The organism is Phocoenobacter atlanticus subsp. cyclopteri, from assembly GCF_018343795.1.
Lineage (GTDB): Bacteria > Pseudomonadota > Gammaproteobacteria > Enterobacterales > Pasteurellaceae > Phocoenobacter > Phocoenobacter atlanticus.
In genome coordinates this window covers 1,211,101-1,326,443 of record NZ_CP074346.1, presented here as the reverse complement: position 1 = coordinate 1,326,443, position 115,343 = coordinate 1,211,101, and the positions used below count along the sequence as shown (strand labels likewise).

The 115,343-nt window shown below is 34.7% G+C and carries 104 protein-coding genes, 1 tRNA gene, 5 pseudogenes and 1 riboswitch (1 of these 111 running past the window's edge); of the genes and pseudogenes, 72 read left to right on the top strand and 38 right to left on the bottom strand.

Annotated features, from left to right (window positions below):
- From gyrA to eno, 3 genes are all read left to right on the top strand, one after another.
- Window positions 1–754, top strand: partial view of a DNA topoisomerase (ATP-hydrolyzing) subunit A gene (gyrA, locus tag KGI96_RS06240; RefSeq protein ID WP_211598316.1) — the end only. Its footprint begins 1,928 nt before the window's first position; only the last 754 of its 2,682 coding nucleotides appear in the window; its start codon lies beyond the left edge, outside the window; the stop codon is at window positions 752–754.
- Window positions 755–1,429: 675 nt separating this feature from the next.
- Window positions 1,430–2,584, top strand: a complete 1,155-nt coding sequence (gene lpxB, locus KGI96_RS06235; RefSeq protein WP_211598314.1) for a lipid-A-disaccharide synthase — start codon at window positions 1,430–1,432, stop codon at window positions 2,582–2,584.
- Between the two features lie 132 nt (window positions 2,585–2,716).
- Window positions 2,717–4,018: a phosphopyruvate hydratase gene (eno, locus tag KGI96_RS06230; RefSeq protein WP_211598312.1), complete on the top strand. Its 1,302-nt coding sequence runs from the start codon at window positions 2,717–2,719 to the stop codon at window positions 4,016–4,018.
- An 84-nt stretch (window positions 4,019–4,102) separates the two neighbouring features.
- Here eno and KGI96_RS06225 read toward each other — a convergent pair whose 3' ends face one another.
- Entirely contained in the window at window positions 4,103–4,915 is an 813-nt protein-coding gene (locus tag KGI96_RS06225; RefSeq protein ID WP_211598370.1) for an HI_1241 family integral membrane domain, read from the bottom strand.
- A 78-nt stretch (window positions 4,916–4,993) separates the two neighbouring features.
- Between KGI96_RS06225 and gloA the strand changes: the two genes are divergently transcribed.
- The 8 genes from gloA to KGI96_RS06185 all read left to right on the top strand — a co-directional run bounded on the left by gloA (window position 4,994) and on the right by KGI96_RS06185 (window position 12,612).
- Complete coding sequence (gene gloA, locus KGI96_RS06220) at window positions 4,994–5,404, top strand: lactoylglutathione lyase (RefSeq protein ID WP_211598311.1); 411 nt, start codon at window positions 4,994–4,996, stop codon at window positions 5,402–5,404.
- A gap of 10 nt (window positions 5,405–5,414) precedes the next feature.
- A complete protein-coding gene (gene lpcA, locus KGI96_RS06215) occupies window positions 5,415–5,999 on the top strand; it encodes a D-sedoheptulose 7-phosphate isomerase (RefSeq protein ID WP_211598308.1) in 585 nt (194 codons plus the stop codon).
- 214 nt (window positions 6,000–6,213) lie between these two features.
- Entirely contained in the window at window positions 6,214–7,329 is a 1,116-nt protein-coding gene (potA, locus tag KGI96_RS06210) for a spermidine/putrescine ABC transporter ATP-binding protein PotA (protein WP_211598307.1), read from the top strand.
- Complete coding sequence (gene potB, locus KGI96_RS06205) at window positions 7,313–8,173, top strand: spermidine/putrescine ABC transporter permease PotB (protein ID WP_211598305.1); 861 nt, start codon at window positions 7,313–7,315, stop codon at window positions 8,171–8,173. The genes potA and potB overlap by 17 nt, the downstream gene beginning before the upstream one ends.
- Window positions 8,173–8,946 carry a spermidine/putrescine ABC transporter permease PotC gene (gene potC, locus KGI96_RS06200; RefSeq protein WP_211598303.1) on the top strand — a complete coding sequence of 258 codons (774 nt, stop codon included), beginning with the start codon at window positions 8,173–8,175 and terminating at the stop codon, window positions 8,944–8,946. Before potB ends, potC begins: the two co-directional genes overlap by 1 nt.
- A 21-nt stretch (window positions 8,947–8,967) precedes the next feature.
- The gene (gene nagZ / locus KGI96_RS06195) at window positions 8,968–9,993 is read left to right on the top strand and encodes a beta-N-acetylhexosaminidase (protein ID WP_211598300.1); all 1,026 of its coding nucleotides are present in this window, start codon (window positions 8,968–8,970) and stop codon (window positions 9,991–9,993) included.
- 260 nt (window positions 9,994–10,253) lie between these two features.
- Window positions 10,254–11,792 carry a YjjI family glycine radical enzyme gene (locus KGI96_RS06190; protein WP_211598298.1) on the top strand — a complete coding sequence of 513 codons (1,539 nt, stop codon included), beginning with the start codon at window positions 10,254–10,256 and terminating at the stop codon, window positions 11,790–11,792.
- On the top strand, window positions 11,785–12,612 hold the full coding sequence (locus KGI96_RS06185; RefSeq protein WP_211598296.1) for a radical SAM protein: 828 nt from the start codon (window positions 11,785–11,787) through the stop codon (window positions 12,610–12,612). Before KGI96_RS06190 ends, KGI96_RS06185 begins: the two co-directional genes overlap by 8 nt.
- 65 nt (window positions 12,613–12,677) lie before the next feature.
- On the opposite strand, the gene aspA is transcribed toward KGI96_RS06185, so the two are convergent.
- Both aspA and grcA read right to left on the bottom strand, forming a co-directional pair.
- Window positions 12,678–14,102, bottom strand: coding sequence for an aspartate ammonia-lyase (gene aspA / locus KGI96_RS06180; RefSeq protein ID WP_211598294.1), 1,425 nt, complete (start codon window positions 14,100–14,102; stop codon window positions 12,678–12,680).
- A gap of 240 nt (window positions 14,103–14,342) precedes the next feature.
- On the bottom strand, window positions 14,343–14,726 hold the full coding sequence (gene grcA / locus KGI96_RS06175; protein WP_211598292.1) for an autonomous glycyl radical cofactor GrcA: 384 nt from the start codon (window positions 14,724–14,726) through the stop codon (window positions 14,343–14,345).
- A 188-nt stretch (window positions 14,727–14,914) separates the two neighbouring features.
- Here grcA and ung point away from each other — a divergent pair.
- Window positions 14,915–15,586: pseudogene (ung, locus tag KGI96_RS06170) on the top strand (uracil-DNA glycosylase).
- 97 nt (window positions 15,587–15,683) lie between these two features.
- Window positions 15,684–16,610, top strand: coding sequence for an SPFH domain-containing protein (locus tag KGI96_RS06165; RefSeq protein ID WP_211598290.1), 927 nt, complete (start codon window positions 15,684–15,686; stop codon window positions 16,608–16,610).
- A 134-nt stretch (window positions 16,611–16,744) separates the two neighbouring features.
- Here the strand turns inward: KGI96_RS06165 and dnaE are convergent, their stop codons facing one another.
- From dnaE to lptF, 3 genes and pseudogenes are all read right to left on the bottom strand, one after another.
- Window positions 16,745–20,218 (bottom strand): DNA polymerase III subunit alpha, encoded by a 3,474-nt coding sequence (gene dnaE / locus KGI96_RS06160; RefSeq protein ID WP_211598288.1) that lies wholly within the window; start codon window positions 20,216–20,218, stop codon window positions 16,745–16,747.
- A gap of 7 nt (window positions 20,219–20,225) precedes the next feature.
- Window positions 20,226–21,293, bottom strand: a complete 1,068-nt coding sequence (gene lptG / locus KGI96_RS06155) for an LPS export ABC transporter permease LptG (protein ID WP_211598286.1) — start codon at window positions 21,291–21,293, stop codon at window positions 20,226–20,228.
- Between the two features lie 8 nt (window positions 21,294–21,301).
- Window positions 21,302–22,389 (bottom strand): annotated as a pseudogene (gene lptF / locus KGI96_RS06150) (LPS export ABC transporter permease LptF).
- Between the two features lie 205 nt (window positions 22,390–22,594).
- On the opposite strand from lptF, the gene KGI96_RS06145 reads away from it, so the two are divergent.
- Together KGI96_RS06145 and KGI96_RS06140 are read left to right on the top strand one after the other, a co-directional pair.
- The gene (locus KGI96_RS06145; protein ID WP_213156393.1) at window positions 22,595–24,067 is read left to right on the top strand and encodes a leucyl aminopeptidase; all 1,473 of its coding nucleotides are present in this window, start codon (window positions 22,595–22,597) and stop codon (window positions 24,065–24,067) included.
- Window positions 24,068–24,393: 326 nt separating this feature from the next.
- Window positions 24,394–25,443, top strand: coding sequence for a GMP reductase (locus KGI96_RS06140; RefSeq protein ID WP_211598280.1), 1,050 nt, complete (start codon window positions 24,394–24,396; stop codon window positions 25,441–25,443).
- Between the two features lie 148 nt (window positions 25,444–25,591).
- Here KGI96_RS06140 and lnt read toward each other — a convergent pair whose 3' ends face one another.
- Window positions 25,592–27,118, bottom strand: a complete 1,527-nt coding sequence (gene lnt, locus KGI96_RS06135; RefSeq protein ID WP_213156391.1) for an apolipoprotein N-acyltransferase — start codon at window positions 27,116–27,118, stop codon at window positions 25,592–25,594.
- Window positions 27,119–27,120: 2 nt separating this feature from the next.
- Window positions 27,121–28,008, bottom strand: coding sequence for a CNNM family magnesium/cobalt transport protein CorC (gene corC, locus KGI96_RS06130; protein WP_211598275.1), 888 nt, complete (start codon window positions 28,006–28,008; stop codon window positions 27,121–27,123).
- A 144-nt stretch (window positions 28,009–28,152) separates the two neighbouring features.
- Between corC and KGI96_RS06125 the strand changes: the two genes are divergently transcribed.
- The 6 genes from KGI96_RS06125 (at window position 28,153) to rsuA (ending at window position 31,670) form a co-directional block, all read left to right on the top strand.
- A complete protein-coding gene (locus KGI96_RS06125; RefSeq protein WP_211598273.1) occupies window positions 28,153–28,791 on the top strand; it encodes a curli polymerization inhibitor CsgI-related protein in 639 nt (212 codons plus the stop codon).
- A 97-nt stretch (window positions 28,792–28,888) separates the two neighbouring features.
- Window positions 28,889–29,599, top strand: a complete 711-nt coding sequence (ubiG, locus tag KGI96_RS06120) for a bifunctional 2-polyprenyl-6-hydroxyphenol methylase/3-demethylubiquinol 3-O-methyltransferase UbiG (RefSeq protein ID WP_211598270.1) — start codon at window positions 28,889–28,891, stop codon at window positions 29,597–29,599.
- 19 nt (window positions 29,600–29,618) lie between these two features.
- Window positions 29,619–30,332, top strand: coding sequence for a hypothetical protein (locus KGI96_RS06115; RefSeq protein ID WP_211598268.1), 714 nt, complete (start codon window positions 29,619–29,621; stop codon window positions 30,330–30,332).
- A gap of 123 nt (window positions 30,333–30,455) precedes the next feature.
- A complete protein-coding gene (gene yefM / locus KGI96_RS06110) occupies window positions 30,456–30,707 on the top strand; it encodes a YoeB-YefM toxin-antitoxin system antitoxin YefM (protein ID WP_211598266.1) in 252 nt (83 codons plus the stop codon).
- Window positions 30,704–30,958, top strand: coding sequence for a Txe/YoeB family addiction module toxin (locus KGI96_RS06105; protein ID WP_211598264.1), 255 nt, complete (start codon window positions 30,704–30,706; stop codon window positions 30,956–30,958). Before yefM ends, KGI96_RS06105 begins: the two co-directional genes overlap by 4 nt.
- Before the next feature lie 19 nt (window positions 30,959–30,977).
- A complete protein-coding gene (rsuA, locus tag KGI96_RS06100; protein ID WP_211598262.1) occupies window positions 30,978–31,670 on the top strand; it encodes a 16S rRNA pseudouridine(516) synthase RsuA in 693 nt (230 codons plus the stop codon).
- 1 nt (window position 31,671) lies between these two features.
- Here the strand turns inward: rsuA and hda are convergent, their stop codons facing one another.
- Window positions 31,672–32,388: a DnaA regulatory inactivator Hda gene (gene hda / locus KGI96_RS06095; RefSeq protein ID WP_211598260.1), complete on the bottom strand. Its 717-nt coding sequence runs from the start codon at window positions 32,386–32,388 to the stop codon at window positions 31,672–31,674.
- A gap of 243 nt (window positions 32,389–32,631) precedes the next feature.
- Here hda and KGI96_RS06090 point away from each other — a divergent pair.
- From KGI96_RS06090 to KGI96_RS06080, 3 genes and pseudogenes are all read left to right on the top strand, one after another.
- Window positions 32,632–33,597, top strand: a pseudogene (locus KGI96_RS06090) (extracellular solute-binding protein); the annotation flags it as partial.
- A 213-nt stretch (window positions 33,598–33,810) separates the two neighbouring features.
- Window positions 33,811–34,581: a glycosyltransferase family 25 protein gene (locus tag KGI96_RS06085; RefSeq protein ID WP_211598256.1), complete on the top strand. Its 771-nt coding sequence runs from the start codon at window positions 33,811–33,813 to the stop codon at window positions 34,579–34,581.
- 9 nt (window positions 34,582–34,590) lie between these two features.
- Entirely contained in the window at window positions 34,591–35,505 is a 915-nt protein-coding gene (locus KGI96_RS06080; RefSeq protein ID WP_211598253.1) for a glycosyltransferase family 8 protein, read from the top strand.
- A gap of 79 nt (window positions 35,506–35,584) precedes the next feature.
- Here KGI96_RS06080 and KGI96_RS06075 read toward each other — a convergent pair whose 3' ends face one another.
- From KGI96_RS06075 to KGI96_RS06055, 5 genes are all read right to left on the bottom strand, one after another.
- On the bottom strand, window positions 35,585–36,571 hold the full coding sequence (locus KGI96_RS06075; RefSeq protein WP_229577134.1) for a glycosyltransferase family 4 protein: 987 nt from the start codon (window positions 36,569–36,571) through the stop codon (window positions 35,585–35,587).
- Between the two features lie 20 nt (window positions 36,572–36,591).
- Window positions 36,592–37,698: an ISAs1 family transposase gene (locus KGI96_RS06070; RefSeq protein ID WP_213156390.1), complete on the bottom strand. Its 1,107-nt coding sequence runs from the start codon at window positions 37,696–37,698 to the stop codon at window positions 36,592–36,594.
- Between the two features lie 40 nt (window positions 37,699–37,738).
- Window positions 37,739–37,951: a hypothetical protein gene (locus KGI96_RS06065; RefSeq protein WP_229577132.1), complete on the bottom strand. Its 213-nt coding sequence runs from the start codon at window positions 37,949–37,951 to the stop codon at window positions 37,739–37,741.
- 147 nt (window positions 37,952–38,098) lie between these two features.
- Window positions 38,099–39,049, bottom strand: coding sequence for a glycosyltransferase family 52 (locus KGI96_RS06060; RefSeq protein ID WP_211597026.1), 951 nt, complete (start codon window positions 39,047–39,049; stop codon window positions 38,099–38,101).
- 27 nt (window positions 39,050–39,076) lie between these two features.
- Window positions 39,077–39,751 (bottom strand): acylneuraminate cytidylyltransferase family protein, encoded by a 675-nt coding sequence (locus KGI96_RS06055; RefSeq protein ID WP_211597027.1) that lies wholly within the window; start codon window positions 39,749–39,751, stop codon window positions 39,077–39,079.
- 178 nt (window positions 39,752–39,929) lie between these two features.
- Here KGI96_RS06055 and prfC point away from each other — a divergent pair, with 178 nt between their 5' ends.
- Window positions 39,930–41,513, top strand: coding sequence for a peptide chain release factor 3 (gene prfC, locus KGI96_RS06050; protein ID WP_090922140.1), 1,584 nt, complete (start codon window positions 39,930–39,932; stop codon window positions 41,511–41,513).
- A 188-nt stretch (window positions 41,514–41,701) separates the two neighbouring features.
- On the opposite strand, the gene KGI96_RS06045 is transcribed toward prfC, so the two are convergent.
- Window positions 41,702–41,890, bottom strand: coding sequence for a hypothetical protein (locus tag KGI96_RS06045; RefSeq protein WP_211597028.1), 189 nt, complete (start codon window positions 41,888–41,890; stop codon window positions 41,702–41,704).
- Between the two features lie 293 nt (window positions 41,891–42,183).
- On the opposite strand from KGI96_RS06045, the gene KGI96_RS06040 reads away from it, so the two are divergent.
- Genes KGI96_RS06040 through folP form a run of 4 tightly spaced genes read left to right on the top strand, consistent with a single transcriptional unit; the run spans window position 42,184 to window position 45,202 of the window.
- The gene (locus KGI96_RS06040) at window positions 42,184–42,396 is read left to right on the top strand and encodes an AlbA family DNA-binding domain-containing protein (protein WP_211597029.1); all 213 of its coding nucleotides are present in this window, start codon (window positions 42,184–42,186) and stop codon (window positions 42,394–42,396) included.
- Window positions 42,350–43,390 carry an ATP-binding protein gene (locus tag KGI96_RS06035; RefSeq protein ID WP_211597030.1) on the top strand — a complete coding sequence of 347 codons (1,041 nt, stop codon included), beginning with the start codon at window positions 42,350–42,352 and terminating at the stop codon, window positions 43,388–43,390. Before KGI96_RS06040 ends, KGI96_RS06035 begins: the two co-directional genes overlap by 47 nt.
- A 17-nt stretch (window positions 43,391–43,407) precedes the next feature.
- On the top strand, window positions 43,408–44,367 hold the full coding sequence (gene rluC / locus KGI96_RS06030; protein WP_211597031.1) for a 23S rRNA pseudouridine(955/2504/2580) synthase RluC: 960 nt from the start codon (window positions 43,408–43,410) through the stop codon (window positions 44,365–44,367).
- Window positions 44,357–45,202, top strand: coding sequence for a dihydropteroate synthase (folP, locus tag KGI96_RS06025; RefSeq protein ID WP_211597032.1), 846 nt, complete (start codon window positions 44,357–44,359; stop codon window positions 45,200–45,202). The genes rluC and folP overlap by 11 nt, the downstream gene beginning before the upstream one ends.
- 61 nt (window positions 45,203–45,263) lie before the next feature.
- On the opposite strand, the gene KGI96_RS06020 is transcribed toward folP, so the two are convergent.
- From KGI96_RS06020 to KGI96_RS05990, 7 genes are all read right to left on the bottom strand, one after another.
- On the bottom strand, window positions 45,264–46,730 hold the full coding sequence (locus KGI96_RS06020) for a BCCT family transporter (RefSeq protein WP_211597033.1): 1,467 nt from the start codon (window positions 46,728–46,730) through the stop codon (window positions 45,264–45,266).
- A gap of 276 nt (window positions 46,731–47,006) precedes the next feature.
- Window positions 47,007–47,696: a nicotinamide riboside transporter PnuC gene (pnuC, locus tag KGI96_RS06015; RefSeq protein ID WP_211597034.1), complete on the bottom strand. Its 690-nt coding sequence runs from the start codon at window positions 47,694–47,696 to the stop codon at window positions 47,007–47,009.
- Between the two features lie 43 nt (window positions 47,697–47,739).
- Window positions 47,740–48,363 carry a YfgM family protein gene (locus tag KGI96_RS06010; RefSeq protein WP_211597156.1) on the bottom strand — a complete coding sequence of 208 codons (624 nt, stop codon included), beginning with the start codon at window positions 48,361–48,363 and terminating at the stop codon, window positions 47,740–47,742.
- A gap of 9 nt (window positions 48,364–48,372) precedes the next feature.
- Window positions 48,373–49,647, bottom strand: coding sequence for a histidine--tRNA ligase (gene hisS, locus KGI96_RS06005; protein ID WP_211597035.1), 1,275 nt, complete (start codon window positions 49,645–49,647; stop codon window positions 48,373–48,375).
- 93 nt (window positions 49,648–49,740) lie between these two features.
- On the bottom strand, window positions 49,741–50,736 hold the full coding sequence (locus KGI96_RS06000) for a 2-hydroxyacid dehydrogenase (protein ID WP_211597036.1): 996 nt from the start codon (window positions 50,734–50,736) through the stop codon (window positions 49,741–49,743).
- A gap of 18 nt (window positions 50,737–50,754) precedes the next feature.
- Window positions 50,755–51,870 (bottom strand): flavodoxin-dependent (E)-4-hydroxy-3-methylbut-2-enyl-diphosphate synthase, encoded by a 1,116-nt coding sequence (gene ispG, locus KGI96_RS05995; protein WP_211597037.1) that lies wholly within the window; start codon window positions 51,868–51,870, stop codon window positions 50,755–50,757.
- A 16-nt stretch (window positions 51,871–51,886) separates the two neighbouring features.
- Window positions 51,887–52,978 (bottom strand): RodZ domain-containing protein, encoded by a 1,092-nt coding sequence (locus tag KGI96_RS05990; RefSeq protein ID WP_211597038.1) that lies wholly within the window; start codon window positions 52,976–52,978, stop codon window positions 51,887–51,889.
- 185 nt (window positions 52,979–53,163) lie between these two features.
- Here KGI96_RS05990 and hemC point away from each other — a divergent pair, with 185 nt between their 5' ends.
- The 6 genes from hemC (at window position 53,164) to fabB (ending at window position 59,361) form a co-directional block, all read left to right on the top strand.
- Complete coding sequence (gene hemC, locus KGI96_RS05985) at window positions 53,164–54,096, top strand: hydroxymethylbilane synthase (RefSeq protein ID WP_211597039.1); 933 nt, start codon at window positions 53,164–53,166, stop codon at window positions 54,094–54,096.
- Window positions 54,093–54,848 carry a uroporphyrinogen-III synthase gene (locus tag KGI96_RS05980; RefSeq protein WP_211597040.1) on the top strand — a complete coding sequence of 252 codons (756 nt, stop codon included), beginning with the start codon at window positions 54,093–54,095 and terminating at the stop codon, window positions 54,846–54,848. Before hemC ends, KGI96_RS05980 begins: the two co-directional genes overlap by 4 nt.
- A gap of 49 nt (window positions 54,849–54,897) precedes the next feature.
- The gene (locus KGI96_RS05975; protein ID WP_229577130.1) at window positions 54,898–56,412 is read left to right on the top strand and encodes a uroporphyrinogen-III C-methyltransferase; all 1,515 of its coding nucleotides are present in this window, start codon (window positions 54,898–54,900) and stop codon (window positions 56,410–56,412) included.
- Window positions 56,413–56,421: 9 nt separating this feature from the next.
- Entirely contained in the window at window positions 56,422–57,663 is a 1,242-nt protein-coding gene (locus KGI96_RS05970; RefSeq protein ID WP_211597041.1) for a heme biosynthesis protein HemY, read from the top strand.
- Window positions 57,664–57,799: 136 nt separating this feature from the next.
- A tRNA-Asn gene (locus tag KGI96_RS05965) sits at window positions 57,800–57,875 on the top strand.
- A gap of 268 nt (window positions 57,876–58,143) precedes the next feature.
- Window positions 58,144–59,361, top strand: a complete 1,218-nt coding sequence (fabB, locus tag KGI96_RS05960; RefSeq protein WP_211597042.1) for a beta-ketoacyl-ACP synthase I — start codon at window positions 58,144–58,146, stop codon at window positions 59,359–59,361.
- A 178-nt stretch (window positions 59,362–59,539) separates the two neighbouring features.
- Here fabB and artM read toward each other — a convergent pair whose 3' ends face one another.
- The 5 genes from artM to KGI96_RS05935 form a co-directional block, all read right to left on the bottom strand.
- Complete coding sequence (gene artM, locus KGI96_RS05955; RefSeq protein ID WP_211597043.1) at window positions 59,540–60,220, bottom strand: arginine ABC transporter permease ArtM; 681 nt, start codon at window positions 60,218–60,220, stop codon at window positions 59,540–59,542.
- Window positions 60,220–60,891, bottom strand: coding sequence for an arginine ABC transporter permease ArtQ (gene artQ / locus KGI96_RS05950; RefSeq protein WP_211597044.1), 672 nt, complete (start codon window positions 60,889–60,891; stop codon window positions 60,220–60,222). The genes artM and artQ overlap by 1 nt, the downstream gene beginning before the upstream one ends.
- On the bottom strand, window positions 60,891–61,616 hold the full coding sequence (locus KGI96_RS05945) for a lysine/arginine/ornithine ABC transporter substrate-binding protein (protein ID WP_211597045.1): 726 nt from the start codon (window positions 61,614–61,616) through the stop codon (window positions 60,891–60,893). The genes artQ and KGI96_RS05945 overlap by 1 nt, the downstream gene beginning before the upstream one ends.
- A gap of 35 nt (window positions 61,617–61,651) precedes the next feature.
- Complete coding sequence (gene artP, locus KGI96_RS05940; protein ID WP_211597046.1) at window positions 61,652–62,380, bottom strand: arginine ABC transporter ATP-binding protein ArtP; 729 nt, start codon at window positions 62,378–62,380, stop codon at window positions 61,652–61,654.
- A 143-nt stretch (window positions 62,381–62,523) separates the two neighbouring features.
- Window positions 62,524–62,808 (bottom strand): YfcZ/YiiS family protein, encoded by a 285-nt coding sequence (locus tag KGI96_RS05935; RefSeq protein WP_211597047.1) that lies wholly within the window; start codon window positions 62,806–62,808, stop codon window positions 62,524–62,526.
- A 253-nt stretch (window positions 62,809–63,061) separates the two neighbouring features.
- Between KGI96_RS05935 and KGI96_RS05930 the strand changes: the two genes are divergently transcribed.
- The 7 genes from KGI96_RS05930 (at window position 63,062) to KGI96_RS05900 (ending at window position 72,782) form a co-directional block, all read left to right on the top strand.
- Complete coding sequence (locus tag KGI96_RS05930; protein WP_211597048.1) at window positions 63,062–64,471, top strand: porin; 1,410 nt, start codon at window positions 63,062–63,064, stop codon at window positions 64,469–64,471.
- A 206-nt stretch (window positions 64,472–64,677) separates the two neighbouring features.
- On the top strand, window positions 64,678–66,333 hold the full coding sequence (locus KGI96_RS05925) for a putative transporter (RefSeq protein ID WP_211597049.1): 1,656 nt from the start codon (window positions 64,678–64,680) through the stop codon (window positions 66,331–66,333).
- A gap of 166 nt (window positions 66,334–66,499) precedes the next feature.
- Window positions 66,500–67,798, top strand: coding sequence for a trigger factor (gene tig, locus KGI96_RS05920; RefSeq protein WP_211597050.1), 1,299 nt, complete (start codon window positions 66,500–66,502; stop codon window positions 67,796–67,798).
- A gap of 109 nt (window positions 67,799–67,907) precedes the next feature.
- Window positions 67,908–68,357, top strand: coding sequence for a rhodanese-like domain-containing protein (locus KGI96_RS05915; RefSeq protein WP_211597051.1), 450 nt, complete (start codon window positions 67,908–67,910; stop codon window positions 68,355–68,357).
- Between the two features lie 30 nt (window positions 68,358–68,387).
- Complete coding sequence (secB, locus tag KGI96_RS05910) at window positions 68,388–68,906, top strand: protein-export chaperone SecB (protein WP_211597052.1); 519 nt, start codon at window positions 68,388–68,390, stop codon at window positions 68,904–68,906.
- 127 nt (window positions 68,907–69,033) lie between these two features.
- Window positions 69,034–70,878: an excinuclease ABC subunit UvrC gene (gene uvrC, locus KGI96_RS05905; RefSeq protein ID WP_211597053.1), complete on the top strand. Its 1,845-nt coding sequence runs from the start codon at window positions 69,034–69,036 to the stop codon at window positions 70,876–70,878.
- 298 nt (window positions 70,879–71,176) lie between these two features.
- Window positions 71,177–71,310: riboswitch (glycine riboswitch) on the top strand.
- Between the two features lie 110 nt (window positions 71,311–71,420).
- Window positions 71,421–72,782, top strand: a complete 1,362-nt coding sequence (locus KGI96_RS05900) for an alanine/glycine:cation symporter family protein (RefSeq protein WP_211597054.1) — start codon at window positions 71,421–71,423, stop codon at window positions 72,780–72,782.
- A 100-nt stretch (window positions 72,783–72,882) separates the two neighbouring features.
- Here the strand turns inward: KGI96_RS05900 and epmA are convergent, their stop codons facing one another.
- Entirely contained in the window at window positions 72,883–73,866 is a 984-nt protein-coding gene (epmA, locus tag KGI96_RS05895; RefSeq protein ID WP_211597055.1) for an elongation factor P--(R)-beta-lysine ligase, read from the bottom strand.
- A gap of 224 nt (window positions 73,867–74,090) precedes the next feature.
- Here epmA and frdA point away from each other — a divergent pair.
- The 4 genes and pseudogenes from frdA (at window position 74,091) to frdD (ending at window position 77,453) form a co-directional block, all read left to right on the top strand.
- Window positions 74,091–75,890, top strand: a pseudogene (gene frdA, locus KGI96_RS05890) (fumarate reductase (quinol) flavoprotein subunit).
- A gap of 3 nt (window positions 75,891–75,893) precedes the next feature.
- Window positions 75,894–76,682 carry a succinate dehydrogenase/fumarate reductase iron-sulfur subunit gene (locus KGI96_RS05885; protein ID WP_211597056.1) on the top strand — a complete coding sequence of 263 codons (789 nt, stop codon included), beginning with the start codon at window positions 75,894–75,896 and terminating at the stop codon, window positions 76,680–76,682.
- Between the two features lie 10 nt (window positions 76,683–76,692).
- Window positions 76,693–77,097, top strand: a complete 405-nt coding sequence (gene frdC, locus KGI96_RS05880) for a fumarate reductase subunit FrdC (protein WP_213156389.1) — start codon at window positions 76,693–76,695, stop codon at window positions 77,095–77,097.
- An 11-nt stretch (window positions 77,098–77,108) separates the two neighbouring features.
- Complete coding sequence (gene frdD, locus KGI96_RS05875) at window positions 77,109–77,453, top strand: fumarate reductase subunit FrdD (protein WP_211597058.1); 345 nt, start codon at window positions 77,109–77,111, stop codon at window positions 77,451–77,453.
- 312 nt (window positions 77,454–77,765) lie between these two features.
- Here frdD and KGI96_RS05870 read toward each other — a convergent pair whose 3' ends face one another.
- From KGI96_RS05870 to KGI96_RS05855, 4 genes are read right to left on the bottom strand one after another with little or no spacing between them, the layout of a single operon-like run.
- Window positions 77,766–78,062: a YciI family protein gene (locus KGI96_RS05870; RefSeq protein ID WP_211597059.1), complete on the bottom strand. Its 297-nt coding sequence runs from the start codon at window positions 78,060–78,062 to the stop codon at window positions 77,766–77,768.
- Window positions 78,063–78,071: 9 nt separating this feature from the next.
- Window positions 78,072–78,512 (bottom strand): acyl-CoA thioester hydrolase YciA, encoded by a 441-nt coding sequence (gene yciA / locus KGI96_RS05865; protein ID WP_211597060.1) that lies wholly within the window; start codon window positions 78,510–78,512, stop codon window positions 78,072–78,074.
- On the bottom strand, window positions 78,502–79,050 hold the full coding sequence (locus tag KGI96_RS05860; protein WP_211597061.1) for a septation protein A: 549 nt from the start codon (window positions 79,048–79,050) through the stop codon (window positions 78,502–78,504). Before KGI96_RS05860 ends, yciA begins: the two co-directional genes overlap by 11 nt.
- A 9-nt stretch (window positions 79,051–79,059) precedes the next feature.
- On the bottom strand, window positions 79,060–79,806 hold the full coding sequence (locus KGI96_RS05855) for a hypothetical protein (RefSeq protein WP_211597062.1): 747 nt from the start codon (window positions 79,804–79,806) through the stop codon (window positions 79,060–79,062).
- 130 nt (window positions 79,807–79,936) lie between these two features.
- Here KGI96_RS05855 and yfbV point away from each other — a divergent pair, with 130 nt between their 5' ends.
- Window positions 79,937–80,371 carry a terminus macrodomain insulation protein YfbV gene (gene yfbV, locus KGI96_RS05850; RefSeq protein ID WP_211597063.1) on the top strand — a complete coding sequence of 145 codons (435 nt, stop codon included), beginning with the start codon at window positions 79,937–79,939 and terminating at the stop codon, window positions 80,369–80,371.
- A gap of 70 nt (window positions 80,372–80,441) precedes the next feature.
- On the opposite strand, the gene fadR is transcribed toward yfbV, so the two are convergent.
- Complete coding sequence (gene fadR / locus KGI96_RS05845; RefSeq protein WP_211597064.1) at window positions 80,442–81,170, bottom strand: fatty acid metabolism transcriptional regulator FadR; 729 nt, start codon at window positions 81,168–81,170, stop codon at window positions 80,442–80,444.
- A gap of 200 nt (window positions 81,171–81,370) precedes the next feature.
- Here fadR and nhaB point away from each other — a divergent pair, with 200 nt between their 5' ends.
- The 16 genes from nhaB (at window position 81,371) to KGI96_RS05765 (ending at window position 95,280) form a co-directional block, all read left to right on the top strand.
- The gene (gene nhaB / locus KGI96_RS05840) at window positions 81,371–82,912 is read left to right on the top strand and encodes a sodium/proton antiporter NhaB (RefSeq protein ID WP_211597065.1); all 1,542 of its coding nucleotides are present in this window, start codon (window positions 81,371–81,373) and stop codon (window positions 82,910–82,912) included.
- Window positions 82,913–82,925: 13 nt separating this feature from the next.
- Entirely contained in the window at window positions 82,926–83,462 is a 537-nt protein-coding gene (gene dsbB / locus KGI96_RS05835) for a disulfide bond formation protein DsbB (protein WP_211597066.1), read from the top strand.
- Between the two features lie 337 nt (window positions 83,463–83,799).
- Complete coding sequence (gene hslR / locus KGI96_RS05830; RefSeq protein ID WP_211597067.1) at window positions 83,800–84,225, top strand: ribosome-associated heat shock protein Hsp15; 426 nt, start codon at window positions 83,800–83,802, stop codon at window positions 84,223–84,225.
- Window positions 84,225–85,121, top strand: coding sequence for an Hsp33 family molecular chaperone HslO (gene hslO, locus KGI96_RS05825; RefSeq protein ID WP_211597068.1), 897 nt, complete (start codon window positions 84,225–84,227; stop codon window positions 85,119–85,121). Before hslR ends, hslO begins: the two co-directional genes overlap by 1 nt.
- Window positions 85,122–85,186: 65 nt before the next feature.
- Window positions 85,187–85,999 (top strand): exodeoxyribonuclease III, encoded by an 813-nt coding sequence (gene xthA / locus KGI96_RS05820; RefSeq protein ID WP_211597069.1) that lies wholly within the window; start codon window positions 85,187–85,189, stop codon window positions 85,997–85,999.
- Between the two features lie 364 nt (window positions 86,000–86,363).
- Window positions 86,364–87,917 (top strand): cytochrome ubiquinol oxidase subunit I, encoded by a 1,554-nt coding sequence (locus KGI96_RS05815; RefSeq protein WP_211597070.1) that lies wholly within the window; start codon window positions 86,364–86,366, stop codon window positions 87,915–87,917.
- A 14-nt stretch (window positions 87,918–87,931) separates the two neighbouring features.
- Complete coding sequence (cydB, locus tag KGI96_RS05810; RefSeq protein ID WP_211597071.1) at window positions 87,932–89,065, top strand: cytochrome d ubiquinol oxidase subunit II; 1,134 nt, start codon at window positions 87,932–87,934, stop codon at window positions 89,063–89,065.
- A gap of 12 nt (window positions 89,066–89,077) precedes the next feature.
- Window positions 89,078–89,176, top strand: a complete 99-nt coding sequence (locus KGI96_RS05805; RefSeq protein WP_211597072.1) for a cytochrome bd oxidase small subunit, CydX/CbdX family — start codon at window positions 89,078–89,080, stop codon at window positions 89,174–89,176.
- Window position 89,177: 1 nt separating this feature from the next.
- Complete coding sequence (gene ybgE, locus KGI96_RS05800; RefSeq protein ID WP_211597073.1) at window positions 89,178–89,465, top strand: cyd operon protein YbgE; 288 nt, start codon at window positions 89,178–89,180, stop codon at window positions 89,463–89,465.
- Between the two features lie 101 nt (window positions 89,466–89,566).
- Entirely contained in the window at window positions 89,567–89,953 is a 387-nt protein-coding gene (gene ybgC, locus KGI96_RS05795; RefSeq protein ID WP_211597074.1) for a tol-pal system-associated acyl-CoA thioesterase, read from the top strand.
- Window positions 89,954–89,970: 17 nt separating this feature from the next.
- Window positions 89,971–90,651, top strand: coding sequence for a protein TolQ (gene tolQ, locus KGI96_RS05790; RefSeq protein WP_211597075.1), 681 nt, complete (start codon window positions 89,971–89,973; stop codon window positions 90,649–90,651).
- Window positions 90,652–90,734: 83 nt separating this feature from the next.
- A complete protein-coding gene (gene tolR / locus KGI96_RS05785; RefSeq protein ID WP_211597076.1) occupies window positions 90,735–91,175 on the top strand; it encodes a colicin uptake protein TolR in 441 nt (146 codons plus the stop codon).
- A 17-nt stretch (window positions 91,176–91,192) separates the two neighbouring features.
- Window positions 91,193–92,488: a cell envelope integrity protein TolA gene (gene tolA, locus KGI96_RS05780; RefSeq protein ID WP_211597077.1), complete on the top strand. Its 1,296-nt coding sequence runs from the start codon at window positions 91,193–91,195 to the stop codon at window positions 92,486–92,488.
- 19 nt (window positions 92,489–92,507) lie between these two features.
- Window positions 92,508–93,800 carry a Tol-Pal system beta propeller repeat protein TolB gene (tolB, locus tag KGI96_RS05775; protein ID WP_211597078.1) on the top strand — a complete coding sequence of 431 codons (1,293 nt, stop codon included), beginning with the start codon at window positions 92,508–92,510 and terminating at the stop codon, window positions 93,798–93,800.
- 19 nt (window positions 93,801–93,819) lie between these two features.
- Window positions 93,820–94,275 carry a peptidoglycan-associated lipoprotein Pal gene (gene pal / locus KGI96_RS05770; protein WP_211597079.1) on the top strand — a complete coding sequence of 152 codons (456 nt, stop codon included), beginning with the start codon at window positions 93,820–93,822 and terminating at the stop codon, window positions 94,273–94,275.
- Between the two features lie 69 nt (window positions 94,276–94,344).
- Window positions 94,345–95,280, top strand: coding sequence for a KpsF/GutQ family sugar-phosphate isomerase (locus tag KGI96_RS05765; RefSeq protein ID WP_211597080.1), 936 nt, complete (start codon window positions 94,345–94,347; stop codon window positions 95,278–95,280).
- An 8-nt stretch (window positions 95,281–95,288) separates the two neighbouring features.
- On the opposite strand, the pseudogene cysE reads toward KGI96_RS05765, so the two are convergent.
- The 4 genes and pseudogenes from cysE to KGI96_RS05745 form a co-directional block, all read right to left on the bottom strand.
- Window positions 95,289–96,080 (bottom strand): annotated as a pseudogene (gene cysE / locus KGI96_RS05760) (serine O-acetyltransferase).
- Between the two features lie 16 nt (window positions 96,081–96,096).
- Entirely contained in the window at window positions 96,097–97,122 is a 1,026-nt protein-coding gene (gene gpsA / locus KGI96_RS05755; protein WP_211597081.1) for an NAD(P)H-dependent glycerol-3-phosphate dehydrogenase, read from the bottom strand.
- A gap of 10 nt (window positions 97,123–97,132) precedes the next feature.
- Window positions 97,133–97,582 (bottom strand): FxsA family protein, encoded by a 450-nt coding sequence (locus tag KGI96_RS05750; protein WP_211597082.1) that lies wholly within the window; start codon window positions 97,580–97,582, stop codon window positions 97,133–97,135.
- A 409-nt stretch (window positions 97,583–97,991) separates the two neighbouring features.
- Window positions 97,992–98,507: a transposase gene (locus KGI96_RS05745; RefSeq protein ID WP_211597083.1), complete on the bottom strand. Its 516-nt coding sequence runs from the start codon at window positions 98,505–98,507 to the stop codon at window positions 97,992–97,994.
- A gap of 663 nt (window positions 98,508–99,170) precedes the next feature.
- Here KGI96_RS05745 and tal point away from each other — a divergent pair.
- The 7 genes from tal (at window position 99,171) to pyrG (ending at window position 112,103) form a co-directional block, all read left to right on the top strand.
- Window positions 99,171–100,121 (top strand): transaldolase, encoded by a 951-nt coding sequence (gene tal / locus KGI96_RS05740; RefSeq protein ID WP_211597084.1) that lies wholly within the window; start codon window positions 99,171–99,173, stop codon window positions 100,119–100,121.
- 328 nt (window positions 100,122–100,449) lie between these two features.
- Window positions 100,450–105,774 carry a YadA-like family protein gene (locus tag KGI96_RS05735; RefSeq protein ID WP_213156388.1) on the top strand — a complete coding sequence of 1,775 codons (5,325 nt, stop codon included), beginning with the start codon at window positions 100,450–100,452 and terminating at the stop codon, window positions 105,772–105,774.
- 520 nt (window positions 105,775–106,294) lie between these two features.
- The gene (locus KGI96_RS05730; protein ID WP_211597086.1) at window positions 106,295–106,612 is read left to right on the top strand and encodes a PTS sugar transporter subunit IIB; all 318 of its coding nucleotides are present in this window, start codon (window positions 106,295–106,297) and stop codon (window positions 106,610–106,612) included.
- Window positions 106,613–106,776: 164 nt separating this feature from the next.
- Window positions 106,777–108,168 carry a prephenate-dependent tRNA uridine(34) hydroxylase TrhP gene (gene trhP / locus KGI96_RS05725; RefSeq protein WP_211597087.1) on the top strand — a complete coding sequence of 464 codons (1,392 nt, stop codon included), beginning with the start codon at window positions 106,777–106,779 and terminating at the stop codon, window positions 108,166–108,168.
- Between the two features lie 172 nt (window positions 108,169–108,340).
- Window positions 108,341–109,159, top strand: a complete 819-nt coding sequence (gene proC, locus KGI96_RS05720) for a pyrroline-5-carboxylate reductase (RefSeq protein ID WP_213156387.1) — start codon at window positions 108,341–108,343, stop codon at window positions 109,157–109,159.
- Window positions 109,156–110,301, top strand: a complete 1,146-nt coding sequence (locus KGI96_RS05715) for a 3-phenylpropionate MFS transporter (protein ID WP_211597089.1) — start codon at window positions 109,156–109,158, stop codon at window positions 110,299–110,301. The genes proC and KGI96_RS05715 overlap by 4 nt, the downstream gene beginning before the upstream one ends.
- A gap of 164 nt (window positions 110,302–110,465) precedes the next feature.
- Window positions 110,466–112,103, top strand: a complete 1,638-nt coding sequence (gene pyrG, locus KGI96_RS05710; protein ID WP_211597090.1) for a glutamine hydrolyzing CTP synthase — start codon at window positions 110,466–110,468, stop codon at window positions 112,101–112,103.
- Between the two features lie 144 nt (window positions 112,104–112,247).
- Here pyrG and KGI96_RS05705 read toward each other — a convergent pair whose 3' ends face one another.
- A complete protein-coding gene (locus tag KGI96_RS05705) occupies window positions 112,248–112,931 on the bottom strand; it encodes a 2,3-diphosphoglycerate-dependent phosphoglycerate mutase (protein WP_211597091.1) in 684 nt (227 codons plus the stop codon).
- Between the two features lie 159 nt (window positions 112,932–113,090).
- On the opposite strand from KGI96_RS05705, the gene envC reads away from it, so the two are divergent.
- Together envC and KGI96_RS05695 are read left to right on the top strand one after the other, a co-directional pair.
- Window positions 113,091–114,281, top strand: coding sequence for a murein hydrolase activator EnvC (gene envC, locus KGI96_RS05700; protein ID WP_211597092.1), 1,191 nt, complete (start codon window positions 113,091–113,093; stop codon window positions 114,279–114,281).
- A gap of 14 nt (window positions 114,282–114,295) precedes the next feature.
- Window positions 114,296–115,150 (top strand): divergent polysaccharide deacetylase family protein, encoded by an 855-nt coding sequence (locus tag KGI96_RS05695; RefSeq protein ID WP_213156386.1) that lies wholly within the window; start codon window positions 114,296–114,298, stop codon window positions 115,148–115,150.
- Window positions 115,151–115,343 lie beyond the last annotated feature (193 nt).

The window sequence follows — 115,343 nt, the reverse complement described above, 5'->3', positions numbered from 1 at the left end:
CTCCGCTGAGAAATTCGTAGTGATGGCAACCGCAAGCGGCACAGTGAAAAAAGTTACCCTTGATGCGTTTAGTAAAGTCCGTTCAAACGGTTTAATTGCCTTAAACTTACGTGAAGGTGACGAGCTAATCGGTGTGGATATTACCGAAGGCGACAGCGAAATTATGTTGTTCTCAGCACAAGGTAAAGTGGTTCGCTTTGCAGAAACTGCCGTGCGTGCAATGGGACGTACTGCAACAGGTGTTCGTGGGATGAAGCTGGCATTATCTAATATAGAATTACCAGAAGACGATAATGAAACAGATGTTGAAGATGAAACATCAACAGTTGATTTAAAAGCCGATAAAATTGTTTCTTTAGTGATACCAAAAGAAGAGGGTGATATTTTAACTATCACTGAAAATGGTTATGGTAAACGTACTGTCTTAACGGAATATCCAATTAAATCACGTAACACTAAAGGTGTGTTATCCATTAAAGTAAATGAACGTAATGGTAAAGTGGTTTCTGCTGTTCAAGTAGAAGAAACCGATCAAATTATGTTGATTACTGATGCGGGTACACTGGTTCGTACACGTGTTCACGAAGTCAGTCTTGTGGGACGTAATACACAAGGGGTTCGTATTATTCGAACTACAACCGATGAACGAGTAGTTGGACTAGAAAAAGTTTGTGAAATTGAAGAGGATGAAGCGGATACGGTTGAAAAGGTTGAAGCAACAGAAGTTGAAGTAACAGAAACTACACAAGAGTAATTTAAATTTATGTAGGGGCGTGATTAGCAAACTTTGTTTGCGTATATCCGCCCGTTGCTCGATATAAAATTTCTCACGAAATATGATTAAATCATAGTCGGTTGAATTTTATAAAAAGGAAATATTTATTGTATGATGTGTGTATTTTTAGGACTATAATACGATTCATTTTTTACTAATGAGTAAATGTTACACCGTCTTTTGACAAATTACAGTTTTTGCAAGTTATGCTTTAACAGGAAAGCAATATTCAAAACAATTACGACTTTCAACAAACACATTAAAAACATTAAGAGAAAATTATGGCACACTTGAAGAATGGTTTATCGAACAAAAAGGCTACAGTTTTGCCTGTCTCACAGAATGGGAAGCCCGTTTTATTCTCAACAGTAGAAGGACACCTGACGCAGTTAGAAATATCTTATTTGAGAAAGAGCTTAAAGGACGGATTGAAAGAAATCCAAAACTTGAAGAATTAACTTAATTTATGAAACTGTGTTTTACTGTGTAAGTCCTAAGAAGAGGGCATACCTTGTTTCTACAAATATATTAAAATCACCTAAAATGTAGCGTCAAGGTATGCCTTGACGAGTTTCCATATTTCAATATGGTAAATTTTATTCAAAATCTTACCGCTTGATTTCTTTTTAATTCTTTAAAAGGCAAATAAATAAAATGAATACACAAAATCCAACCATTGCCCTTGTTGCTGGCGAAATTTCTGGTGATATTTTAGGGGCGGGGTTAATCAATGCGTTGCGTTTACATTATCCGAACGCAAAATTTATCGGCGTTGCAGGCGAGAAAATGCAACAAGCTGGCTGTGAAACCTTATTCGATATGCAAGAACTTTCTGTGATGGGGTTAACAGAAGTGATTAAACACTTACCACGTTTATTAAAACGTCGTAAGCAAGTGATTAACACTATGTTGGAACTTAAACCTGATATTTTTATCGGCATTGATGCCCCTGATTTTAATTTATATGTGGAAAATAAATTAAAGCAACAAGGCATTAAAACCGTGCATTATGTGAGTCCTTCCGTTTGGGCGTGGCGACAAGGACGAGTCCATAAAATTGCCAAAGCAACCAATCTTGTTTTAGCCTTATTGCCTTTTGAAAAAGCCTTTTATGATCGTTTTAACGTGCCTTGTAAATTTATCGGACACACAATGGCAGACGCTATTCCATTAAAGCCCAATCGCAGTGAAGCCTGTGAAAAATTAGAACTTAATGAAAAAGGGCGTTATATGGCGATTTTAGTAGGTAGCCGTTGCAGTGAAATTGAGTTTCTAGCTGAACCATTTTTAAAAACTGCTCAAATACTTAAAGAAAAACACCCTGATTTACAGTTTTTAGTTCCCCTTGCGAATGAAAAAACACAGCAACTTTTCGAAGAAATTAAAGCAAAAGTTGCCCCTGAATTAGAACTTATTATTCTACAAGGAAAGGCTCGCCAAGCAATGATTTGTGCGGAAGTCACATTGTTGGCTTCAGGAACCGCTGCTTTGGAGGCAATGCTATGTAAATCACCAATGGTTGTCGGCTATAAAGTAAAAGCGCTTACTTACAGTATTGCTAAAAAGTTAGTAAAAACAGAGTATTATTCTTTACCTAATTTACTTGCAAATGCACCGCTTGTACCTGAACTTATTCAAGAGGAATGTAATCCTGAAAATTTAGTTTGGCACTTGAATAATTATTTACTTCAAGATCCAGAAAGTTTGAAAGAGAAAAATGAATTAAAACAAATTTTCACTCAGATCCATAAAGAAATCCAATGTGATGCAGATATGCAAGCCGCATTTGCAGTGATGGAATTGCTTTGATGCTTTAGAAACCTAACCTAGATCAAATTTTTTGTGATCTTGTTCACTTTTTTACAAGACAAAAAAGCAAAATAGTTTTACTATATACAGTATTATTTTTTTTATTAACTTTCACTTAGAGGAAGAACAACAATGGCGAAAATTGTTAAAGTAATTGGTCGTGAAATCATCGACTCTCGTGGTAATCCAACTGTTGAAGCAGAAGTACATTTAGAAGGTGGCTTTGTCGGTTTAGCAGCGGCTCCATCTGGTGCCTCAACTGGTTCTCGTGAAGCATTAGAATTACGTGATGGCGACAAAACTCGTTTCTTAGGTAAAGGTGTTTTAAAAGCAGTTGAAGCTGTAAATGGTCCTATCGCAGAAGCGGTTGTAGGTAAAGATGCATCAGCTCAAGCTGAAATCGACCAAATTATGATTGATTTAGACGGTACTGAAAACAAATCTAAATTCGGTGCAAACGCAATCTTAGCGGTTTCATTAGCAAACGCAAAAGCAGCTGCAGCATCAAAAGGGTTACCTTTATATGCTCACATTGCTGAATTAAACGGTACAGCAGGTCAATACTCTATGCCATTACCAATGATGAACATCATCAATGGTGGTGAGCACGCAGATAACAATGTTGATATCCAAGAATTTATGATTCAACCAGTGGGTGCGAAAACATTAAAAGAAGCATTACGTATCGGTGCTGAAGTATTCCACAACTTAGCGAAAGTATTAAAATCAAAAGGTTTAAATACAGCAGTGGGTGACGAAGGTGGTTTTGCACCTAATCTTGCATCAAACGCTGACGCATTAGCTTGTATCAAAGAAGCAGTTGAAAAAGCAGGTTATGTTTTAGGTAAAGACGTTACTTTAGCGATGGACTGTGCATCATCTGAGTTCTACAACAAAGAAACAGGTATGTATGAAATGAAAGGTGAAGGTAAATCATTCACTTCTCAAGAGTTCACTCACTACTTAGAAAAATTATGTAATGAATACCCAATCGTTTCAATCGAAGACGGTCAAGACGAGTCTGACTGGGACGGTTTTGCATACCAAACTAAAGTATTAGGCGATAAAATCCAACTTGTTGGGGACGATTTATTCGTAACTAATACTAAGATCTTAAAAGAAGGTATTGATAAAGGTATCGCTAACTCAATCTTAATCAAATTCAACCAAATCGGTTCATTAACTGAAACGTTAGCAGCAATCAAAATGGCGAAAGATGCTGGATTCACAGCAGTTATTTCACACCGTTCTGGCGAAACTGAAGATGCAACTATTGCTGACTTAGCAGTAGGTACAGCAGCAGGTCAAATCAAAACGGGTTCAATGAGCCGCAGCGACCGTGTTGCTAAATACAACCAATTAATCCGTATCGAAGAAGCATTAGGTGAAAAAGCACCTTTCTTAGGTTTAAAAGCGGTTAAAGGTCAAGCGTAATTTAATAGTTAATCCATAATAAAAATACCACTAAGTTTAAACTTGGTGGTATTTTTTTATGTTCTAAGGCTGAATTTTAATTATTTAGATGTTTATAAAAGGGTATAAAATTGCCATAAAAGTTGCGATTGTCCAAGCGGTCATATTTTTAATATTTTTTCCTAATAATAGCCAACCCAACATAGCTAAAATGCAAAATTGTATAATAAAGTAACCGCTTACTGTTACATAATTAATAAGTTGTTGTGGTAAAAGATAAAGCACAAAGGCTGTCCAAATATAATTTAATACCGCAACCATAAGTGCAAGTTTAACTAATATTTTTAAAAATTTTTCTAAACGGCTTTCTGCCAGAACTAAAAACCAACCTGCAAGTAATATTCCTAATAAAATTTGAGCAAAATTATTTGCCCTTAACCAGTTAAATAATGAAGGTAACTCAAACCAATAAATTGCAAAATATTGGATAAATCCTATCGCTATAATACCAATGGCACAATAAATCATCGTGTTATAAACACTTTCCTCTTTAGGTTTTGGGAGTCGCCAATATATGATAGATAAGAATACGGCAGCCAAATTACTAATAATTGCAGGGGAGTGTTTTGGGGTAAATATAACGGAATATAAAAAATTCCCTATACTGAAAATGACAAGCAACGTTAAGACAAAAGTAAAACGTTTTCTTTGACCATTACAAATTTCACCTTTCCACAATACAATAAAACTGATTAAACCTAATGTAAAAAAGGAAAGTAAATAAGGTGAGATAAAAATGCTATTTCTTGGAGCAGAATAAAAATTTAATGCCATTTCAATAAAAAGCATTAACACGAAGGGTAGTGATGCGTGAATAGCGATTTCTTGTTTAGATTTTGAACTGTGATTATGCATAATAAATAAATTTAGCGATGATTTTAAAGGGGTATTATGCCATAATGTGAGCACTTTGTAATAACCCAATTAGGAGTTTTAATGCGAATTTTACATACAATGTTTCGAGTAGGCGATTTAGAGCGTTCTCTTCACTTTTATACAAAAATTTTAGGAATGCGTTTACTCAGAATGAGTGAAAATAAAGAATACAAATATACCCTTGCTTTTGTAGGTTATGAGGATGAAGACAAAGGTGCAGTTATTGAGTTAACCTATAACTGGGGAACAGAAAATTATGACTTAGGTACTGCTTATGGACATATTGCTCTGGGAGTGGATGATATATATGCAACTTGTGAAGCGATAAAAAAAGCAGGGGGTAAAATTACTCGTGAAGCAGGTCCAGTGTTAGGCGGCAATACCATTATTGCATTTGCAGAAGATCCTGATGGTTATAAAATTGAATTTATTGAAAATAAAAATGCCCAAAAAGGACTAGGTAATAGCTAAGGAGCAATCAATGTATCAACAACAAATTTTAAGTGAATTACAAGAAGCCGCAGATGTTTTGAATAAATTTATGACGGATGAAAAAAATATTCAGTTAATTCAAGAGGCGGCATTATTAATTTCAAATAGCTTTAAACAAGGTGGTAAGGTACTATCTTGTGGAAACGGTGGTTCGCATTGTGATGCAATGCATTTCGCCGAAGAATTAACAGGGCGTTATCGTGAAAATCGTCCAAGTTACCCTGCAATCGCTATTTCTGACGTTAGTCATTTAAGTTGTGTAAGTAATGATTTTGGTTATGAATATGTGTTCTCTCGTTATGTAGAGGGGGTAGGAAAAAAAGGAGATGTATTATTTGGGCTTTCCACTTCTGGAAATTCACAAAATATCATTAATGCAATGCAAGCTGCCAAAGCCAAAGGAATGAAAACCATTGCAATGACGGGAAAAGATGGTGGGAAAATGGCAGGAATTGCAGATATAGAAATTCGTGTTCCACATTTTCGATATGCTGATCGCACTCAAGAAATACATATTAAAGTTATTCATATTCTAATGATGTTAATTGAATTTGAAATGGCGAAAGACGTTTGATCCCTCACTTAAAAATAAAGAATTGCAGCATAATTTAAATTATTTATTATGTTGCAATTTTTTATAGAAAATTTGCAAATTTTTCTTTCCATCTTACCGCTTTAACTATATTATTAACCGCTTTTATTTTATACAAAAAAATGATAAAAAATTATTCAATTCATTTTTATTAATTATTACTCATTCTCGATATTTAGGAGGGAAACAACAGTAGATGGAAAAGCCAAATCAAACACCCATCATTGAATTACACTCATTAACCAAGCGTTATGATGATAAAACAATTATTGAAAATTTCGATCTTACCATTAATAATGGTGAGTTTTTAACTATTTTGGGTCCTTCAGGTTGCGGTAAAACAACAGTATTACGTTTAATTGCAGGATTAGAAGAGCCAAATGGTGGGATGATAAAACTAGATGGTAAGGATATTACTCATATTCCTGCAGAACATAGGCACGTCAATACCGTGTTCCAAAGTTATGCACTTTTCCCTCATATGACGATTTTTGAGAATGTGGCATTTGGTTTAAAAATGCAAAAAGTACCCAATACAGAAATTAAACCTCGTGTAATGGATGCGTTAAAAATGGTTCGTTTAGATCAAATGGCGAACCGTAAACCAAGTGAGCTTTCTGGTGGACAACAACAGCGTATTGCGATTGCTCGTGCGGTGGTCAATAAACCAAAAGTGTTATTACTGGATGAATCTCTTTCTGCGTTAGATTACAAATTGCGTAAAGAGATGCAAAATGAATTAAAAGAATTACAACGTCAGCTCGGTATTACCTTTATTTTTGTGACTCACGATCAAGAAGAGGCATTAACAATGTCAGATCGTATTATTGTAATGAATGAAGGAAACATTGAACAAGACGGTTCGCCTCGTGAAATTTATGAAGAACCGAAAAACCTATTTATTGCTCGCTTTATTGGTGAAATCAATGTGTTTGAAGCAACCGCAATTGGACGTATTGATGAGAAAACCGTAAAAGCAAATGTAGAAGGTCGAATTTGTGAAATTCATACGGATCTTCCTGTTGTTGAAGGGCAAAAATTAAATGTTTTATTGCGTCCAGAAGACATTGTAATTGAAGAGCTTGATGAAAATGAAAGTGCTAAAGCCGTAATTGGTCACGTAACCAACCGTACCTACAAAGGAATGACCTTAGAAACCAACGTGATGCTTGATCGTAACGGAATGAAAGTATTAGTTAGCGAGTTCTTTAATGAAGACGATCCTAATATCGATCACTCAGTGGGTCAGAAAGTGGCACTGACTTGGTATGAAGGTTGGGAGGTTGTACTTAACAATGAAACTCACGAGTAATAAATTCCAAAAAGTAACTATCGCTGTTATTTTTATCTGGTTGGTTTTCTTCGTTTTAATGCCAAATTTATTGGTGTTTGTGACCAGCGTAATGACCAAAGATAGCAGTAATCTTGTTGAATTTACTTTTTCATTAGATAGCTATAAACGTTTAATTGATCCGCTTTATTCAAAAGTATTATGGAATTCTCTGTATATGTCAGGAATTGCCACAATATTATGTTTATTGGTGGGTTACCCTTTTGCCTTTTTAATTGCGAAAAGCCCTAAAAAATATCGTCCATTTTTACTCTTTTTAGTGATTTTACCCTTTTGGACAAATTCACTTATTCGAATTTATGGAATGAAAATTTTCTTAGGCGTTAAAGGTGTATTAAATAATACATTATTAGCAATAGGCTTAATTGATAGCCCAATTCGTATTTTAAATACCGAAGTAGCGGTTATCATTGGCTTAGTTTATATCTTACTACCTTTTATGATCTTACCCCTCTATTCTTCAATTGAAAAATTAGATAATCGCTTATTAGAAGCAGCAAAAGATCTTGGTGCAAATGGTTTTCAGCCTTTTCTACGCGTTATCTTACCCTTAACAATGCCGGGTATTATTGCTGGCTGTTTATTAGTATTACTCCCTGCAATGGGAATGTTCTATGTTGCTGACTTATTAGGTGGGGCAAAAGTCTTACTTGTGGGTAACGTAATTAAGAGTGAATTTTTAGTCACTCGTAATTGGCCCTTTGGTTCAGCAATTAGCGTTGCTTTAACGGTATTAATGGCAGTGATGTTATATATTTACTACCGAGCCAATAAACTATTAAATAAAAAGGTGGAGTTAAGCTGATGAAACGTGTATTAAGAAACCTTTTTAGTCTTGGTGTCTATGCTTTCTTGTATATTCCAATTGTTATTTTAGTGGTTAACTCTTTTAATGCTGATCGTTATGGAATGCGTTGGAAAGGGTTTGATTGGAAATGGTATGAACGTTTATTTAACAATGATACTTTAATGCAATCTGCGTTACATTCAGTCACTATTGCCTTTTGTGCCGCTACTATTGCGACTATCATTGGCGGTTTAACTGCGATTGCGTTGTATCGTTATCTTTTTAGAGGTAAACAGTTGGTGGGAGGAATGTTATTTGTTGTGATGATGTCGCCAGATATCGTAATGGCGGTTTCATTCCTCGCACTCTTTATGTTTGTTGGAATGGCATTAGGATTTTGGTCATTATTATTTGCACATATTACATTCTGTTTACCTTATGTAGTAGTAACGGTTTCTTCACGATTAAGTGATTTTGATGGAAAAATGCTTGATGCAGCAAGAGATTTAGGTGCAAGTGAGTTTACGATTTTAAGTAAAATTATTTTTCCTTTAATTCTGCCTGCAATAGTATCAGGTTGGTTACTCAGCTTTACTATTTCACTAGATGATGTTGTTATTTCTTCTTTTGTAACAGGGGTGAGTTATGAAGTATTACCATTGAAAATTTTCTCTTTGGTAAAAACGGGGGTAACACCAGAAGTCAATGCTCTGGCGACTTTAATGATTGTATTCTCACTTATATTAATTATTTTAAGCCAATTAATTGGTAAAAAAAGTAAGATAAATTAATAACCTTTAGAGAAAATTATTATGTTACTTATAGATCTGGTCGGTAAAACACTGACTCAAGAAGAAAAAGAGCTATTAGTCCATCCTTTTGTGTCTGGGTTAATTCTCTTTAGTCGTAATTTTTACGATAAAGAACAACTTCAGGCATTAATTGACGCTATTCGTTCTCAAGTAAAGAAACCGTTATTGATTACAGTTGATCAAGAAGGGGGCAGAGTACAACGTTTTAGAAATGGTTTTACTCAGCTTCCTGCAATGCAATCTTTTCTGGCTTTAAATAAGCCTCACCTAGTCAAAGAGGCGGGATGGGTGATGGCGGCAGAAATGTTTGCATTAGATATTGATTTGAGCTTTGCCCCTGTTTTAGATTTGGGTCATCAATGTAAAGCGATCGGCGATCGTTCATTTGGTAGAAATATAGTTGAAATGTTACCGCTTGCTGAACAGTTTATTGATGGAATGCGAGAAGTGGGAATGGCAACAACAGGAAAACATTTTCCGGGTCACGGTCACGTAGTTGCAGATTCTCACTTAGAAACACCTTTTGATAACCGTGCTAAAACAGAGATTTTTGCTCAAGATATTCAGCCATTTGTAAGTCTCATTCAGAAAAATAAACTTTCCGCCATTATGCCTGCTCACGTGATTTATACACAATGTGACAACCAACCCGCAAGCGGTTCAAGTTATTGGTTAAAGGACGTTTTACGTAAACAACTTAATTTTAATGGTCTGATTTTTTCTGATGATTTGGGTATGAAAGGGGCAAGTTTTATGGGGGATTATGTCGAACGAAGTCAAAAATCCCTAAATGCAGGTTGTGATTTATTACTGCTTTGTAATGAGCGACAGGGCGTTATTCAAGTCTTAGATAACCTAAAATATATCCCAACCAAAGAGCATAAAGATCGTCATCTATCTTTACTCAAACACCCTAATGTTAACTGGAAAGACTTACAGACCAGCTCTCGTTGGAAAAAATCTTCTCAACAATTAAGTCAATTACAACAGCAGTGGTTAGAATTTGAAGAAAATAGTGAAGATTAAAATGGGTTTAGATTAAAAGTATAATGCGACATCTCTTACATTTCAATCGGGGCAACTACAAACTTTGACCTATTGATTTTAATAGCGGTTACATTAATGGTTAAATTTGCAAAATAAAATTTAAAGTACGATTTTTCCCTAACAATATTTTTCTATAAATTTGTTAACAAACTCACATAACGAACAAATTTAATTTGTCTATTTTTATACGCTCATTTAGAATATAACCTCAAGAATACAGTCAAAGGGGAGAATTTCAAATGCACTCGACCATTCAAGATATTTTAGATACCGTAAAATCCGATGCCTTAACTTGTCAGCAAAAAGGAATGTTACTGGCTAATATTGCTGAACGATTAATCAATCCAAAAGAGCTGTTAGGTTATACTGAAGAAGAATATAGCTATATTGAAAATCATATGATTTGTGATTTGAATGAAGGCTATGCGATTTATCGTCCACGCTACATTTTGCCTGATTATAATGTGTATATACAAAAAGGGTGTCAGTTTTTAGATTTGCCTGTGCCAACTAATTTGGACGAAGTGTTAGACGGTTTATTGATTATTTATTCCCACGTACCATCAATCACCACTTTCCCTGTGTATATCGGTCGTCTTGATCTATTGCTCGATCCTTTCATTACGGATGAAGAGCAAGATTACATTAAAATTAAACGTTTCTTAAATCACGTGGATAAAACCGTGCCAGATTCTTTCTGCCACGCTAATATCGGACCTTTGGATACCAAAGCAGGACGCTTAATCTTAAAAGCCGTGATTGAGCTTGAAAATCCAACCCCAAATATGACCATTCGTTACGACAAAGCACAAACATCCCAAGAATTTGCTGAGCTTGCCGCGAAAGCCTGTTTATTGGTCTCAAAACCGTCTTTTGCGAACGACCCGTATTATAAATCAGAACTCGGCGAAGCCTACGGTATCGCAAGTTGTTATAATGCCTTACCTGAATGTGGCGGTGCTTACACCTTAACACGTTTACGTTTGGGTACTATCGGACGAGCTTGCAAAACTGTTGATGAAATGGTCAATCACTTATTCCCCAAAGTGGCAAAATTAGCCCTTTCTACAATGGATAAACGCCATAAATTTTTAGTCGAAGAAAGTAATTTCTTCAAAACCGATTTCTTAGTCAAAGAAGGCTTTTTAGAACCGCATAACTTTACCAGTATGTTGGCAATCGTTGGTTTAGCCGATGCCACCAACCATTTATTACAATGTGAAGGCATTGATGAAACCTTTGGTAAAAGTGAACGTGGTGAAGAAATTGCCACTGCCATTATGGATAAATTAGAAGAAATCACCAACGCTCACAAAGGTGTTTATGTAGAGCGTACCAACGGACGTTATCTACTACACGCTCAAGTCGGAGCAAGTATTAATGAAGAAGATAAAGCGAACAACCCTGCACACCGTATTCGTGTTGGGCAAGAGCCGTCATTATTGCCACACTTAAAACAATCCGCCCCTTATCATAAATATTTCCCGTCAGGTACAGGGGACTTATTTGCCTTTGATCAAACCTATGTTGATCATTTAGATGCCGTTGTGGATATTATTGACGGTGCTTTTGCTAACGGCTATCGCTATATCACAACTTATCTTAAAAATACCGATTTGATCCGTGTTACAGGCTATCTTGTGAAGAAAAGCGAAGTAGAAAAATTCCGTAATGGTGAAGCCGTAATGCGTGATACCACTTGGTTTGGTTCAGGTACAGATGAATGTGCCCAAGTCTTTGATCGCCAGTTGCGTGATGAAAAAGATGTAAATGCGTAATCCGCAAATTTTTAATAAAAAACAACCGCTTAGCGAACAATCTCTAAGCGAAATCACCCTCCCTCTACATCGGATTATCCCCTTTTCAAATGTAGAGGGTATGGGCAATCGTACTAGTATTTTTCTGCAAGGTTGCAAGCTCAACTGTTTATATTGCCACAACCCTGAAACTATTCCTCGCTATACCGATGAAAGTAAAAAAGTCAGTTTAGATTATCTATTCCAACAAGTAATGGATGCGGTACCTTTTATTCGTGGTGTAACGGTTTCAGGTGGTGAGCCTACCATCCATCATAAAAAATTAGTGCCATTATTTAACGCTCTAAAAGAGCAAGGATTAACTTGTTATTTAGATAGCTGTGGTTTTTTTGATTACGATAAAACCGCAGAACTTATTGAGGTTACCGATAAATTTTTATTTGATCTTAAAGGTATTGGTGAGGGTCTACAGAGTTTATGTTTTGATCGTAAAAATCGTGAGGGCAAGGTTTATCCTGAAAGAATAGCGATAACGGATCATATCAAGCGGTCAAATTTAGATCGAAATTTACAAAATTTAGAAAAATTACTCAAACTCAACAAAATAGAAGAAATTCGCCTTGTAATGATCAACGGTTTTTTTGATGAAAAGCGATTGATTAAAAAAGTGGCTGAATTAAACCCACCAAAAGAAGTTATTCTCAAAATAATCCGAGTGCATAATAAAGGCACAAGAGATCCCGAAGGGCTAGCACCTTATATTCCAACTACCGATGAAATAGATGATCTCACTAACTATGCCAAACAGTGTGGATTTGAGAAAGTTGTTACCATTTACTAAGCGGTAAGATATCGCTCAAAATTTGCAAATTGTTGATAACATCTTACCGCTATAAAAGTCAAAAATTACTCTTCGTCAGCAAATTTTTTTGCTTTATATTTAGGGGTCATTAAATTTTCAGGTGAAAGAATATCATCAATTTCTGCTTCCGTTAATAAGCCTAATTCAAGTACGACTTCTTTTACGCTCTTACCTGTTTTAGCACACATTTTACCTACGATATCGCCATTATGATGTCCAATAAATGGATTAAGGTAGGTTACAATACCGATTGAGTTAAATACGTAATCTTGGCAAACCTGACGATTTACGGTGATGCCATCAATACATTTATCTCGTAAATTTACACAAGCATTCGCTAATAAACTAATTGATTCAAACATTGCTTGACCAATCACTGGCTCCATTACGTTAAGTTGCAGTTGTCCTGCTTCCGCCGCAAAAGTTATTGTAGTATCGTTACCGATCACTTTAAAGCACACTTGGTTCACCACTTCTGGTACAACAGGATTGACTTTTGCGGGCATAATAGATGAACCTGCTTGTAATTCTGGCAGGTTAATTTCATTTAACCCTGTGCGTGGACCTGATGAAAGTAAACGTAAATCGTTACATACTTTTGAAAGTTTTACGGCAGTACGCTTTAACGCACCGTGTACCATTACATAAGCCCCACAGTCAGAGGTGGCTTCGATTAAATTTTCTGATACTGAACAAGGTAATTGAGTCACTTCTGATAAATATTTCACTACCAGTTCAGAATAACCTTGAGCGGTATTTACACCTGTACCAATCGCAGTTGCGCCTAAATTTACTTCTAATAAATATTGAGAGATAATTTTTAAATTACGTAGTTCTTCATCAAATAATACGGAAAAAGCTTTAAATTCTTGTCCAACGGTCATAGGGACGGCGTCTTGTAATTGAGTACGTCCCATTTTTATTACATCAGCAAATTCAATGGCTTTATTGTTAAATGCTTCTTGTAGGTAGCGTACCTTTTCAATCATTTCCATAATGCTATTATATACCGCAATTCTAAATCCTGTTGGGTATGCATCATTGGTTGATTGACTTGCATTTACGTGATCCATAGGATCAAGGAATTGGTATTCACCTTTGTTATGCCCTAAAATTTCTAATGCTAAGTTTGCCACGACTTCATTGGTATTCATATTGACCGAAGTACCCGCTCCACCTTGATAAACATCAGAAGGAAATTGATCTAAACAGCGACCATTTTCTAAAATTTCATCACAAGCAATAATTATTGCTTTTGCAATTTTTTTAGGAATAACGCCTAATTCACCATTTGCGAGTGCCGTTGCTTTTTTTACCATTACCATTCCACGTACAAATTCAGGCACGTCAGAAATAGTCGTTTTTGATATATTAAAGTTTTCAACTGCTCGCAGAGTATGAATGCCCCAATATACATTACTAGGGACTTCACGTTTTCCTAATAAATCTTCTTCGATACGAATGCTCATTTTTTTCTCCTTAATTTGGGTGTTGTTATTTTTTTATACAGAATAATTAAAACACAAAAAGAGAGTATTGAGATCAGATTTTTATTATTTAGAGTACGATATTATTTGATAATATCAATTATATTTTTTTATTTAGAGATAATTTCGTAAATTTTTACTAGAAAGTCACCGCTTGTGGTGAATGAGAGATAATAAAAAAAAGCACCAGAGAAGGTGCTTTTAAGAAATCGTTAATATAAATTACAGACTTTCAGTGAAAGTACGAGTAATGACATCACGTCGTTGTTCTGGTGTTAAAGAGTTGAAACGTACTGCATAACCAGAAACACGAATGGTTAATTGAGGGTATTTTTCTGGGTTGTTTACTGCATCTTCTAATGTTTCACGGCGTAATACGTTTACGTTTAAGTGCTGACCACCTTCAACTTTAATTGTTGGGGCAACATTCATTTCCACTTCACGGTATGCAATTTCACCTAATTCATTTAATGCCACAACTTGGTCTTCTGTATAGTCACCTTTAGCACATAAACAACGCGCTTCATTTTTTTCTTCATCTAATAACCAAAAAGAATTTACTAAATTGCTATTTGAAGATTCTGTAATTTGTACACCTTTAATCATTTGGGTTACTCCTAAGTTTTATAAAAAAAGTTGATAATTTAAAAATTATTTTATCATTCTACCCATTTTGATAAATAATGCTAGAAATTTAACCATATTTTTGTAAATTTCTCTTATATGCGATAATATAATTCTAAAATGTTAATAATATTTCGTAATAAATAAACAATTTTAACAAAGGGTTAACAATGAAAAATTGGACAGATGTAATTGGCGAAGAAAAATCTCAACCTTATTTTCAACAAATTTTACAATTTGTGAAAAATGAACGTTTAAAAGGCAAAACTATTTATCCTCCTCAAAATGAAGTATTTAGTGCTTTCTCATTAACAGAATTTAGTGATGTAAAAGTTGTTATTTTAGGACAAGACCCTTATCACGGTATCAATCAAGCACACGGATTAGCATTTTCAGTAAAACCTAATATTGCCCCTCCCCCTTCTTTAGTTAATATGTATAAAGAGTTATCACAAGATATTGAGGGATTTCAAATTCCTCAACACGGCTATTTGGTGGATTGGGCGAAACAAGGCGTATTTATGCTTAATACAGTTTTAACTGTTGAACAACATAAGGCACATTCACACGCTAATATTGGTTGGGAAACTTTCACTGATAAAGTTATTAGCCAATTAAATACACAGCGAGATAATTTAGTTTTTTTACTTTGGGGAAGCCACGCTCAGCGTAAAGGACAGTTTATTGATCAAACTCGTCATTGTGTTCTAAAAGCACCTCACCCCTCTCCTCTTTCTGCCTATCGAGGTTTCTTTGGCTGTAAACATTTTTAAAAAACAAATGAGTATTTGAGATCGCAGGGAATTGCTGAAATTAATTGGCAGTTGCCTATCGAAATTTAAATGGCATTATTGGTTATTATGGTAGCTTGATACTGGAAATAAATTCTAGGAAGTGTAAGATGTAATGGAAATCAATTTCTATTATAGGAGAAAATGTATGTTTGGTTTTGAGATTTCAGCTTTCCCGATTTTATCGGTAATTTTTGTTATTTTTGTTATAGTCGTATTGTATTCTACGTTAAAAATTGTACCACAGGGTTATAATTGGACAGTAGAGCGTTTTGGTCGTTACACCCGAACTTTACAACCGGGTTTAAGCATTGTTGTTCCTTTTGTGGAGCAGGTTGGTCGTAAAATTAATATGATGGAGCAGGTGCTTGATATTCCTTCACAGGAAGTTATTTCTAAAGATAATGCAAGTGTATCCATTGATGCGGTTTGTTTTGTTCAGGTTGTTGATGCACGTAGTGCTGCCTATGAAGTGAATAATTTAGATCAAGCCATTATTAATTTAACAATGACCAATATGCGTACGGTACTAGGTTCAATGGATTTAGACGATATGTTGTCACAGCGTGATTTAATTAATGGACGTTTACTTGGTATTGTTGATGAAGCCACGAATCCTTGGGGTGTAAAAGTGACCCGTATTGAAATTCGTGATGTAAGTCCTCCAAAAGAGTTGATTGATGCAATGAATGCTCAAATGAAAGCAGAGCGTAATAAACGTGCTGAAATTCTAGAAGCGGAAGGGGTGCGTCAAGCAGAGATTTTACGTTCTGAAGGGGATAAACAGTCTCGTATTCTTCAAGCTGAAGGAGAACGTCAAGAAGCCTTTTTAAGAGCAGAAGCACGTGAGCGTGCTGCAGAAGCAGAAGCAAAAGCAACGCAAATGGTATCTGATGCGATTACGGCGGGGAATACACAAGCGATTAACTATTTTATTGCTCAAAAATATACTGAAGCTTTGAAAGAGATTGGTAGTGCAGATAACAGTAAAGTAGTCTTAATGCCATTAGAGGCATCAAACTTAATGGGTTCAATTTCAGGAATTGCAGAATTGTTGAAAGGGGATAAGAAGTAGTATTAAGTTGTGTGGAGGCAGTACGCCTCCACTAAATCGCTATTAATTATTGTTATATCAAATCGAATATAACTTGTAAATTTGTGAAAAAATGTTACCGCTATATTTCATATTTTGGCTTGTATTTTCTAATCTCAAAACTCTAATTCAACGGCACTTTCACCTAATAAGTTTTGAAGTTGTTCAATCATTTCGTTGTTAGGTGTTATTCGCCATTCAACACCACTTTTTATTAATGCTTTTGCTTGAGGGCTTTGGTAATAGAAATGTAGTGGTAATGTTCCTTCTTTATTTGGCGCTATAATTTGGGTGAGTTTTTTTATAAAATCTGGTGTAATCTGTTGTTGGTTTATTGCTAATGCTAAGCTTTTAGCATAACGACTACGAGCTTCATCAAGGCTAATAATTTCACGTACCAACATTCTAAAACCATTATTATAATTATCAAATTGTACAGAGCCAGTAACAATAATAATTTTATCTTTTTCTAATAAAACGCCATATTGCTCAAGAGCTTCAGAAAATAGGGTGATATCTAATTTTCCAGATCGATCTTCAATGGTCGCAATACCTATTCGGTTTCCCTTTTTGGTAACCGCAATACGTGAATTCATAATCAATCCTGCGACTGTGACAGTTTTACCTCTTGGGGTTGGTTGTAATTCGTTTAAACGTATCGATGAATAATGAGATAACTCTTTTAAAAAGCGTCCTATCGGATGTCCACTAATGTATAAACCCAGTGTATTTTTTTCACCTTCTAAAATAACTTGTTCTGTCCATTTTGGGGTATTCGCATAAGCACTTTGAACTTCTTCAGGTGTTTCTGTTAGAATACCAAACATATCTGTTTGTCCCAATGCTTCCATTTTACTGTGCTGATCTGCCGCTTTTAGAGCATCTTCTAAATTTTTCATTATAGCGGCACGATGTGGACCTAGATTATCAAAAGCACCAGACATTATTAACGCTTCAAAAGTACGACGGTTGATTTTTTTTAGATCAATGCGAGCGGTTAAATCAAAAAGATCTTTGAAAATACCCTCTTTTTTACGTGCTTCAAGTATTGCTTCAACAGGACCTTCTCCAACTCCTTTGATTGCACCAAGTCCATAAACAATTTCACCTTTTTCGTTGACACTAAAGCGATGCTGTCCTGAATTTACATCTGGTGGTACAACGGTTAAACCCATATTGATACATTCATCATAGAAACCTACGAGTTTATCCGTATTATCCAATTCTGAACTCATTACTGCTGCCATAAATTCTGCTGGATAATGGGCTTTCAACCACAAGGTTTGATAAGAGACTAACGCATAAGCAGCTGAGTGCGATTTATTAAATCCGTAACCTGCAAATTTTTCTACCAAGTCAAAGATTTTCATCGCCAACTCGCCATCAACGTTATTTTTTTCAGCCCCTTCTTTAAAGACAGAACGTTGTTTTGCCATTTCTTCTGGTTTTTTCTTACCCATTGCACGACGCAATAAATCTGCTCCACCAAGGGTGTAACCTGCTAATACCTGAGCAATTTGCATTACTTGTTCTTGATATAAAATAACGCCATAGGTTGGTTCTAAAATGGTTTTTAGGCTATCGTGTTGGTATTTTACATCTGGATAAGAGACCTCTTCTCGACCGTGTTTACGATCAATAAAGTTCTCAACCATTCCCGAACCGAGTGGACCAGGGCGGAAGAGCGCTACTAGTGCGATAATATCTTCAAAGCAGTCTGGTTTTAAGCGTGAAATCAAATCTTTCATTCCACGAGATTCGAGCTGAAAAACAGCGGTAGTTTTAGCTTTTAACAGTAAATCAAAAGAAGTTTTATCGTCAAGAGGAATACTTTCTATATTAATAGGATCTTTCCCCTCTTTTTTCAAACGAGCATTAATCATTTCTAATGCCCATTTTATAATAGTAAGAGTGCGTAAACCTAAAAAGTCAAATTTAACTAAACCTGCATATTCAACATCATTTTTATCAAAATGCGTAACAGGGTGTTGCCCTTCACTATCACAATAAAGAGGGGAGAAATCTGTAATGGCATTTGGTGCAATAACAACGCCTCCCGCGTGTTTTCCTGCATTTCTAATTACACCCTCAAGTTTGCGAGCCATATCAATTAAGGATTTAACTTCTTCATCTGTCTCATAAAGTTCAGGCAATTTTGGTTCTGCTTCAAAAGCCTTTGCTAGGGTCATACCTGGATCGAGTGGAATTAGTTTAGAAATACGATCTACAAAGCTATAAGGATGTCCGAGTACTCGTCCTACATCTCGAATAACGGCTTTTGCTGCCATTGTTCCAAAAGTAATAATTTGAGAGACTGCCTTACTTCCATACATTTGTGATACGTGTTCAATCACACGATCTCGTCCTTCCATACAGAAATCGACATCAAAATCAGGCATAGAAACACGTTCAGGATTTAAAAAACGCTCAAAAAGTAAATCAAATTGAAGTGGATCAAGATCGGTGATTTTTAAGGCATAAGCAACCAGTGAGCCTGCACCAGAACCTCGCCCGGGACCAACAGGGACTCCATTATCTTTTGACCATTGAATAAATTCCATTACAATTAAGAAATAACCGGGAAAGCCCATTTGGTTGATAACTTCAAGTTCAATTTGCAAACGTTCGTCATAATCTACCCGCTTCTCCGCACGTTCTTTAGGATCAGGAAATAAAAAGGCTAAACGTTCTTCTAATCCTTGCTGTGATTTTTGTACTAAAAAATCTTCAGGTGTAAGATCACCTGTTGGGAAATTGGGTAAAAAATATTCACCTAAACGAATAGTGACATTACAACGCTGAGCAATATGTACGGTATTTTCAATGGCTTGTGGAATATCTGCAAATAATTCACACATTTCTTGTTCCGTTCTGAAATACTGTTTTTCTGAGTATTTTTGAGGACGTTTAGGATCATCTAAAGTATAAGCATCGTGAATAGCCACTCGAATTTCGTGTGCTTCAAAATCCTCTTCTTTTAAGAAACAGACATCATTGACTGCCACTAATGGAATTTGATGTTTTTGAGAAAAAAGAATGGTGTGTTGAATATAACGCTCTTCATCATTGCGAGAGGTACGACATAATGATAAGTAGTAATGATTAGGGAAATATTGTTGATAAAAGGCGATTTTTTTATCAGCATCTTGTGGATTTTCTTTTAATAATGCTTTTCCAATATCCCCATTCCGACCACCAGAAAGCACAATAATGCCCTCATTCAGTTCTGCTAACCACGCTTTTTCAATAATAGGAAATTCAATATAGCCTTGTTGATAGGCTTTCGAGATCAGCAAGGTGATATTTTGATAGCCAATGTTATTTTTTGCTAATAAGGTGAGTTCATCGTACTCTTCGGTATCTGGCGTTGCTCGTACCAAAATATCTATACCAATAATAGGTTTAACCCCTGAATTTTGTGCTTCACCATAAAATTTCACTAAGCCACAAAAATTACAAAAATCAGTGAGTGCAATGGCTGGCATATCATTATCGACACAGGTTTTGATAAGTGGTTTCACTTTGGCTAAACCATCAATGATTGAAAAATCACTGTGAACACGTAAATGAATAAAACGAGGATTAGACATAAATTTTTTAATCTCTTTTTTTAGTTAAAAGCCACCAAACAACCGTCAAACTTAAGATACTCGGTACTAATGCACCGACTACAATCGGCAACCAAGACACCACCAAGCTAAGATTTCCAAAGACAATATTTGTTACGTAAAAGATAAAGCCAGCAATAATACCAATTACTACTTTTGCACCAGTGGTACTGCTTCTCAGTGGTCCAAAAATAAAGGACATTGCGAGTAACATCATTACTGCCATAGACAATGGTTCAAATGCTTTACGCCAAAATGTAATTTCAAAACGTTTTGAGTCTTGCCCTGTTTGTTTTAAAAAGGTCACGTATTCTTTTAATTCTGAAAGGGATAATGATTCTGCTTTTAGCGCAACTACACCAAGTTTATTTGGCGTAATACTGGTTTGCCATTGTTCATTTTTCTGTTTAACTCGAATAATACCTGTTGGTGTAATATCTGCTTTTTCAATATTTTTAAGCTGCCAGCTATTTTTAGTATAAACCGCTTGTTTGGCTTTCAACACAGACTTTAAATGACGATCTTCAAATTCATAAATTAAAATGTTACTTAAATTTTTATCAGAAGTAACACGTTGAATATAAACAAATTTATTTCCATCTTTTGCCCAAAACCCACTTTTTGTGGCAAGCATCGTACCGCCTGTTTGAGCCACTGAACGCATATTTCTTGCAAATTGCTCAGTTTGTGGCACTCCCCATTCTCCCATTACCATTGTAATTAAGACTAAAGGAATAGCCGTTTTCATCACTGCTACACCAACTTTAAAACGAGAGAAACCAGAGGCTTGCATCACGATTAGTTCACTACGACTTGCCAAACCACCAAGTCCAACTAAAGAACCAAGTAATGCAGCCATAGGAAAAAAAGTTTCAATATCACGAGGGATCATTAAAAGCGTATAGTAAGCAGCGTGTAACCCATCGTAGGTTCCTTTGCCAACTTGACGAAATTCTTCAACAAACTTAATAATTGCACCCAATCCCACTAACATAAAGAGGGTAAGCATTATGGCGGAGAGAATGGTTTTTCCAATATAACGTTCTAATACATTCATTTTATTTTTTATCTCTTAATCTTTAAACGATAACGTAATGCTGAAAATTCTTTTGTATCCCATAAATTTAATATTACTCCTAATGCAAAAAATCCGATGGAGACTAATGGCATAAATAGTGACACATTGATTTTTCCAGAAGCACCTGCTGATTTTAAAGAACTTTGTAATAGGAAATAAATTAAATAAAGTAATAATGCAGGGAGTAATTTAGCAAAACGCCCTTGACGAGGATTAACATTACTCATTGATGTAGCTAATAACGCCATTAGAGGTACCGCTAAAATCAATGCTAAACGCCATTGTAACTCTGCTTTGGCGTAGGTTGATTTGCTTTGTAGTAACTCATTAAAACGTAATCGTTCTACGCTGTCTTTTTTTAGATCGACATCTTTATAGCCTAAATAAGCGGAATATTGATTAAAATGCGTGACTTTAAAATCGGAGGTTTGAGGTGTACCTTCAAAACGGGTACTGTTATTTAATTTTAATACTTGATCACCATTTGGTAATCCTGTTAACTTTCCTGATTCTGCGGTTACTACCGATGGTCGATTATTCTTTTTTTGAGTAGGTTGAAAGACAAAAATATCATTAATACTGCTTCCCTTAATATTATCAATATAAAGTACATAACCTCCAGCTGACATAAACTGCCCTGCAGACAGAGCTGAAAAACGAGGGTTAACTTCTGCTTCTGCAAGTAATTCTGCTTGTTTATCCATTGCCCAAGGCATTACCCAAAAGGCATTATAAGTTGCTAGGATAGTGGTAAATAAGGATAAAAAGAGAGCAGATTTAACTAATAGACTTTGACCCACACCACAAGCTCGCATTACAGTAATTTCACTGTCTGCATAAAAACGTCCTAGAGTCAGTAATAATGCCACAAAAAGTGAAAGAGGGAGCATCAGTTGTGCCATTGTTGGCATACCTAACCCTAACAGATGTACTACTAGGTCTGTTGGCACTTTCCCACTTACTGCTGAACTTAATACTCTCACAAGTTGTTGACAAAAAAAGATCAACAATAAAACAAATAGAATAGCGAGTTGGCTTTTAAAATTTCTCTCGTTAAATATCGACTAAAAATCACAATGGTTATCTCAGTTTATTGAATAAGGCAAGCGGTAAGATCTTTATTATTTTTTGCAAATTTTATTATTAATCTGACCGCTTATAGACCGCCTATAATACCGTTTTAGACAGAAAAAATCACTAAAATTCATTTTTTACTTGCAATTTATAATGAAAAGGATAATTTTATACCTCTCAACAAAAATAAATAAAAGGAACATAGAATGAAATTTTGTGCAAAAAGTTTGAATTTCGAACAATCCAGTGATTGTGTTGTGATCGGTATTTATGAAAATACCACACTCTCAACAAATGCAAAAAAACTAGATGAGGCAACTGCTCACTATTTATCTGATTTACTCAAAACTGGCGATTTTAAAGGAAAACTGGCTGAAACATTGCTTGTTCATACACCGAATCAACCTTTTACTCGTCTATTATTAGTAGGCTGTGGTAAAGCACCTTTAAATGAAACCCAGTACAAAAAAATTATTAAAGCGGTTGTACAAACCTTAAAAAGCACCACTACACAGCATATTCATCTATTATTAAATGATCTTGAAATCAAAGATCGTAATGAATATTGGGCAGTGCGTTTTGCGATTGAAAGCATTTCAGACACTTTATATAACTACGATGAATTCAAAAGCACCAAAGCAGAAGCAACTCAATTAGCAAAATTCTGTTTTAACAGTGAAAATCTCGCTGAAACAGAAAAAGCCATTCAGCACGCACAAGCGGTCGCATTAGGGGTAAAATTTGCAAAAAATGTTGCGAACTGTCCGCCAAATGTATGTAACCCAGCCTACCTTGCAGAATTAGCAAAAGAATTAGACAGCGAATATTCACAAATTAGCACCACTATCGTGGATGAAACCCAAATGGCAGAGCTAAAAATGAACAGCTATTTAGCCGTTTCTCGTGGTTCTGAAAATCCTGCTTATATGTCAATTATCGAATATAAAAATGCCCCAAATCCTGACGCAAAACCTATCGTATTAGTGGGTAAAGGCTTAACCTTTGACTCAGGCGGTATCTCAATTAAACCGTCTGCGGCAATGGACGAAATGAAATACGATATGGGCGGAGCAGCATCGGTTTACGGCACAATGAAAGCGGTCGCTGAATTACAATTACCGATCAACGTTATTGGTGTATTAGCGGGCTGTGAAAATATGCCTGATGGTAACGCTTATCGTCCCGGAGATATTCTCACCACAATGTCAGGCAAAACCGTTGAAGTATTAAATACGGACGCCGAAGGTCGTTTAGTACTTTGTGATGCATTAACCTATGTGGAACGTTTTGAACCTGAATGTGTGATCGACATCGCAACCCTAACAGGGGCTTGTGTGGTTGGTTTAGGGCATATAAACACAGGATTACTTTCAAAAGACGATCAATTTGTTGAGCAATTACTTAATGCCTCAAAACAGGCTCACGATTACACGTGGCATTTACCGATGAATGAAGAATATCAAGATGATCTGAAATCTAACTTTGCGGATTTGGCAAACGTGGGTAGCCGTGCGGGCGGTGCAATCACAGCGGGGATTTTCTTATCTAATTTTACAGAAAACTACACTTGGGCTCACTTAGACATTGCAGGAACAGCGTGGCAATCAGGTGCGGCTAAAGGTGCAACAGGTCGTCCAGTGCCATTATTAACCCAATTCTTAATTAATAAATCTAGCTAATCGTTAGCGTTCAATATTAAGCGGGTAGATATTTAATAAATTTTGCAAAAAATAAGGATAATCTACCCGCTTTAATTTTATCAGCGTATACAAAGGTAATCGTTTGCCACCATTGAAATAACTGCAATCTTAAAAAATGTAAAAATTTGTAAATTTATAGTAATTTTTATTTGATTAATTATTTTTTTATGCTATATTTCTTTAGTAATTGCGTTTGATATACAAGCAATTCATAATTTGACTATCTATCATTTTATGCAACTCCAATCGTATCATTGCGTTACAAATTCTAGATTTTTTTTAACCTTTTTATTGGGATACAGACTATGCTCATTGAAGAACAAGAATACCTAGATTTTGATAATGTCTTAATCAAACCTAAACGAAGCACTCTTAATTCACGTAAAGACGTGACCTTAACTCGTACTTTTACTACTAGAAATAGCAAAGTAGACATTGAAGGTGTACCTATTATTGCCGCCAATATGGATAGTGTTGGTACTTTTGAAATGGCAAAATCTTTAGCGAAATTTCAAATGTTTACCGCTGTTCATAAATTCTATGAAGTTTCAGAATGGCAGGCTTTTGCAACAGAAAATCCTGATGTTTTAAAATATGTTTTTGTGACTATTGGCTCAAGTGATAAAGAAATCGAAAAATTGCAGGCGATTATTATGGCAATCCCTGAAATTCGAATGATTTGCGTGGATATTGCCAATGGTTATAGTGAACATTTTTTAAATCAAATTAAAAAAGTCCGCAGCCTCTTTCCTAATAAAGTATTGATGGCAGGAAATGTGGTGACTTATGAAATTACGGAAGAGTTAATTTTAAGCGGTGTGGATATTGTAAAAATTGGGATTGGACCCGGTTCTGTTTGTACCACTCGTAAAATGACAGGTGTAGGTGTACCTCAACTTTCTGCCACTATTGAATGTGCTGATGCGGCTCACGGTTTAGGTGGGTTAGTTTGTACTGATGGTGGTTGTGTGAATGTGGGTGATATTTCTAAAGCCTTTGGTGCTGGTGCTGATTTTGTAATGCTTGGCGGAATGCTTTCTGCTCACAAAGAGTCTAACGGTGAAGTGGTGACTAAAGACGGTAAAGAATTTATGACTTTTTATGGAATGAGTTCAAGCAATGCAATGAAAAAACACTATGGAAAAGTGAATGAATACCGAGCCAGCGAAGGTAAAGCGGTGTTATTGCCTTATCGTGGTGAGGTAAAATATACTGTTCAAGAAATTTTGGGAGGTATTCGTTCAACCTGTACTTATATCGGTGCAAGTAAACTTAAATATATGCCAAAACGTACTACTTTTATTAAAGTAAATCGTCAAATTAATACGGTTTATAATCACTTCGAAACAAATTAAACCTTTTAACTTCCCCCTCCCTAGCCCTCCCCCCGCAAGCGAAGGAGGGGATTTTTAGCTATGTCAGTATTTCTCCATCCGCTTGCGGGGGGAGGCTAGGAGGGGGGATCAAGTACGATTTTTCTCTATTAAAGCGGTATGATTGTTATCAAAATTTACCAATTTTTCTAATCACCGCAACACTAAAACAAAGCAAGCTCAATCCATAAATTAACCAGTTTCCCCAGAACGTAAAAGGTGTTTTTCCTTGAGTAGAGGAGAGTGACATTGTTAATGTTGTTTCTTTAAATTGAGGGACTTGTTTAATAATTTTTCCTCGATGATCAACAAAAACCGTAATGCCTGTATTTGTTGCTCTAACTAGTGGTTTGCCAAGCTCTAAGGCACGCATTCTTGCCATTTGTAAGTGTTGCCAAGGACCAATTGAATTGCCAAACCAAGCATCATTAGAGATTGTCAATAAATAATCTGCGTTGTGTGTTTTTTGATTTTGTTGCATTTGATGACCAAAAATCACTTCATAGCAAATTGCCATATTAAAGGTTGTATTACTTGCAGTTAATGGTTTTTGTATAAAATTACCCTGTGATAAATTAATAGGTAAAATAAATACTTCTCGTAACCAATCTAATATATTACCGAAAGGGACGTATTCACCAAAAGGGACAAGATGATGTTTCTGATAACGTCCATTGCTATAGGTATCTGTATCTGATGTACTACTTAACACAATTGCACTATTATAAATTTCAGGTTGTGTATTATCCAACGTTCCAATAATAAAATCAGTATTATGCTTTTTAGCAAGATGTTGCAGATCACTAAGCATTGGAATCAACTTTATTTCCGAAGCAGGAAAGGCTGATTCAGGTAAAACAATTACATCAGTTTTACCAAGTAAAGGGGTAATAAGTTTTTGATAGGTTTGTACGTGCTGAGCGAAATAGTAAGGATTCCATTTGTTTTTTTGATCAATATTTGGTTGCACTAAACCAATGGTCGTAGAATGGGTGTTATCTTCTTTAACCCATTGAATATATTGAGATCCTACAGCGATAGATAGTGCCAAACAAAGAATAATAGATGATCTTAAATAAGCGGTATGATTTTGTGTTTTTTTTGCAAGTGTGTAAAAAAGTTGTACAAAGTAACCGCTTATAACAATAACAAAGAAAGTTAAACCTTCAACACCTAAGATAGGGGCAAGACCATAAAAAGGGCTATCTATTTGTGTATAACCTAATTGTAGCCAAGGAAAACCAGTAAAAACAGTGCCACGTAAATATTCAGTAAAAGTAAAAATACTTGCTATAACAAAAGGATTTGTAAATTGAAAACGTTGTACAATCCAACAAAAAAACAAATTGTATAACGTAAGATAAAAAGCCAGTAATCCAACGGCAAGGTAGCTTATTACAACAGGTACGCCACCAAATTGCATCATACTAATGGAAACCCAATTTACACCAATACAAAAATACCCCATTGACCAAAAAAACACTGACCAATAGGCGATTTTTTTATTATGGTAAGTGGTAGCAAAAATTAATCCAAAAGCACAAAGGTAAGTAATGATCCAGTAATCAAAGGGAGAATAACCCAATATAGCGATACAACCTAATATTAAACTGATAAAACAAGCGGTTACTTTAGGGTTGTTTTTTGCAAAATTCATTGCTACTTCTCTTCTTCTTTTTCTGCATTATAATCAGGCATCTTTTCTAATTGACTATCTGAAAGTGTCGCTCTCACTTGTAGTAAACGACGCGTGTTGCCAGACGTCACTTTAAAAGTAATACCCTCTAGCTCAATGGTTTCGCCTTTTTGGGGCAGATGACCAAAGGCTTGCATCACTAATCCGCCAACGGTATCAACTTCTTCATCTTCAAAATCTGTGGCAAAAAATTCATTAAAATCTTCAATATCTGTTAAGGCTGAAACGGCATAGCTATGCTTTGAAAGACGACGAATTGGTTCTGCTTCTTCTTCATCAAACTCATCTTCGATGTCTCCCACAATTTGTTCTAAAATATCTTCGATAGTGACTAATCCTGATACGGCACCAAATTCATCAACAACGATTGCCATATGAAAACGTTCTGAGCGGAATTCTTTTAGCATTCTATCTACACGTTTACTTTCAGGAATAATTACCGCTGGGCGTAAAATTTGTTTCATTTCAAAAGGTTGTGAGTCACTACGCAAATATTTTAATAGCTCTTTAGCAAGTAAAATACCTTCAATATCATCTTTATCACCACGAATAACAGGGAAACGTGAGTGAGACGTTTCAATAATAGTATCTACACAGCTTTCAAGGGGTTGTTCTGCTTCAATAAATACCATTTGAGCACGAGGGATCATAATATCTCGAACTCGCAATTCTGACATTTCAATCACCCCTTCGATCATCTCTTTGGTATCATCATCAATCAAATCATTATCTGCAGAGTCTCGAATAACCTCCACTAAATCTTCTCGATTTTGAGGATCTTTCTGAAAAAAACGATGATAAATACGTTGAAAAAGGTTATTTTTTTCTGCTGAATTGGGTTTGTCGTTCATTATTTTGTTCTCTTAATTAAAATATATGTCAAAATTACCACAATTCTAACGTTTTAGTAATAAAAAATCATCAAAGTCTATTCCTATTTTGTGAAAATTAGCATAGCATAGTAATGATTTTTATGATTAATAGGAGTTTATTTAATGAAATTAAGTCAAATTACATTTGCAGTGGCAACATTAGTTGCAAGTTCAGTTACTTTTGCGGGTAGCCTTTCAAGTTCAAAAATGATCTCATTTTTAGCATTAGATGGTCATAAAGTTACCTCAAAGACTGTAATGCAAATTAATGATACGAATACACACCAAGTTGTTGTTGAAGTTGGTGGAATGGTCAAATCTGGTTCAAACAGTTCTTATTTTGAAACTCATCCAATTGTTCTTACTTTTAAAGGATCGTTAGAAGATATTAAAATTAGTGCTCCACGAATTTCAACAGATTTTCAAGCAAAGAGATTTAAAAAATCACCTAAATTTAATATAGAAACCGCTTCAGGTGAAAAATTAGCCTATAAAATAGATTATTTGAAAGGGGAAGGATTTATGCCTTATGCTCGTATTCAAGATAATTTAGCAGAATATAATGCAACGGATGGCGTGGCTGCAGTGGCAAGTTTTGCAACAACTCAATCAATGCCGATGGCAGTACAAAATATTAAAACTAAAAAAGGCAAAGTGGTTGTGAGCGGTCAAAATGTTGCAGAACAACAATTACAATATTGGTTCCAACAAGCAGACAAAGCAACGCAACAACGTTTCTTAAAATGGGCTAAAAAACAGTAAATTCTATTGTTAATCTTTAAATATAAGCGGTCAGTTAATTTTTATTTTTTGCAAAATTTTAATCATAACTTACCGCTTGTTTATATCATAAAAAATTATGCAAAATGTCGATCAAAATGAAATTGCCAAATTTGAAAAAATGGCACAAAGCTGGTGGGATCCCAACGGCGACTTTAAACCTATCCATTTATTAAATCCTCTACGAGTGAGTTATATTGCTGAAAAATCTAACGGATTATTTGGTAAAAAAGTGTTAGATGTCGGCTGTGGTGGTGGCATTTTAAGTGAGGCTATGGCACAAATGGGTGCTAAAGTCACAGGACTTGATATGACGACTGAACCCCTAAATATTGCAAAACAACACGCTCAACAAAATGGATTAGAGATTGATTATCAACAAATTACCATTGAGGAATTTGTTACTCAACAGCAATCGCAAAATGCCGAAAAATTTGATGTGATTACTTGTATGGAAATGCTGGAACACGTACCTGAACCACTATCTATTATTCAAAGTTGTAAAGCGTTATTAAAACCTGATGGGGTACTTTTCTTTTCTACGATCAATCGTACTTTAAAAGCTTATGTACTGGTCATTATTGGTGCTGAATATGTATTAAAAATGCTCCCAAAAGGCACTCACGAATTTGAGAAATTTATAAAACCCGCTGAGTTATTAAATTGGTGTGATCAAGCTGAATTAAATTGTAATGAAATGGTGGGATATCATTTTAATCCTTTAACTGAAAAATTCTGGCTAAATAACGATGTAAGTAGTAATTATATTGCGATGTTTAGCCATTTATAGAATATTAAAGGAAATATAAATGATAAAGAAAACAAGAAAAGAAATATTAGTGATAAATCCTACTTTCTCTGAATTTATTGTAAATTGGCAGTTGAAAACTCGTTCTGAACATTATGAAGTTGGAGAGTCTGTTTGGTTTGATGAAAGTGATGATGTAACCATTTTAAATCAAGAGTTAGCAGATAAACTTAATCAAGAATTAGATGAATATTTTGAAAAAAACAGAGATCATCATTCTTTTGATAAAACACAAATAAAACCATTTTTAGGAAGTGCTGAATATATTTCATCAAAAACAAATACTTGCGAATATTTATATGATCTCGCTAATTTACTAGAAAATATCAGAAAGCACTTCAATGAAGAATACTTAATGATATTAGGCGTTCAAAATATACCTTGGCTTTATCAAGATAATGATTATGAACCAGTTAAAAAAGCATTAAATTATTTGAGAAATCATATTGAAGAAGATTTTGATGGTGGATTTCTGTTAAAAGAAAATGAGTTATATGAATTTATTCCTCATCTTTTTTGGCTTATTCGGTGTAATGCTAGCTTGCCTTATTTCTATTTTACATTCCCAAATATAGATACCGTTATCTCAATTTGTAAATTTGGCGTACTACATTTTGAGTTCTATGATGAAAGCCAAGCAGAACAAATACTAAACTTATTATCATCTATGGAATATAAGGAAGTATATGATTGTAACTATCCTATTAATTTTTGATGCCTTTTAAAGCAGAATAATACCTATCTATGTTGTTGTTTATCACTGTATTATCAGAAAATACTTGATTTTAATATTATTTGTTGTACAGTATTTTGTACATGATAATAAAAAGGGAAATATATGCAAGTAATGACCTATACTGAAGCTCGTCAAAATCTAGCACAAACAATGACAGCAACAGCAGAAAATTGTGAGCCAGTGCTTATTACAAGAAGTAACAATGAAAGTTGTGTTCTTATTTCTTTACGTGAATATGAAGCATTAGAAGAAACAGCCTATCTTTTACGCTCACCAGCAAATGCTAAGCATTTATTGGAAAGTATTGAAGAGCTAAAATTAGGTAATGTTACTAAAAGAGAATTGATTGAATGATTGTCTGTTTTACTGACAAAGGTTGGGAAGATTATCTTTATTGGCAAGAGACTGATAAAAAAACCTTAAAACGAATTAATTCTTTGATAAAAGAAATCAAGCGAAGCCCTTTTATAGGTAAAGGGAAGCCAGAACCATTAAAACATTCTTTAAGTGGTTTTTGGTCAAGACGAATAACGGAGGAACATAGATTGGTTTATCGGGTATCTGAGGATGCTTTATCTATTGTTGCCTGTCGCTATCACTATTAACTTAATTAAGATGAAAACTATGCGTTTAGATAAATTTATAGCAGAACAAACAGGATTAACACGTACTCAAGCAACAAGGGCATTGAAAAGTAGTTTGGTTATGGTTAATGGTAAAATGATTAAAAGTGGGGCGACTAAAATCACCCCTCAAGATGTGGTTATTTTTGATGAACAACCTCTGGAATGGCTTGAGCAGGGGCAATATTTTATGTTGTATAAGCCACAAGGCTATGTTTGCTCGAATGATGACAGTGAATATCCAACGGTTTTTGATTTTTTTGATTACCCTTTAAAAGGCAAGTTACACTGTGCGGGGCGTTTAGATGCAGATACTACGGGGTTAGTTCTTTTAACTGATGATGGACAATGGTCGCACCGAATTACCTCTCCAAAGTATCAATGTGAAAAAACTTATTTGGTGACTTTAGCTGATCCTGTTGAGCCTTTTTATGAGGAAAAATTACAGAAAGGGATTATGCTACGTGGTGAAAAAACCCCAACATTGCCTGCAAAATTAGAAATTTTAGACGATTATAATGTTAAATTAACGATCTCAGAAGGGCGTTATCATCAAGTAAAACGAATGTTTGCTGCTTTAGGGAATAAAGTGGAATTTTTACATCGTTGTAAAATTGGCGGTGTAGAACTGGATAATGCACTTGAAGAAGGGGAGTTTAGAGCATTAACAAAAGAAGAAATCGCTAATTTTTAATTTATAGTCTCAACACTTCTTTAACAAAAGGCACTGTTAATTTTCGCTGAGCTTGTAATGACGCCTGATCTAATACTTCTAAGGTATCAATCAGTGAATTTAAGTCACGATCTAATCGTTTTAACAAGAAATTAGCGACTTCATTCGAAAGAGTTAATCCTTTTTGATTGGCTCTTTGTTGTAAAATTGCACATTTTTGTTTATCAGTAAAGCTTTTAAGTTGATAAACCTCTCCCCAATTTAGGCGAGAGCGTAAATCGGGTAATTTTATAGCTAATTGATTAGGTGGGCAGTTTGCACTAATTATGAGCAAGGTTTTACGTTTTTGTGTAGCACAAGTCTGTTGTTCTCGAATTTGATTAAATAAGTCAAATAGGGCTTCTTCCCACTCTTCATTTCCCACAATTAAGTGAATATCATCTAGGCAAATAATATCAAGTAAATCGGCATTTTCTAATACCACGGGTGAGAAGTAATGAGCTTTTTCCAGAGGAATATAACTGGCATTACGTTGTTGCATTAAGAAGTGATTATTTAGTGCTTTTAGTAAATGACTTTTACCACAACTCTCATTTCCCCAAATATAGAAAAAAGGTTGTATAACAGTACTAAAATTTTGGCATAACGAATTTAACAGCACGAGACTGTTTTCATTAAAAAAATTCTCTAATGTTTCATCATCAACCTGATGAATTGGAAGTGGTAATTGAGAAATCATAAGCTACAGAATAACGGAAAAATAAATAAATTTCATCATAAATTTCTTGCAAATAGTAAAAGATCGCTTAAAATTCGCCTCGCTTTCAATATATAGGAAAGTATAAGGAAATTTGCAAATTTTTCCAATAATCTGACCGCTTATTTATTTTAGGAGAAAATAATGAAAAAATGGGCGATTGCTTTAGTATCTAGCGTTGTATTATTAGGTGCAACAAATATAGTTTATGCAAAAAATGAAGTCGTACATCTTTATACTTGGACAGAATATGTGCCTGAGGGACTGTTAGATGACTTTACCAAAGAAACGGGGATTAAAGTAGAGCTTTCTACCCTTGAATCTAATGAAACGATGTATGCTAAAATAAAATTACAGGGTAAAGATGGTGGTTATGATGTGATTGCACCAAGCAATTATTTTGTTTCAAAAATGGCAAAAGAAGGAATGTTGCAACAACTTGACCACAGCAAATTACCTGTGATTAAAGATCTAAATCCAGATTGGTTGGATAAACCTTATGATAGGGGAAATCAATATTCATTACCTCAATTATTAGGCGCACCAGGTATTGCATTTAATACCGAGACTTATCAAGGTCGTCAATTTACTTCGTGGGCAGATTTATGGAAACCAGAATTTGAAAATAGTGTACAACTTTTAGACGATGTGCGTGAAGTCTTTAATATTGCACTCCTTAAAATTGGGGCAGATCCAAATACAACAGATCCAGCTGTCATTAAACAAGCTTATGAAGAGCTATTAAAATTACGTCCAAATATCTTATCTTTCAACTCAGATAACCCAGCAAATTCATTTATTTCAGGTGAAATTGAAGTGGGTCAGTTGTGGAATGGATCGGTACGTATTGCAAAAAAAGAGCAAGCACCACTTGATATGGTCTTTCCAAAAGAAGGTCCTGTTCTTTGGGTTGATACTTTAGCTATCCCTAAAAATGCTAAAAATGTTGAGGCGGCACACAAACTAATAAATTATTTATTAAGTGCCAAAGTAGCTAAAGAATTAACATTAGCCATTGGTTATCCAACCTCAAATATAAAAGCATTAACAATGCTACCAAAAGAAATTACTGAAGATCCTGCAATTTATCCATCCGCTGAAGTGCTTAAAACAAGCCATTGGCAAGATGATGTGGGTGATGCCATAGAGATTTATGAAAAATATTACCAAGAGCTAAAGGCGGCTCAGTAATTCTATCTATTTTTCTTTTTATATAGTTATTTGGCTTTCTAGAAAGACTAGAAAGCCAATATTCTTTTATATTTAGGTATTCTAATAAGTACATTTTCATAAATTCTTATTTTATTGTAAGGGATAACTGGATTTCAATGATAATTTTTAGTATTGTTACACCCTACAATATTTTAATAGATAAAAATAATTCGCTATTAAAAAGGAGAGGGAATGAATACCTTAAAAGAGCATAAGCTTAGCATCTTCGTTATTAACTTAGAAAAATCAACGCAAAGACGTAAAATAATTCAACAGCAATTTGAAAAATTACCACAAAAAATAGATTTTCAATTCTTTAAAGCCATTAATGGAAAAGAAAATCCTCATTTCTACTTATTTGAAAAACATAATGCAGAGAAACGTTTTAAGTATAAAGGCAACAAAACAACCTTAGGACAACTTGGCTGCTTTGCAAGTCATTACTTACTTTGGGAAGAATGTATAAAATTAAATCAACCTATTATTATTTTAGAAGATGATGCCATTATTCATAATGAGTTTTGTGATGTTTATTCTTTTTTAGGTTCAGAAGAAAATAGTTATGAATTTTTATGGCTTAGCCCTCCAGCTCCTGCACGTCGTTCACAAAAAGGTAAATTAATTACAAAAATAAAAAATACCTCAAATGAAATTCAGCAATTTTATAAAGGCTGGAGTAATACAACGGGTTATTATATCACCCCAAAAGTTGCTCAAAATTTACTTAACTATGCTCAAGAATGGGTTTTTGATGTTGATATTACAATGGATAGATACTGGGAAAACAAAATAAAATATTTAGCCATTACGCCAGCTTGTTTAGAACCTGATTTATCTTTAGAAAGTGACATTCCTGTCGATAAAGGTAAAAAAGAACGTACTGCAATTATTCGCTTAAGAAGAGAGTTTTATTCACTTGTAGATAAAGTGAATAAGTTTCTTTTTGATATGCTGAATAAATAAAGGAATTATATGAATATTGTATTTAGCTCTGATGATAATTATGCTCCCTATTTATGTGTTGCAATACTGAGTCTTTTAAAAACAAACCAATCACCTAATATTAAATTCTCTATTTTAGATTTAGGGATTTCTTCTGAATCTAAAATATTTATTGAAAATATTGTAGAACAATATGATCATAAAATTATATTTATTCCTATAGCTAAAAATGATTTTGTCAATTTACCACAGACGGTTAATTATATCTCTATTGCTACGTACGCACGTTTTTTAATTGCAAAATATCTTTCAAAAGAAGAAAAAGCCTTATATTTAGATATTGATATTATTGTTAATCAAGATTTACAAGCGTTATATAATACAGATTTAGGGGATAATTATATTGGTGCTTGTATTGATCCTTTTATTGAAATTGGAATGCCTGAATATAAAAAGTATTTAGGTCTTAATTCAGATAATTATTATTTTAATGCTGGTGTTTTATTAATCAATATAAAAAAATGGAAAACAATAAATGTATTAGAAGAAGCTATTTTGTGGTTTGAAAATCACAGAGAGATTAAATATCAAGATCAATGTATTTTAAACGGATTATTTAAAGATAAAGTACTCTATTTAAATACAAGATATAATTTTACTAGAAATTCAAGAAATAGAATTAAAGAATCAATAAAGAAAAAAATACCACTACCAAAAGTAGAACAAACACAAATGCCTGTAGCAATATATCATTATGTTGGCGGGCGTAAAGCTTGGCATTCTAAATCTGTAGATTTAAAATCTCGTAAATTTATGGCGTATTTTAATTCTTTAGAAAATAAACCAGCTTCTTGGAATAAAAAAATAGAACATATTTCAATATATAAAAAGCTAGTCAGAATAATGAAAGAGTTAGTATATAAATATAGGTATAATATATATTAAACTGATCGCTATAAGCGGTTAGATTAAGGCTAAAATTTACAAATTTTTAGCTTTATCTTATTTCTAATTTTCACAGGATTTATAAATTTTTAGTTGTTTCTATTAATACCGTTCCCATATCCGTAATAAATTGAGGAACACTGTGGATTTTTTTAATATATTTAATAGCATTTTGAGATAATTCTATATTTTTCTTCTCATTGTTTATTAAAGATCTAATAGCATCAATATATAAATGTACATCTTCAAAACCATCACCTAATACCTGACCAATGTGAACTCCAAATTTAGAAGTTAAATTATCAGGATTTTGATTACTAACTAGTAATGTTCCATAAGATAATGCTTCTAAGAAAGAGATTGGTAATGCTTCATGAATAGATGTATTTACTAATATTTTCGCATCTTTTAGAAATTGATTTTTTTGTTCTCCATCAACATGCCCTGCAAAATGTAAATTAGGAATATTTTGATATTTAGTCATTATTTCAGAATTACGCTCGGCATCACGAAATGTTTGCCCTAACATATAGAATTCATATTCTGGACATTTTTTGGCAATTTCACAAAATAGCCATCCACGTTTGATAGATTCGATTCTTCCTAAGAAAATGACCATATTTTTCTTTTTATACGAAGTAACATCAAAAGAATCCTCTATTTCTATTGGATTAGGTAAATATTGGATATCTACATCTGTATCTAAATTATATAACTCTTTTGCTTTATTGTTTAAACAATGAGCCTGAGATATGAATTTTACTCTATTTTGTTTATACAGATTATGTATAAGATCATATTTTTCTTGATCGTAATAAGATGGTTCAGGAAATAATTTTACAGTTTTGATTTCATCCCAATCACTTTTGGGTCTAGGATCTTGAATCCAAAATACTAATTTTTTATGCGTATCTGAATCTAATAATTTTAGTGGTAAGTCGAAAGTAATCTCTATACTAAGATATACATCGTAATTTTGTTTTTTTAACCATTGTTTAGCAAAATAATGTCGTTTAGGTATTTCATAAACATTAACGCCATCGATTTTATGAGTTTTACAGGGCAACCGCGTACTTTGTCTATAAATTAATCACACACACCAAAAATAAGCTCAGACCTCATTTCATCAGACCAGCCAGCTGATTTCAGCTTGCTTTTCATACTATTTTTAGTTGGATGTAGTCGTGCTAAATTAAGCCCTAAACGCTTAATTATTGCCATATTTTCAACGCCATCCCCCAAATAAATCGTACTATCATCTTCTTTAAAAACAACATCAAGTACCCAATGCGCTTTATTTTCAACTTCCCAATGACCCCTAATATATTTCGCAAAGTCTTCGCAAGGAACATCTAAGCTACTGATATAAAATACTTTTTCTTCACTTTTCTTGCCATTGTCTTCTCTTATCCTATGAACTTGAATAAGGCTTTTAATTCCTGTCCAACCTTGAGATTCCAAAAGCCAATCACTTATTGGTAATTTTGAATAATACCGTTGATCTATTCGACTTCTTTCACAGTTAACCTCTTGAAACTCATCTATTTTTATTGATTTTTCTCGCACTACTTTATGAAAATAACTTTCTATTTCATTTCTAAATTTCTTATGATTATTTTTCAATGGCATCACATAATCGCTCTTCTTTTCTATGATTTTCTTCGCTATTTTCTTTTGCGTATTCATCGCATCTACCGTAATGACGGCTTGATTTAGCTCTAAAATATCTATCATTTCTAGAATGCTTTCATTCTCATTTTTCTTACCTTTGGACTTATTTTGAGCTAAAATTAATCCTCTTGAACAGCTCCAAGCCGTAATACTATGTAGGGCATTATGAGGCTCTAAATGTGAACTGTTTTTTAATGTTTTACCATCTATTGCAATACACTCTTTGCCTTGTGATTTTCGTATCTCATTGATAAAATTAATAAAAATATAATTTAATTTCTCAGGATTTATCCGTCTTACAATACGAGCAATCGTATCATCAACAGGAATACCATTTTCAAAATCTCGGTATTTTCGTAACCATTTTATATTCAATTTACCAAACTGATGAATTTCACTCCATCCTTCTGCACCTGATATTACCGCACTTACGACAAGAAAAATAACATCTAAGAAGTCATGTTTTTTGTTTATATCTTTGCGAGGGTCTTCCAAATCTTTAAAAGCTGATAATATATTCATTTTTACACCTATTTGTTATTGAATAATAGGTGCTATTAGATCATATTTTTAAGAAAAGTGCGATCTTGCCCTGATGAGTTTTAGCAAAAATACCAAAATTTCTTGATCTGGCTTTTAAGAGAACATCAATTTGAATATTCTCATTTTGTAGGTATTTGGCAACTAATCTTCTTGCTAAAAAGCCGTATCCTCCATATGCACTTCCAGCACCTCCAAAATATTCATCAACTAGTAAGGCAACTTTGATTTTCATTATTTCTCCTAAAATTCTTACCATCGTAAACTAATAAATAGTATATCATAGATGAATAAAAAGGCTAAAGCAGATAATAATTTGTATAAAATTGCAATTATTCTAAGATTATTATTAAAATAAAGCTAATATTAGAGGGGCTTCAATTCAATAATTTATATTTCTAACTTCAATATTAAGCTTCTTGAAGATAGTATAAAGAGGAAGAAAGTTTTCTGGACAATCCTTAGGATTTAATGCAATAACTTCTATATTAGGCATATCAATTAAATTTATTGCCGCAGAACTGAAGAACGTATAGAGGCGATATTGTTTTTGGGGATATTTTTGAGTTTGTTGTATTATCCAATCTTCAAAAATTAATTTCGTATTGATATAAGGGGCTTGATTTATTTTATAATTCTCTCGTGGATGAGGGTAATAAAAATCAATGTGGTAATTAGTAAAAACCTTTTCGATAAGTGCAATATTTCTCTGTTCTCCATTTTTACTATTTTCATAAATAGGCTGACCCAGTAAGATATTCACGACTTCATTATAATCCTGCTCATAGTTTGGCGTTTCAAAAAGGCTGATTTTTTCATATTTGCCCATAATGTTGGGTAAATTATAAATACTATAATGTTTCACTTGTTTTGCTAAGATATCTTTTACTGTGGGTATTCTCATAAAATATTGTAGGAACTTAGTTCTGCTTCTCAGCGGTCTTTCTCTAATCAGAAAATTATCTTCTATATTAATATTCGCCAGTCCATCATCAAAAGTAATAATATCGGCATTTTTAGCATCTCCAATATATATTTGCATAATCTCAGCGGTTGTATTCGTTAGAAATATTTTCTTTACTTGTGATAAGTTGTGTAATTTGAATAATCTTTTAAAAACTAATTTATAAAACGCCCATTTTTTATAGGGTTTATGTGTATAAATAAGTTCGCATTTTTCACATTTTGATTTTAAGCGTTGATAGTAATATTGATATTTTGAATTTTCTATACAGCAAATCATCAGTCCATAAAATACGTCATTTGGGTATGTCGCTATTATTTTTTCTGCAATAAGTATTTGTAAAGGGCTTTGACAAATTATTAAGTTCATATTATTTTCCTAATTTTTATAATTTACTTAAGATTCTGTTTTTATTAAATGTTCTGCTAATTGCAGATCTAAAGTGGTATCAATATCAATAGATCGATAAGTTGGCATTAAATAGAATTGTACAGGAGGTATAAAAAAACATTTTTCCTGTAATAAACGTTCAATATCATTAATATAAATTGCTCCATTGGCTCGATATGTTTTTGGTAATTGCTGTCGAGGAGCTTCAAAATCGCTTAATTCTCTAATAGGTAGAATTTGATCTTGATTAAGAGAAAAAGATTTATAAGGATGATGTTCACATTCACAAGCTGAAATGACAGCATTAGATTTTCCACCAATAAAAATTTCCATTGCATTTCGGATATCTAATTCATTACGTAATGGGCTAGTTGGCTGAAGAAGGGCAACCGTTCCTTTGGTTATTTTTTTATGGTGTAAGCAGTGGAGAATTGCATCTATAGTTCGGCTATTACTTTGTGCTAAATCTACAGGACGTTTGACAATACTTGCTCCAAAACTTTCTGCTTCTTGTAAAATTTTGTCACCGTCAGAAGTGACAATGATTTCATCAAAAATATCTGCTTTTTGTGCACTTAAGATAGCCCGTCCTATAAGTGAAATACCACCTACTTGTTGTAGGTTTTTATCTGTAATTCCTTTTGAGCCTGCTCGAGCAGGGATCACCGCAATATTTTTCATTATTATTCATCCATGAATTAATTGGCAACAGTTTAACACGATATTTATTATTGAAGCAGGAGAATTCTCTTTTTGCAAATTTTTGAATAAATCTAACCGCTTGTATTGTAGTAAAAGGCAATATAAGAGAAAATAGCACTCATATTTTATATAAAATCATAAACAAAACGGAAATAAAATGAGTTATCCACAACAACAAGTTGATAAAAGACGTACTTTTGCGATTATTTCGCACCCCGATGCAGGTAAAACCACCATCACAGAAAAAGTGTTACTTTACGGACAAGCTATTCAAACAGCAGGGTCAGTAAAAGGCAAAGGCTCTACTCAGCACGCAAAATCAGACTGGATGGAAATGGAAAAACAACGTGGGATTTCCATTACCACCTCTGTAATGCAGTTTCCTTATAACGATTGCTTAGTCAATTTACTAGATACTCCGGGACACGAAGACTTCTCAGAAGATACTTATCGTACTTTAACGGCGGTAGACAGCTGTTTAATGGTCATCGACTCAGCAAAAGGTGTTGAGGAACGAACCATTAAACTTATGGAAGTTACTCGCTTGCGTGATACCCCGATCATCACATTTATGAATAAATGTGACCGTGATATTCGTGATCCATTAGAATTATTAGACGAAGTTGAAGACGTTTTAAAAATCAACTGTGCACCGATCACTTGGCCTATAGGCTGTGGAAAACTCTTTAAAGGGGTCTATCACTTAACCAAAGATGAAACCTATCTTTACCAAACAGGACAAGGGCATAAGATCCAAGAAGTTCGCATAATTAAAGGCTTAGATAACCCTGAATTAGATGAAGCAGTTGGCGATGATTTGGCGTCACAACTGCGTGATGAGTTGGAACTTGTACTAGGGGCAAGCAATGAATTTGACCTTGACGCATTCTTAAAAGGCGAATTAACCCCTGTTTACTTCGGAACGGCATTAGGTAACTTTGGTGTAAACCATTTCTTAGACGGCTTAACGCAGTGGGCTCCTGCTCCACAATCTCGTGAAACAGATATTCGCAAAGTTGAGGCAAAAGAAGATAAATTCAGTGGTTTTGTGTTTAAAATCCAAGCAAATATGGATCCAAAACACCGAGATCGTGTCGCATTTATGCGTATAGTTTCAGGTAAATACGAAAAAGGAATGAAATTAAAGCATACACGTATCGGTAAAGATGTGGTCATTTCAGACGCTTTAACCTTTATGGCGGGAGATCGCTCACACGCTGATGAAGCCTATGCGGGGGATATTATCGGCTTGCACAATCACGGTACAATCCAAATCGGCGATACCTTCACACAAGGCGAGCTAATGAAATTCACTGGCATTCCAAACTTCGCCCCTGAATTGTTCCGCCGTATCCGTTTAAAAGATCCATTAAAACAAAAACAACTGTTAAAAGGCTTAGTACAACTTTCCGAAGAAGGGGCTGTGCAAGTGTTCCGTCCACTTATCAACAACGATTTAATCGTGGGTGCAGTAGGTGTGTTACAGTTTGATGTGGTTGTGGCACGCTTAAAAGCAGAATATAACGTAGAAGCGATTTATGAAAGCGTAAACGTCGCAACCGCTCGTTGGGTGGAATGTGATGACGTGAAAAAATTTGAAGAATTCAAACGCAAAAACGAACAGAATTTAGCCCTAGATGGCGGTGATAACCTAACTTATATCGCCCCAACAATGGTGAATCTCAACCTTGCTCACGAACGCTATCCTGATGTGAAGTTCTTCCAAACAAGAGAGCATTAGTTTTTAAGCGGTGATATTTTTATAAAAATTTACTAAATTTACTGTAGGGTCGGATTAGCAAACTTGTTTGCGTATATCCGACCGTTCTCATCGAATAAATATAATCAAACTTCATTCTTTGTTGCGGTGGTATATACGGCTTCGCCTAATACCACCCTACAAATTTTTAATTAAAATAAATTAGTATTCTATTCCTTGCTTTTTAAGATATTCTTGAGTTTCTTTACGACCATTTCTTGCTGCTTTTTTGAACTATTTAAAAGCCTGCTGATAATCTTGTTGACTGTAATATCAAAATCTTTATTTGATGTATCAACAAAACGACAACTAGCAATAAATAAACTAAGAAGAGTAAGAAGCGGGAGTAACTTTTTCATTGTGAAGATCTTTTTTTTTACATAAGGAAAAATATTATTGGATCTACTTAGATCCGTCTAGTCGTTTTTTGGGTGAGTAATTATTCTTAATAGTATTAATTTACTGAAATTAGTTTATTTTTCTGATTTCAGTAAATTCATTTCTAGTTTATAATCACCTGAATTGTTAGTTGAAATAAGTATGATAGATTAAAATTTTTAAGCGGTTAGATTTCTTGGTAAATTTGCAAATTTTTGCAAGTAAGTATCCGCTTACTAAGGGTGTTGATGACAATAAATTAGGGTGATTACTTATGTTAAATTGGAAAGATATTGAAAGTTTTTTAGCCTCTTCAACAGTAATCAAAGAAAGAGTATTTTTAGAATGTAAAAAAGCAACAAATAATTTACCTAAAGATTTTTGGAAATCATTTAGTGCTTTTTCGAATACTCAAGGTGGATTTATATTACTTGGTGTGAGTGAAAACTTTACGAGAAGCTTTAGTAAATACTCTAACACATTCTGATTATTTCAATGATAGTATTGCATTAAAAATTACAAAAACACTCAATACTCTTACCTTTGAAAATCCAGGAACAATGCTTGTTCAAGTTGAAAAAGCTATTAAAGGGCAAGATTCTATTTGTCGAAATGCATTTTTACATAATATTTTTCGTCGTGTGGGGCTATGTGAAAGGCAAGGAAAAGGAATTGCGACCATTTTTACAAGTTGGTATCAGGATTTATTAACCACGCCAGTATTAAATACAACTTATCAATCAACTAATTTGAGTTTAGTTTTACAAGATGGGGAAACTGTTTTTGCTATCCAAAAACTGACTCAAGAATTTGGTAAGAAATATATTGATGAAAAATCATTACACAAAAATATTTTGATTATTGCAGTAAAAAATAATGGCTGGATCAATCATAAAGTTTTATCATCACAGCTTGGTGCAATAGCTACAGGAAGACAAATTACTTTGGCTCTTTCAGAATTAATAAGAAAAGGATTTATTTTAGGTAAAGGAGAGCAGAAGAATAAATTTTACCTCCTACCTTGGGCAAAAGATATTGATATTGCTCAAATCTATACATCTGAAACTATTGCATTAAGCCATTTTAATTCTAAGGCACAAGCTAAGGCACAAGCTAAGGCACAAGCTAATATTGGTAAAAATATAGTAAATAGAGACCGTTATGGTAGAATTAAATTTGGAAATCAACGAGTTATTGATGAAATATGCTACCTAGATAATCTTTTCAAAGCTCAGTTAGAAAGTATTATATCTTGTGATTTTTATAATAAGAAAAAGAAACCACCTGAGCAAGTTAAAGTGTATGTTTGTGCTTTATGTAAAGATCAATATGTATCTAAAAATGCATTAGCAACATTATTAGGAATGAGTCATTCTGCATTAGGAAAACATCTTAAAGAATTTGTAAGAGGAAATATTTTAGAGCTTGCTTTTCCACAGCAGCCAACTCATAAAGATCAGGCTTATACATTAAAAAAATAACATAATTTGGAATAAAAATGACAGAAAAAATAATCAGTGCCAAAGTACAGTTTATGACCATTAGTGATGATGAAAGTGGGCAACGAATTGATAATTTCTTACTCGCAAAGCTCAAAGGCGTGCCGAAAAGTTTAATTTATCGTATCGTTCGCAAGGGCGAAGTACGCGTAAACAAAGGGCGTATCAAACCTGAATATAAGCTACAAGGTGGCGATATTGTACGTATTCCGCCAGTGCGTGTATCTGAGAAAAACACTGCTCCGATTTCCACCAAACTCAATAAAGTGGCAGAATTAGAAAGCCATATTTTATATGAAGATGACGTGCTGATCGTGGTAAATAAACCGTCAGGCATTGCGGTTCACGGGGGCAGTGGATTGAGTTTTGGGTTAATTGAAGCCTTGCGAGCATTACGCCCAGAAGCACGTTTTTTAGAATTGGTCCACCGTATTGACCGTGATACCTCAGGAATTTTATTAGTTGCAAAAAAACGCTCTGCGTTACGCAATTTACACGAACAGTTACGTATTAAGACCGTGAAAAAAGACTATTTAGCTTTGGTGCGTGGGCAGTGGCAATCCCACGTGAAAGCCGTTAAAGCACCCTTGAAAAAGAACGAATTAGCCAGTGGCGAACGCATTGTGCGAGTCAGTGAAGATGGCAAACCGTCTGACACCCGTTTTAGCATTGAAGAACGCTATCAAAGTGCGACCTTAGTTAAAGCCTCGCCAGTGACTGGACGCACCCACCAAATCCGTGTGCATACTCAATATGCTGGACATCCGATTGCATTAGACAGTAAATATGGCGACGCAGAGTTCGATCAAAAAATGAAAAGTGTTGGGCTAAACCGTCTGTTTTTACACGCTTATTCGATTCGCTTTACCCACCCAAGAACCGAAGAAGAAATGGTGATTACCGCCCCATTGGATAGCAACTTAAAAGCGATTTTAAAAAGGCTAAGAGATGAAAATTAGTTACAAAAATTACCAAAAATGTGACCGCTTATTAGATTTAACCAAACCGAATATTATGGGGATTTTAAATTTTACCCCTGATTCATTCTCAGATAGCGGACGTTTTTTCTCGTTAGACAAAGCCCTTTTTCAAGTGGAAAAAATGCTTAATGACGGTGCGGATATTATTGATATCGGGGGCGAATCAACTCGTCCTAACGCTGAAATTATTAGCGAACAGCAAGAGCTAGAACGTGTCGTTCCTTTGGTTGAGGCGGTTCGCTCACGCTTTGATTGTTTGATTTCAGTGGATACCTCAAAAGCCGAAGTAATGAAAGAGTCCGCCAAAGTCGGAATGGATATTATCAACGATATTCGAGCCTTAACCTTACCAAATGCGTTGGATACCGCCGCCGAATTAGGCTTGCCTGTGTGCTTAATGCATATGCAAGGCACACCTCAAACAATGCAACAAAACCCTGATTACGATGATGTGGCTGATGAAGTGGCAACATTCTTAAATAAGCGTGCCTTTGCGTGCCTAATTTCAGGCATTCCCCAAGAGCATATTATTTTAGATGTCGGTTTTGGCTTTGGTAAAACCGTTGAACATAATTATCAACTCTTAAAACATTTACATATCTTTGCTGAATCTGGTTATCCAATCCTTGCAGGACTTTCTCGCAAATCAATGATCGGTACAGTGTTAGATAAACCCGTTGAAGATCGCTTGATCGGAAGCGTTGCAGGGGCATTATTGTGCGTTCAAAATGGGGCTAAAATTATACGAGTTCACGATGTGAAAGAAACTGCGGATGCGTTAAAAATTTGGAATGCAATGAATGAAGTTAAGTAGTGGTTAGATATTTTTTTAGAATGAACCTCAAAATTTGGGGTTCATTCCAAATTTTGCAAATTTATTTTACTAAGTGACCGCTTACTTTTCTATGTTGTTTCCACATATCCTTAAACATAACCATAACTTGAGCTAATTGAACTATTGCAAAGGGCAATGCTCCTGCAATGGCAACTTGTTTATTTAAATCCACATCATTGATATAAATCAATGCCATAGAAAGTATGACAAGAAGTAATGCCCATAATATTTTATTTCTCACACTCTCATTGTCGCTTAATATGCCGCAAACTAATAATGCAGAATCAGCACTTGTAATAATAAAAGTGATAAGTAATAAAATAGCTACTAATGATAAATAATTTCCAAAAGGTAAGTGAGCAAAGAATTGAAACAATCCTCGGGTATAATCTTGGTTTACTGCATTCATTAATTCCATCAAATAAGGTTGTGATAATGCAGTTCCACCAAAAGCACTAAACCATATCAGTGATGCCAATGTAGGGATAATGATGACACAACATAAAAATTGACGAATAGAACGACCTTTACTTATTCTAGCAATAAAAGGAGCAACAAAAGGTGTCCAAGCAATCCACCACACCATATAAATAACACTCCAATTTAAGCTCCATTGTTGTGATTCTGGTGCAATTTTAAAGGATACCTTTGGTAGTAATATAAGATAATGTTTTATTGATGTGAAGAAAGTACTTAAAATATTTAGAGGCTCGAAAATAATAAACATTGCGATAATAAAGGCTATCATTAATCCAGTATTTAATTGGCTTAGCCTCTTGATCCCTTTTTCTAACCCTAATATTGATGAGGCAGTAAATAGTAGTGTTAAAATAATAATAAAACTATAACGAAACAGTACTGAATCAATATCTAATAAAAGTGTTTTTTGTAACCCTGTTTGAACTAAAGCGGTACTATTAGCAAAGGTTCCCGCTAATCCAAAAATAATCGCAGTTATTGCAAGCCAATCTACTATACGCCATAATCCTGTCTTTTTTGCTGTAAAACAGGCTGAAATATGTAATGAACGTCCTCGATTAAAGCTAAACCAAGCAATAGCCAATGCGCCAAGTGCGTAGATACTCCAAGCGTGAAACCCCCAATGAAAGTATGTCAAGGCTAACGCAGTATCTGGTGAATGGCCATATTGTTGAGCAAAAAGAGGCATATTAGAAAAATGAAAGAGCGGTTCTGCAATTCCCCAAAAAATTAGCCCAGATCCCATTCCACAAGTAAATAACATCGCTAACCAACTAAAAAAACCAAATTCAGGTTTAGTATTTTGATGACCTATTTTCCAAGAACCAATAGGGCTAAGGCTAATAGCAATGGCTAAAAATAGCATAAGTGTAGCAAATAAGATAATACCTAAACCAAATGTATCAATACAAAATAAGGTAAATTGAGCAACAAGATGGATACTATTATGAGGAAATAAAAGGAATATCAACACAATAATACCAATCACTATTATGCCTCGACTTCCTTTATTAAAATATATTGACATTGTTTTGTACCTAATAACAAATAATTTGATGAAAATTCCAGTCAAACTATTTGCATAATTGTGTTTTTCCTGCCAATATTATATACAAACCTTTCTCTTTTGGAAAATAAAGTAGCTAAAAGAAAATTTAATATAAACTTCAGTTAAGCGATGACATTAAGCATACAAATTGCTATGAACGCCAAATATTGTATTTAACGTTTGAGGTCCATTCTATTTTTTACAAATTTTGAGCAACATCTTACCGCTAGCTTTTAAAAAATAACGTCCACAATGCTATTCACTTTTTTGTAATTTTGTCCAGTTGTAGTAACCATATAATGAATTCAGTAAATAAGCACCATACATTAAGTACATTGCTGCAGTATCTACCCATAAGATGATACTAAGAATATTGATAATAATCCATAATGCCCATTGTTCACGGTAGCGTAAGATCATTAATAGTTGAGCCGCAACAACTAAAACAGTGGTTACACCATCTAATCCTGCAGCACTTCCACCAAAATATTTTAATGCACTAATAAAACATAATGAACCTACTGCAACACTGGTAACGAGAATAGTCCAACCTTTTAAGTCTAATGCTTTAGCAATAACTGTTTCATCACCACCTTGGTTATTTTGCATATTCTCTTTCCAAAGAAAGTAGCCAATAAATTGAGCTGGGATATATACATATAATGTGGTATTCATCTCTCCTAAGTAATTATTACCTAGAGAAACATAAAAATAACTATAAGCAAAAATTAAACCAAAGAAATAGTTACTGATTTTACCTTTACCAACAAAAACAACGCAGATAATTCCTGAAATTCCCGCAATCATTCCTAATAAAGTATCTGGTTGAAGAATAAAAGCAATGATTTGTGCTAATAAAAGTAACCCTAACCAAACAACTTCAAAAGGCTTCCAGCCTGAAAAAAGTTCGTGCTTAGTTTGTTCAATAAGTTGTTTGTAGTCCATAAGTTCCTCTAAGGGTAATAAAATGTAAAATATTTGCTACATTTTATAGGTTATTTATACGAATATCAATCAAAGATTGCACATTTATTGGAGCATTTGCTTTTGCTTGCTGATAAGCACTTTTTGCTGCTGCAATATCACCTTTTGCAACTAAAATATCGCCAGTTAAAATTTGTTTACGTAAATCCCACGCTTTACCTTCAACTTGAGATAATACTGTTAGAGCATCATCAAACTGTTTTAACTGATAATCAACCATTGCTAAACGTAAACGAATAATATTTTGTAAAGTCGCATCTTCCGTATTTGGCAAGGTATTTTGCAAAGTGCTTTGTGCTTTCGTAAACTCTTTTGCTTCTACTTGTTTCTTAGCTAACTCTAATGCTGAAAATACGGCGTAGCTTGTGTCTTTATTTTCAGAAATAAATTTTTCTACAAGGGGTTGATTTTTTTCAGGATTTTTTATATAACTTTCTACGACAGCTTGATATGTAGCAGAAGCTTGTTGTGTTGCTTGTAATTTATGGTTTTGCCAAAATTTCCAACCAAAAATACTTAATGAAATTACACAAATAACCACCAGAATTGGTGTACCATTTTCTTTAAACCACTTTTTAACATTGTTAAATTCTTGTTCTTCGGTTTGATTTAAATATTCACTCATAATTTTTCCTTATTAAAAACGTTTTTTTAATTCATTAATTAGTTCATCTTGAGAAAGTGTAACTTGTTCTACTTCACCAAATAAATCTTTTACTACTACTGTATTTTCTGCCACTTCACTTTCACCCAATACCAATGCAATTTTTGCACCTAGTTTATCGGCTCGCTTAAATTGTTTTTTAAATGCGCCACCACTGCAATGTAACATTGTGCGTAATTCGGGTAATTCTGTGCGTAATGTTTCAGCGAGTTTAAATGCTGAGGCAGTCACATTTTCACCATTATAAACCACATAAATATCAACATTGCGAGGTAATACTACTTCACTATTCACTTCTTGAACGAGAAGCACTAAACGCTCTAATCCCATTGCAAAACCAACACCTGCGGTGGCGTGACCGCCGAGTTGAGCAACTAAACCATCATAACGACCACCAGCACATACCGTTCCTTGTGAACCTAATGCGGTAGTGACCCATTCAAACACCGTTTTGTTGTAATAATCTAAACCACGTACTAGTTTTTGATTGATTACATAATCAATTCCCATCTGATCCAAAACTTGACGCACTCCCGCGAAATGTTGTTGCTCTTCTTCGTTTAAAAAGCTATGCAATTTAGGTGCATCATTCAATATTGCTTGAATATCTTCATTTTTAGTATCTAAAATACGAATAGGGTTAGTGGTTAAACGACGTTTACAATCTTCATCTAAAATATCTAAATGATTATTTAAAAATTCAACTAATGCCTCACGGTATTTAGTGCGAGTTTCTAAGCCACCAATAGAATTTAACTCTAAAGTGACGTGTTGGCGAATACCTAATTTTTCCCATAAACGAGCAGTTAATAAAATCAACTCAGCATCAGCTTCAGGATTATTAACACCAAAAACTTCTACTCCACATTGGTGGAATTGGCGGTAACGTCCTTTTTGAGGACGCTCATAACGGAACATTGGACCCATATACCAAAGGCGTTGTTCGTTATTATAAATCCACCCATTTTGTATCGCCGCTCGTACACAACCAGCGGTGCCTTCAGGACGTAATGTTAAGCTTTCATTATCACGATCTAAAAAGGTAAACATTTCTTTTTCAACAATATCTGTTGCTTCTCCCACACCACGTTTAAAAAGTGCTGTTGGCTCTAATACAGGGCTACGCATTTCACTGTAGCCATAGCTTGCGAGTGTTTCTCGAATTTGTTTTTCTACCCATTGCCATAGTGGGGTTTCTGTTGGGGCACAATCGTTCATTCCACGAATTGCTTGAATACTTTTTGCCACGCTTAATTATCCTTATGTTTCTTTTTTAAGCGGTGCGATTTTAATAAAAATTTGCAAATTCTTATAATAATCATACCGCTTATTTTTTATTATTTAATTTGGTAATACGATATTAGGACATTCTTTACCTTTTAATAATGTCGCAATATTGGTCAAAGTTACATCAGAAATATTAACTAAAGCCTCTTCCGTTAAAAATGCTTGATGTCCTGTTAACAAGACATTATGAAAAGATGATATTCTACGGAATAAGTCATCTTGAATAATATCATTTGATTTATCTTCAAAAAAGAGTGATTGTTCATTTTCATACACATCTAATCCTAACGCACCAATTTTTTGTTGTTTTAATGCTGTTAATGCTTCTTGTGTATCAATGAGGGTGCCTCTGCTAGTATTAATAATCATCACTCCTCTACGCATCTTTGCAAAACTTTCGGCGTTTAGCATATGATAATTCTCAGGGGTGGCTGGGCAGTGTAATGTAATTATATGAGATTTTTGATACAACTCATCAAGCTCCACATATTTTGCGCCTAGCTCTTCTGCCTGTGGATTTTTAAAAGGATCATAAGCGAGGATGTTCATTCCAAAGCCTTTTAAAATAAGGATTACCGCTAAGCCAATTTTTCCTGTTCCGATTACCCCCGCAGTACGTCCGTACATATTAAACCCCGTTAACCCCTCTAATGAAAAGTTAGCATCTCGAGTACGTTGATAAGCTCGATGAATTTTACGGTTTAACGTCATCATTAATCCGACAGTATGCTCTGCGACCGCTTCTGGTGAATAAGCAGGTACTCGAACGACTTTAATGCCTAATTCTTTCGCTGCTTGAAGATCAACATTATTAAAGCCTGCACAACGCAAAGCCACTATTTTGACCTTGTATTCTGCTAATCTTTCTAATACTTTGCGACTACCATCATCATTAACAAAAATACAAACAGCATCACAGCCTTCTACTATTTTGACAGTTTGTACATTCAACATAAAATCGAAGAATTTTAACTCAAAGCCAAATTTACTATTAATTAGCTCTAAGTATTTACGATCATAATTTTTGGTTCCAAATATCGCAATTTTCATTTATTTTCCTTAATTTAATTATAATTGCTCTATGGCAATTCGTTTACTTGCATCTTGCATACTAATTTTGGCACGGATTTTTGCTTCTAATTGATCAATAAGTAAAGCATTATCAAAACGCTCTTTTTGACGAACACCATCAAGGTAATAACCACTCATTTTACTTGAACCTGTGACACCTAAATCTGAGATAAGTGCTTCCCCTGGTCCGTTAACCACGCAACCAATTATAGAAACGTCTAGAGGTGTAATAATATCTTCTAAACGTTGTTCTAATTCATTTACTGTGGCAATCACATCAATTTCTTGACGAGAACAAGTAGGACAAGCAATAAAATTAATACCACGCGAGCGAATTCTTAAGGATTTTAAGATATCAAAACCGACTTTGATTTCTTCTACAGGATCTGCCGCTAATGAAATACGCAATGTATCACCAATACCTTCTGCAAGAAGTAATCCTAGTCCAATCGCTGATTTTACTGATCCCGCTCTTGCTCCACCAGCTTCAGTTATACCCAAATGTAATGGTTGTTTAATCTGTTGTGCTAATAAACGATAAGACTCTACAGCTAAAAATACATCAGAGGCTTTAACGCTGACTTTAAATTGATCAAAGTTCAATCTATCTAAAATATCGACGTGTCTTAACGCACTTTCTAACAATGCTTGTGGGGTCGGTTCACCATATTTTTCTTGTAAATCTCGCTCAAGTGATCCTGCGTTAACCCCGATACGGATAGGAATATTCTTATCTCTTGCACAATCTACTACAGCTCGAATACGCTCTTCACTGCCAATATTACCTGGGTTGATACGTAAACAATCCACACCATACTCCGCTACTTTTAACGCAATACGATAATCGAAATGGATATCTGCGACTAAAGGCACGTTGACTTGCTGTTTAATTGCTTTAAATGCTTCTGCTGCATTCATTGTTGGTACGGATACTCGAACAATATCGGCACCGACTCGCTCAAGAGCTTTAATCTGAGCAACTGTGGCTTCCACATCTGTTGTTCGTGTATTTGTCATTGATTGCACTGAAATTGGTGCATCACCCCCGACAGGGACATTACCCACATAAATTTTTAACGATTCGCGACGTTTAATTAAAGGTTGTTTTAGCATATTTATTTTTAGATTTCTATTTTAGCGGTAATGAAATACGAGAAACTTGTCCATCCAATTTAAGAGGAACTTTCTCTTCTTGGTAATAAACTTTAACATTCATTGGTGCACCAATAATTAATTGATAATTATGGTGATCATTAAACGTTAATTTATCTCCTGATTTATATAGTTTTGAGGTTAATGTTTGTTCATTATCACCACGTACAGTAATCCAACTGGAAGCGGAAATAACTTCTATACGTAAATTATTTTTAGATTCTACTGCTTGAGTTTTTCTTTCTTCAATTTTAGTTTCTGCAACGTTATTAATTGGATTACTATTTGATTCAAATAATTTTGTAGAATCTGTCATCGTTGGAGGTTCTGGTGTTGTTTCTGATTGATTATTTTCTAAATCAGATGGTTTAGATTCAATACTGTCCGTTGTTTCTTTTGTTTCAAGTTTTTTTATATTTTCGGTTGTTACTGATGTTGTTACATCGTTTATTTTATGTGGAGTTGGCTGCAAATTGGATATTATTTTGTTATCGTTCTCTTTTAATTCTTGAGAGAGAATTTGTTGTGGTGCTTTTTGTGTATTTTCAGCCTTAAAAATCATAGAATTTGCAGTTGAATTAACAAGTGCTTCTCTTTCCTCTTGCTCTTTCTGATAATTTTGCCACCACCAAAGTAATGTCATTCCAAATGCAAATAGTAACACAAAAACTGTCATTACTTTTATCCACCCACAACGAGATTTTGTGTTTGTGTTTGTTTTTGTTTGAATAGTATCTAGAATAGAAACTTTAACACCACTGCAAGAACTCTCCTGCAATAGCTCTTCGGGTAACTCTAAAAACTGAAGATAACGTTTTAAATAACCTTGAGTAAAAACAACAGGAAGATTTGGTAAAGCAAATATATCGTTTTCAAAAGATTGAATGATAGACGTTTTAAAATGTAACAAGTTGGCAACATCTTTAATTGATAACCCTTTATTTATCCGAGCATTTTTTAATTTAGCCCCTAATGTTAATTTAGGTTGTTCTTCCTGTTGATTTTGATCATTTGTATGGATTTTTTCATTATTTGTATTTTTATTTCTTAGAATTGCAAATCCGCTCATATTCAGCAACCTCTTTTTTGTTTTTTATGCAAATATTACGGAGGAGGATTTTACATTAAAAATAGATAAATCTCTAATTAATTTCGATTTTAAAAGACTATTTTAGCATCAAATTAATTTTGGCAGCATTTATAAAACGTGATAGTATTTCAACTATGATGTTAAATTAATCAAATAAATAAAAAATGACAGAAATTTTGAGAATAGCAACACGTCAAAGTCCTCTAGCATTATGGCAAGCCAATTTCGTCAAAAAATTACTGGAACAAAAGTTTCCAGCTCTTAATATTCAATTGGTTGAGATGGTCACCAAAGGCGATGTGATTTTAGATACTCCGTTAGCCAAAATCGGGGGAAAAGGATTGTTTGTTAAGGAACTAGAATTGGCATTATTGGAAAATCGTGCTGATATTGCAGTGCATTCAATGAAAGATGTTCCAATGGAATTTCCTAAGGGATTAGGACTTACAGCAATTTGTATGAGAGAAGATCCTCGTGATGCCTTTGTTTCTAATCAATATAATAATTTAGATGAGTTACCCACGAATGCCATTATTGGTACGTCAAGTTTACGTCGTCAGAGTCAAATTATGGCGCACTATCCTCATTTACGAGTAAAATCATTGCGAGGAAACGTAGGAACGCGTTTAAGCAAACTAGATAATGGTGAATATGATGCAATTATTCTTGCTTCTGCTGGTTTAATTCGTTTAGATCTACAGGCACGTATTCGTTGTTTTCTTTCTGTTGAACAAGTTTTACCTGCTTGTGGTCAGGGAGCTATTGGAATAGAAACACGTTTAAATGATCAGCGAGTATTACGCTATATTGCAAATTTGCATCATAATGCTACCGCTTGCTGTGTTCTGGCAGAAAGATCAATGAATCGTTATCTGCAAGGTGGGTGTCAAGTTCCTATCGGAGGTTTTGCTACATTAGACGGAGATATAATTACACTCACTGCCTTAGTGGGAGCACTCGATGGCTCAACGCTCATTCGTGTTACACAAAAAGCATCAAAAGAACAGGCGGAGCAGTTGGGTGTGAGTGTTGCAAAGGAATTACTATCAAAAGGTGCTGATAAGATCCTTGAAGAGGTTTACCAGAATAATCGATGAAAGTATTAGTCACTCGCCCTGAAAAAGTTGGAGAAGAATTAACAGAAATGTTGCAACATCATAATATTTCTGCAATACATTATTCCCCATTTGATATTGTTGGAGGGCGAGAACTATCACAACTTCCTTCTGTATTAGCTTCTTTAACACCTAATGATTATGTACTTTCTGTTTCTAAAAATGCGATTTATTTTGCTCATCATATCTTAGTGCAGAATAATATTAAATGGCGTGATGACTTAAAGTATTTTGCTATAGGGAAAGCATCTGCAAATTATTTTTCTGCTTTATCAAAACAAGCGGTACGTTATCCAATAAAATTTGCAAATAGTGAAACTTTTTTAGCTCTCCCTGAAATGGAGAGAGTAATACATAAGAATTTTATTATTTTACGTGCAGAAAAAGGTAGAGAACTAATTTCTACTGAAATAACCAAAAGAGGGGCAAGAGTTAAAAGTATCGAATGTTATTGTCGTTTAACAAAAAAGGGTATAAATGCTAAAATGTCCTTTTTTAAACAGGCTAGAATTGATACACTTATTATTAGTAGCTGTGATATTTTAAATACTCTACTTAAACAAACATCGTTACAAGATAGAAAGTGGCTTATTCAATGTTTGCTTATTGTAGTAAGTGAACGAATTGCAAAATATGCAGTAAGTATAGGTTGGAGAAGAGATAATATTATTATTTCAACACAAGTAAATAATAATAGCTTATTAGAAACTGTTATCACATATCATAATCAATGATATACTATGATTGAACATTATGAATATTAACTAGAGAAGGGGTGAGTTTATGTCAAAACCAAATAAAGACGTTAAACAAACAACAAATAAAACTGATTCAGAAATAACTAAAATGTCTGATAAAGACAATCAAACGGTTGTTTCTGAACAAAAAAATATGAATAAAAAAGAGGAGAGCGGGCAGCATACTCAAACAGAAAAAGCGGTTCCTTCTAACAATAAAAATCCAAACAAGAAAAAACAAAAGCCTAATGTTGCATCACAATCAACTGTTAATACTCAAAATAAAACTGATGAGAAAACAGTAGAGCCTACAAATACAAAACCACAATCAGAGCCAAAAGAGAAAAAACAGAAGTCTGGTGGTACGGGCATTGCATTACTTGCATTGATTGTTTCTTTAGGTGTTGGTGGAGCCGGTTATTACTTTGGAATGCAAAAATTTACTCAATTAGAGCAAAAAATTGCAACATACTCACAGCAATCTCCTCAAGTTAATACTGCAACTGCTACAGCAGGCGTTTCTTCAGAACAGTTGAATCAACAACTGACACAATTAACGACAAAACTTGAAGAGCAGCTGAAAACAGAGGTACAGACACAAATTCAACCTGTTATTCAAGATATAGCAAAAATCCAAGAGTCAGTAAAAACTCAATCAGTAGCAGAAGAGTCTGAAACATCTTCTTCAATTTCAACTCAAATCAATGATGAAATTGTAAAACTTACTGAAGAGTATAAAAAATCACAACAAAAAATTGCTCAGTTAGAAAAAATGCAAAGTGATTATGCTCAGCAAATTACACAACTTAAAACCCAAGTTAATACACCAGAATCTACAGCGGTAGTGCTTTCTGATGCCGATTTCTTATTAAATAATGCTTTACGCAAGATGGTGTTAGATAATGATATTGGTACAGCAAAACTGTTGTTAAAAGATGCGGGTTCACTTTTGAGTGAAGTAAGTGCTCCTCAAATATTAAAAATTAGAGAAGCTATTCAAACAGACTTAAAACAACTTGATTCAGTGAATGACGTTGATCAAGATGCCTTGATGTTAAAATTAACGCATCTTGCTAATAGTGTTGATGATATGCCAATGCTAAATTCTCAAGAAGATGGCACAGAGGAAACATCAAAAGAGATCAGTGGTTCTCTTGAAGATTGGCAGAAAAATATTGAGAAAAGTGCAGGTTCATTCCTTTCTCACTTTATTCGAATCAATGATAAAGATAACTCAATTCAGAAAGTGTTTGTTTCTCCAAGCCAAGAAGCTTATCTTAGAGAAAACATTCGTTTACGCTTACAAATTGCTACATTAGCGATACCTCGTCAGCAAAATACTTTATACAAAGAATCATTGGATACTGTCGCTTCTTGGGTAAGAAGTTATTTTGATGTTGAAAGCAGTAATGTAAAAGCATTCTTAAACGAAATTGACAGCCTTGCTCAACAGTCTGTCTATATTGATGCTCCACAACAGTTAAGTAGTTTAGATTTACTTAATACATTAAGAACTCAAGAGGTACCTAAAGCACCACAACCTCAAGAAGTAGCACAATAGGAGAATGGTATGTTTAGAATTCTTTTTTTAATGTTCTTATTACTTGCGGGGTTAGTCGCAGGTCCTTATATTGCAGGTCATCAAGGTTACGTAAGAATTGAAACTGACACAAAAGTCATTGAAATGAGCATTGTTATGCTTGTTGTATTCTTTGTTGCATTAATGGCAGTTATTTATCTTGTTGAAGGGATACTGAAGTCTTTCTTCTCATTAAGTAGAGGTTATTATCGTTGGTTCTTTACTCGTAAACGTAAAAAAGCACAGAAACAAACCCTTGAGGGGTTAGTCAAAATGAGTGAAGGTGACTATTCTAAAGCAGAAAAACTAATTGGTAAAAATGCTAAACACTCAGATAAACCTGTACTTAACTTTATTAAAGCGGCAGAAGCGGCTCAGAGAAAAGGGGATGAAAAGGCTGCAAATAAATATTTAGTTGAAGCTTCAAAAATTGCTGGAGATAACAATATAGCATTAGAAATTGCTCGAGCAAAAATTCTTATGTTACAGAAAAAACTACCAGCTGCACGTTCTGCGGTAGATAGTTTACTTGAACTGGATTCTCGTAACACAGAAGTATTAAGTTTAGCTATTCCAGTGTATCAGAAATCAGGTGCTTTCATTGCGATGGATCATATTCTTGAAGATGTGAAATATCAAAATATACTTACAAATGAAGAATATCTCGACTTAGAACATTGGGTTGACGATGGGCTACTTGATGAAAAACTTCACGAAGAAGGTCAAGAAGGATTATTAAACTGGTGGAAACAACAACCAAGTCGTCGTAATAAATCTGTTTATGCAAGAACGGGTTTAATTAAACGTTTAATTGATTGTGATGATCATCAATCAGCACAAACTTTAGCTTTTGAAACAGTGAAAAAATATAAAGATGACGAACTTGAATTATTATTTGATGAATTAACTCGTTTAGATATTGCTGATAATAAACGTTTACTGAAATTACTAACCAAACGTGGCAAAAAAGCGGTAGAACGTTACAGTGATGATTATGCTCGTATCGTAGGATATGCACTAGTTCGTGAGGGTGAATTTACCCAAGCAAAACCTTATTTTATACAACTTCTAGAGCACAAAGAATGTAATGCTAATGATCGCATTATGGCATCTTATGTTGCTGAGCATACGCTCGATGCAGAGTTATCTGCTCAAATTCATTCTTTAAACTTAAAAGAAGTGAATGTAAAAGAGGTCGAACCAGTATTAGCACTACCAGATAAATTAAGTTAATTCAGCTGTTTAAGTTCAGTAAAAGTGGATAATTAAATTTATTAATGATTATTTACTTGGGATTATGAGTAAGTTTGTTTTTCGAGAATTGGTTTCTTGACAAAGCAAACTTACTAATATATCCTGAAAAAACTATTCCTCCTTAGTTCAGTCGGTAGAACGGTGGACTGTTAATCCATATGTCGCTGGTTCAAGTCCAGCAGGAGGAGCCAATTTTTTAGTTATCTTTTGATGATGTTTTATTTATCTCCTTTTGTAAAACGCTAATTCATTCCTCCTAGAATTAGATCAAAAGATCTTACCCTCAATTATGAGGGTATTTTTTTGTTTAAAATTCATAATAAATTACCTTATATTTAAAAAAACTGATCTGACCACGACTAAAATCGTGTAAAATGAAGGGGTATTTTATGGCTTATTTTATTCAATAAGTATAAGCTATAATGGTTCCTATTATTAAACTTTCATTAGAGGATAACAATGAAAAGAGTCGTTATTACAGGTTTAGGTGTTGTTTCAAGTATCGGAAATAACAAAGAAGAGGTATTAAATTCACTAAAAGCAGGTAAATCTGGTATTGAATTTGTTCCTGAATTTGCAGATATGAAAATGCGTAGCCAAGTGGCTGGTACAATCAAATTGAATCCTAAAGAACTCATTGATCGTAAAGTATTTCGTTTTATGGGAGATTGTGCTGCTTATGCTTATCTCTCAATGAAAGAAGCTATAGAAGATGCAAATTTAACTGAAGAACAAGTTTCAAATGATCGTGTCGGATTAATTGTTGGTTCAGGAATTGGTTCGGGTCATTGGCAGTTAATTGCTTGTAATGCAGCTCAAAGTCCTCGTGGAATTAAAGCTGTTGGACCTTATGCCGTAACCAAAACAATGTCTTCAAGTATTTCGGCTTGTTTAGCTACCCCTTTTAAAATTAAAGGAGTAAATTATAGTATTAGCTCTGCTTGTGCAACTTCAGCGCATTGTATTGGTAACGCAATGGAATTAATCCAGTTAGGTAAACAAGATATAGTATTTGCTGGCGGTGGTGAAGAGCTTGCTTGGGAATCGGCTTGTGAATTTGATGCAATGGGAGCGGTTTCAACTAAATATAACGATACGCCAGAAAAAGCCTCTCGTGCTTATGATGCAGAGCGTGATGGCTTTGTTATCTCCGCAGGAGGAGCCATAGTGGTTGTTGAAGAACTTGAACACGCTCTTGCTCGTGGTGCAAAAATTTATGCTGAAATTGTAGGTTATGGTGCGACATCTGATGGTTATGATATGGTTGCTCCAAGTGGTGAAGGGGCTGTTCGTTGTATGAAACAAGCGTTAGCAACCGTTAAAGATGAAGTTGAATATATTAATGTTCACGGGACATCAACGCCAGTTGGAGATCTAAAAGAACTAGAAGCAATCCAATCGGTATTTGGTGATAAAAAACCTGCCATTTCTTCCACTAAATCAATGACGGGTCACTCTTTAGGTGCTGCAGGTGCTCACGAAGCGATTTATTCTTTATTAATGCTAGACAATAAATTTATTGCTCCAAGTATTAATATTGAAACCTTAGATGAAAAAGCAAAAGGGTTAAATATTGTCACTGAATACCAAGAGAAAGAACTCACAACAGTGATGTCTAATAGTTTTGGTTTTGGTGGAACAAATGCTTGTTTAGTTTTCCAAAAATATAAAGCATAAATTGGATAGTGGTATAGAATAGATAAAACATCTTTAGTTTTAGTATGTTAAGCGGGTAGATTTAAATAAAGATTTGCAAATTTTGATTTTAATATACCCGCTATAAAATAATAAAAGAGACAATAAAAAATATTGTCTCTTTTATTTTATTCTATTTTATTTGATTTTCTTACTATAATTATTCTTCTACTTCAAAACGTTCAAAAGTGAGTACATAAGCCTCTAGTCTTCTTAACAGAAGCACCATAATACCTGTAATGATTAAATAAATAACACCCGCCATACCATAAATAGATAACGCATCATATTCCATTCCGTATAACTGACGAGCATAACCCATAATATCCATTACCGCGATGGTTGAAACAAGAGAAGTACCTTTGAATACGAGTACTATTTCATTACTGTAAGAAGGTAACGAACGTTTTAATGCATAAGGAATTAAAATCTTTAATGTTTGTAAACGACTTAATCCTAGAGCAGAGCAGGTTTCCCATTGCCCTTTTGGAATGGCTTTAACTGCACCGTGAAACAGAAGCGTTGAGTAAGCAGCACTGTTTAATGCAAGGGCTAAAATAGCACAAAACCACGCATTAGATAAGAAATACCAAAGAGGGCTATCAATTATCCATTGAAATTGCCCAGGTCCACTATAAATAAGGAAAAATTGGATTAACAATGGCGTACCAGTAAAAGCAGTAATAAATAGATTAATCATTTTTTTTACTAAGCTATTTTCCATTGAAAGCAGAAAGGTAAAACTGACAGCAATAATGAAAGCAATCACTAATGAGATAGCGGTTAGTTGCAAACTGGTACTAATTCCTTGCGAAATAGTAATAAAATAATCCCACAACATTAGTTATTTCCTCTTTCAAAACGAGTAAAACGGTACTCTAATTTAGCAATGAAAAATTGGCTAACAAGTGTAATGACAAGATAAATCAATGCAGTAATACTATACCAAGTAAAAGGTTTATGGGTTGACGCATTAATTAAATCTGATTGACGCATTAAGTCGCTGACTCCAATTAAAGAAACTAATGCAGTATCTTTTAACAGAACAAGCCATTGATTGCTTAGTCCAGGTAAAGCATGTCGCCAAACTTGAGGCATAATAATTTTAATAAAGGTTTGTGGACGACTAAAACCTAACGCAACACCTGATTCCCATTGACCGAGTGGAATAGCTTTAATTGCACCACGTAAGGATTGTGAAGCATAGGCGGCAAAAATAATACCTAATGCGACTGCTCCGCACCAGAATGCACTAAATTCGACAAACTCATCAGTTATTAAAAAGAACAGTTGTGTTAGTCCAAAATAAATAATAAAGACGACCAGAATTTCGGGTAAACCACGTAATAGCGTCACTAAAATACTGGCACTATTGCGAATAAATGTAATTTTATTCATTTCTAGTATAACGAACAAAATTGCAAGTATTAAGCCTATCATAAGGCTTGCAACAGCAAGCGTTAATGTGACTAACGTTGCTGAAGAAAAAGAGTGAAGAATATCAAAAGACATTATTTTTTCGTCATCCAAGTTTGATAAATTTTATCCAATGTACCGTTTTCCTTCACAGTTTTTAATGCAGTATTTAATTTTTCTAATAATTCTTTATTCGATTTATTTACTGCAATACCGTAACCAATACCAAAGAAATCTTTATCTTTTACTTTATCACCAACAAAGGTAACCGATGTTTCAGTTGGTAACCATTCTGCTAACACTGGTGTATCACCAAAGATCATATCAATACGTCCATTTTTAAGATCTAAGATTGCATTTTGTAATGAAGGATACGATTTTAATTGATATTGTGGCATTTTCTTCATTAAATATTCTTGATAAGTCGAACCATTCTGCACACCAATCACTTTCGCTTCTTTCGGCATATCTTTATCTTTTAATGCTAAGAAACTTGCTGAATTTTCAAGATAAGGTTGCGTGAATGACACTTGTTTTTGACGCTTGTCTGTAATATCCATTGCAGAAATAATTGCATCAAATTTTTTGAATTTTAAACTTGGAATTAAGCTATCAAAGGCTGTGTTTTTAAATTCACAGGTTGCATCAAGCTGTTCACAAAGTGCATTCGCTAAATCAACATCGAATCCAACGATTTCGCCTTTGTCTGTAGTACTTTCAAAAGGAGCATATGTTGCTTCCATAGAGAAAGTGATCGTTTCTTTTGCCACTGCAGATAATGCTGTGGTTGCAAATAGTGCTGTTAATAATAATTTTTTCATTGTTGAGTCCTTATTTTAGTTTAGTTAGAAAATATTTAGTGAGAAAGATAAGCTGCAAACTCTTTAGTTTGTGGTTTATCAAAGCAACTAGCATTCCCAAATTCAATTACTTTTCCTTGCTCCATATAAACAACTTTTGTTGCGACTTTTTTGGCAAAAGAAACTTCGTGAGTAACGATAACTTGGGTAATGCCTGTATTTTGTAATTCATTAATAATATTAATAATTTGTGCAGTAATTTCAGGATCTAAAGCTGCTGTTGGTTCATCAAATAACAGTACTTCAGGTTGCATCATTAATGCCCTTGCAATAGCAACACGCTGTTGTTGTCCTCCAGAAAGTTGTAATGGAAAACGTTCTGAAAAATCTTCAATACGTAAACGCACTAATAAACCTTCCGCTCTTTTTGTTGCTTCTTCTTTTGATAACCCTAATACTTTCATTGGTGCTTCAATTAAATTTTGCATTACTGTTAAGTGTGGCCATAAATGATATTGTTGAAATACCATCCCCACTTCTTTACGTAACAAGGCAATCTGCTTTTGATCAATTTTATTGCTTAAATCAAACTGGTGATCTGCAATTTTCAATGTGCCAGATTTTGGCATTTCAAGTAAATTAAGGGTACGAATTAATGTACTTTTCCCTGCACCACTTGGTCCAAGAAGTACAATTGTATCGCCTTTATCAATATTTAAGTTAATGTCAAAAAGAGCTTGGGTTGAGCCATAAAAGAAATTAACATTATTAATTTGGATTGCCACGAAATTAAGGTCCTTTCTGTAAAATAGATAATGAATATATATTAAAATTATATGCATAAATATGCAAGCGTTTTTTGTTTTATTTAAAAAATAAAAAAATCCCCAGTTGTTAATACTGAGGATTTTTGAAAAATAAGTATAAATTAACGAGTGGAAAGCTGAAAAATCATTGCTTCTGCTTGACAGCAAAATTCAAAATCAGCCTTTAATTCATAGCCATTTTCAACTTGTGTAATTTTACTGTTTATTTGACAAGGCTCAGACTCTGCAGTTTTGGCTTTTTCAGTTAAATAAGCTAAAGCATCTTCTGCTTGTGATTGTGTTGCGTACACTTGTACAAAATCAACACTACGATCTTCACCATCAATGACAGTGCCTACATCAACACAACCGCATACCTTAGATTCATTTGCTTCACATTTAGACATTTTTCACCTCTATTTAGTTTGAATTTTAATATATTTGGAATAAAGTTTACTCATTTCTGTTTTAAGGTGCAATAAAAATTGTCATAGTAATACCTTTTTAAGTGGTCTGAACAGTTTGTTAAGTAAAGTAATTTTATTGCTACTTTATTTTTCAGCTTTTAAAATTTGTTCGCAAAAAGCGATAATGCTTAAGAAATTTGTAAAAATAGGTAAATATCTTACCGCTTTAATATTAACAAGGAACAAAGAAATTATGAAAAAAATGACACAGCTATCATTAGCTGCAATATTAACATTATCGGCAACAGGTAGTTTTGCTGCAGGTTTCCAACTTGCTGAAATCTCAACTTCTGGTTTAGGCTCCTCATTTTCAGGGAATGCTGCTATCGCAGAAGATGCTTCTATTGTTGCAACCAATCCAGCTTTAATGACAGAGTTTACCCGACCAGAGATTTCTGCAGGTGGTATTTATGTTGGAGCAAAAGTAGATATTAACGGGAATTTATCAGGACGAAATGCTTCTAATAAAAATATAGTACCAAACGCAATTATACCTAATCTTTACTTTGTTTCACCAGTGAATGAGCGTTTTAGTATCGGAGCAGGCATAAACGTAAACTACGGTTTAAAAACACAATTTGAGGAAAATTATACAGCAGGCTGGCTAGGTGGTATGACTGAATTGAAAGCAATAAACTACAATTTGAGTGGTGCTGCAAAATTGGGTCATGGTTTTAGTTTTGGTTTTGGCGTAAACGTCGTTCACGCAGAAGCTGAATTAGATCGTTATGCTGGTGTTTTACCAGAAATGTTAGCAAATGGATTGTTACAAAAAAAACCAATGTTAGAACAAGCTTTACGAAATCCAGCACTTCCAGCTAGCAAGAGAGCTGAATTACAAGCGACATTAAACAAAATCAATGCTGTTGCACCAATGCTTCCTATGATTGCGGGCATACCTGCAAGTACAAAAATCAAGCATTTAGAAGGTAACGAGTGGGGTTATGGTTGGAATGCAGGATTAACATACAGTATAAATGAGAACCATCGTTTCGGTTTAGCTTATCATTCAGGTATCAAACTTGATTTCAAGGGAAAATTCTCTAATGAATTATCGATAGCATTAGGTTCTTTACTTCCTGAAAATTTACAACCTGCAACAGGAGGTAAAAATGTTCCTGCAAAATTATCTGTAACTTTACCTGCTTTCTGGGAGCTATCAGCTTACCATAAATTAACGGATCAGCTTGCATTACATTATAGTTGGAAGCATACCAAATGGAGTGTGTTTAAACGTTTATTAGCAACCGATAATAACAACAAAGATTTGCTACGTAGAGAAGAAAAATTCTCTGATAATAACCGTTATGCAATTGGTTTAACTTATAAAGCAATGGAAAAGTTAACATTACGTGCGGGTATTGCTTATGAACAAAGTGCAAGCAGAAAAATACCATCAATATCTATTCCTGATACTAATAGAACTTGGTACAGCATTGGAGCAACATATAAATTTACGCCTAATTTAAGTACCGATATTGGTTATGCTTATGTTTATGGACATAAAAATAATTTCTCTGAAGGAACTGGAGCGGGAAGTTTAGATGTTAAGTCTCGTGCACACGTAAACTTATTTGGCTTAAACGTAAATTATAAATTCTAATTTATAAAACGAATATCTAAGACTATATAGTTATAAGCGGTTACATTTTGTTAGTTTTTTGTAAAAATTTAACAGAATGTAACCGCTTTTCTGTTCAAAAATGTAAAAGTGTTATAAATACGCCATTATTTTGCGATAAATCTAATTTTTTATTGTAATTTTTGATAGAATTCACCTAGTTATTTTTTATTTTATTAGGGGAAACAATGAGTGAAATAGCAATCACGGTAAGTATCCTTTCTTTAGTTGCGGTGTTAGGACTATGGATTGGAAACTTTAAAGTTCGAGGTGTTGGACTCGGTATTGGGGGCGTTCTATTTGGTGGGTTATTTATTGCTCACTTTATGCAGCAGTATGGACTTCATTTAGATAAACATACCTTACACTTCATACAAGAATTCGGGTTGATTTTATTTGTTTATACCATAGGTATTCAAGTTGGTCCTGGATTTTTCTCATCACTACGTCATTCAGGCTTAAAATTAAATGGTTTTGCATTTATGATTGTTGCCATTAGTGGTGTATTAGTGGTGTTACTACACAAATTATTTGATGTGCCACTTCCTGTTATTTTGGGGGTATTCTCTGGGGCGGTAACCAATACGCCATCACTAGGTGCTGGACAACAAATTCTAGCAGAATTAGGTAGTGATACCGAAGTAATGGGTATGGCGTATGCCATTGCCTATCCTTTTGGTATTGTGGGTATTTTACTTGCAATGTGGTTGGTACGTGTTATTTTCAGAATTAATGTTGATCAAGAAGCAGAAGATTTTGATAAAACCCAAAATACCAAAAAAAGTGGATTAAGTTCATTAAATGTGCGTTTGACTAATCCAAATTTACAAGGTTTAACATTAAAAGAAATTCCTGATTTTGAACTTCACGATGTCGTTTATTCTCGGTTAAAACGAGGGAGTGAAGAACTTTTTGTACCAAAGGCAGATACTCAATTATTGATTGGTGATGTACTTCATCTTGTCGGAGAAGCAACAACATTAAATAAAATGAAGCTAATTTTAGGTGAAGAAGCCGAAATGTCGCTTTCAACCAAAGGTACACACTATCGTTCAGAACGTGCAGTTGTCACCAATGAAAAAATCTTTGGTAAAAAACTTCGTCATTTAGGATTTAAAGGTAAATATGATGTAGTTATTTCTCGTTTAAATCGTTCAGGTGTAGAACTTGTCCCAAATAGTGAAATGACACTTCAATTTGGTGATGTCCTTAATTTAGTAGGGCGAGAAGATGATATTAAAGCGGTAATGGCGATTATCGGTAATGCCCAACAAAAGTTACAACAAGTACAAATGTTACCAATTTTTATCGGTATCGGTTTAGGGGTACTACTTGGATCTATTCCACTTTATATTCCAGGTTTCCCAGTGGCATTAAAATTAGGTTTAGCAGGTGGTCCATTAGTGGTTGCTCTCATCTTGGCTCGTATCGGTAGCATTGGTAAATTATATTGGTTTATGCCACCAAGTGCTAACCTTGCATTGCGAGAAATTGGTATTGTGCTATTCCTTGCGGTTGTAGGCTTAAAATCTGGCGGACATTTCCTTGAAACATTATTAAGCAGTGAAGGAATGTCTTGGATTGGTTTTGGTGTTCTTATTACCTTTATACCACTTATCGTAACAGGCTGTGTGGCTCGTATTTATGGTAAGGTAAATTATCTCACCATTTGTGGGCTGTTAGCAGGTTCAATGACCGATCCACCAGCACTAGCTTTTGCGAATGCAATTAAAGAAGAGAGTGGCGCATCAGCATTATCTTATGCGACAGTTTATCCACTTGTTATGTTCTTACGTATAATGTTGCCACAGTTATTAGCTATCGTACTTTGGACTGTCGGTTAAATTTTAAATCATAATAAAAATAGGACGAAAAAATCGTCCTATTTTTATTTGTATTGTTCAAATAATAAACTGTTGTGATTTTATTCCTCGACATCAAAGCAAGGGATCGTTACAATTAGCACCTATTTATCCATTTATTTACATACCGACTAGAGGTTAATTTTTAATGTCAAATGCAATTGAAACAACTCAAGGCTTAGAACGCCGTGTAACTATTACTGTGCCTGCTGATAAAATTGAAGCAGCATATCGTCAAGAATTAAAAGGCGTGGCGAAAAATGCCAAAATTGATGGTTTCCGTAAAGGTAAGGTCCCTCATACTATTTTAGAGCAACGTTATGGTGCATCTGTGCGTCAAGATGTTTTATCCGATAATATGCAACGTGCATTCTTTGATGTTATTATCGAAGAAAAAATCAATATCGCAGGTCGTCCAACATTTACGCCTGAGAGCTATGAAATTGGTAAAGATTTTACATTCTCAGCAACTTTTGAAGTCTATCCAGAAATCGAATTAAAAGGTTTAGAAAATATAAAAGTTGAAAAATCAGTAGTAGAAATTACAGATGCTGATATCGATAAAATGATTGACGTATTACGTAAACAACAAGCAACATTTAGTGAAACAGTGGAAGCGGCTAAAGCAGAAGATCGTGTAACTATTGATTTTGTTGGTTCTATTGATGGTGAAGAATTTGAAGGTGGTAAAGCATCAGATTTCGCATTAGCAATGGGTCAAGGTCAAATGATACCAGGTTTTGAAGAGGGCATCGTTGGTCACAAAGCGGGTGAAGAGTTTGATATTATGGTTACCTTCCCTGAAGATTACCAAGCAGAAAACTTAAAAGGTAAAGAAGCAAAATTTGCCATTACCTTGAAAAAAGTAGAAGTAATGGAATTACCAGAAGTTAATGATGAATTTGTTCAGCGTTTTGGTAAAACGAAAACAGTTGCAGACTTACGTGAAGAAATTAAACGTAATATGGAACGTGAACTTAAAAATGCCGTAATTTCAAAAGTAAAAACTCAAGTAATTGATGGCTTACTTGCTGAAAATGAGATTGAAGTGCCACAGTCTGCTATTAATGAAGAAGTTGAAGAATTACGTAAACAAGCTGCACAACAATTCGGTGGAAACCCTGAAGTTGCAGCCCAACTTCCAGCTGAGTTATTTACAGAACAAGCGAAACGTCGTGTTCAAGTTGGTTTATTGTTCTCATCTGTGATTACAGAAAATGAAGTAAAAGTTGATGAAGAGCTTGTAAAAGAGAAAATTGCGGAATTAGCTTCTGCTTACGAAGATCCAGCAGAAGTAGTTGAATACTATGCGAAAAATAAACAATTAACAGATAATATACGCAATGTTGTTTTAGAAGAACAAGCGGTTGAAAGTATTCTTGCAAAAGCTCAAGTGACTGAAAAAACTCAGTCATTTGATGATGTAATGAATAAACAACAAGGCTAGCTCTCTAAAAGGTTAAAAGACAGTTGTCTTATAATTAAACAAGCGGTTACTTTTAGAGGGAAATTTACTAAAAGTAGCCGTTCTTATTTTATCATCATAGAGAGAAATTATGGACCCAACATTAATTCAGGAAATTCAACAGTTTGCCTCAAACCATACTATTATGGTTATTGCTTGGTTTGCTTTACTTGTTGCTTTGATAATCAATTTTTATCAAGGATTAACTAGTAAATTTAAAATTATTAATAACGCTCAACTCACACACTTAATTAATAAAGAAGAAGGTGTGGTATTGGATTTACGCAGTGACGATGAATTTAAAGCAGGACATATCATTGAGAGTATACATATATTACCGTCCGATATTAAAGGTAAAAATACTCAACGTATTGAAAAATACAAAGCTCGTCCTGTTATTTTAGTTTGTGCGACTGGTGTAACAGCAAGTACAAGTGCGGCAATATTAACTAAACAAGGTTTTGAAAAAGTGTATGTATTAAAAGAAGGTATTAGTGCGTGGAGTGCTGAAAAATTACCTTTAATTAAAAAACATAAATAACCCCATTATCAACAAAGTAAGGAAAAAACGATGTCTGAAGAAAATCAAGTAGCAGCAGAAGAACAGCAAGAAGAACAACAATTTGATCTTCAAATTCAACGTATTTATGTTAAAGACGTTTCATTTGAGGCACCAAATCTTCCAACTATTTTTCAACAAGAGTGGGAGCCAGAACTAGGTTTTGAATTAGATACTGAAACCAGAGAATTGGCAGAAGATATTTATGAAGTCACTTTACACCTTAACATTAAAACAACAATGAAAGAGTCAAAAGACGTGGCGTTCATTTGTGAAGTAAAACAAGCAGGTGTATTTAGTATTCAAGGTATTGAAGGCGTGCAACTTGCACATTGTTTAGCGGCACATTGCCCTAATATACTATATCCTTATGCAAGAGAATTGGTTGCAAGTTTAGTAAATCGTGGAACTTTCCCAGCACTTAATCTATCACCTGTAAATTTTGACGCATTATTTATGGACTATTTAGAAAGTCAGCAGGAAGAAGAAACAGAGGAAGAAGAAACAGAGGAAGAAAAAACGATTAATTAATTTAGTCTAATTTTCTCAAAACTGTGCCTTATTTTAAGGTGCAGTTTTTTTATATCTTGAGAAGTGGAAAGTCTGTTATAATTTGGTAAATTTTATGAAACATCATACCGCTTAACATCTTATTTATATGGCAACCACATTTGATCATATTGCTTTTCTAAAAAATATTCCTCATACATCAGGGGTTTATCGTATGTATGACGATAAACAAACCATTATTTATGTTGGAAAAGCGAAAGATCTAAAAAAGCGTTTAGCCAGTTATTTTAGAAAAAACCTTACTAGTCGTAAAACAGAAGCACTAGTATCCAATATTGCTCATATTGAAATTACTCTTACTCATTCTGAAACAGAAGCATTACTATTAGAGCATAATTATATTAAACAGCACAAACCTCGTTATAACGTATTATTGCGGGACGATAAATCTTACCCTTATATTTTATTAACTCATCATCCACATCCTCGTATTACCTCTTTTCGAGGAAATAAAAAAGTGAAAGGAGAATATTTTGGTCCTTATCCAAATTCCACAGCAGTACGTGAAACCTTAACACTATTACAAAAACTATTTCCAATACGACAATGTCAAGATAGCTATTATAAAAATCGCTCTCGCCCTTGTTTACAATATCAAATTAAACGTTGTTTAGCCCCTTGTGTGAAAGGTTATTGCACAGATAATGAATATGATCAACAAGTACATTTTGTCCGTTTATTTTTACAAGGAAAAGATCAGCAGGTTATTACTCATCTTGTACAAAAAATGGAACAAGCTGCACAGAATTTAAATTTTGAAGAAGCGGCTCGTTATCGGGATCAAATTCAAGCAGTACGAACCGTAACAGAAAAACAATTTGTTGATAATGAACGTTTAGATGATTTGGACATTATTGCTATTGCGTATCAGCACGGCATTGCTTGTGTCCATATTCTATTTGTGCGACAAGGTAAAGTCCTCGGAAATCGTAGTTACTTTCCAAAATTACCGAGTAATACAGATTTAACAGAATTATGTGATACTTTTGTCGGACAATTTTACCTACAAATTAATCAACATCGCACTATTCCTAATCAAATTATTATTAATCATAAACTGACGGAAGTTACTGCTTTGAATGAAATTCTCACAGAGCAAGCTGGGAGAAAAGTGACTATTATTGATGGAGCTGTGCGAGGTGAAAAAGCGCGTTATTTACGCCTTGCACATACCAATGCGACTTCAGCATTAACACAAAAATTGCAACAAAACTCACAAATTGCAGCTCGTTATCAAGCACTGCAAGAAGTATTAAATATACCTGAAATTAAACGAATGGAATGTTTTGATATCAGCCATACAATGGGAAGTCAAACTGTTGCTTCTTGTGTTGTGTTTGATCAAAAAGGAGTATTAAAGTCAGATTATCGTCGCTTTAATATTGAAGGAATAACTGGCGGAGATGACTATGCAGCAATGGAAAAAGCACTTTTAAAACGTTATAACAAACCTCTTACTGAAGATAAAATCCCAGATATTATTTTTATTGATGGAGGCAAGGGGCAACTTAATCGAGCTTTAATGACTTTTGAAAAGTTAAATGTGGCTTGGAATAAAGATCACCCATTACTTATTGGTGTATCAAAAGGCGTAGAGCGTAAAGCAGGGTTAGAAACCTTAATTATCAGCAAACAACAGAATAAAGAAATACACCTACCACCAGATAGCTTAGCACTGCATTTAATTCAACATATCCGAGATGAATCTCATCATCACGCTATCACTGGGCATCGAAAAAAACGTCAAAAAGCCTTTACAGAAAGTGGGTTAGAATCTATCGCAGGAATTGGTGCTAAACGTCGTCAAGTATTATTAAAGTATTTGGGAGGAATGCAAGGTGTTAAATCAGCGACTGTGGAAGAAATTGCTAAAGTACCAGGCATCTCAACAGCCCTTGCAGAAATTATTTTTGATGTATTACAGAATGGGTAAGTATAATTTATAATTTAAATAAGATACTAAAAATGTACATTTTTTATTCAATATAACCGTGAGGTTTAGTTATTTACGCTCTCTCTTTCAATGGGTTAAATTTTGGTATTTATAATAGTTGAAAAAAATAAATTTTTTGTTAAAATTCCCTCTCTTTTTTATTTTTAACTAAAAAAGACGTTCGGATGAAGGTAGCTGGAGAATGGTGGTGACGCCATACCGAAGAGGAAAAATCTTTCAGGTGCTGTTGTTTATTTAATGAGAATATTAAGTAGCGATAACAGTGAGGACAGTTACTGGACGAACCCTTGGAGAGATCCAACCCGTTAAATCGGAAAATGGACGCCGAAGGCGAAAATATAACTTATTTTAAATAAAGGTTTTAAAAAGAGGTTATGTGAAACGCTCAGGCAAAAGGACAGGGGAGAAAAGTAACACTTTCTTATAAAGGGGTGACGGTTTTTGTAAATTTTTATAAAAATCTAACCGCTTCATTTCTACTTTTCTTTACCTTGTAAGTTATTTTTTACGAGGAATTTTTAATGTTAGACACAATTTTAAAGTCAATAGATAGTTTTATCTGGGGACCTCCTTTGCTTATTTTACTTGCAGGGGTTGGAATTTATTTCACTTTTAAACTACAACTTATTCAGCTATTTCGCCTGCCACGAGCATTAAAATATATTTTTAAATCTGAAAAAGGGGCAAATCAAAAAGGCGATATTTCTGCTTTTGCATCTTTATCTACTGCTTTAGCTGCGACAATTGGAACAGGAAATATTGTGGGAGTGGCAACGGCTATTCAGGCGGGAGGTCCCGGTGCGTTATTTTGGATGTGGATCATTGCTGTTTTTGGAATGGCGACCAAGTATGCAGAAGGTTTACTTGCGATTAAATTTAGAGGTAAAGATAAGGATGGTTTTATCTCTGGTGGTCCAATGTATTATATTGAAATGGGGATGGGGAAAAAATGGAAATGGCTAGCAAAACTTTTTGCATTATTTGGTGTTTTAGTCGCATTTTTTGGAATAGGTACTTTCCCTCAAATTAATGGAATTACCCATGCCTTACAGGATACATTTAGCATACCCATTTTTGTGAGTGGTATCGTGTTAACACTCTGCGTTGCTTCCATTATCTTAGGGGGAGTAAAACGAATTTCTAAAATTGCAAGTATCGTTGTGCCATTTATGGCAGTTGCTTATATTTTGGTATCTGTTGTGATCTTGGTGCTAAATGCAGATAAATTACCCGAAACTATCCTCTTTATTGTGAAAATGGCATTTAACCCAGAGGCTGCAGTAAGTGGTGCGTTAGGCTTTACAGTAATGCAAGCCATTCAATCTGGCGTCGCTCGTGGTATTTTTTCAAATGAATCAGGCTTGGGATCAGCACCTATTGCAGCAGCAGCGGCACAAACCAATGAGCCAGTACGTCAAGGATTAATCTCAATGACAGGGACATTTTTAGATACCATTATTGTATGTACAATGACAGGATTAGTGATTGTACTTACTGGAACTTGGCAAGGAAATGTTGAAGGTGCCGCTTTAACTAATCTTGCCTTTGCAACAGGGTTATCCAGTTCTTTTGGTTCACTTGTAGTAACGGTAGGTTTGGTCTTTTTTGCATTCACAACCATTTTGGGTTGGTGTTATTATGGTGAACGTTGTTTTGTCTATTTGACAAATGGTCGCACGAAAGGAATTAAATTTTATCGAATCATCTTTATTTTGTTAATTGCTGTTGCTCCAATGATTAAATTACAAACAATTTGGACAATTGCTGATATAGTAAATGGTTTAATGGCATTCCCCAATTTAATTGCATTAATTGCATTGCGTCATATTGTGATTGATGAAACAAAAAACTATTTTGAACGTATAAAGCAACAAAGTAAATAAACAAAGTAAATAATTAAAGAGCGATAAGCGGTATGATGTTAGCAAAAATTTGCAAATTTTTATTATTATCATACCGCTTACTTTAGATTATTTTATGTGACTAAGCTGCCGTTATTCCAAAAGAAATCACTTCATTAATATTCTCTTTATCCATTGCGAGCATTAATAAACGATCGACACCAAGTGCAACTCCCGAACAATCTGGCATTCCTTGTTTTAAAGATGCAAGAAAACGTGTATCCAATTTTTGAGGAGGTAATCCTAATTTTTCACGCTCGATATTGTCTTGCATAAAACGACGAATTTGCTCTTTTGCATTTTGTAGTTCGTGGAAGCCATTTGCGATCTCGATGCCTTTAAAATAAAACTCAAAACGTTCTGCAACACGATGATCTTCTGAGCTAATTTGTGCAAGAGCCGCTTGAGTGGCTGGAAAATGGAAAATGGCAACAGGTCTATCTTGTCCAATTTTAGGTTCAACTAACTCACTAAATAAAAATTGTAATAAAATATTACGGCTTTCATCATCACTGCATTGTAAACCGTGTTCACGTGCTTTCTCAATAAGTTGTTTTTTTGAAGCAGAAAGAGGATCTAATCCAACATACTGTTGAAAGATAAATTGATAATTAAAGGATTCTGCTGGTTCACAATCTAAAATATGTTGCAATAAATCATCCACTTCATTGATTAAGCGATACATATCAAAATGTGGACGATACCATTCTAACATTGTAAATTCTGGATTATGTTTCTTTCCTGCTTCTTCATTGCGAAAGACTTTACCGATCTGAAAAATAGGTCCAGAACCTGCGACAAGTAAGCGTTTCATATGATATTCAGGGCTTGTTATTAAGTGTAACTGTTGAACTTCATTTGAAAATGGTGCATTAAAGTTTGTTTCAAAAGTTACAAGATTTATATCAGTTACCCCAAATTCACTTAAGATAGGTGTTTCAACTTCTAATAATCCTCGTTCTGTAAAAAATTGTCGTATATTTTTGATAATTTTCGCACGTTGTAATAGATTTTCAATAGATGCTGTAGGCATCCAATCTATTTCGTCTAATTGTAAATTTTCCATAAAATGTTACCGCTGTGAAATTCTAAGGGAGATTGTAACACTATCATTTTTAGATAAAAACCCCTATTGTTGAGATTGGTTATCAGTACAGGCATAGCAAGGTCTAAACAATTTGAGATAGATCACAAAACTGTAAATAAAGGTTATAAATTTTTTTGAAAAAATGTCACAATTTAGCCGTATATTTAATGAATAAATTTTTCCCTAAAGAGTAGGAGTATATTGTGCAAACTGTAAATGTTGATGTAGCGATTGTGGGCGCTGGTGGTGGTGGCTTACGTGCTGCGATTGCAGCGGCAGAGGCTAATCCAAATTTAAAAATAGCGTTAATTTCTAAGGTTTATCCTATGCGTAGCCATACTGTGGCTGCAGAAGGTGGATCAGCGGCGGTAATTAAAGAAACTGATTCTTATGAAAAACACTTTCACGATACTGTGGCAGGTGGGGACTGGTTATGTGAACAAGATGTTGTAGAATATTTTGTTAAACATTCACCAGTTGAAATGACTCAACTTGAACGTTGGGGTTGTCCTTGGAGTCGTAAAGATGACGGCGGTGTAAACGTGCGTCGTTTTGGTGGAATGAAAATTGAGCGTACTTGGTTCGCAGCAGATAAAACAGGTTTCCACTTATTACACACTCTTTTCCAAACTTCAATTAAATATCCTCAAATTATCCGTTTTGATGAGCATTTCGTTTTAGATATTCTTGCTGATGATGGTCACGCACGTGGTTGTTTCGCAATGAATATGATGGAAGGGACTTTTGTTCAAATCAATGCAAATGCGGTTGTTATCGCAACAGGTGGCGGTTGTCGTGCATTCCGTTTCAATACCAATGGGGGTATTGTAACAGGTGATGGTTTATCTATGGCATATCGTCACGGTGTACCATTGCGTGATATGGAATTTGTTCAATATCACCCAACAGGATTACCAAATACCGGTATCTTAATGACAGAAGGTTGTCGTGGGGAAGGGGGTATTCTGGTGAATAAAGACGGTTACCGTTACTTACAAGATTACGGTCTAGGACCTGAAACACCAGTGGGCAAACCTGAAAATAAATATATGGAACTTGGTCCTCGTGATAAAGTTTCACAAGCATTCTGGCAAGAATGGAAAAAAGGGAATACCCTTAAAACAGCAAAAGGGGTGGACATTGTTCATCTTGATTTACGTCACTTGGGGGCGAAATATTTACAAGAACGTTTGCCATTTATTTGTGAATTATCTAAAGCTTATGAAGGGGTTGACCCAGCAGAAGCACCAATTCCAGTGCGTCCTGTGGTTCACTATACAATGGGTGGTATTGAAGTTAATCAACAAGCTGAAACTATTATTAAAGGCTTATTTGCAGTGGGTGAGTGTGCTTCTTCAGGACTACACGGAGCAAACCGTTTAGGTTCAAACTCACTGGCTTAATTAGCTGTTTTAGGTAGAGTAGCAGGAGAAAGTGCTGCTCGAGTTGCTTCTGAAGCAACACCTGCAAATCAAACAATTATTGATGCTCAAGCTAAAGATGTCGTGGGACGAGTTCACGAATTGGCGAATCAAGAGGGTGATGAATCTTGGTCACAAATTCGTAATGAAATGGGTGATTCAATGGAAGAGGGCTGTGGTATTTATCGTACTGAAGAAAGTATGCAAACCACGGTTAACAAAATTGCTGAACTTAAAGAGCGTTACAAAAAAATTAGTATTAAAGATACCTCAAGCGTATTCAATACTGATTTATTATACAAAATTGAATTGGGTTATATTCTTGATGTTGCTCAAGCTATTTCATCTTCAGCATTGGAGCGTAAAGAATCTCGTGGGGCTCATCAACGTTTAGACTACACAGAACGTGATGATGATAAATATTTACAACATACATTGGCTTACTATAACAAAGATACTGCACCAACCATTAAATATAGTGATGTGAAAATTACCACTTCACAGCCTGCAAAACGTGTTTATGGTGCAGAAGCTGATGCGGCAGAAGCTGCTGAAAAAGCAGCAAAAGCAGCTAAGGAGTAGAAAATGGCAGAACAAAAAATGATGACTGTTGAAGTGCTTCGTTATAATCCAGAAAAAGATAACGAACCTCATTTAACCAAGTATCAAGTACCTTATGATAGCCAAACTTCACTTCTTGATGCACTTGGCTATATTAAAGATGAAGAAGAGCCAGAACTTTCTTATCGTTGGTCTTGTCGAATGGCGATATGTGGTTCTTGTGGAATGATGGTAAACAATAAACCTAAATTAGCCTGTAAAACATTCTTGCGTGATTACAGCGGTTATATGCGTATTGAACCACTTGCAAACTTTCCAATTGAGCGTGACTTAGTGGTCGATTTAAGTCACTTTATTGAAAGTTTAGAAGCGATCAAACCATATATTATTGATAATAAAGCACCTGAATTAGAAGAGCCTGTTGATGATAAGGAATTTGCAGATGCTCGTGTTGAACTTGAAAAAACTCGTACTAAACAAACACCTGCTCAGTTAGAGAAATACCGTACATTCTCAATGTGTATCAACTGTGGTTTATGTTATGCAGCTTGTCCACAATTTGGTTTAAACCCTGAATTTGTTGGTCCTGCAGCGTTAACACTGGCACACCGTTATAACCTTGATAACCGTGATAGCGGTAAAGCTGAGCGTATGAAAGTGATCAATGGTAAAAATGGGGTATGGAGCTGTACTTTTGTGGGCTATTGTTCAGAAGTATGTCCAAAACACGTTGATCCTGCATCAGCGGTAAACCAAGGTAAAGTTGAAAGCTCGAAAGATTACGTGATTTCAATGTTAAAACCAAAGAAATAAGGAGTGTAAAATGACAACTGAAACAACTAAACGCAAAAAATATGTGCGTGAAATGACGCCAATGTGGTGGAAAAAGTTAGATTTTTACAAACTGTACATTGCTCGTGAAGCAACCGCAGTGCCAACACTTTGGTTTTGTTTAGTCTTACTTTATGGTGTGATCTGTTTAGGTGGTGGCGTAGAAGATGTAAAAGAAAACTTTATTCCATTTTTACAAAATCCTGTAGTTGTAATTTTTAATATTATTACTCTGGCTGCTGTAATCTTAAATACAGTGACTTACTACTTTATGACACCAAAAGTACTAAATATTATTGTTAAAAATCAACGTATCAATCCAAATATTATTACAGGGGCTTTATGGGGTGCAACGGCATTCGTTAGTCTTGTAATTTTAGTATTGATGTACATCTAATGGGGGAGAAAATGAAAGAGATTAAACGTTCTGATGAGCCTGTTGTATGGTTACTATTTGGTGCAGGAACAACAGTAAGTGCTATGTTCTACCCTATATTAGTGCTAATTATTGGTTTTTTATTACCGCTTGGTTTAATTAGCGGTGGTGTTGAAAATCTTGTGGCATTTTCACAATGTTGGTTTGGTAAACTAGTGATTTTAGGGTTTTTGATCTTCCCTGTTTGGGGAGCAATGCACCGTATTCATCACGGCTTGCACGATTTTAAAATTCATTTACCAGCAAGTGGAATTATCTTCTACGGTTTGTCTATTTTATATAGTGGATTAGTCTTACTTGCTGTAATGAATATTTAATAGTTAAATTTTTAGTTGAAATGGCATTCTAACGAAGTTGGGATGCCATTTTTTATTTAACTTTTTATTTAACTAAAGGACATAAAGGAATTTATATGAAATTTTTCAAAACACTTGTAACTTTAATTCTTGCAACAGCAGTTTCAATTGTCTCTTTTGCTATAGCGGGCAGATCAAATTGAAAATTTACACATTTAATATTTTACACATAGACAGGGCATGCCCTGTCTCTACATATATATGGGTGAATACACAAACGTAGCGTCAAGGCATGCCTTGACGGATGGATATGATAAATGAATATTGTAATAATTAAAATACTTTAAGAAAAGGTTTTACAAATACCTCACCATAAACACCTGCTTCTACATAAGGATCTTCACTTGCCCACTGTTTTGCGTCTTCTAATGAAGTAAATTGTGCAATTACTGTTGAACCGGTAAAGCCCGCCTCTCCAGGTGTTTCACTATCAATTGCTGGATTTGGACCTGCAGTAAATAGTCGACCTTCTGCTTGTAAGTGCTTTAAGCGAGCTAAATGTTGTTCACGCACAGCAAGACGTTGTTGTAGCGTGTTTGGTTTATCTTGAGCAAAAATAACATAATACATAATATTCTCCTATTGGTTAAGTAATGCAAGAGCTGTATCTAGTTCTGGATTATCTTCACGTGGAATAGGGCGAGGTTTGCCATCTTTATCTACTGCCACAAAGGTAAATTCAGCTTCTGTTACACATTGGCGATCTCGTAATCCTTCATAAATACGTTTAATAAAAATTTCAACATTGACTTGCAGAGATGAATGTCCAACTTTAGTACATTTTCCATAACAGCATACGACATCTCCTACAGAAACAGGATGTAAAAAATTCATTGAGTTAACTGAAACAGTGACGACTCTTCCTTTAGCAATTTCTTTCGCTAAAATAGCCCCTCCCATATCCATTTGAGACATAATCCAACCACCAAAAATATCACCATTGGCATTGGTATCAGAAGGCATTGCAAGGGTTCTTAAAATTAGCTTGCCTTCAGGTTCTCGACATTGGTTATTTGTCATTGTTTTCCTCCAGTTGTTTCAAATGTGGATAGAGATACACACCTGTAATAATAGTCGCAATTAGGCTTAGCCCTGTTAGTCCAAATACTTTAAAGGTGTACCAAGCATCATTTGACATAAAATGACTAATGTAAATGTTAAGTAGCATACAAAAGATAAAAAACAATGCCCAACCTAAATTTATTTTATTCCAAATGGTATCTTCTAATTGGATTTCTTTACCCAGTAAATGTTTAATAAGTGGATTTCTCAAAATGAATTGACTAAAAAGTAAGGCAAAAGCAAATAGACCGTTAATAATTGTTACTTTCCATTTTAAAAAACTATCATCATTAAAATAAGCGGTTAAGCTACCAAAAAGCAACACAAAACCCGCAACAAAAAGTTGCATTTTTGTGATACTACCGAAAAGTAATTTAAATAAAATTAATTGAATAACGGTAGCAATAATTAATGTAATAGCAGCTTCTTGTGTTCCAAAAAGTTTATAAGCTATAAAAAATAAAACGAGATGGATAAATTCAAGTAATTGTTTCATTTGTTATCCTTATAGTTGGCGGTAAAGCTGGTAAAAACGGAAGCTAAATACAATCACAAAAACACTTAAAAAAGTACTTACAATGGCAGAAAAAATAAGGATAGGAATACTGTCTCCTAAGCGTTCAAGACTATTGATAATAAATAAAGGTAACAATGATGCAAGGACACAGAATAAGGCTAATGGTCGCATTTTTCCTTTGCTTAATTTAAAGGTAAAAGTTAGCGTTTCCATAATACTTTTTTGTGGCTCTTCTACCAAATAAACATAAATAGTTAAATAAAGTTTTATGAAGAAATAAAGCCCTAATACGATAAGAGGTAATGAAACAAGACTAATTGGAGATTGATTTGCGATTGAATAAAAACCAGTAAATCCAAGTGTAAATGCTAATGGAATAGCAGAGATAATACTTAATAACATTAACGGGAAAAATGATTTTAATATTCCTGAAATTGGTTGAAAAAAGTGTTGATAATTACTGTTAGTGATAGATTTTACATTTAAAATAACGAGTGCTGTAAATACCAAGTTTAAAATAAGTAATAGCAAAGAGGGGAATACTGCAAAGAGGATATTTTCTTGAGGATTTTGAGAAATATTTTGTGCAGGTAGTTGTATTGGGAAAAATTGAAGAAGTAAGTATTTTCCCAATTGAATTAATAGCATTGTTCCCATTGAAAAAAGGGAAAATTGGCGTTGGTTTTGGATAAAATTCCAACTATCTTGAAATAGTTGAATAAATTTAATTGGCATTGAATAGTTCCTTAAGTTAAAGATATTATCTTACTTAGATTATAACAATACTTTAACTTATCTGCATTATCTATTGTAGATTTTTGAGAGTTAGCTACAATAGGAATCTGAATTCTAAATAGGTAGTATTATGTATGACACACTAAAAGCAGGACAGGATTATATTGAAACCTTACCAAATCAAAAAAAACTCAATGTTTTTATGCCGGATTACCGCTTTATTAAATGGGTTAAATTTGCACAAAAAGTGATGCCTGCTTTTGCTTGTTTTGCCATTATTTGGCAATATTTCTTACATAGTCCCACTCAATTTATTTTAGTCAATGTTTTAATTACTGCGTTATTTGCATTGAGCATTCCCTTTCAAGGATTGTTTTGGCTTGGTAGACGAGCTAAATCCCCTCTCTCTCTTTCGTTATTAAAGTGGTATGAGGAATTGCGTATGAAATTGATCAGTGAGCAAATTGATGTGGAAGAACAAATGATGCCTTCCTATCAAGATTTAGCTATTTTATTGCAACTTGCTGAGCAGACTTGGGGTGATCAGTATTTTGATGAGTTATAAGCGGGATCATTTGATCAAAAATTTGCAAAAATTGAAAATGAAGTAACCGCTTGAATATAAAAAATAAGCTTTATATTTTAGGTTTTGTTCCTAACTTACCTAGTATTTCATTCCATAGCTTAGTGCTTTGTTCTCGGTGTACTTTAATACATTCTTGTACTTCTTCTGCATTTTCATTTTTACATAACTCTTGTAAGCTAGTATAAAAATTATGTGCTAATTTTCGCCCTTCAGGAATACTAAAATAAATTCCACCAATTTGATTATATAAACCTTTAAAACTATTAAAAATCAATCCATAAACAGGTCTATTTGCAACAACAGTAAAACTTCTAAAGACGTGGTAATCAAATTCAGTATAGGCTTTTGCTGTATCATCTAATTTATCTAATTGTTCAAAAATGGCCAGAGAGCCTTCAGGATTTGTTTTGATTGCTTTTGGAATATAAAAATCTGACATTCGAGTACGTAATGAAAGAATATCTGCAATAATAAGAGGTGCAACCGTTTTATCAAGTTGAAATAGTTTTTCGACTACACTTGTACCGCCTGTTTCCCAAATATTATTGACATAAGTTGGCTTGCCGTGTTGGATATTCAACCACCCTTCACGGGCAAGACGTTGTAAAACTTCTCGTAATGTAGTTCGTGTTACGCCAATAGTATCTGCTAACTCTCGTTCTGCAGGTAAATATGAATTTGGTGGATAAGTATTATTCCAAATACTTTGAATAATATACTCTTCTGCTAATGCAGCTGGACTACTTGCTTTTAAAATACTAAACTTGTTCTCATTCATTTAGTTAACCCTCTCTCAAATAATGTATAAATTTTAATCAAATTAATCAGTTTTTTGAATTTATTGATAATTTTCTAAATCTTTTATATTAATATTGTTTTTTTTTATTATCGTTTAATCTAATCTATATTACAATATCACACAATAATTAAAAATTAGATCAAATTATGCTATAAATTTGGTTAAAGGAGAATGTTTTTATGATAGCCCCTGGTTCTTTTTTCAAAAACTTTTTAGGGAATTCCCCATTATGGTATAAATATGCCATTATTTCTTTTTTAGTTTTAAATCCAATATTATTTTTCATCGATCCATTTGTTGCGGGTTGGTGTTTAGTCTGTGAATTTATTTTTACCTTAGCAATGGCATTAAAATGCTATCCTTTACAACCTGGTGGTTTATTAGCTATAGAAGCGGTTGTAATAGGAATGACGCACCCTGAACACATTAAAGAAGAAATAATGGCAAATTTTGAAGTTATTTTGCTATTAATGTTTATGGTAGCGGGTATTTACTTTATGAAACAATTGCTACTTTATGCATTTACTAAGCTATTAATTGTAGTCCGTTCAAAAAGAACATTATCATTAGCCTTTTGCTTAAGTGCTGCTTTTCTTTCTGCATTCTTAGATGCTTTAACCGTTATTGCTGTTATTATTAGTGTCAGCGTAGGTTTTTATGGGGTGTATCATAAAGTAGCTTCTGGTCACACCTTTGAAGATGATACTAACAATATTCATTGTGATGAAAAAATTACCACAAATAAACAAATTTTGGAACATTTCCGTAGTTTTTTACGTAGTTTACTTATGCACGCAGGTGTAGGAAGTGCATTAGGTGGTGTAATGACAATGGTAGGCGAACCTCAAAACTTAATCATTGCAGATCAAGCAAACTGGCATTTTGGTGAGTTTGTATTACGTGTTGCACCTGTGAGTATTCCTGTTTTATTATTTGGAGCTGCTACTTGTTATCTTTTAGAGAGATATAGATTATTTGGTTATGGAGATCCGCTACCACGTCAAGTGTGGGCAATTTTAACTCGCTTTAATATAGAGCAAGATAAGAAAATGACCGATCAAGATCGTGCAAAATTAGTTATTCAAGCACTTGCTGGAATTTGGTTAGTGATTGGTTTAGCATTTCATTTAGCGGATGTTGGGCTTATCGGTTTAACGATTATTATTATCTGTACCTCTTTCTGCGGTATTATTGATGAGCATTCAGTAGGGGAATCATTTAAAGAATCACTACCTTTCACTGCATTACTTGTGGTTTTCTTCTCAATAGTGGCAGTAATTATTGATTTAAAACTTTTTGAACCAATTATTAAATATGTGTTAGCTGCAGATACTGACTCACAGCTTGGATTATTCTATATCTTTAATGGATTACTCTCGATGATTTCCGATAATGTTTTCGTTGGAACAGTCTATATCAATGAGGCCATTCTCGCACTAAAAGAAAATATCATTACTCGTGAACAATTTGACTTAATTGCAGTGGCAATTAATACTGGTACCAATTTACCATCAGTAGCCACACCAAATGGACAAGCGGCATTTTTATTCTTATTAACCTCATCTTTTGCTCCTTTGGTTCGTTTATCTTATGGTAGAATGGTATATATGGCGTTACCTTACACAATTGTGTTATCTTTAGTCGGTTTCGCATCATTAAAATTATTTTTACCAACACTAACGTCACTAATGACAGATTGGGGTTGGTTAATTATTCGTTAAACTAGGAGCATTTATGCTAAATTACATCAAAGAGCTTTCCCTTGGGCGTAGTGCTTGGTTTCTTCTTATCCTAAGTGGAGTAATACTTGAAGGAATAGCCCTTTATTTTCAACATAAAATGGGATTAGCACCTTGTGTAATGTGTATTTATGAGCGAATAGCCTTATTGGCTATTTGTATTGCAGGAGCAATTGCGTTTATTGCTCCTCGATTTCTTCTTTTTCGTTTAACAGCCCTAGCAATGGGAATTTTAGGTGCGATTCAAGGATTAAATTTATCAGTTAAACACTATAACTATCAATTTAATCCTTCTCCTTGGAATCAATGTCCAATCAAGGTAGATTTTCCTGACCAATTTCCTTTAAATCAATGGTTCCCCAATTTTTTTGAAGCAACAGGTAGTTGTAGTGAAATAAAATGGCAATTCCTTAGTTTTTCAATGCCTCAGTGGTTAGCAATGATTTTTAGTGCTTATTTGACGGTTTTGGTGATTGTTGCTTTAAGTCAATTCAAAAGATTAAAAAAGAAAGATCAATTTATTTTTGGATAGTATATTGATTACAAGTATTAAGTCATATAGAGACAAGGCATGCCTTGTCTTTCCTCTATGAATAAATTAATTTTTGTGAAAAAGAAATTTCCTCCTGTAATATGATTTACCATACTTTCATATAGAAAATGAAAGTAAAGGTAAAGTAAGTTTAAAACTAGACAGTTAATTACAGTTACTAATATCTGATCTATTAAAATTTAATCTATTTTTATTATTATGAGTTAAGCGGTAAGATGTGGATCAAAATTTACAAATGATGCGATTTTTAATAAGATTCCGCAATTTGTTACTTTATTAGAGAATAAACTTTTACTTTATTTCATTTTGGACAGTTATGAGAAAAGCACAGCAAAAAAATAAAAAAGGTAGGGAAGAACCAGAAGTCGTTCGTTTAGATAAATGGCTTTGGGCAGCACGTTTTTATAAGACTCGTACCATTGCCAAAGCAATGATTGAGGGGGGGAAAGTACATTATAATGGACAACGCATTAAATCGAGCAAAGTGGTAGAAATTGGTGCGAAGGTGATATTACGTCAAGGTAATGAGGAAAAAGAAGTAGAAATTCTTGAAATCAGCGATCAACGTAAAGGGGCACCAGAAGCCCAAAAGTTATATCAAGAAACAGCAGAAAGCATTGAAAAAAGAGAAAAAATGGCGTTGGCTCGAAAAATGAATTATCTTTCTATGCCACACCCAGATAGACGACCAAATAAAAAAGAACGTCGTGATTTAATTAAATTTAAACATTCGGAGAAATAATGACTTCAACACAAGATTACACCAAAGACTATACCCAAGATAATGATAAATTGTACCGCTATCTATTCCAAAATCGTGCAGTGCGAGGACAGTGGTTACGTTTAAATAACACCTTTACAGAAACTTTAAATACTCACCATTACCCAAAACCAGTACAAGATTTATTAGGTGAAATGCTAGTCGCAACCAGTTTATTGACTGCAACATTAAAATTTGAAGGGACGATTACCGTACAAATTCAAGGTGGTGAAGGCGCATTAAAATTAGCGGTAGTAAATGGTAATGAAAAACAGCAAATGCGAGCCTTAGCACGTGTGGATGGTGAGATTTCAGACAATACAAGGTTACAACAGATGGTGGGCGAGAAAGGGGTCTTGATTATTTCTGTGATGCCTGAAAATGGTGAACGTTATCAAGGTGTTGTTGCACTGGATAAGGAAACCATTAGTGAATGTTTAGAAGAGTATTTTACTCGTTCAGAACAGCTTAAAACACAGTTAATTATTCGTGTGGGTGAGTTTAATGGAGAAGCCGTTGGTGCGGGAGTCTTATTACAAGTTATGCCTGATGGTACAGGTACACCAGAGGATTTTGAACACCTAGCAGCATTAACGTCCACAATCAAAAATGAAGAAATATTTGGTTTAACCGCACAAGAATTGTTGTTCCGTTTATATCACGAAGAAACCGTTGAAGTTTATGAACCACAACCTGTGAGCTTTAAATGTGGTTGTTCAAGAGAGCGTTCAGCAGGAGCATTATTATTAGTTTCAGATGAAGAAATTACTGAAATGTTAGCGGCAAAACAAGGGATTATAGATATGCAGTGCGAATGCTGTGGCACACAATATTTCTTTGATGAAAAAGCCATTCAAGAATTGAAAGCGGTTAGTTAAGATCAAAAATTTGCAAATTTTTATCTTTATCTTACCGCTTGTTATATGAATAAAAAGGAACAATAATGAAATTTATCTCTTTTAATATCAATGGATTACGAGCAAGACCTCACCAATTAGAGGCGATCATTGAAAAACATCAGCCAGACGTGATTGGTTTACAAGAAATTAAAGTCTCTGATGAAGATTTTCCCCATCAACTAGTCGAACATTTAGGCTATCACGTGTTTTATCACGGTCAAAAAGGACATTATGGTGTAGCGTTATTGACTAAAGCAGAACCTTTGGCGGTACGTAAAGGTTTTCCTACAGACGATGAGAATGCACAAAGACGTATGATTATGGCAGATCTGGACACACCTTTTGGTACATTGACCGTCTTAAACGGTTATTTTCCACAGGGAGAAAACCGTAAACACGAAACTAAATTTCCTGCTAAAGAAAAATTTTACGCTGATTTACAACATTATTTGGAAACAGCACATTCCCCTGAAAATCCAATTATTGTAATGGGAGATATCAATATCAGCCCTACAGATTTAGATATTGGCATAGGTGAACCAAACCGTAAGCGTTGGCTACAAACAGGTAAATGTTCATTTTTACCCGAAGAAAGAGAGTGGTTGGCAACCTTACAAGGCTATGGCTTTACCGATACCTTTAGAATGATGAACCCTGATGCTGATGATAAATATTCTTGGTTTGATTACCGCTCAAAGGGTATTAATGATAATCGAGGTTTACGCATTGATGTTATATTGGCTACGGATAGTTTAGCTAAATGTTGTGTGGATACGGGAATTGATTTAGAGATTCGAACAATGGAAAAACCCTCGGATCACGCACCAATTTGGGCAACATTTAAGCTATCAAGCTAAATGTTATTGATGTTAAAAAATTGTATCTTGACTATATTTAACTAAAATCAGAACCAACTGATAATAATTATCAAATATGCTTTATTTTGAATGTGTCACAACTAATTTTGCTTTATAAAATTGACTTATATCAAGTTAAATTTATTTTTTATTAAAAATTAAAATTTTTGTTAAAAAATGTGGCAAATGTTACATTTTTACTATTTTTTATTATTCAGTTTATAGGTAGAATAGGTTAGATTTTACTAATAAGTACTTTTTTTAAGTATTGACTAAAATAAAATCAATTTTGGGTGGTTATCTTGAGTTTTTAGCTTAAGGATAATTCATTTTTTATACTTATATTACAATAAAGAGGTTTGAGATGTTGGACGTTGTTGAACTTTCTCGATTGCAGTTTGCATTAACTGCATTATACCACTTTTTATTTGTACCATTAACGTTAGGGCTTTCTTTCATTCTTGCAGTAATGGAAACCCTTTATGTTTCAACAGGTAAAGAAGTGTATAAGGATATGACTAAGTTCTGGGGTAAGTTATTTGGGATTAACTTTGCTCTAGGTGTGACAACTGGAATTACAATGGAATTCCAATTTGGAACTAACTGGTCATATTATTCTCATTATGTGGGTGATATTTTTGGAGCACCACTGGCTATTGAAGGACTAATGGCATTCTTCTTAGAATCTACATTCGTTGGTCTTTTCTTCTTTGGTTGGGATCGTCTATCAAAAGCAAAACACTTATTTGCTACATACTGTGTGGCATTTGGTTCTAATTTTTCTGCTTTGTGGATTTTAGTTGCAAATGGTTGGATGCAAAATCCTGAAGGTTCGCAGTTTAATTTTGAAACAATGCGAATGGAAATGGCAAGTTTTACAGATTTAGTATTAAATCCAGTTGCCCAATCTAAATTTGTACATACAGTAACGGCGGGTTACACTTGTGGAGCTATTTTTGTATTAGGTATCAGTTCTTACTATATCTTAAAAGGGCGTGATTTAGGCTTTGCAAAACGTTCATTTTCAGTAGGTGCAACTTTTGGTTTAGTTGCTATTCTTTCGGTTATTGTTATGGGTGATGAATCAGGTTATGAAATTGGTCAAGCTCAACCTATGAAATTAGCAACAATGGAAGGAGAATGGGAAACTCAAAAAGCACCAGCTGATTGGCACGCAATTGTAATTCCAAACACAGCAGCAGGAAAAAATGATTTTGAAATTTCTGTTCCTTATGCAGCAGGTCTTATTGTCACTCGTTCTATAGATAAGCAATTTAAAGGAATTCACGATATTCGTAAAGAAAATGAACAACGTGTCCGTAATGGTATCATTGCTTATGAATTATTAGAAAAATTGCGTTCAGGTAATTATGTTGAGGCTGAGAGAGTAGCTTTCCAAGAAAAATATCAGAAAGATCTTGGTTTTGGTTTATTGTTAAAAGCTTATACAAATAAGGTAGTTGATGCAACAGAAGAGCAAATTCAAAAAGCAGCAGATTCAACTATTCCTAATGTAGGTCCAACATTCTGGTCTTTCCGTATAATGATGGCATCAGGCGGATTAATGCTTCTATTGATCTTATTTGCATTCTATCAAAACTTAAAAGGTCGAGTGGGTAGCAATCCATTATTCTTAAAAGCATTACTCTTTGGTATTCCATTACCTTGGATCGCAATTGAAAGCGGCTGGTTCTTAGCTGAGTATGGTCGTCAACCTTGGGCAATTTATAATATGTTGCCAACAGGGGTTGCCAACTCATCATTAACCACTTTAGATCTTTGGATTTCAATCGGATTGTTATGTGGTTTATACACCATTTTCTTGGTAGTAGAAATGTATTTAATGTTCAAATATGCTCGTTTAGGGCCGAGTTCATTAAAGACAGGTCGTTATCATTTTGAACAATCTGCGAAATAAGTAGGAGAAAGAATATGTTAGATTATGAAATTCTACGTTTTATTTGGTGGATTTTAATCGGTGTTTTATTGATCGGTTTTGCGATTACCGATGGCTTTGATATGGGAGTATTAACCTTATTGCCAGTAATGGGTAAGAGTAATATTGAACGTCGTATTATGATCAATACTGTGGCTCCCCATTGGGATGGTAACCAAGTATGGTTATTAACAGGAGGCGGTGCGATTTTTGCAGCGTGGCCAACAGTGTATGCAACATTATTCTCAGGATTCTATCTTGCGATGATAGTTGTTTTAGCGGCATTGTTCTTCCGTCCAGTTGGTTTTGAATACCGTGCTAAAATTGATTCACCAGTATGGAGAAGTGCTTGGGATTGGGGATTATTCGTAGGTGGTTTTGTACCATCCTTAATCTTTGGGGTTGCATTCGGTAACTTATTACAAGGTGTTCCTTTTGAATTTAACAACATTAACCAAATTCAATACACAGGTTCATTCTTTGGATTATTAAATCCATTTGCATTACTTTGTGGTGTAGTAAGCTTAATGATGCTAACCACACAAGGTGCAACTTGGTTGCAAATGAAAACAACAGGTGATTTACGTGTTCGTGCAAGAAATATTGCACAAATTACAGCGACTGTAACCTTAGGTGCATTCTTATTAGCAGGCGTATGGTTATACTTTAAAGATGGCTTTGTGGTAACAAGTGAAATGAATCATTTTGCACCATCAGTATTTACTAACAAAACAGTTGCCTTAGAGCAAAGTGCTTGGTTTAGTAACTTCTTTAATTTACCCGTATTATTTATTATCCCTGCATTAGCAGTAATTGGTGCATTAGGTACGATTTTAGCGTCAAAAGCAGATCGTAATGGCTTTGCTTTCTTATCATCATCAATTATGCAAGCTGGTGTTATTTTAACTGCAGGTGTGTCAATGTTCCCATTCGTAATGCCATCAATTTCTCACCCAGAAATGAGCTTAACAATGTGGGATGCAACGGCAAGTGAAAATACATTAACAGTAATGTTCTATGTTGTGTGTATATTTGTTCCTCTTGTACTTGCTTATACAATTTGGAGTTACTTCGCAATGTTTGGTCGTCTTGATGCTAAACAGATCGAAGAAAACAAAGCAGCTTATTAAGGAGAAATTATTATGTTTTATATCACTTGGGTATTAGGTGTCTCATTAGCTGTTTTATTTTCAGTATCTATGACTGTAAAAGCAGACAGAGCGGGTCATTTAGACGACTAAAATGGTAGATAAACTCTATAACTTAACATCAAAGGGCTTCTTGAAAGCCCTTTCTTTCGTTTTTGCTTCTTTATTGTTTGGATTAATTTTATTCAATTCAACTACTTTTTCTCAACAGTTTGGTGGCAAAATTCCTTATCTTGCTATTTTAGTCTTTTATGGGATGACAATATTGTGGATCCACGGAATAGGTTTTGAAATTAAATCTAAAATTTGGAAAATAGTATTTCTTCCTTTAACTGGTTATGTAATTGTACTCAGTGCAATTGTTTTAATACTGGTTAAGTAAAAAATAAAAACTTGCACAATTATTGATGCAGCACTAGAATAACAGTTATCATCACGCCTAAATTTTAGGCGTTTTCTTTCTTTTTTGGAAATAACAATATAATGAATTTTCCTATACGAGTATATTATGAAGATACTGATGCTGGCGGAGTAGTTTATCACGCTAACTATCTCCATTTTTTTGAACGAGCAAGAACAGAATTTTTGCGTCAAAGTGGATTTTCACAACAGCAACTTTTAACACAGTCCCTTGCTTTTGTTGTAAAGAAAATGGATATAGATTATAAAAGTGCTGCCCGTTTAGACGATTTGTTAAACGTGGAAACAGAAGTAATTGAACTTGGTAAAGCAAAAATTGTCTTTTCACAGAGTATATGGAAAGAAGATCGTTGTTTAAACAAAGCGATAGTTGTTATTGCTTGTGTTAATTTAAACCAAATGAAACCCGTGGCGATTCCTGAAGAAATTCGCCAAATTTTAAAAAAATAATCTTGGAGTTGTCGTAAATGTCAATGGATTTTAATTTTATTTCACTTTTTTTAGAAGCCAGTATTGTTGTAAAAGTGGTCATTGTGATTTTGATGCTATTCTCAGTAGTATCTTGGGCAGTTATTTTTAGTCGTAGTCACCTTCTAAGTAAAGCAAGAAAGTATTCTATTGCTTTTGAAAACCGCTTTTGGTCAGGTGAGGATCTAACTCGATTACACGAAGGACTTGATAATCGTCGAGATTCACTCAATGGAACTGAGCAAATTTTTTATGTTGGATTTAAAGAATTTACCCGTTTACAGCAAGCGAATGCAGATTCCCCTGAATCAATTATTCAAGGTACTAGTCGAGCAATGAATTTAGCTCTTAACCGTGAATTAGAAAAATTAGAAAGCTATATCCCTTTTTTAGGTACAGTAGGTTCCGTGAGTCCTTATATTGGATTATTTGGTACCGTTTGGGGAATTATGCACTCCTTTATGGGATTAAGTGCGGTTAAACAAGCAACATTACAATCTGTGGCACCAGGTATTGCAGAAGCATTGATTGCAACGTCCATCGGTTTGTTTGCGGCTATTCCAGCAGTAATGGCGTATAACCGCTTGAATGTAAAATTAAATAAATTGGAACAAAGTTACATCAATTTTATTGATGAATTTACTACTATTTTACATCGCCAAGTTTTTACTAAGAAATAGAATTCAAGCGGTATGATATACACAAAAATTTGCAAATTTTTGATATAAAGTTACCGCTATTAGTTTATATATTTGAGGAAGATATGTCTTACCGTCGTCGTCATCGTAATAATGTTAAATCTGAGATCAATATTGTTCCATTTTTAGATGTGTTACTTGTATTACTATTAATTTTTATGGCAACTGCTCCTGTTATCAGTCAGAGTGTGGAAGTTGAATTGCCTACGGATAAATATAGTCAATCAGTAACTAACGAAAATAAAAAACCTGTTATTTTACAAGTAGAAGGTGTGGGCTTATATAAGTTAAAAATTGAGGGTGATTTTATTGATGTTGATAATGAACAATTATTGACAGAACAAAGTGTGATTGCATTTTCAGCACAAGCTTTTCAAAAAGATAATAAAACACTATTTTTGGTAGCTGGAGAGAAAAATGTACCCTATGAAGAAATTATAAAGGGTATTGCTTTATTAAAGGATGCGGGTATAAAAACCGTAGGCTTAATGACTTCGAGTAAATAACAAGCAGGAACGAAGAAGTGAGAGATCAACGTAGTAAATTAGGTATTGCAATAATTGTATCAGTGATATTTCATATCGCCTTGATTGGACTATTCTTTTTTGCTTCTAAGTCCACTAAAATTTTACCTTCAGAAGGTGGAAGTGGTGGAGATAGTGATGTATTAAATGCAGTAATGGTGGATACTCAACAGGTTACAGAAGAATATAAAAAACTAGAACAAGCTAAACAAGAACATCTTGCGGAACAAAAAAGAATAGCTGAGCAGAAAAGACTAGAACAAGAACGTCTTGCAGAACTAAAGAAATTAGAAGAACAGAAAAAACTTGAGCAAGTGCGTCTTGCGGAACAAAAGAAATTAGAAGAGCAGAAAAGACTGGAACAAGAGCGTCTTGCGGAACAAAAAAGAATAGCTGAGCAGAAAAAACTGGAACAAGAACGTCTTGCGGAACAAAAAAGAATAGCTGAGCAGAAAAGACTGGAACAAGAACGTCTTGCGGAACAAAAGAAATTAGAAGAGCAGAAAAAACTGGAACAAGAACGTCTTGCGAAACAAAAGAAATTAGAAGAGCAGAAAAGACTGGAACAAGAACGTCTTGCGGAACAAAAAAGAATAGCTGAGCAGAAAAGACTGGAACAAGAACGTCTTGCGGAACAAAAAAGAATAGCTGAGCAGAAAAGACTGGAACAAGAACGTCTTGCAGAACAAAAAAGAATAGCTGAGCAGAAAAAACTGGAACAAGAACGTCTTGCGGAACAAAAAAGAATAGCTGAGCAGAAAAGACTGGAAAAAGAACGTCTTGCAGAACAAAAAAGAATAGCTGAGCAGAAAAAACGTGCTGAAAAAAAACGTAGAGAAAAGCAAAGACGACTAGCAGAACAAAAGCGTTTGGAAGCAAAAATAAAAGCAGAAGAAGAGAAACGCAAAGCTGAACAACTGAAAAAAAATAAAGCACTAAATGATTTTTTAAGTGGTGGAAGAATAGAGAAAAAGGGATCTGAAGGATCAGGTGGTAAGAAGGGAATAGGAAAGGGTTCGATCTCAGGAGATAGATATGGGCAAAGAATTAAGCGTTTAATTCAATCCCGTTATAGAACTGAACCCAATTTTGCATCAAAGCAGTGCAGTGTTAAGATTTATTTAGAGCGTGATGGTCACATTAATAAACATCAAGTATTAAATGGTGATACTGAAGTGTGTGAAGCGGCGGTTAGGGCAATTCGTGCAATACGAAAAATGCCAAAACCACCATCAGATGAAGTGTATCAGCTGTATCAATCACCTATTTTAGACTTTAGTTTAAAAGTAGAATAATTAATTAAGAGGTTTATAGATGAAATTTATGTTTCGTTTTAAAGGCATTATAACAATTTTTTGCCTATTATTTTCAAATAATATAATGGCAGATGACGACGTTCGTATTGCCATTGACGAGGGGGTCGAAATGGCACAACCCATCGCGGTTATCCCTTTTAAGGTTACAGAGAATGTACCTGAAGATGTTGCTCAAATTATTTCAGATGATTTACGTAATAGTGGTAAATTTACACCATTGTCACGAGCAAGAATGCCATCAAATCCTACGTCGTCTTTTGAAGTGAATGCTCAGCAATGGGCAGATCTTGGTTTGGATAATATTGTAATAGGGCAAATTGTTACCTCTGGAAGTGGTTATAATGTTGCTTACCAACTTATTGATACCTTAGGTGTTTCTGGTATGGCAGGAAATGTGATTGCACAAGGGGCTTTTAATGTTCCTAAAACACAACTTCGTCTTGCAGCACATACTCTTAGTGATGAAATTTTTGAAAAATTGACTCAAATAAAGGGGGCATTTAGAACCAAAATTGCTTATGTAGTGCAAAAAGGTGTTAGCGCTTACCAGTTACGAGTGGCAGATTACGATGGGCATAACGCATTTACTGTCGTAAATAGTCGAGAACCATTAATGTCTCCAACGTGGTCACCTGATGGTAATGCAATTGCTTATGTGACTTTTGAAAATCGTAAATCGCTGTTAGTATTACATAATCTAAAGAATAAAAAACGGACTATTTTAGCAGCCTATAAAGGGCATAATGGTGCCCCTGCGTTCTCACCAGATGGTTCAAAAATTGCGTTTGCTTCTAATCGAGATGGTGTATTAAATATTTATGTAAAAAATATTTATAGTAACCACACTGTACAATTAACTCGTAATGCAGGAAATAATACTGAACCAAGTTGGTCACCAGATAGTTATTCTATTGTATTTACTTCCGATCGCTCAGGAATACCGCAGGTATATCAAATGGATGAATCTGGAGGCAATGTATCCGTGATTGGTGGGAGCAGTAGTTATAATGCGAAAATTTCATCTGATGGAAAGTATTTGATTATGATTTTAGGTGATAAAATTATGAAGAAAGATTTAATCACTGGGAATACTGAAATATTAAGCTCCACATTTTTAGATGAAACACCAAGCATTTCACCAAATGGAACAATGATCATTTACAGCTCTACCAAAGGGATGAACAAAGTGCTACAATTAGTTTCGGCAGATGGTCGTTTTAAAGCGAGCTTGCCAGGAGTAGGGGGGCAATATAAGTTTCCTGCTTGGTCTCCGTATTTAACTAAACAATAATTTTTGAGGAGAAATCTCAATGAAAAAAATGGCTAAAATTTTAATGATCGCAACACCTGTTTTTGTATTAGCAGCTTGTTCTAGCTCTAATTCTACAAAAGTAGATACTACAGCAGTGTATGGTGGTATGACAGCTCAAGAGCTTCAACAACGTTATAATACTGTTTATTTTGGCTTTGATAGATATCAAGTTGAAGGTGAATATCAATCTATTCTTGATGGACATTCAGCATTTTTAAATGCACATACAAACACAAAAGTTGCAATTGAAGGTCATGCTGATGAGCGTGGTACACCAGAGTACAATATTGCTTTAGGACAACGTCGTGCTGATGCAGTACAAAACTACTTAACTGCGAGAGGTGTGAACTCTTCTCAACTTTCAACTGTTTCTTATGGTGAAGAAAAACCTGCAGTATTAGGTCATTCAGAAGCAGATTATGCTAAAAATCGTCGTGCAGTGCTTGCATACTAATTTTTAGTAAAGTTATTAATTCCAAAGCCCTGATGCTCTTAATATCAGGGTTTTTTAGTAAGGTAAGTTATGAATTATTTATCTATTGCAAATGAAACCCTTTCTCTTTATATTCAAGCGATTACACGATTAAATGCAAATATTGAACCAACGTTTGCTAAAGCCGTCGAAATGATCTTAAATTGTGAAGGGCGTTTGGTGGTTGGTGGAATTGGTAAATCAGGTTTAGTGGGAAAAAAAATGGTGGCAACCTTTGCTTCAACAGGCACCCCTAGTTTTTTCTTACATCCAACCGAAGCGTTCCACGGTGATTTAGGAATGTTAAAACCCATTGATATCGTTATTTTAATTTCCAATAGTGGTGAAACCGATGATGTAAATAAACTGATCCCAAGTTTAAAAGGATTTGGAAATAAAATTATTGCAGTGACAGGAAACTTAAATTCAACCTTAGCGAAACATTCTGATTTGGTACTTGATATTAGTATAGATAAAGAAGCCTGCCCCAATAATTTAGCACCTACTACCTCTACCTTAGTTACAATGGCATTAGGCGATGCCTTAGCAATTGCACTTATTCGTGCAAGAGATTTCAAAGCAGAAGATTTTGCACGTTTCCATCCTGGTGGTAGCTTAGGACGTAAATTACTTTGTCGAGTAAAAGATGTGATGCAAACTAAGTTACCTCTTGCCAATATTCAAACCACTTTTGTGGATTGCTTATCCATTATGAATGAAGGGCGAATGGGGGTGGCAATTGTAATGCAAGATGAAAAATTACAAGGTATTATCACTGATGGTGACGTACGCCGAGCTTTAGCTAAATATGGTGCTGACAGTTTACAGAAAACGGCGGGTGACTTGATGACTTGTTCACCAAAAGTTATTTTGGAAACAGAGTTTTTAGCGAAAGCTGAAACCTATATGAAACAGCATAAAATCCACTCTTTAATCGCAGTGAATAAAGAGGGGAAAGTTTCAGGGTTATTGGAGTTTTCTAGTTAGGTTTTTATCTAATTCACAGATTGGAAATCTTGGTTCATATCAAATGCAGGTTTTTGTGCTTGTGAGTGGCTAATTACTGTAGCAGGAACACCTGCAACAGTGGTGTTTTCTGGCACCGCACGTAATACCACAGAATTTGCACCAATTTTAGCATATTTGCCAATTTCAATACTACCTAATATTTTTGCTCCTGCACCAATCATCACGCCTTTTCGTATTTTAGGATGACGATCACCTGTTTCTTTACCTGTTCCCCCAAGTGTCACGCCTTGTAAAATAGATACATCATTTTCAATCACAGATGTCTCACCAATGACAATTCCTGTGGCATGATCAAGCATTATGCCACAACCAATTTTAGCAGCGGGGTGAATATCCACATCAAAAGCGACAGACATTTCATTTTGTAAATAAATCGCTAAGGCGTAGCGACCCTGTTGCCATAAATAATGAGTCACACGATAGCTTTGTAAGGCGTGAAAGCCTTTTAAATAAAGTAATGGCGTGCTTAATAATTAAACAGCTAGATCACGTGTTTTTACGGCTAATAAATCCTGTGCGACACTATCAATGATTTGTGGATCGACTTGATAGGCCTCTTCAATAATCTCTTTTAATGCAATAGCAGGCATAATCGCATTGGCTAATTTATTGGCTAGAATATAGCTCAACGCATCACCTAAATGATTATGTTTTAAAATTGTAGAATGAAAAAAACTTGCTAGCATTGGCTCTTGTTCAGCGAGAGACTTCACTTCTTGATGAATATCATTCCATAATTGTTTTGGTTGTTGTGTCATTATTTGTTCGTCCTCATTATTCAACTTTTCGTTCACGCCCTAATAATGACGAAACCCCTTTTCGGATATGAGCTTTAGTATCTTGACCACGAAATAACATCTGATAAAGTTGCTCCACAATTGGCATTTCAATATTGTGTTTTTGTGCTAATAAATAGGCTTCTCTAGTATTATAGTATCCTTCAACCACTTGTCCTATTTCATTCATTGCTTCATCAACACTTTTACCTTGTCCAACCATTAATCCAAAACGACGATTTCGAGACTGATTATCAGTACAAGTAAGCATTAAATCACCAATTCCTGCCATTCCCATTAGACTGGTTGGATTGCCTCCTAACGCTACACATAATTGACTAATTTCTGCAATTCCTCGTGTAATTAATGCTGTTCTTGCATTAGCACCAAATCCTAAGCCATCAGAAAGCCCTGCTCCAATAGCAATGACATTTTTAATGGCTCCTCCTAGTTGTACGGCAACCATATCACTATTAAGATAAACACGGAAAGCTTTTGAGCAGTGAATACGTTGTTGCATTTCTTCTGCAAATTGGATATCCGTTGAGGCAAGGGAAATAGCGGTTGGTAAGCTAGCGGCTAATTCTTTTGCAAAAGTTGGACCAGAAAGTACCGCTAGTGCGTGATCTTCACCTAAAATTTCATTTACGACACGATGCAATAATCGCCCGGTATTATGTTCTAAACCTTTAGTTGCCCACATAATACGATGATCATCTTGAATAAAGGGCTTAATTTGTAAGAGCACATCATTAAATACGTGACTGGGTACAACAATCAAAATATCTTTTACGCTACTTAATACTTTTTCCAAATCACTCTCTAAAATTAAACTCTCAGGAAAAGCAACATCGGGTAAAAATTCTTGATTTTTTCTCTCTTGTTGCATTTTTTGTATTTTATGTGGTGAATGTCCCCATAAATAGGACTTTTCACCTTGTTGAGAAAGTGCAATAGCTAATGATGTGCCATAAGAACCTGCCCCTAATACCGCAATCGGTGCAGAATAAAGTGATTTTTTCATTATAATATTCCTACTTAACCCATTTATCTTCATCTTGTTTACGCTCAAAATCAGCCTCAAATGTCTCTGATTGTGAAAAGCTTTGTGAATATTGGGTATTAAATTTTACTCGTGTTGAAAAATAGTTTAACAGATAAGTGGTAATTATAGTTCTAGTAAAAGGTAAAAGTAATAAAATCGCTAAAATATCACTTAAAAATCCCGGAATAACTAATAAAATTCCTGCAATGGCATATTGCACTGAAGAAATCACGGCATCTTGGGGGATTTTCCCTTGGGCTAATTGTTGGCGGATAGAAAAGAGTGTCGCAAGCCCACGCAAGCGAATTAACCATAAACCTGCGGCTGAAATAAAAATCATCAATAAAATTAAAAAGAGAACACTAGTATTTGAACCAATTGCTACTAATAATGAAATTTCACAATAGATATATAAAAAGAAAATTAAAAAGAAACGCATTGCAAAAATAGGTAATCCTTATTTGATAAAGTAATCTGATTACATAGATAGTGCCATAATATCATTTTTCAAGGGTAATTGTTTTTATAAAATATACCAAACCGTAGCGTCAGGGCATGCCCTGACGAATTCACGCCCTGACGAATTTATACAATAAAAAATTAAATATCATTATTGTATTTTTTTGTACAAATATACCAAACCGTAGCGTCAGGGCATGCCCTGACGAATTTACGTCCTGACGAATTTATGCCCTGATGAATTATGCCCTGACGAATTTACGTCCTGACGAATTTATACAATAAAAAATTAAATATCATTATTGTATTTTTTTGTACAAATATACCAAACCGTAGCGTCAGGGCATGCCCTGACGAATTCACGTCCTGATGAATTTATACAATAAAAATTAAATATCATTATTATATTTTTTTGACCAGTCTATAGGATTTTCTAAAACATATTGGGAAATTTTTTCTAATGAATATTCATTTCTAACAATGTGTTCATAAAAATTTTTTTGCCACTGAAATTCAAAGTTTAATCTATGAGCATATTTACTGACAGATGATTTATAGCCTCCAATAATAGAAGATAAAGAGTTTTTCCCTATATTTTGAAATCTATTTTTTCCAAGTAGATCATCATTATTTTCCATATTATTCGATGATAATATCAAAATAGCGTGAATATGATTTGGCATTATAACAAAATCACCTAATATTATATTTTTATTCCGATGCTGTATTTCCTTCCATAATACATAAGCTATGGCTCCAATTGGTGAATAGAACATTTTTCCTTTTTTTATTTCTCCAAAATAATGAATTTTATTCTTTGTACAAATAGTTACAAAATAAATTGCAGAATTTTGATAGTTCCAATATTTTAAACGTAAGGACTTTGGTTTGAATTTATTTTTCATTTCACAAAAATATCGTTATTATTTTTGAGTGTAAAGAATAATAAAATAATTTTGGGATAGTGATCGAAAAATTTAATTTCATACAAAATATACCAAACCGTAGCGTCAGGGCATGCCCTGACGAATTTACGTCCTGACGAATTTATGCCCTGACGAATTCACGTCCTGACGAATTTACGTCCTAACGAATTTATACAATAAAAAATTAAATATCATTATTGTATTTTTTTGTACAAATAAAAACAGCGCATGCGCTGTTTCTACAAATATACCAAACCGTAGCGTCAGGGCATGCCCTGACGAATTTATGCCCTGACGAATTCACGTCCTGATGAATTTATGCCCTGACGAATTTACGTCCTGACGAATTTATGCCCTGATGAATTATGCCCTGACGAATTTACGTCCTGACGAATTTATGCCCTGATGAATTATGCCCTGACGAATTCACGCCCTGACGAATTTATACAATAAAAAATTAAATATCATTATTGTATTTTTTGTACAAATAAAAACAGCGCATGCGCTGTTTCTACAAATTTTTCTGAACGGAAATACCTATTGGTAAAATTTATCACAAAATTACGATCCATTTTCCAGTAGATTACTGTATTATATACATACTATAATATAGTATATTCACATTCACAGGAGAATTTAAATATGAATCAATTAAACAGTTTAAGAGGAATGACCGTTGTGGTTGCGGATACGGGCGATATTGAAGCAATCAAAACCTATCAACCAGAAGATGCAACAACCAATCCATCATTAATTTTAAGTGCATCAGCATTACCACAATATGCACCACTTATTGATGATGCCATAGCTTACGCAAAAGCACAAAGCGATGATAAAGCACAACAACTGATTGATGCAGAAGATAAATTAGCAGTAAATATCGGTTTAGAAATCTTAAAAGTAGTAAAAGGACGTATTTCAACAGAAGTGGATGCTCGTCTTTCTTATGATACTGAAAAAACCATTGAAAAAGCACGCAAACTTATTCGTTTATACAACGAAGCAGGCATTAGCAATGACCGTATCTTGATCAAAGTTGCCTCAACTTGGCAAGGTATCAAAGCGGCAGAAGTGTTAGAAAAAGAAAATATCAACTGTAACTTAACACTACTTTTCTCACAAGCACAAGCTCGTGCGTGTGCAGAAGCAGGTGCATACTTAATCTCGCCTTTCGTTGGACGTATCTTAGACTGGTACAAAGCAAATTCAGACCAAAAAGAATATGCCCCTTCAGAAGATCCAGGCGTGATTTCAGTTACCTCAATTTATAACTATTACAAAGAACACGGCTATAACACCGTTGTTATGGGGGCAAGTTTCCGTAATATCGGCGAAATCACTGAATTAGCAGGTTGTGATCGTTTAACAATCGCCCCAGGCTTATTAAAAGAATTAAGTGAAGCAAACGCTGAATTGCCACGTAAATTAGAATACAAAGGCGAAATCAAAGCACGTCCAGCACCAATGACAGAAGCAGAGTTCTACTGGGAACACAATCAAGATCCAATGGCAGTTGAAAAACTTGCAGAAGGTATCCGTAAATTTGCTATTGATATTGAAAAATTAGAAGCAATGCTAGTTGAAAAATTATAATTATTTATTCATTTTAATTCAGGGTAAGACCATCTAAATAGGTCATACCCTGATAAATTAATATTTTAATAAAAAAATCCTATTTTTATGCAATATTAATTTGCAAATTATTAGTCACACCGTACCGCTAGTCCTAGTTTGGTTATTTTTTGTGTAAAAATTGACCAAAAAAACGGAACTTCCTGTTTTTTTGAGTTATTTTCATTTTTTTTATAATATGGTCAGGGAAAATTTATATGAAACTATTCAAATAAATTTTAATGATAGTAAATGGATTTATATCAATACAATCTATGGATAGGATACCAAATATAGGAAGGTATCTATTATGAATAGAGTCTACAAAATAGTTTTCAACCAAACTCTTCAGGTTTATACGGTTGTTTCGGAACTGGCGAAAGGTAGAACAAAAAACCAATCTCAGTCTTCAATTCTCAGAACAGATAAAAAAGCAGTTACTAGGTTATCAAAAATAGCGCTGATATTATCTATGATATTTGCCAGTAGTATTGCAGTGGCTTACAATGATCCCAGTCCTGTGATAATCGCCCGTCCTACCCCTGATAGATTGTACTCAGACCATTGTTGGGTAGACGACCACACAATTGTTTGTGGTAGGGGTGATGTAGCCGCAAAGGGAGAGAAGTCAATTGCTATTGGTTTTGTAGATACAAAAGCAACAGGTGTAAGTTCAATTGCAATAGGCGAGTCTGCAAGTGTCAAGAACAATAGTGGAATAGGGATAGGAGTCTCTGCAACTGTTAAATCAGCGCAGGGAATTGCGCTAGGCACTATGTCACAAACTTCGGGATTTGCAGGAGTTTCAATAGGAACGCATAGTCATGCAGCTGGTAAGAGTGCAGTAGCATTGGGCGGCTCGATGGCTTTTGGAAATAATTCGTTTGCAGTAGGGGGAGGTCGTCACGCTAATGTTGCTGGTAATCATAAAGATACAATAGCCTATTCACATGGTTCAATTGCTATGGGTATGGGGACAGTAGCAGGTCGCAGTGGAGATACTCATACATATGAAAAGGCGATAGCAATAGGTTACAGCGCTCTCGCTGGGATGAATAGGACTCTTGCATTAGGTTTTTCTGCGAAAGCAACATATAACGATGCAATTGCGTTAGGCTATAATACTACAGCCTCGGCAGGTCACTCTTTGGCATTAGGTCAGGATACTACAGTCTCGGCAGGTTACTCTTTGGCATTAGGTTTTGCTTCTCATGCAACCTCCGCTAATTCAATTGCGTTAGGTCTTGATGCACAAGTATCGCATAAAAATTCAGTTGCGTTAGGTTTAAGTGCTAGAACTCGTACTGCTGTAGCAGTAAAAAAATTCACGATAGGCAATACACTTTTTGAAAATATTGAGGGGAGTACTCCAGATGGTGTAGTTTCAATAGGTAGCTCGCGGTATAGAAGACAATTAATCAATGTTGCAGCAGGTCAAGTGACTAACGCTTCAACAGATGCTATTAATGGTTCGCAACTTTATTCACTGGGATATACTTTAAACAATAAGATAAAAAACGCTGGTATATACTTTAACGGTAATAAAGCTAGTGATGGAACAGTTAAAGTATTAAATTCTCAAACATTAGCAATTAAAGGTGAAGCAGGTACTTTTAGAAGGACTGGCTTCGGAGAGACAGCATCAGATAACATTTATGTTCAGCCAGAATTCCCAAAATCAGGTTCTCCTCGCCTCGTAATTAAATTATCTAAGCATTTATCTAATATAGGTACAATCACTTTAGGTGGTAATTATCAAGGTGCTAATGTTGTTTCGCTTTCATCAACCACAGGTATAAATGCAGGTAGTAAAAAAATTACTAATGTATTAGATGGAAGTGTTGCAAGTGGTTCACGTGATGCAGTAAATGGTGATCAATTATTTAAAGTAAAATCACAGATAAAAAGTACGCAGAATGTGGAGATAGGCTTTGCGGGTAATAATTATCAGGACGGAGAAGTTGCTGTAAAATCAGGTAAAGGATTAATGATTAAGGGTGAAGAAGGTTTAGACAAAATGAACAAGAATTCACCAACAGCAGTAGACAATCTTTATTTTCAAGCAGATAGTAGTGGTGCCAATCCTGTAATAAAAGCTAAATTATCTAAAAATTTAATTAATTTAGATTCAATCACTTTAGGTCGTCAAAAAGGACCTAATATTGTTTCTCTTTCAACCGCAGGTATAAATGCAGGTAGAAAAAAAATTACTAATGTATTAGGTGGAAGTGTTGCAAGTGGTTCACTTGATGCAGTAAATGGTGATCAATTATTTAAAATAGCTAAAGGAACTAGCACAGATATTGATATAGTTGCTTGGCAAAGTAGACTATTACCTTCGATAACGTTTTTTAGTGGAGGCTCTAAATCAAGTGGTAGTTATGTTTCAGGAAATTCAATTGGAAATATAGAGTTAAATAAACTTACTTTTGATTTTGGAGATGGATTAAAAGTAGAAACGCAGACGGGCAGTGGCGGTAAAAAAATTGCATTAATTACTTTAGATAAAGATGCATTGAAAACAGATCCTGCTTTCAAAGGAGATAAAGGTGATCCTGGAGTAGCTGGAGCAGCTGGACCTAAAGGTGATAAAGGAGACAAAGGTGATCCTGGAGCAGCTGGACCTAAAGGTGATAAAGGTGATAAAGGTGATCCTGGAGTAGCCGGAGCAGCTGGACCTAAAGGTGATAAAGGTGATCCTGGAGCAGCCGGAGCAGCTGGACCTAAAGGTGATAAAGGTGATAAAGGTGATCCTGGAGCAGCCGGAGCAGCTGGAGCTAAAGGTGATAAAGGTGATCCTGGAGTAGCCGGAGCAGCTGGACCTAAAGGTGATAAAGGTGATCCTGGAGCAGCTGGAGCTAAAGGTGATAAAGGTGATAAAGGTGATAAAGGTGATCCTGGAGTAGCCGGACCTAAAGGTGATAAAGGTGATAAAGGTGATCCTGGAGTAGCTGGAGCAGCTGGACCTAAAGGTGATAAAGGTGATAAAGGTGATCCTGGAGTAGCCGGAGCAGCTGGACCTAAAGGTGATAAAGGTGATAAAGGTGATCCTGGAGCAGCCGGAGCAGCTGGACCTAAAGGTGATAAAGGAGACAAAGGTGATCCTGGAGCAGCTGGACCTAAAGGTGATAAAGGTGATCCTGGAGTAGCTGGAGCAGCTGGACCTAAAGGTGATAAAGGTGATAAAGGTGATCCTGGAGTAGCCGGAGCAGCTGGACCTAAAGGTGATAAAGGAGACAAAGGTGATCCTGGAGTAGCTGGAGAAGCTGGACCTAAAGGTGATAAAGGTGATCCTGGAGTAGCTGGAGCAGCTGGACCTAAAGGTGATAAAGGTGATCCTGGAGTAGCTGGAGCAGCTGGACCTAAAGGTGATAAAGGTGATAAAGGAGATAAAGGTGATCCTGGAGTAGCTGGAGCAGCTGGACCTAAAGGTGATAAAGGTGATCCTGGAGCAGCCGGAGCAGCTGGACCTAAAGGTGATAAAGGAGACAAAGGTGATCCTGGAGTAGCTGGAGCAGCTGGACCTAAAGGTGATAAAGGTGATCCTGGAGTAGCTGGAGCAGCTGGACCTAAAGGTGATAAAGGTGATAAAGGTGATCCTGGAGTAGCCGGAGCAGCTGGACCTAAAGGTGATAAAGGTGATCCTGGAGTAGCCGGACCTAAAGGTGATAAAGGTGATCCTGGAGTAGCTGGACCTAAAGGTGATAAAGGTGATAAAGGTGATAAAGGTGATCCTGGAGCAGCTGGACCTAAAGGTGATAAAGGAGATAAAGGTGATCCTGGAGTAGCCGGAGCAGCTGGACCTAAAGGTGATAAAGGTGATAAAGGTGATCCTGGAGTAGCCGGACCTAAAGGTGATAAAGGTGATCCTGGAGTAGCTGGACCTAAAGGTGATAAAGGTGATAAAGGTGATCCTGGAGCAGCTGGACCTAAAGGTGATAAAGGAGATAAAGGTGATAAAGGTGATCCTGGAGCAGCCGGAGCAGCTGGACCTAAAGGTGATAAAGGAGACAAAGGTGATCCTGGAGTAGCTGGAGCAGCTGGACCTAAAGGTGATAAAGGAGATAAAGGTGATAAAGGTGATCCTGGAGCAGCCGGAGCAGCTGGACCTAAAGGTGATAAAGGAGACAAAGGTGATCCTGGAGTAGCTGGAGCAGCTGGACCTAAAGGTGATAAAGGTGATCCTGGAGTAGCCGGAGCAGCTGGACCTAAAGGTGATAAAGGTGATAAAGGTGATCCTGGAGTAGCCGGACCTAAAGGTGATAAAGGTGATCCTGGAGTAGCTGGACCTAAAGGTGATAAAGGTGATAAAGGTGATCCTGGAGCAGCCGGAGCAGCTGGACCTAAAGGTGATAAAGGAGACAAAGGTGATCCTGGAGAAGCTGGACCTAAAGGTGATAAAGGAGACAAAGGTGATCCTGGAGTAGCTGGAGCAGCTGGACCTAAAGGTGATAAAGGAGACAAAGGTGATCCTGGAGCAGCTGGAGCAGCTGGACCTAAAGGTGATAAAGGAGATAAAGGTGATCCTGGAGTAGCCGGAGCAGCTGGACCTAAAGGTGATAAAGGTGATAAAGGAGATAAAGGTGATCCTGGAGTAGCTGGAGCAGCTGGACCTAAAGGTGATAAAGGAGACAAAGGTGATCCTGGAGCAGCTGGACCTAAAGGTGATAAAGGAGATAAAGGTGATCCTGGAGTAGCTGGAGCAGCTGGACCTAAAGGTGATAAAGGAGACAAAGGTGATCCTGGAGCAGCTGGACCTAAAGGTGATAAAGGAGATAAAGGTGATAAAGGTGATCCTGGAGCAGCCGGAGCAGCTGGACCTAAAGGTGATAAAGGAGACAAAGGTGATCCTGGAGTAGCTGGAGCTAAAGGTGATAAAGGTGATCCTGGAGCAGCTGGAACTGCTGGACCTAAAGGAGACAAAGGTGATAAAGGAGACAAAGGAGACAAAGGAGACAAAGGTGATCCTGGTAAAGACGGCACCAAAGTTAAATTTGAATTATCTGATTCTGAAGATGATGCAAGCGAAATTAAAAAGAACGAAATTAAGATTGGAGATAGTGGAACTATCACTCCTAACACTGATGGTTCTTTAAATATTAATTTTGGTAAAAATATTAATGCTAAAAAAGTAAAAGATAGCAATGGAGAAGTATTAGTGATTTCATCAGCTAAAGACGTTAAATTTGATAGCATTACTATTGGTGATGATGGTAAGGGGAATGGAATTATTACTATTTCTGAAGAATCATTAGCTATCAAAGAAGGTGCTAACGTTGATGTTAATATGGGAGGTAACCAAATCCATAATATTGCAGAGGGTACGAAAGATACCGATGCTGTGAATGTTGCCCAGTTAAATAAAGTGAAAAAAGCTATTAATGATGTTAGCGATGAAGTTGAAAAAGTTAAAGGTGGTGTTTCTAGTGCAATGGCTGCAGCACTTTTACCACAAGCTTATTCACCTGGTCAAAATATTATTTCTGTAGCAGGAGCAACATATAAGAAAAATACAGCTGTAGCGATAGGATTATCAACTATTTCAGATAATGGAAAATGGATATTGAAAGGTTCTATCAATACAAACTCAACAGGTGAAGTCGGAGGAGGTGTTGCTGCAGGCTATGCTTGGTAATTTATATAATTAAATATTAATCTATCTTAAGATTAATTAATTCAAGGATTGAGTTCGATGTTGTATTGAACTCAATCCTTTGTTTTTATCTATTTCTAACGCATCTAAACGAGCTATTAATTGTTTTAAGTAGCGAATTTAGGTGCTGGTTCCTATAATCTAATTTCTTTGATACTCGTATACTGAGCCAAAACTTTCACATTGTTTGTAAATTTCTTCGTTTTTAGTTTCTTTGAACCATTATTTTATAGTCTCACAGAAACGGATATTATTGGAATTTAAATTTGACAAAATTATTGTAGGTGATGCGAATAACAAAAAGAATGGCACAATTACGTTATTTCCTCATTTTGGGGATAGGTTATTGATTGAATTGAGTTCAATATTGTATTGAGCTTAATTCTTTCTTTTTTCTAAAAATTGGTCAATAAAAAACCGAATAAAGATGTTTAAATATTCTTTTATTATGGCATAATATTGCAAGTTATATTTGTTTGAATATTTTTAAAAAGGAGTAAAAATGGGCATTTTAGATTCTTTAAAAAACCTTTGTTGTTGTTCAAAAAAAGCAACAGATGAAAATAATTATTCGGCATTATCTTTAGATGAAAAAGCGTCAAAATTTATTGATGCAGTAGGTGGAAAAGCGAATATTGAGAATATTGAGTTTTGTATTACTCGATTACGTTTAACCCTGAATGACAGAAGTTTAGTTAATAAAGGAGAATTAACAAAATTAGGTTCTAAAGGTAATGTAAAAGTAGGTGATAAAGGTTTGCAAATTATCATCGGCTCAAAAGCTGAAGAAATTGCAAATCTTATGCAAAGTAAAATTTAATTTGATCTTCTCTCCTTCTATTTATTAAGCCTTCAATAACGTGAAGGCTTATTTTTTTATGTGTGTAATTTCTTGCTATAAAGCAAAAATTACAGGATAATCCACCGCTTTACATTTCCTCCTATGTGAGGAAATACTGACTTGTTATCAGAAGAGAATGACTTATGTTAAATATAAATAGAAAACCAGAATTATTATCGCCAGCGGGCAACTTAAAAAATATGCGTTACGCCTTTGCTTATGGAGCAGATGCGGTGTATGCAGGACAACCTCGTTATAGCTTACGAGTAAGAAATAATGATTTTAACCATACAAACTTACAAATTGGAATCGATGAAGCCCATTCATTAGGAAAAAAATTCTATGTAGTAGTGAATATCGCCCCACACAATTCAAAATTAAAAACCTTTATTCGTGATTTAAAAAAAGTGGTGGATATGAAGCCTGATGCGTTAATTATGTCCGATCCAGGTTTAATTATGATGGTGCGTGAAAATTTTCCTGAAATGGATGTCCATCTATCAGTACAAGCAAATGCCGTAAACTGGGCGACCGTTAAATTTTGGAAACAAATGGGGTTAACTCGAGTTATTTTATCTCGTGAATTATCTCTTGATGAAATTGCAGAAATTCGTCAGGAAGTACCAGAAATGGAGCTAGAAATTTTTGTACACGGTGCGTTGTGTATGGCATATTCTGGGCGTTGTTTACTCTCGGGCTATATTAATAAACGTGATCCAAATCAGGGTACTTGTACTAATGCTTGCCGTTGGGAGTATTCCGTAGAAGAAGGTAAGGAAGATGAAGTTGGCACGATTATTTCTGCTAAAGAAGAACGCAAAGAAGAACAAATTGAAATTAAAAATGTGGCACCAACCTTAGGTGAGGGAAGTACAACGGACAGTGTTTATTTACTTTCTGAAAAAGGCAGACCTGATGAGCAAATGAGTGCGTTTGAAGATGAACACGGTACTTATATTATGAATTCAAAAGATCTACGTGCTATTCAACACGTTGAGCAATTAACCCAAATGGGCGTACATTCTCTTAAAATTGAAGGGCGTACCAAGTCGTTTTATTATTGTGCAAGAACGGCTCAACTATATCGCAAAGCCATTGATGATGCTGCAGAAGGAAAACCTTTTGATGAAAGTTTAATGACCACTCTTGAAAGTTTGGCTCATCGTGGCTATACGGAAGGTTTTCTACGTCGTCATACTCACGACGAATATCAAAATTATGATTACGGCTATTCCATTTCAGATCGTCAGCAATTTGTGGGAGAATTTACTGGTAAACACAATGAGCAAGGAATGGCAGAAGTGGCGGTTAAGAATAAATTTTTATTAGGGGATAGTGTGGAATTAATGACCCCTAGCGGTAACATTACCTTTAAAATTTGCAAAATAGTAAACCGCAAAAATCAAGAAGTGGATGCGGGTAAAGGTGATGGACACTTTGTCTTTTTAGACGTACCACAAGATATTGATTTAAAGTATGCGTTGTTAATGCGTAATTTAGAAGGAACCAATACCCGTAATCCTCATAAAAGTTAATTCTCGATGGCAGTAAAAAAATAAGCGGTGATATTCTTTTAAGAAAAAGTAAATTTACCTAATAATATAGCGGGCAAATAATAAATTTGCTCGCTTTTTTGTTTCAAATTTTTGTAAAAGTGCTAATATTTAGCATATTTTTAAGTATTCCGCATAACCAAAAAAGGATAATATGAAAACAAAAAAACTTGCCTTTATCGGCGCTGGAAATATGGCATTCGCAGTAATAAATGGTTTGATTAAAAAAAACTATCCTACTAATCAAATTATTGCTTGTAATAAGAGTAATCAGGCAAGACGGACAGAATTAGCAGAATTAGGTGTAACTGTTAATTTAACAAATTGTGAAGCAGTGCAGCAAGCGGATGTTGTGATTTTGGCAGTGAAACCTCAAATGATGCGTGACGTTTGTGGTGAGTTTTCAGATTTAAATTTGAATGAGAAATGGATCATTTCTGTTGCTGCTGGGATTTCAGTTGAGCGTTTAGAAAAACTATTACCTTCGGCTCAAAATATTATTCGTACAATGCCAAATACTCCTGCACTAATTGGTGAGGGGATAACGGGGTTATTTGCAAAATCTTCAACAAATCGTACCGCTTGTGATTTTACTGAGAGCTTAATGAATGCGGTTGGAAAGTGTTATTGGGTGGAAAAAGAAGAGAAACTTAATCAAATTATTGCAATTACAGGATCTAGCCCTGCTTATTTTTTCCGCTTTATGGAAGCAATGCAGCAATCAGCGATTAAAATGGGATTTAGTGAGCAAGATGCTCGTTATTTAGTACAATCAGTAGCACTTGGTTCTGCGAAATTAGTCGCAAATAATCCTGATATTCGACTTTCTCAATTAAGAGAGAATGTCACTTCCAAAGGTGGAACAACGGCAGAGGCTTTAGCTATTTTTGAACAATATAATTTATCAAAAATCGTTGATGAAGCAATGGTTGCTGCAATTCAACGAGCAGAAGAGATGGAAAAATCATTATGATAAAACTTTCTCCCTTTCAATGGACATCATTTAACTTTTTTGGCTATTTTTGTGCTTATGGTGTCTTAATGCCATTTTTACCTATTTGGTTGGAAACAAATGGTTATTCAAGTGAAACAATTGGACTTCTACTTGCGTCAGGTTATCTTTTTCGTTTTTTAGGTAGTATTTTAACGCCTCAAATTGTCACACAGCCTACTCAGTTATTAAATGTATCTCGGTTACTTTCAGTGATAACCCTGATTAGCAGCGTAATGATGGCGTATTTTGTGGGATCTTTTTGGTTATTAGTTCCTATTTTTGCCTTATTTCATATTGTAAATGGTGGTGCAATGACCATTGGTGATGCGATAGCGTCTACGTGGCAAAAGCAAGTAGGCATTGATTATGGTAAAACTCGTTTATTTGGCTCAATGGCATTTGTGGTCGGTTCATTGACAACAGGTTATATGGTGGGTTGGTTTGGTGAGCGGATGATTATTTGGTTAATGATTGCCTTCCTAATTTTGCTTACAAGCGGTCAGATGTTAGGTACAAATTGCAATTTTGTCAATTCTGAGCAGAAACAGACCGCTTCTAAAGTAACTTATTGGTCTTTATTGAAGGATAGTTCTATTTTACGAATGCTGATTGCAGCTTCTCTTATTCAAGCAGCTCACGCTGCTTATTACACTTATAGTACCATTTATTGGACATCACAGGGTATTTCACCACAAACGGTAAGTTTGTTATGGGGATTATCTGTTATGGCAGAAATAGGTGTGTTTTTTATTTCAGGAAAAGTGTTTAGTAGTAAAAAAATTCATCATTTGATTATTATTGCTACGGTATTGGCGATGGTACGTTGGGTATTATATGCTTTCACAACCAATGTATTATTTTTAGGATTAGGGCAAATGCTACACGCCTTTACCTTTGGTTTAACTCATTTTGCAATGATACGTTATATAGCAATGCAACCCACTGAAACTATTCCCAAACTGCAAGGGCTATATTTCGGTTTAAGTTTTAGTGGAATGACGGCATTATTCACTTTTTTTGCAAGTATAACCTATAATTATTCTCCAAGTTTTAGCTTTATTTTAATGGCAATACTGGTTGCACCTGCAATTTTGATTGTGCCGAAAAAGAGTATTGAATAATATAATAATATTTATTATATTCTCCCGTTTTTTCTAGTCAAAAAACTATTTTTACTGTAAAATGTCATCCCGTCCTGATGGTTTATAGTAATGTACTTTATGACCATTCTGAAAGTAGAAATTCCAAACAAAAATTAACAAAACAAATTAAAAAGGCAAATAAAATGACAACAAATTATATTTTTGTAACGGGCGGTGTTGTATCTTCTTTAGGTAAAGGGATTGCAGCGGCCTCTCTTGCATCTATTCTTGAAGCTCGTGGTTTAAATGTTACCATTATGAAATTAGACCCTTATATAAACGTTGACCCAGGTACGATGAGTCCTACTCAACACGGTGAAGTTTTTGTTACCAAAGATGGAGCAGAAACAGATTTAGACTTAGGGCATTATGAACGTTTTATTCGTAATAAAATGACTCAAGCTAATAATTTCACCAGTGGACGTATTTATTCTGACGTGCTACGCAAAGAGCGTCGTGGTGATTATTTAGGGGCAACGATTCAGGTTATTCCACATATCACCAATGAAATTAAGGCACGTGTTGTTGCCGGTGGAAAAGGTTACGATGTCGTCATTGTTGAAGTGGGGGGAACGGTAGGAGATATTGAGTCTCTTCCATTCTTAGAAGCATTACGTCAGCTTGCTGTGGATGTTGGGCGTGAAAATACCTTATTTATGCACTTAACTTTAGTGCCTTATATTCCAACAGCAGGTGAAATAAAAACTAAGCCAACACAACACTCAGTAAAAGAGATGCTTTCTATTGGTATTCAGCCAGATGTGTTGATTTGTCGTTCAGATAGAGCTATTCCATCAAACGAAAAATCAAAAATTGCACTGTTTTGTAATGTGCCTGAAAAAGCGGTTATTTCATTAAAAGATGTCAATTCTATCTATCAAATTCCTGCATTGTTAAAATCACAAAGTTTAGATCAATTTGTGTGTGATCGTTTTAAATTTAACTGTCCTGAAGCGGATTTATCTGAATGGGAGCAAGTACTTTACCAACAATCAAACCCAACAGGGGAAGTCACCATTGGTATGGTAGGAAAATATGTTGAATTACCTGATGCCTATAAATCTGTGAATGAAGCATTAAAACACGGCGGCTTAAAAAATCATTTGACGGTCAATATTAAATATATTGATTCACAAGATGTTGAAAGTAAAGGTACTGAGGTTTTAGCTGGTTTAGATGCGATTTTAGTTCCTGGAGGCTTTGGTTATCGTGGTATTGAAGGCAAAATTCTAACCGCACAATATGCCCGTGAAAATAAAATTCCATATTTAGGCATTTGCTTAGGAATGCAGGTTGCATTAATTGAATATGCTCGTAATGTGGCAGGCTTAACGCAAGCAAGTTCAAGTGAATTTGATAAGGACTGTCCACAGCCAGTGATAGGTTTAATTACTGAATGGCAAGATGCAGATGGCAGCGTAGAGAAACGTACGGATAATTCTGACTTAGGCGGAACAATGCGTTTAGGTGAACAAGCGTGTCATTTAGTGGAAGGAAGTTTAGCTCGTGAGCTTTATGGTACTGAAACCATTTTTGAACGTCATCGTCATCGTTATGAAGTAAATAACAACTTACTTCCGCAGATTGAAAAAGCGGGCTTAAAAGTAACAGGCTTATCAGCAGATCATAAATTGGTTGAAATTATTGAAGTACCAAATCATCCTTGGTTTATTGCTGCTCAGTTCCATCCTGAGTTTACTTCAACCCCTCGTGATGGGCATCCTCTTTTTGCTGGTTTTATTAAAGCAGCGATAGAGTATCAAAAAAGAGCAATAAAGTAATCCCCCCTCCTAGCCTCCCTCCGCGGAGGGAGGAATGTAAAGTAATTAATAAAAATCAAAATTCCCTCCTCCGCTTGCGGGGAAGGAATGATTAATAAGATTAAAATTCCCTCCTCCGCTTGCGGGGGAGGGTGGGGGTAAAAGTTAAAGGTAGCGTTTACTTACTACTTTTAAATCTTTATCTAAAGTATAAACCAATGGTTGACCAGTCGGGATTTCTAAATCCATAATATCTTCATCAGAGATACCTTCAATGTGTTTTGCTAATGCACGTAATGAATTACCGTGTGCAGCCACTAAAACACGTTTTCCAGCAATAATTGCAGGTGCAATTTGATCTTCCCAGAAAGGAAGTACACGCTCTAAGGTTACTTTTAAGTTTTCACCATCAGGGATCACATCGTGTGGAAGGTGTGCATAACGACGATCATTATGGGCTGAATTTGGGTCATTACGATCTTGTAATGGTGGTAAAGTATCGTAAGAACGACGCCAGATATGAACTTGCTCTTCACCGTGTTCTTCAGCGGCTTCTTTTTTATTTAATCCTTGTAAACCACCATAATGACGCTCATTTAAACGCCAAGATTTAATCTGTGGTACAAATAATTGATCAGATTCTTCTAATACAAAGTTACAGGTTTTAATTGCACGTTTTAATACAGAAGTAAATGCGATATCAAATTCAAAGCCTGCTGCTTTTAATTTACGACCTGCTTCTTTTGCTTCTTCAACGCCTTTTTCAGCTAAATTAACATCGTGCCAACCAGTGAAAAGGTTTAATTGGTTCCACTCACTTAAACCGTGACGAATAAATACTAATTCCATAAAGGACTCCTATTTTGTTTATATTTAAATTAAAAACACTGTTATTTTACAACAAAAATTGTTTTTTTTTAAAGATAAAGCCTGAATTATTTAAGAAAAGCTGATTTTTCTCAAAGAACAGATTAAAATAGGTTCTTTTTTTAGGTATTAGGGCTTTTTGTGAAGTTATTACATTTGTATAAAATAGTCATTGTTATTTTATTGGGTGGTTTATGTTTATTTCAGCCAGTGGTAGCAAGTGATCTTTCTAAAATTCAGCATAAAATAAAGAAACAACAAGATAAGATCTATTTACAACGAAAAAAACGTAATGAATTACAAGCAACATTGAAAAAGCAAGAACTTAAAATAAGTGAAGTAAGCCAGCAATTACAAAAAACAGAAGCAACTCTTATAGAATTAAAGCAAATAATCAGAAAAACAGAACAACAAATTGAGCAACTTGAGAAGCAAGAGAATAAACAGAAAAATCGTTTAAGAGAGCAATTAGATTCAGCATATCGTTCAGGTATTCATCCTTCTGCATTCAAAAGATTATTGTCAAAAGAGGCCAAAGATGCAGATAGAATGGCAAAATATTATGAACATATGAATCAAGCTCGAATAGAACTAATAGAAGATATCCGTCATACTCAAAGTAAACTTATAGAACAGAGAAACTTTTTAGAGAAACAAAAAGAAGAAAATATAGCACAACTTACTGAACAAAAATCACAAAAAAATAAATTAGAAAGAGTGACTTCACAACGAGAAAAGACTATTTCTTCTATTAATGAAATGATTGAAAAAGATAAAACACAATTAATCACATTAAAGAAAAATGCAAAAGCACTACAAGATAAAATTGCAAAAGCTAATCGTGAGGCAAAACAAAGAGAAAATCGTGAAATTGCAGAATTAAAAGTACAAAAAGAAAGATCTGGTAAAGGAACACTGACTCAAGCTGAAATTCAAAAAGTACGTGCAGGTAATGGATTAGGGGTAGCAAGAAAGCAATATCAACAACCTGTGAAAGGACGAATAATACAGCATTTTAATCCAACTCAAAGTTGGAAAGGAATTGTAATCAAAGCATCAGCAGGACAAAATGTGACAGCTATTGCTTCAGGACGAGTGATTTTATCGGACTGGCTACAAGGTTATGGAAATGTTGTTTTTATTGATCACGGAAAAGGCTATTCTTCAATTTATGGCTACAATAACAGTGTTTTAGTTAAAAGAGGTGATAGAGTTGTGAAAGGAGAAGTGATAGCTAAAGTGGGAAATTCTGGTGGGCAAATGCAGTCAGGATTATATTTTGGCATTACTTACAAAGGGCGAGCAAAAAACCCATTACTTTGGGTTAAATAGAAGGTAAATATTTAATGTATAAAGTTAAAATAAACAAATATAAGCGGTTAGTTATTATTCTTTTTTTGCAAATTTTTATATGGATGATACCGCTTGCCAATGCAGGAAAGTTAGTTATTGTTATTGATGATATTGGCTATCGCAGTCAAGATCAGGCGATTTATCATTTACCTAAAGCGGTAAATGTTTCAATTATTCCTGCCGCCCCTTATGCAACAGTAAGAGCAAAACAAGCTTTTGAGCAACAACGTGATATTTTAATTCATTTACCGATGCAGCCATTAAGTAATATTCCCATTGAAACAGGAGCATTAAAAATTGGGATGTCGAAAGAAAAAATTAAAAATTTAATTGTGAATGCAAGAAAAAAAGTACCTTATGCCATTGGTTTAAATAATCATATGGGAAGTGCAGCAACAGCGGATAGAACGTCAATGAGCTATTTGATGGATATATTAGCGGAAAATAAATTGTTTTTTTTGGATAGTGTAACCAGTGGAAAAACAGTTGCAGCAGATATTGCTAAGAGTTTAGGTATTCCTACTTTAAAGCGTAATGTATTTTTAGATGACAGTAATAAATTAGCAGATGTTCAAAATCGTTTTGATTATGCTGTTCGTTATGCACAAAAGAATGGGCTAGCAATTTTAATTGGGCATCCTAGAAATAACAGTATTAAAGTTTTACAACAAGGACTGAAAAATTTACCTGATGATGTACAACTGGTCAATATTGGCAGTTTATGGCGTAATGAAAAAATGGTCACAGAAAAAGATTTCATTTTATTTTTTGAAATAAAACCCTCACAAACATCAAAAGGAAACAATCCTACTCATATTCCTTTATTAAGAGGCGTGCCAAAAGAATAATAGCAAGCGGTGTAAGTTTTAAAAATTGATTTAAAATCAATATGTTATAATATTTATTAAATGTAAACTTTTTAGGAAGGTATTTCATTTACTATCTTTATTTACAATATGTAGCGATTACATTAATTAAAAAATTTACAAATTAAATATCTAGTATGGAGGCGTAGTATACTACGCCTCTTGTATCTTGCCA

Bases quoted from the DNA above. Each gene is read 5' to 3' on its own strand.
- grcA (WP_211598292.1), bottom strand. From the start codon at position 14,726: ATGATTAAAGGTGTACAAATTACAGAATCTTCAAATAGCAATTTAGTA.
- fabB (WP_211597042.1), top strand. From the start codon at position 58,144: ATGAAAAGAGTCGTTATTACAGGTTTAGGTGTTGTTTCAAGTATCGGA.
- KGI96_RS06070 (WP_213156390.1), bottom strand. From the start codon at position 37,698: ATGAATATATTATCAGCTTTTAAAGATTTGGAAGACCCTCGCAAAGAT.
- hda (WP_211598260.1), bottom strand. From the start codon at position 32,388: ATGATTTCTCAATTACCACTTCCAATTCATCAGGTTGATGATGAAACA.
- hemC (WP_211597039.1), top strand. From the start codon at position 53,164: ATGACAGAAATTTTGAGAATAGCAACACGTCAAAGTCCTCTAGCATTA.
- artQ (WP_211597044.1), bottom strand. From the start codon at position 60,891: ATGTCTTTTGATATTCTTCACTCTTTTTCTTCAGCAACGTTAGTCACA.
- rluC (WP_211597031.1), top strand. From the start codon at position 43,408: ATGACAGAAAAAATAATCAGTGCCAAAGTACAGTTTATGACCATTAGT.
- dnaE (WP_211598288.1), bottom strand. From the start codon at position 20,218: ATGTCTAATCCTCGTTTTATTCATTTACGTGTTCACAGTGATTTTTCA.
- KGI96_RS06140 (WP_211598280.1), top strand. From the start codon at position 24,394: ATGCTCATTGAAGAACAAGAATACCTAGATTTTGATAATGTCTTAATC.
- KGI96_RS05695 (WP_213156386.1), top strand. From the start codon at position 114,296: ATGTATAAAGTTAAAATAAACAAATATAAGCGGTTAGTTATTATTCTT.
- artM (WP_211597043.1), bottom strand. From the start codon at position 60,220: ATGTTGTGGGATTATTTTATTACTATTTCGCAAGGAATTAGTACCAGT.
- KGI96_RS05945 (WP_211597045.1), bottom strand. From the start codon at position 61,616: ATGAAAAAATTATTATTAACAGCACTATTTGCAACCACAGCATTATCT.
- epmA (WP_211597055.1), bottom strand. From the start codon at position 73,866: ATGGAAAATTTACAATTAGACGAAATAGATTGGATGCCTACAGCATCT.
- tolQ (WP_211597075.1), top strand. From the start codon at position 89,971: ATGTCAATGGATTTTAATTTTATTTCACTTTTTTTAGAAGCCAGTATT.
- KGI96_RS05885 (WP_211597056.1), top strand. From the start codon at position 75,894: ATGGCAGAACAAAAAATGATGACTGTTGAAGTGCTTCGTTATAATCCA.
- KGI96_RS05925 (WP_211597049.1), top strand. From the start codon at position 64,678: ATGAGTGAAATAGCAATCACGGTAAGTATCCTTTCTTTAGTTGCGGTG.
- potB (WP_211598305.1), top strand. From the start codon at position 7,313: ATGAAACTCACGAGTAATAAATTCCAAAAAGTAACTATCGCTGTTATT.
- KGI96_RS05860 (WP_211597061.1), bottom strand. From the start codon at position 79,050: ATGAAACAATTACTTGAATTTATCCATCTCGTTTTATTTTTTATAGCT.
- KGI96_RS05855 (WP_211597062.1), bottom strand. From the start codon at position 79,806: ATGCCAATTAAATTTATTCAACTATTTCAAGATAGTTGGAATTTTATC.
- ispG (WP_211597037.1), bottom strand. From the start codon at position 51,870: ATGCTAAAACAACCTTTAATTAAACGTCGCGAATCGTTAAAAATTTAT.
- KGI96_RS06165 (WP_211598290.1), top strand. From the start codon at position 15,684: ATGTTTGGTTTTGAGATTTCAGCTTTCCCGATTTTATCGGTAATTTTT.
- potA (WP_211598307.1), top strand. From the start codon at position 6,214: ATGGAAAAGCCAAATCAAACACCCATCATTGAATTACACTCATTAACC.
- ubiG (WP_211598270.1), top strand. From the start codon at position 28,889: ATGCAAAATGTCGATCAAAATGAAATTGCCAAATTTGAAAAAATGGCA.
- KGI96_RS05990 (WP_211597038.1), bottom strand. From the start codon at position 52,978: ATGAGCGGATTTGCAATTCTAAGAAATAAAAATACAAATAATGAAAAA.
- eno (WP_211598312.1), top strand. From the start codon at position 2,717: ATGGCGAAAATTGTTAAAGTAATTGGTCGTGAAATCATCGACTCTCGT.
- lptG (WP_211598286.1), bottom strand. From the start codon at position 21,293: ATGAATGTATTAGAACGTTATATTGGAAAAACCATTCTCTCCGCCATA.
- rsuA (WP_211598262.1), top strand. From the start codon at position 30,978: ATGCGTTTAGATAAATTTATAGCAGAACAAACAGGATTAACACGTACT.
- KGI96_RS06190 (WP_211598298.1), top strand. From the start codon at position 10,254: ATGCACTCGACCATTCAAGATATTTTAGATACCGTAAAATCCGATGCC.
- KGI96_RS05900 (WP_211597054.1), top strand. From the start codon at position 71,421: ATGTTAGACACAATTTTAAAGTCAATAGATAGTTTTATCTGGGGACCT.
- KGI96_RS05750 (WP_211597082.1), bottom strand. From the start codon at position 97,582: ATGCGTTTCTTTTTAATTTTCTTTTTATATATCTATTGTGAAATTTCA.
- KGI96_RS05870 (WP_211597059.1), bottom strand. From the start codon at position 78,062: ATGTATTATGTTATTTTTGCTCAAGATAAACCAAACACGCTACAACAA.
- yfbV (WP_211597063.1), top strand. From the start codon at position 79,937: ATGTATGACACACTAAAAGCAGGACAGGATTATATTGAAACCTTACCA.
- KGI96_RS06115 (WP_211598268.1), top strand. From the start codon at position 29,619: ATGATAAAGAAAACAAGAAAAGAAATATTAGTGATAAATCCTACTTTC.
- yciA (WP_211597060.1), bottom strand. From the start codon at position 78,512: ATGACAAATAACCAATGTCGAGAACCTGAAGGCAAGCTAATTTTAAGA.
- fadR (WP_211597064.1), bottom strand. From the start codon at position 81,170: ATGAATGAGAACAAGTTTAGTATTTTAAAAGCAAGTAGTCCAGCTGCA.
- KGI96_RS06145 (WP_213156393.1), top strand. From the start codon at position 22,595: ATGAAATTTTGTGCAAAAAGTTTGAATTTCGAACAATCCAGTGATTGT.
- hslR (WP_211597067.1), top strand. From the start codon at position 83,800: ATGAGAAAAGCACAGCAAAAAAATAAAAAAGGTAGGGAAGAACCAGAA.
- KGI96_RS05980 (WP_211597040.1), top strand. From the start codon at position 54,093: ATGAAAGTATTAGTCACTCGCCCTGAAAAAGTTGGAGAAGAATTAACA.
- trhP (WP_211597087.1), top strand. From the start codon at position 106,777: ATGTTAAATATAAATAGAAAACCAGAATTATTATCGCCAGCGGGCAAC.
- KGI96_RS06060 (WP_211597026.1), bottom strand. From the start codon at position 39,049: ATGAACTTAATAATTTGTCAAAGCCCTTTACAAATACTTATTGCAGAA.
- KGI96_RS06000 (WP_211597036.1), bottom strand. From the start codon at position 50,736: ATGAAAATTGCGATATTTGGAACCAAAAATTATGATCGTAAATACTTA.
- ybgC (WP_211597074.1), top strand. From the start codon at position 89,567: ATGAATTTTCCTATACGAGTATATTATGAAGATACTGATGCTGGCGGA.
- KGI96_RS05805 (WP_211597072.1), top strand. From the start codon at position 89,078: ATGTTTTATATCACTTGGGTATTAGGTGTCTCATTAGCTGTTTTATTT.
- KGI96_RS05930 (WP_211597048.1), top strand. From the start codon at position 63,062: ATGAAAAAAATGACACAGCTATCATTAGCTGCAATATTAACATTATCG.
- secB (WP_211597052.1), top strand. From the start codon at position 68,388: ATGTCTGAAGAAAATCAAGTAGCAGCAGAAGAACAGCAAGAAGAACAA.
- KGI96_RS05735 (WP_213156388.1), top strand. From the start codon at position 100,450: ATGAATAGAGTCTACAAAATAGTTTTCAACCAAACTCTTCAGGTTTAT.
- KGI96_RS05765 (WP_211597080.1), top strand. From the start codon at position 94,345: ATGAATTATTTATCTATTGCAAATGAAACCCTTTCTCTTTATATTCAA.
- pal (WP_211597079.1), top strand. From the start codon at position 93,820: ATGAAAAAAATGGCTAAAATTTTAATGATCGCAACACCTGTTTTTGTA.
- KGI96_RS05705 (WP_211597091.1), bottom strand. From the start codon at position 112,931: ATGGAATTAGTATTTATTCGTCACGGTTTAAGTGAGTGGAACCAATTA.
- KGI96_RS06055 (WP_211597027.1), bottom strand. From the start codon at position 39,751: ATGAAAAATATTGCGGTGATCCCTGCTCGAGCAGGCTCAAAAGGAATT.
- KGI96_RS06125 (WP_211598273.1), top strand. From the start codon at position 28,153: ATGAAATTAAGTCAAATTACATTTGCAGTGGCAACATTAGTTGCAAGT.
- KGI96_RS05815 (WP_211597070.1), top strand. From the start codon at position 86,364: ATGTTGGACGTTGTTGAACTTTCTCGATTGCAGTTTGCATTAACTGCA.
- tig (WP_211597050.1), top strand. From the start codon at position 66,500: ATGTCAAATGCAATTGAAACAACTCAAGGCTTAGAACGCCGTGTAACT.
- aspA (WP_211598294.1), bottom strand. From the start codon at position 14,102: ATGAGCATTCGTATCGAAGAAGATTTATTAGGAAAACGTGAAGTCCCT.
- gloA (WP_211598311.1), top strand. From the start codon at position 4,994: ATGCGAATTTTACATACAATGTTTCGAGTAGGCGATTTAGAGCGTTCT.
- KGI96_RS05715 (WP_211597089.1), top strand. From the start codon at position 109,156: ATGATAAAACTTTCTCCCTTTCAATGGACATCATTTAACTTTTTTGGC.
- proC (WP_213156387.1), top strand. From the start codon at position 108,341: ATGAAAACAAAAAAACTTGCCTTTATCGGCGCTGGAAATATGGCATTC.
- KGI96_RS05975 (WP_229577130.1), top strand. From the start codon at position 54,898: ATGTCAAAACCAAATAAAGACGTTAAACAAACAACAAATAAAACTGAT.
- lpxB (WP_211598314.1), top strand. From the start codon at position 1,430: ATGAATACACAAAATCCAACCATTGCCCTTGTTGCTGGCGAAATTTCT.
- xthA (WP_211597069.1), top strand. From the start codon at position 85,187: ATGAAATTTATCTCTTTTAATATCAATGGATTACGAGCAAGACCTCAC.
- KGI96_RS06080 (WP_211598253.1), top strand. From the start codon at position 34,591: ATGAATATTGTATTTAGCTCTGATGATAATTATGCTCCCTATTTATGT.
- pnuC (WP_211597034.1), bottom strand. From the start codon at position 47,696: ATGGACTACAAACAACTTATTGAACAAACTAAGCACGAACTTTTTTCA.
- KGI96_RS06040 (WP_211597029.1), top strand. From the start codon at position 42,184: ATGTTAAATTGGAAAGATATTGAAAGTTTTTTAGCCTCTTCAACAGTA.
- ybgE (WP_211597073.1), top strand. From the start codon at position 89,178: ATGGTAGATAAACTCTATAACTTAACATCAAAGGGCTTCTTGAAAGCC.
- lnt (WP_213156391.1), bottom strand. From the start codon at position 27,118: ATGAATTTTGCAAAAAACAACCCTAAAGTAACCGCTTGTTTTATCAGT.
- uvrC (WP_211597053.1), top strand. From the start codon at position 69,034: ATGGCAACCACATTTGATCATATTGCTTTTCTAAAAAATATTCCTCAT.
- tolR (WP_211597076.1), top strand. From the start codon at position 90,735: ATGTCTTACCGTCGTCGTCATCGTAATAATGTTAAATCTGAGATCAAT.
- KGI96_RS05915 (WP_211597051.1), top strand. From the start codon at position 67,908: ATGGACCCAACATTAATTCAGGAAATTCAACAGTTTGCCTCAAACCAT.
- prfC (WP_090922140.1), top strand. From the start codon at position 39,930: ATGAGTTATCCACAACAACAAGTTGATAAAAGACGTACTTTTGCGATT.
- frdC (WP_213156389.1), top strand. From the start codon at position 76,693: ATGACAACTGAAACAACTAAACGCAAAAAATATGTGCGTGAAATGACG.
- corC (WP_211598275.1), bottom strand. From the start codon at position 28,008: ATGAACGACAAACCCAATTCAGCAGAAAAAAATAACCTTTTTCAACGT.
- hslO (WP_211597068.1), top strand. From the start codon at position 84,225: ATGACTTCAACACAAGATTACACCAAAGACTATACCCAAGATAATGAT.
- KGI96_RS06105 (WP_211598264.1), top strand. From the start codon at position 30,704: ATGATTGTCTGTTTTACTGACAAAGGTTGGGAAGATTATCTTTATTGG.
- KGI96_RS05970 (WP_211597041.1), top strand. From the start codon at position 56,422: ATGTTTAGAATTCTTTTTTTAATGTTCTTATTACTTGCGGGGTTAGTC.
- frdD (WP_211597058.1), top strand. From the start codon at position 77,109: ATGAAAGAGATTAAACGTTCTGATGAGCCTGTTGTATGGTTACTATTT.
- KGI96_RS06045 (WP_211597028.1), bottom strand. From the start codon at position 41,890: ATGAAAAAGTTACTCCCGCTTCTTACTCTTCTTAGTTTATTTATTGCT.
- folP (WP_211597032.1), top strand. From the start codon at position 44,357: ATGAAAATTAGTTACAAAAATTACCAAAAATGTGACCGCTTATTAGAT.
- KGI96_RS06185 (WP_211598296.1), top strand. From the start codon at position 11,785: ATGCGTAATCCGCAAATTTTTAATAAAAAACAACCGCTTAGCGAACAA.
- tal (WP_211597084.1), top strand. From the start codon at position 99,171: ATGAATCAATTAAACAGTTTAAGAGGAATGACCGTTGTGGTTGCGGAT.
- nhaB (WP_211597065.1), top strand. From the start codon at position 81,371: ATGATAGCCCCTGGTTCTTTTTTCAAAAACTTTTTAGGGAATTCCCCA.
- yefM (WP_211598266.1), top strand. From the start codon at position 30,456: ATGCAAGTAATGACCTATACTGAAGCTCGTCAAAATCTAGCACAAACA.
- cydB (WP_211597071.1), top strand. From the start codon at position 87,932: ATGTTAGATTATGAAATTCTACGTTTTATTTGGTGGATTTTAATCGGT.
- nagZ (WP_211598300.1), top strand. From the start codon at position 8,968: ATGTTACTTATAGATCTGGTCGGTAAAACACTGACTCAAGAAGAAAAA.
- tolB (WP_211597078.1), top strand. From the start codon at position 92,508: ATGAAATTTATGTTTCGTTTTAAAGGCATTATAACAATTTTTTGCCTA.
- KGI96_RS06020 (WP_211597033.1), bottom strand. From the start codon at position 46,730: ATGTCAATATATTTTAATAAAGGAAGTCGAGGCATAATAGTGATTGGT.
- KGI96_RS05730 (WP_211597086.1), top strand. From the start codon at position 106,295: ATGGGCATTTTAGATTCTTTAAAAAACCTTTGTTGTTGTTCAAAAAAA.
- lpcA (WP_211598308.1), top strand. From the start codon at position 5,415: ATGTATCAACAACAAATTTTAAGTGAATTACAAGAAGCCGCAGATGTT.
- gpsA (WP_211597081.1), bottom strand. From the start codon at position 97,122: ATGAAAAAATCACTTTATTCTGCACCGATTGCGGTATTAGGGGCAGGT.
- pyrG (WP_211597090.1), top strand. From the start codon at position 110,466: ATGACAACAAATTATATTTTTGTAACGGGCGGTGTTGTATCTTCTTTA.
- potC (WP_211598303.1), top strand. From the start codon at position 8,173: ATGAAACGTGTATTAAGAAACCTTTTTAGTCTTGGTGTCTATGCTTTC.
- KGI96_RS05745 (WP_211597083.1), bottom strand. From the start codon at position 98,507: ATGAAAAATAAATTCAAACCAAAGTCCTTACGTTTAAAATATTGGAAC.
- KGI96_RS06085 (WP_211598256.1), top strand. From the start codon at position 33,811: ATGAATACCTTAAAAGAGCATAAGCTTAGCATCTTCGTTATTAACTTA.
- KGI96_RS06065 (WP_229577132.1), bottom strand. From the start codon at position 37,951: ATGAAAATCAAAGTTGCCTTACTAGTTGATGAATATTTTGGAGGTGCT.
- KGI96_RS05935 (WP_211597047.1), bottom strand. From the start codon at position 62,808: ATGTCTAAATGTGAAGCAAATGAATCTAAGGTATGCGGTTGTGTTGAT.
- dsbB (WP_211597066.1), top strand. From the start codon at position 82,926: ATGCTAAATTACATCAAAGAGCTTTCCCTTGGGCGTAGTGCTTGGTTT.